Source organism: Micromonospora sp. IBHARD004, assembly GCF_052814115.1.
Genome location: NZ_CP199934.1, coordinates 6,294,634 through 6,406,097, shown reverse-complemented (window position 1 = coordinate 6,406,097; position 111,464 = coordinate 6,294,634). Strand labels below are relative to the sequence as shown.

106 protein-coding genes, 1 tRNA gene, 3 pseudogenes and 2 riboswitches (2 of these 112 only partly in view) are annotated in these 111,464 nt (G+C 73.8%); of the genes and pseudogenes, 61 read left to right on the top strand and 49 right to left on the bottom strand.

What is annotated here, in order from left to right; all coding sequences use genetic code 11:
• The 4 genes in view from hisC to hppD are tightly spaced (at most 10 nt apart) and all read right to left on the bottom strand, a layout consistent with a single transcriptional unit that may run on beyond the window.
• Positions 1–675 carry the 5' portion of a histidinol-phosphate transaminase gene (gene hisC / locus ACTWO6_RS31185; RefSeq protein WP_446217244.1) on the bottom strand. Its footprint begins 429 nt before the window's first position, so 675 of the gene's 1,104 nt are visible here — the first part of the coding sequence; the start codon lies at positions 673–675; its stop codon lies beyond the left edge, outside the window.
• A complete protein-coding gene (locus ACTWO6_RS31180; protein ID WP_446217243.1) occupies positions 672–1,604 on the bottom strand; it encodes an RDD family protein in 933 nt (310 codons plus the stop codon). Before ACTWO6_RS31180 ends, hisC begins: the two co-directional genes overlap by 4 nt.
• A complete protein-coding gene (locus tag ACTWO6_RS31175) occupies positions 1,601–2,344 on the bottom strand; it encodes an RDD family protein (protein ID WP_446217242.1) in 744 nt (247 codons plus the stop codon). The genes ACTWO6_RS31180 and ACTWO6_RS31175 overlap by 4 nt, the downstream gene beginning before the upstream one ends.
• Before the next feature lie 10 nt (positions 2,345–2,354).
• The gene (gene hppD / locus ACTWO6_RS31170) at positions 2,355–3,554 is read right to left on the bottom strand and encodes a 4-hydroxyphenylpyruvate dioxygenase (RefSeq protein WP_446217241.1); all 1,200 of its coding nucleotides are present in this window, start codon (positions 3,552–3,554) and stop codon (positions 2,355–2,357) included.
• A 139-nt stretch (positions 3,555–3,693) separates the two neighbouring features.
• Between hppD and ACTWO6_RS31165 the strand changes: the two genes are divergently transcribed.
• The 7 genes and pseudogenes from ACTWO6_RS31165 (at position 3,694) to ACTWO6_RS31135 (ending at position 13,295) form a co-directional block, all read left to right on the top strand.
• Complete coding sequence (locus ACTWO6_RS31165; RefSeq protein ID WP_446217240.1) at positions 3,694–4,179, top strand: Lrp/AsnC family transcriptional regulator; 486 nt, start codon at positions 3,694–3,696, stop codon at positions 4,177–4,179.
• A 99-nt stretch (positions 4,180–4,278) separates the two neighbouring features.
• Positions 4,279–5,703 carry a hypothetical protein gene (locus ACTWO6_RS31160; protein WP_446217239.1) on the top strand — a complete coding sequence of 475 codons (1,425 nt, stop codon included), beginning with the start codon at positions 4,279–4,281 and terminating at the stop codon, positions 5,701–5,703.
• Positions 5,704–5,788: 85 nt separating this feature from the next.
• Complete coding sequence (locus tag ACTWO6_RS31155; RefSeq protein WP_446217238.1) at positions 5,789–7,456, top strand: fumarate hydratase; 1,668 nt, start codon at positions 5,789–5,791, stop codon at positions 7,454–7,456.
• 259 nt (positions 7,457–7,715) lie between these two features.
• Entirely contained in the window at positions 7,716–10,697 is a 2,982-nt protein-coding gene (locus ACTWO6_RS31150; protein WP_446217237.1) for a BTAD domain-containing putative transcriptional regulator, read from the top strand.
• A 35-nt stretch (positions 10,698–10,732) separates the two neighbouring features.
• Positions 10,733–12,142, top strand: coding sequence for a class II fumarate hydratase (locus ACTWO6_RS31145; RefSeq protein WP_446217236.1), 1,410 nt, complete (start codon positions 10,733–10,735; stop codon positions 12,140–12,142).
• 81 nt (positions 12,143–12,223) lie between these two features.
• Positions 12,224–12,394 (top strand): annotated as a pseudogene (locus ACTWO6_RS31140) (DUF397 domain-containing protein); the annotation flags it as partial.
• A 304-nt stretch (positions 12,395–12,698) separates the two neighbouring features.
• Positions 12,699–13,295 (top strand): GNAT family N-acetyltransferase, encoded by a 597-nt coding sequence (locus tag ACTWO6_RS31135; protein WP_446217235.1) that lies wholly within the window; start codon positions 12,699–12,701, stop codon positions 13,293–13,295.
• Here ACTWO6_RS31135 and ACTWO6_RS31130 read toward each other — a convergent pair.
• Positions 13,262–13,807, bottom strand: coding sequence for a CGNR zinc finger domain-containing protein (locus tag ACTWO6_RS31130; protein ID WP_446217234.1), 546 nt, complete (start codon positions 13,805–13,807; stop codon positions 13,262–13,264). The genes ACTWO6_RS31135 and ACTWO6_RS31130 overlap by 34 nt on opposite strands.
• 86 nt (positions 13,808–13,893) lie before the next feature.
• Between ACTWO6_RS31130 and ACTWO6_RS31125 the strand changes: the two genes are divergently transcribed.
• The 3 genes from ACTWO6_RS31125 (at position 13,894) to ACTWO6_RS31115 (ending at position 17,363) form a co-directional block, all read left to right on the top strand.
• The gene (locus ACTWO6_RS31125) at positions 13,894–14,859 is read left to right on the top strand and encodes an EamA family transporter (RefSeq protein ID WP_446217233.1); all 966 of its coding nucleotides are present in this window, start codon (positions 13,894–13,896) and stop codon (positions 14,857–14,859) included.
• A 20-nt stretch (positions 14,860–14,879) separates the two neighbouring features.
• On the top strand, positions 14,880–15,596 hold the full coding sequence (locus tag ACTWO6_RS31120) for an HAD family hydrolase (protein WP_446220832.1): 717 nt from the start codon (positions 14,880–14,882) through the stop codon (positions 15,594–15,596).
• A gap of 90 nt (positions 15,597–15,686) precedes the next feature.
• Positions 15,687–17,363, top strand: a complete 1,677-nt coding sequence (locus ACTWO6_RS31115; RefSeq protein ID WP_446217232.1) for a S8 family serine peptidase — start codon at positions 15,687–15,689, stop codon at positions 17,361–17,363.
• An 81-nt stretch (positions 17,364–17,444) separates the two neighbouring features.
• Here ACTWO6_RS31115 and ACTWO6_RS31110 read toward each other — a convergent pair whose 3' ends face one another.
• Positions 17,445–18,116 (bottom strand): IclR family transcriptional regulator, encoded by a 672-nt coding sequence (locus tag ACTWO6_RS31110; RefSeq protein ID WP_446220831.1) that lies wholly within the window; start codon positions 18,114–18,116, stop codon positions 17,445–17,447.
• 93 nt (positions 18,117–18,209) lie between these two features.
• Here ACTWO6_RS31110 and cysS point away from each other — a divergent pair, with 93 nt between their 5' ends.
• Together cysS and rlmB are read left to right on the top strand one after the other, a co-directional pair.
• Entirely contained in the window at positions 18,210–19,625 is a 1,416-nt protein-coding gene (cysS, locus tag ACTWO6_RS31105; protein WP_446217231.1) for a cysteine--tRNA ligase, read from the top strand.
• Entirely contained in the window at positions 19,625–20,752 is a 1,128-nt protein-coding gene (gene rlmB, locus ACTWO6_RS31100; protein ID WP_446217230.1) for a 23S rRNA (guanosine(2251)-2'-O)-methyltransferase RlmB, read from the top strand. The genes cysS and rlmB overlap by 1 nt, the downstream gene beginning before the upstream one ends.
• A gap of 63 nt (positions 20,753–20,815) precedes the next feature.
• Here the strand turns inward: rlmB and ACTWO6_RS31095 are convergent, their stop codons facing one another.
• Both ACTWO6_RS31095 and ACTWO6_RS31090 read right to left on the bottom strand, forming a co-directional pair.
• Positions 20,816–20,950 carry a hypothetical protein gene (locus ACTWO6_RS31095; RefSeq protein WP_446217229.1) on the bottom strand — a complete coding sequence of 45 codons (135 nt, stop codon included), beginning with the start codon at positions 20,948–20,950 and terminating at the stop codon, positions 20,816–20,818.
• A gap of 176 nt (positions 20,951–21,126) precedes the next feature.
• Entirely contained in the window at positions 21,127–22,218 is a 1,092-nt protein-coding gene (locus ACTWO6_RS31090) for an ABC transporter ATP-binding protein (protein WP_446217228.1), read from the bottom strand.
• 364 nt (positions 22,219–22,582) lie between these two features.
• On the opposite strand from ACTWO6_RS31090, the gene ACTWO6_RS31085 reads away from it, so the two are divergent.
• A tRNA-Thr gene (locus ACTWO6_RS31085) sits at positions 22,583–22,659 on the top strand.
• A 41-nt stretch (positions 22,660–22,700) separates the two neighbouring features.
• On the opposite strand, the gene ACTWO6_RS31080 is transcribed toward ACTWO6_RS31085, so the two are convergent.
• The gene (locus tag ACTWO6_RS31080; protein ID WP_446217227.1) at positions 22,701–23,150 is read right to left on the bottom strand and encodes a hypothetical protein; all 450 of its coding nucleotides are present in this window, start codon (positions 23,148–23,150) and stop codon (positions 22,701–22,703) included.
• Between the two features lie 317 nt (positions 23,151–23,467).
• Between ACTWO6_RS31080 and ACTWO6_RS31075 the strand changes: the two genes are divergently transcribed.
• On the top strand, positions 23,468–23,869 hold the full coding sequence (locus tag ACTWO6_RS31075) for a helix-turn-helix domain-containing protein (protein ID WP_446217226.1): 402 nt from the start codon (positions 23,468–23,470) through the stop codon (positions 23,867–23,869).
• 6 nt (positions 23,870–23,875) lie between these two features.
• Here ACTWO6_RS31075 and ACTWO6_RS31070 read toward each other — a convergent pair whose 3' ends face one another.
• Positions 23,876–24,091, bottom strand: coding sequence for a hypothetical protein (locus ACTWO6_RS31070; protein WP_446217225.1), 216 nt, complete (start codon positions 24,089–24,091; stop codon positions 23,876–23,878).
• A 103-nt stretch (positions 24,092–24,194) separates the two neighbouring features.
• Between ACTWO6_RS31070 and ACTWO6_RS31065 the strand changes: the two genes are divergently transcribed.
• From ACTWO6_RS31065 to ACTWO6_RS31055, 3 genes are all read left to right on the top strand, one after another.
• The gene (locus tag ACTWO6_RS31065; RefSeq protein WP_446217224.1) at positions 24,195–24,614 is read left to right on the top strand and encodes a VOC family protein; all 420 of its coding nucleotides are present in this window, start codon (positions 24,195–24,197) and stop codon (positions 24,612–24,614) included.
• A gap of 12 nt (positions 24,615–24,626) precedes the next feature.
• The gene (locus ACTWO6_RS31060) at positions 24,627–25,286 is read left to right on the top strand and encodes a DUF998 domain-containing protein (RefSeq protein ID WP_446217223.1); all 660 of its coding nucleotides are present in this window, start codon (positions 24,627–24,629) and stop codon (positions 25,284–25,286) included.
• Positions 25,287–25,348: 62 nt separating this feature from the next.
• A complete protein-coding gene (locus ACTWO6_RS31055) occupies positions 25,349–25,963 on the top strand; it encodes a histidine phosphatase family protein (RefSeq protein ID WP_446217222.1) in 615 nt (204 codons plus the stop codon).
• On the opposite strand, the gene ACTWO6_RS31050 is transcribed toward ACTWO6_RS31055, so the two are convergent.
• Both ACTWO6_RS31050 and ACTWO6_RS31045 read right to left on the bottom strand, forming a co-directional pair.
• Positions 25,960–26,586 carry a hypothetical protein gene (locus ACTWO6_RS31050; RefSeq protein ID WP_446217221.1) on the bottom strand — a complete coding sequence of 209 codons (627 nt, stop codon included), beginning with the start codon at positions 26,584–26,586 and terminating at the stop codon, positions 25,960–25,962. The two genes, ACTWO6_RS31055 and ACTWO6_RS31050, sit on opposite strands and share 4 nt — an antisense overlap.
• Before the next feature lie 232 nt (positions 26,587–26,818).
• Complete coding sequence (locus ACTWO6_RS31045) at positions 26,819–27,478, bottom strand: type 1 glutamine amidotransferase domain-containing protein (protein WP_446217220.1); 660 nt, start codon at positions 27,476–27,478, stop codon at positions 26,819–26,821.
• 135 nt (positions 27,479–27,613) lie between these two features.
• Between ACTWO6_RS31045 and ACTWO6_RS31040 the strand changes: the two genes are divergently transcribed.
• Entirely contained in the window at positions 27,614–27,808 is a 195-nt protein-coding gene (locus ACTWO6_RS31040; protein WP_446217219.1) for a hypothetical protein, read from the top strand.
• Here the strand turns inward: ACTWO6_RS31040 and ACTWO6_RS31035 are convergent.
• Complete coding sequence (locus ACTWO6_RS31035; RefSeq protein WP_446217218.1) at positions 27,727–28,197, bottom strand: protealysin inhibitor emfourin; 471 nt, start codon at positions 28,195–28,197, stop codon at positions 27,727–27,729. The two genes, ACTWO6_RS31040 and ACTWO6_RS31035, sit on opposite strands and share 82 nt — an antisense overlap.
• 171 nt (positions 28,198–28,368) lie before the next feature.
• On the opposite strand from ACTWO6_RS31035, the gene ACTWO6_RS31030 reads away from it, so the two are divergent.
• Together ACTWO6_RS31030 and ACTWO6_RS31025 are read left to right on the top strand one after the other, a co-directional pair.
• A complete protein-coding gene (locus tag ACTWO6_RS31030) occupies positions 28,369–30,771 on the top strand; it encodes a M4 family metallopeptidase (protein ID WP_446217217.1) in 2,403 nt (800 codons plus the stop codon).
• Between the two features lie 121 nt (positions 30,772–30,892).
• The gene (locus ACTWO6_RS31025; RefSeq protein WP_446217216.1) at positions 30,893–31,660 is read left to right on the top strand and encodes an enoyl-CoA hydratase/isomerase family protein; all 768 of its coding nucleotides are present in this window, start codon (positions 30,893–30,895) and stop codon (positions 31,658–31,660) included.
• Positions 31,661–31,752: 92 nt separating this feature from the next.
• On the opposite strand, the gene ACTWO6_RS31020 is transcribed toward ACTWO6_RS31025, so the two are convergent.
• From ACTWO6_RS31020 to ACTWO6_RS31010, 3 genes are all read right to left on the bottom strand, one after another.
• A complete protein-coding gene (locus ACTWO6_RS31020) occupies positions 31,753–32,196 on the bottom strand; it encodes an HNH endonuclease (protein WP_446217215.1) in 444 nt (147 codons plus the stop codon).
• A gap of 302 nt (positions 32,197–32,498) precedes the next feature.
• On the bottom strand, positions 32,499–34,028 hold the full coding sequence (locus ACTWO6_RS31015) for an FAD-dependent oxidoreductase (protein WP_446217214.1): 1,530 nt from the start codon (positions 34,026–34,028) through the stop codon (positions 32,499–32,501).
• A gap of 40 nt (positions 34,029–34,068) precedes the next feature.
• Entirely contained in the window at positions 34,069–34,560 is a 492-nt protein-coding gene (locus tag ACTWO6_RS31010; RefSeq protein WP_446217213.1) for an MSMEG_6728 family protein, read from the bottom strand.
• Positions 34,561–34,646: 86 nt separating this feature from the next.
• Here ACTWO6_RS31010 and ACTWO6_RS31005 point away from each other — a divergent pair, with 86 nt between their 5' ends.
• Positions 34,647–36,434 carry an NAD-binding protein gene (locus ACTWO6_RS31005; RefSeq protein WP_446217212.1) on the top strand — a complete coding sequence of 596 codons (1,788 nt, stop codon included), beginning with the start codon at positions 34,647–34,649 and terminating at the stop codon, positions 36,432–36,434.
• A gap of 7 nt (positions 36,435–36,441) precedes the next feature.
• On the opposite strand, the gene ACTWO6_RS31000 is transcribed toward ACTWO6_RS31005, so the two are convergent.
• Both ACTWO6_RS31000 and ACTWO6_RS30995 read right to left on the bottom strand, forming a co-directional pair.
• The gene (locus ACTWO6_RS31000) at positions 36,442–37,686 is read right to left on the bottom strand and encodes an APC family permease (RefSeq protein ID WP_446217211.1); all 1,245 of its coding nucleotides are present in this window, start codon (positions 37,684–37,686) and stop codon (positions 36,442–36,444) included.
• A gap of 9 nt (positions 37,687–37,695) precedes the next feature.
• On the bottom strand, positions 37,696–38,457 hold the full coding sequence (locus ACTWO6_RS30995; protein WP_446217210.1) for a phosphatase PAP2 family protein: 762 nt from the start codon (positions 38,455–38,457) through the stop codon (positions 37,696–37,698).
• A 110-nt stretch (positions 38,458–38,567) separates the two neighbouring features.
• Between ACTWO6_RS30995 and ACTWO6_RS30990 the strand changes: the two genes are divergently transcribed.
• A complete protein-coding gene (locus ACTWO6_RS30990) occupies positions 38,568–39,779 on the top strand; it encodes a DUF4032 domain-containing protein (RefSeq protein WP_446217209.1) in 1,212 nt (403 codons plus the stop codon).
• 42 nt (positions 39,780–39,821) lie between these two features.
• Here the strand turns inward: ACTWO6_RS30990 and nagA are convergent, their stop codons facing one another.
• The 3 genes from nagA to ACTWO6_RS30975 are packed head-to-tail and all read right to left on the bottom strand — an operon-like array spanning position 39,822 to position 42,809.
• Complete coding sequence (gene nagA, locus ACTWO6_RS30985) at positions 39,822–40,931, bottom strand: N-acetylglucosamine-6-phosphate deacetylase (RefSeq protein WP_446217208.1); 1,110 nt, start codon at positions 40,929–40,931, stop codon at positions 39,822–39,824.
• A 25-nt stretch (positions 40,932–40,956) separates the two neighbouring features.
• The gene (locus ACTWO6_RS30980; RefSeq protein ID WP_446220830.1) at positions 40,957–41,832 is read right to left on the bottom strand and encodes an ROK family protein; all 876 of its coding nucleotides are present in this window, start codon (positions 41,830–41,832) and stop codon (positions 40,957–40,959) included.
• Positions 41,833–41,879: 47 nt separating this feature from the next.
• Positions 41,880–42,809 carry an SIS domain-containing protein gene (locus tag ACTWO6_RS30975; RefSeq protein WP_446217207.1) on the bottom strand — a complete coding sequence of 310 codons (930 nt, stop codon included), beginning with the start codon at positions 42,807–42,809 and terminating at the stop codon, positions 41,880–41,882.
• A 199-nt stretch (positions 42,810–43,008) separates the two neighbouring features.
• Between ACTWO6_RS30975 and ACTWO6_RS30970 the strand changes: the two genes are divergently transcribed.
• The 4 genes from ACTWO6_RS30970 (at position 43,009) to ACTWO6_RS30955 (ending at position 46,456) form a co-directional block, all read left to right on the top strand.
• Entirely contained in the window at positions 43,009–43,794 is a 786-nt protein-coding gene (locus ACTWO6_RS30970; RefSeq protein ID WP_446217206.1) for a DeoR/GlpR family DNA-binding transcription regulator, read from the top strand.
• 186 nt (positions 43,795–43,980) lie between these two features.
• Positions 43,981–44,901: an ATP-binding cassette domain-containing protein gene (locus tag ACTWO6_RS30965; RefSeq protein ID WP_446220829.1), complete on the top strand. Its 921-nt coding sequence runs from the start codon at positions 43,981–43,983 to the stop codon at positions 44,899–44,901.
• Positions 44,898–45,911, top strand: coding sequence for an ABC transporter permease subunit (locus ACTWO6_RS30960; RefSeq protein WP_446217205.1), 1,014 nt, complete (start codon positions 44,898–44,900; stop codon positions 45,909–45,911). The genes ACTWO6_RS30965 and ACTWO6_RS30960 overlap by 4 nt, the downstream gene beginning before the upstream one ends.
• Before the next feature lie 110 nt (positions 45,912–46,021).
• Positions 46,022–46,456 (top strand): DUF3263 domain-containing protein, encoded by a 435-nt coding sequence (locus tag ACTWO6_RS30955; RefSeq protein ID WP_446217204.1) that lies wholly within the window; start codon positions 46,022–46,024, stop codon positions 46,454–46,456.
• A gap of 5 nt (positions 46,457–46,461) precedes the next feature.
• On the opposite strand, the gene ACTWO6_RS30950 is transcribed toward ACTWO6_RS30955, so the two are convergent.
• Positions 46,462–46,674 (bottom strand): hypothetical protein, encoded by a 213-nt coding sequence (locus ACTWO6_RS30950; protein ID WP_446217203.1) that lies wholly within the window; start codon positions 46,672–46,674, stop codon positions 46,462–46,464.
• Between the two features lie 209 nt (positions 46,675–46,883).
• On the opposite strand from ACTWO6_RS30950, the gene ACTWO6_RS30945 reads away from it, so the two are divergent.
• The 12 genes from ACTWO6_RS30945 to ACTWO6_RS30890 all read left to right on the top strand — a co-directional run bounded on the left by ACTWO6_RS30945 (position 46,884) and on the right by ACTWO6_RS30890 (position 54,100).
• Entirely contained in the window at positions 46,884–47,783 is a 900-nt protein-coding gene (locus ACTWO6_RS30945; RefSeq protein ID WP_446217202.1) for a hypothetical protein, read from the top strand.
• A 130-nt stretch (positions 47,784–47,913) separates the two neighbouring features.
• Positions 47,914–48,423: a GNAT family N-acetyltransferase gene (locus ACTWO6_RS30940; protein ID WP_446217201.1), complete on the top strand. Its 510-nt coding sequence runs from the start codon at positions 47,914–47,916 to the stop codon at positions 48,421–48,423.
• 289 nt (positions 48,424–48,712) lie between these two features.
• Positions 48,713–49,168: a hypothetical protein gene (locus ACTWO6_RS30935; RefSeq protein WP_446217200.1), complete on the top strand. Its 456-nt coding sequence runs from the start codon at positions 48,713–48,715 to the stop codon at positions 49,166–49,168.
• Positions 49,169–49,170: 2 nt separating this feature from the next.
• Positions 49,171–50,373, top strand: coding sequence for an SRPBCC family protein (locus ACTWO6_RS30930; RefSeq protein WP_446217199.1), 1,203 nt, complete (start codon positions 49,171–49,173; stop codon positions 50,371–50,373).
• Positions 50,370–50,801 carry a gas vesicle protein GvpJ gene (gvpJ, locus tag ACTWO6_RS30925; RefSeq protein ID WP_446217198.1) on the top strand — a complete coding sequence of 144 codons (432 nt, stop codon included), beginning with the start codon at positions 50,370–50,372 and terminating at the stop codon, positions 50,799–50,801. The genes ACTWO6_RS30930 and gvpJ overlap by 4 nt, the downstream gene beginning before the upstream one ends.
• A gap of 1 nt (position 50,802) precedes the next feature.
• Positions 50,803–51,579 (top strand): GvpL/GvpF family gas vesicle protein, encoded by a 777-nt coding sequence (locus ACTWO6_RS30920; RefSeq protein ID WP_446217197.1) that lies wholly within the window; start codon positions 50,803–50,805, stop codon positions 51,577–51,579.
• Between the two features lie 4 nt (positions 51,580–51,583).
• Complete coding sequence (locus ACTWO6_RS30915) at positions 51,584–51,931, top strand: gas vesicle protein GvpG (protein WP_446217196.1); 348 nt, start codon at positions 51,584–51,586, stop codon at positions 51,929–51,931.
• Position 51,932: 1 nt separating this feature from the next.
• Complete coding sequence (locus ACTWO6_RS30910) at positions 51,933–52,289, top strand: gas vesicle protein GvpO (RefSeq protein WP_446217195.1); 357 nt, start codon at positions 51,933–51,935, stop codon at positions 52,287–52,289.
• A gap of 1 nt (position 52,290) precedes the next feature.
• Positions 52,291–52,659 (top strand): gas vesicle protein, encoded by a 369-nt coding sequence (locus tag ACTWO6_RS30905; protein WP_446217194.1) that lies wholly within the window; start codon positions 52,291–52,293, stop codon positions 52,657–52,659.
• Positions 52,643–53,482: a GvpL/GvpF family gas vesicle protein gene (locus ACTWO6_RS30900; RefSeq protein ID WP_446217193.1), complete on the top strand. Its 840-nt coding sequence runs from the start codon at positions 52,643–52,645 to the stop codon at positions 53,480–53,482. Before ACTWO6_RS30905 ends, ACTWO6_RS30900 begins: the two co-directional genes overlap by 17 nt.
• A gap of 19 nt (positions 53,483–53,501) precedes the next feature.
• Positions 53,502–53,750 carry a gas vesicle protein gene (locus ACTWO6_RS30895; protein WP_446217192.1) on the top strand — a complete coding sequence of 83 codons (249 nt, stop codon included), beginning with the start codon at positions 53,502–53,504 and terminating at the stop codon, positions 53,748–53,750.
• Positions 53,747–54,100 (top strand): gas vesicle protein K, encoded by a 354-nt coding sequence (locus ACTWO6_RS30890; protein ID WP_446217191.1) that lies wholly within the window; start codon positions 53,747–53,749, stop codon positions 54,098–54,100. Before ACTWO6_RS30895 ends, ACTWO6_RS30890 begins: the two co-directional genes overlap by 4 nt.
• Positions 54,101–54,162: 62 nt before the next feature.
• Here the strand turns inward: ACTWO6_RS30890 and ACTWO6_RS30885 are convergent.
• The 7 genes and pseudogenes from ACTWO6_RS30885 to ACTWO6_RS30855 form a co-directional block, all read right to left on the bottom strand.
• Positions 54,163–56,426: pseudogene (locus tag ACTWO6_RS30885) on the bottom strand (AAA family ATPase).
• A 58-nt stretch (positions 56,427–56,484) separates the two neighbouring features.
• On the bottom strand, positions 56,485–56,958 hold the full coding sequence (locus tag ACTWO6_RS30880; RefSeq protein ID WP_446217190.1) for a hypothetical protein: 474 nt from the start codon (positions 56,956–56,958) through the stop codon (positions 56,485–56,487).
• A 44-nt stretch (positions 56,959–57,002) separates the two neighbouring features.
• Positions 57,003–57,764 (bottom strand): GTP-binding protein, encoded by a 762-nt coding sequence (locus ACTWO6_RS30875; RefSeq protein ID WP_446217189.1) that lies wholly within the window; start codon positions 57,762–57,764, stop codon positions 57,003–57,005.
• Positions 57,742–58,227, bottom strand: coding sequence for a DUF742 domain-containing protein (locus tag ACTWO6_RS30870; RefSeq protein WP_446217188.1), 486 nt, complete (start codon positions 58,225–58,227; stop codon positions 57,742–57,744). The genes ACTWO6_RS30875 and ACTWO6_RS30870 overlap by 23 nt, the downstream gene beginning before the upstream one ends.
• Positions 58,224–58,688, bottom strand: a complete 465-nt coding sequence (locus ACTWO6_RS30865) for a roadblock/LC7 domain-containing protein (RefSeq protein WP_446217187.1) — start codon at positions 58,686–58,688, stop codon at positions 58,224–58,226. The genes ACTWO6_RS30870 and ACTWO6_RS30865 overlap by 4 nt, the downstream gene beginning before the upstream one ends.
• The gene (locus tag ACTWO6_RS30860) at positions 58,685–61,270 is read right to left on the bottom strand and encodes a nitrate- and nitrite sensing domain-containing protein (RefSeq protein WP_446217186.1); all 2,586 of its coding nucleotides are present in this window, start codon (positions 61,268–61,270) and stop codon (positions 58,685–58,687) included. Before ACTWO6_RS30860 ends, ACTWO6_RS30865 begins: the two co-directional genes overlap by 4 nt.
• Positions 61,257–62,429 (bottom strand): hypothetical protein, encoded by a 1,173-nt coding sequence (locus ACTWO6_RS30855; protein WP_446217185.1) that lies wholly within the window; start codon positions 62,427–62,429, stop codon positions 61,257–61,259. The genes ACTWO6_RS30860 and ACTWO6_RS30855 overlap by 14 nt, the downstream gene beginning before the upstream one ends.
• A 374-nt stretch (positions 62,430–62,803) precedes the next feature.
• On the opposite strand from ACTWO6_RS30855, the gene ACTWO6_RS30850 reads away from it, so the two are divergent.
• The 3 genes from ACTWO6_RS30850 (at position 62,804) to ACTWO6_RS30840 (ending at position 67,934) form a co-directional block, all read left to right on the top strand.
• On the top strand, positions 62,804–65,674 hold the full coding sequence (locus ACTWO6_RS30850; protein WP_446217184.1) for an alpha/beta fold hydrolase: 2,871 nt from the start codon (positions 62,804–62,806) through the stop codon (positions 65,672–65,674).
• Entirely contained in the window at positions 65,674–66,576 is a 903-nt protein-coding gene (locus tag ACTWO6_RS30845; protein ID WP_446217183.1) for an ABC transporter permease, read from the top strand. Before ACTWO6_RS30850 ends, ACTWO6_RS30845 begins: the two co-directional genes overlap by 1 nt.
• Before the next feature lie 227 nt (positions 66,577–66,803).
• Positions 66,804–67,934 (top strand): acyltransferase family protein, encoded by a 1,131-nt coding sequence (locus tag ACTWO6_RS30840; protein WP_446217182.1) that lies wholly within the window; start codon positions 66,804–66,806, stop codon positions 67,932–67,934.
• A gap of 19 nt (positions 67,935–67,953) precedes the next feature.
• On the opposite strand, the gene ACTWO6_RS30835 is transcribed toward ACTWO6_RS30840, so the two are convergent.
• Positions 67,954–68,259 (bottom strand): ArsR/SmtB family transcription factor, encoded by a 306-nt coding sequence (locus ACTWO6_RS30835; protein WP_446217181.1) that lies wholly within the window; start codon positions 68,257–68,259, stop codon positions 67,954–67,956.
• 90 nt (positions 68,260–68,349) lie between these two features.
• Here ACTWO6_RS30835 and ACTWO6_RS30830 point away from each other — a divergent pair, with 90 nt between their 5' ends.
• The 4 genes from ACTWO6_RS30830 (at position 68,350) to paaN (ending at position 73,998) form a co-directional block, all read left to right on the top strand.
• Positions 68,350–69,324, top strand: coding sequence for a DMT family transporter (locus tag ACTWO6_RS30830; protein ID WP_446217180.1), 975 nt, complete (start codon positions 68,350–68,352; stop codon positions 69,322–69,324).
• A 169-nt stretch (positions 69,325–69,493) separates the two neighbouring features.
• Positions 69,494–69,627, top strand: a riboswitch (SAM riboswitch).
• Positions 69,628–69,639: 12 nt separating this feature from the next.
• Entirely contained in the window at positions 69,640–70,929 is a 1,290-nt protein-coding gene (gene thrC, locus ACTWO6_RS30825; protein WP_446217179.1) for a threonine synthase, read from the top strand.
• Between the two features lie 323 nt (positions 70,930–71,252).
• The gene (locus tag ACTWO6_RS30820; protein ID WP_446217178.1) at positions 71,253–72,272 is read left to right on the top strand and encodes a GNAT family N-acetyltransferase; all 1,020 of its coding nucleotides are present in this window, start codon (positions 71,253–71,255) and stop codon (positions 72,270–72,272) included.
• A 52-nt stretch (positions 72,273–72,324) separates the two neighbouring features.
• On the top strand, positions 72,325–73,998 hold the full coding sequence (gene paaN, locus ACTWO6_RS30815) for a phenylacetic acid degradation protein PaaN (RefSeq protein WP_446217177.1): 1,674 nt from the start codon (positions 72,325–72,327) through the stop codon (positions 73,996–73,998).
• Positions 73,999–74,042: 44 nt separating this feature from the next.
• On the opposite strand, the gene ACTWO6_RS30810 is transcribed toward paaN, so the two are convergent.
• Positions 74,043–74,573: an N-acetyltransferase family protein gene (locus ACTWO6_RS30810; protein ID WP_446217176.1), complete on the bottom strand. Its 531-nt coding sequence runs from the start codon at positions 74,571–74,573 to the stop codon at positions 74,043–74,045.
• Positions 74,574–74,795: 222 nt separating this feature from the next.
• On the opposite strand from ACTWO6_RS30810, the gene ACTWO6_RS30805 reads away from it, so the two are divergent.
• The 3 genes from ACTWO6_RS30805 (at position 74,796) to groL (ending at position 78,191) form a co-directional block, all read left to right on the top strand.
• A complete protein-coding gene (locus ACTWO6_RS30805; protein WP_013288855.1) occupies positions 74,796–74,999 on the top strand; it encodes a cold-shock protein in 204 nt (67 codons plus the stop codon).
• 108 nt (positions 75,000–75,107) lie between these two features.
• Positions 75,108–76,292, top strand: a complete 1,185-nt coding sequence (locus ACTWO6_RS30800) for a hypothetical protein (protein ID WP_446217175.1) — start codon at positions 75,108–75,110, stop codon at positions 76,290–76,292.
• A gap of 276 nt (positions 76,293–76,568) precedes the next feature.
• Complete coding sequence (gene groL, locus ACTWO6_RS30795) at positions 76,569–78,191, top strand: chaperonin GroEL (protein WP_089012259.1); 1,623 nt, start codon at positions 76,569–76,571, stop codon at positions 78,189–78,191.
• 64 nt (positions 78,192–78,255) lie between these two features.
• On the opposite strand, the gene ACTWO6_RS30790 is transcribed toward groL, so the two are convergent.
• From ACTWO6_RS30790 to ACTWO6_RS30780, 3 genes are all read right to left on the bottom strand, one after another.
• On the bottom strand, positions 78,256–78,498 hold the full coding sequence (locus ACTWO6_RS30790) for a hypothetical protein (protein ID WP_446217174.1): 243 nt from the start codon (positions 78,496–78,498) through the stop codon (positions 78,256–78,258).
• A gap of 93 nt (positions 78,499–78,591) precedes the next feature.
• Complete coding sequence (locus ACTWO6_RS30785; RefSeq protein WP_446217173.1) at positions 78,592–79,527, bottom strand: GNAT family N-acetyltransferase; 936 nt, start codon at positions 79,525–79,527, stop codon at positions 78,592–78,594.
• Positions 79,528–79,599: 72 nt separating this feature from the next.
• Positions 79,600–82,026 (bottom strand): S8 family serine peptidase, encoded by a 2,427-nt coding sequence (locus ACTWO6_RS30780; protein ID WP_446217172.1) that lies wholly within the window; start codon positions 82,024–82,026, stop codon positions 79,600–79,602.
• 79 nt (positions 82,027–82,105) lie between these two features.
• On the opposite strand from ACTWO6_RS30780, the gene ACTWO6_RS30775 reads away from it, so the two are divergent.
• Both ACTWO6_RS30775 and ACTWO6_RS30770 read left to right on the top strand, forming a co-directional pair.
• Positions 82,106–83,923, top strand: a complete 1,818-nt coding sequence (locus ACTWO6_RS30775; RefSeq protein WP_446220828.1) for a glycerol-3-phosphate dehydrogenase/oxidase — start codon at positions 82,106–82,108, stop codon at positions 83,921–83,923.
• 86 nt (positions 83,924–84,009) lie between these two features.
• Entirely contained in the window at positions 84,010–84,531 is a 522-nt protein-coding gene (locus tag ACTWO6_RS30770; RefSeq protein WP_446217171.1) for a hypothetical protein, read from the top strand.
• Positions 84,532–84,588: 57 nt separating this feature from the next.
• On the opposite strand, the gene ACTWO6_RS30765 is transcribed toward ACTWO6_RS30770, so the two are convergent.
• A complete protein-coding gene (locus ACTWO6_RS30765; protein WP_446217170.1) occupies positions 84,589–85,989 on the bottom strand; it encodes an FAD-binding oxidoreductase in 1,401 nt (466 codons plus the stop codon).
• A 690-nt stretch (positions 85,990–86,679) separates the two neighbouring features.
• Here ACTWO6_RS30765 and ACTWO6_RS30760 point away from each other — a divergent pair.
• Positions 86,680–87,495 carry a zinc ribbon domain-containing protein gene (locus ACTWO6_RS30760; protein ID WP_446217169.1) on the top strand — a complete coding sequence of 272 codons (816 nt, stop codon included), beginning with the start codon at positions 86,680–86,682 and terminating at the stop codon, positions 87,493–87,495.
• A gap of 69 nt (positions 87,496–87,564) precedes the next feature.
• Entirely contained in the window at positions 87,565–87,900 is a 336-nt protein-coding gene (locus ACTWO6_RS30755) for a DUF4031 domain-containing protein (RefSeq protein WP_446217168.1), read from the top strand.
• Between the two features lie 64 nt (positions 87,901–87,964).
• On the opposite strand, the gene ACTWO6_RS30750 is transcribed toward ACTWO6_RS30755, so the two are convergent.
• Complete coding sequence (locus tag ACTWO6_RS30750) at positions 87,965–88,603, bottom strand: HD domain-containing protein (protein WP_446217167.1); 639 nt, start codon at positions 88,601–88,603, stop codon at positions 87,965–87,967.
• Positions 88,604–88,721: 118 nt separating this feature from the next.
• Here ACTWO6_RS30750 and ACTWO6_RS30745 point away from each other — a divergent pair, with 118 nt between their 5' ends.
• Positions 88,722–89,930 carry an FUSC family protein gene (locus ACTWO6_RS30745; RefSeq protein WP_446220827.1) on the top strand — a complete coding sequence of 403 codons (1,209 nt, stop codon included), beginning with the start codon at positions 88,722–88,724 and terminating at the stop codon, positions 89,928–89,930.
• Positions 89,931–89,936: 6 nt separating this feature from the next.
• Here ACTWO6_RS30745 and ACTWO6_RS30740 read toward each other — a convergent pair whose 3' ends face one another.
• The gene (locus ACTWO6_RS30740) at positions 89,937–91,253 is read right to left on the bottom strand and encodes an aminotransferase class V-fold PLP-dependent enzyme (protein WP_446217166.1); all 1,317 of its coding nucleotides are present in this window, start codon (positions 91,251–91,253) and stop codon (positions 89,937–89,939) included.
• A gap of 50 nt (positions 91,254–91,303) precedes the next feature.
• Positions 91,304–91,424, bottom strand: a riboswitch (SAM riboswitch).
• A 23-nt stretch (positions 91,425–91,447) separates the two neighbouring features.
• Here ACTWO6_RS30740 and ACTWO6_RS30735 point away from each other — a divergent pair.
• Complete coding sequence (locus ACTWO6_RS30735; protein ID WP_446217165.1) at positions 91,448–92,923, top strand: PrsW family intramembrane metalloprotease; 1,476 nt, start codon at positions 91,448–91,450, stop codon at positions 92,921–92,923.
• A 94-nt stretch (positions 92,924–93,017) separates the two neighbouring features.
• Here ACTWO6_RS30735 and ACTWO6_RS30730 read toward each other — a convergent pair whose 3' ends face one another.
• Together ACTWO6_RS30730 and ACTWO6_RS30725 are read right to left on the bottom strand one after the other, a co-directional pair.
• Positions 93,018–93,185: a hypothetical protein gene (locus tag ACTWO6_RS30730; protein ID WP_165439845.1), complete on the bottom strand. Its 168-nt coding sequence runs from the start codon at positions 93,183–93,185 to the stop codon at positions 93,018–93,020.
• 77 nt (positions 93,186–93,262) lie between these two features.
• The gene (locus ACTWO6_RS30725; RefSeq protein ID WP_446217164.1) at positions 93,263–93,610 is read right to left on the bottom strand and encodes a GroES family chaperonin; all 348 of its coding nucleotides are present in this window, start codon (positions 93,608–93,610) and stop codon (positions 93,263–93,265) included.
• A 125-nt stretch (positions 93,611–93,735) separates the two neighbouring features.
• On the opposite strand from ACTWO6_RS30725, the gene ACTWO6_RS30720 reads away from it, so the two are divergent.
• The gene (locus ACTWO6_RS30720) at positions 93,736–95,064 is read left to right on the top strand and encodes an AI-2E family transporter (protein ID WP_446217163.1); all 1,329 of its coding nucleotides are present in this window, start codon (positions 93,736–93,738) and stop codon (positions 95,062–95,064) included.
• 126 nt (positions 95,065–95,190) lie between these two features.
• On the opposite strand, the pseudogene ACTWO6_RS30715 reads toward ACTWO6_RS30720, so the two are convergent.
• A pseudogene (locus tag ACTWO6_RS30715) lies at positions 95,191–97,371 on the bottom strand (ATP-dependent DNA helicase); the annotation flags it as partial.
• A gap of 102 nt (positions 97,372–97,473) precedes the next feature.
• Between ACTWO6_RS30715 and ACTWO6_RS30710 the strand changes: the two are divergent.
• The gene (locus ACTWO6_RS30710) at positions 97,474–97,980 is read left to right on the top strand and encodes a DUF402 domain-containing protein (RefSeq protein WP_446217162.1); all 507 of its coding nucleotides are present in this window, start codon (positions 97,474–97,476) and stop codon (positions 97,978–97,980) included.
• A 7-nt stretch (positions 97,981–97,987) separates the two neighbouring features.
• Here the strand turns inward: ACTWO6_RS30710 and sigJ are convergent, their stop codons facing one another.
• Positions 97,988–98,944: an RNA polymerase sigma factor SigJ gene (gene sigJ / locus ACTWO6_RS30705; RefSeq protein WP_446217161.1), complete on the bottom strand. Its 957-nt coding sequence runs from the start codon at positions 98,942–98,944 to the stop codon at positions 97,988–97,990.
• A gap of 188 nt (positions 98,945–99,132) precedes the next feature.
• On the opposite strand from sigJ, the gene ACTWO6_RS30700 reads away from it, so the two are divergent.
• The 3 genes from ACTWO6_RS30700 to ACTWO6_RS30690 all read left to right on the top strand — a co-directional run bounded on the left by ACTWO6_RS30700 (position 99,133) and on the right by ACTWO6_RS30690 (position 101,890).
• Positions 99,133–100,134, top strand: coding sequence for a PPK2 family polyphosphate kinase (locus ACTWO6_RS30700; protein WP_446217160.1), 1,002 nt, complete (start codon positions 99,133–99,135; stop codon positions 100,132–100,134).
• A gap of 120 nt (positions 100,135–100,254) precedes the next feature.
• Positions 100,255–100,881 carry a DUF47 domain-containing protein gene (locus ACTWO6_RS30695; protein WP_446217159.1) on the top strand — a complete coding sequence of 209 codons (627 nt, stop codon included), beginning with the start codon at positions 100,255–100,257 and terminating at the stop codon, positions 100,879–100,881.
• A 4-nt stretch (positions 100,882–100,885) separates the two neighbouring features.
• Complete coding sequence (locus ACTWO6_RS30690) at positions 100,886–101,890, top strand: anion permease (protein WP_446217158.1); 1,005 nt, start codon at positions 100,886–100,888, stop codon at positions 101,888–101,890.
• 45 nt (positions 101,891–101,935) lie between these two features.
• On the opposite strand, the gene ACTWO6_RS30685 is transcribed toward ACTWO6_RS30690, so the two are convergent.
• Positions 101,936–102,904 (bottom strand): Gfo/Idh/MocA family protein, encoded by a 969-nt coding sequence (locus ACTWO6_RS30685; protein WP_446217157.1) that lies wholly within the window; start codon positions 102,902–102,904, stop codon positions 101,936–101,938.
• A gap of 70 nt (positions 102,905–102,974) precedes the next feature.
• Here ACTWO6_RS30685 and ACTWO6_RS30680 point away from each other — a divergent pair, with 70 nt between their 5' ends.
• Positions 102,975–103,802, top strand: coding sequence for an NUDIX hydrolase (locus tag ACTWO6_RS30680; RefSeq protein WP_446217156.1), 828 nt, complete (start codon positions 102,975–102,977; stop codon positions 103,800–103,802).
• A gap of 72 nt (positions 103,803–103,874) precedes the next feature.
• Here the strand turns inward: ACTWO6_RS30680 and pstB are convergent, their stop codons facing one another.
• The 7 genes from pstB to ACTWO6_RS30645 form a co-directional block, all read right to left on the bottom strand.
• On the bottom strand, positions 103,875–104,651 hold the full coding sequence (gene pstB, locus ACTWO6_RS30675) for a phosphate ABC transporter ATP-binding protein PstB (protein ID WP_446217155.1): 777 nt from the start codon (positions 104,649–104,651) through the stop codon (positions 103,875–103,877).
• Between the two features lie 20 nt (positions 104,652–104,671).
• Positions 104,672–105,760, bottom strand: coding sequence for a phosphate ABC transporter permease PstA (pstA, locus tag ACTWO6_RS30670; protein ID WP_446217154.1), 1,089 nt, complete (start codon positions 105,758–105,760; stop codon positions 104,672–104,674).
• On the bottom strand, positions 105,757–106,845 hold the full coding sequence (gene pstC / locus ACTWO6_RS30665) for a phosphate ABC transporter permease subunit PstC (RefSeq protein WP_446217153.1): 1,089 nt from the start codon (positions 106,843–106,845) through the stop codon (positions 105,757–105,759). Before pstC ends, pstA begins: the two co-directional genes overlap by 4 nt.
• A 45-nt stretch (positions 106,846–106,890) precedes the next feature.
• Positions 106,891–107,994 carry a phosphate ABC transporter substrate-binding protein PstS gene (gene pstS / locus ACTWO6_RS30660; protein WP_446217152.1) on the bottom strand — a complete coding sequence of 368 codons (1,104 nt, stop codon included), beginning with the start codon at positions 107,992–107,994 and terminating at the stop codon, positions 106,891–106,893.
• 311 nt (positions 107,995–108,305) lie between these two features.
• Positions 108,306–109,232: a mycothiol synthase gene (mshD, locus tag ACTWO6_RS30655; protein WP_446217151.1), complete on the bottom strand. Its 927-nt coding sequence runs from the start codon at positions 109,230–109,232 to the stop codon at positions 108,306–108,308.
• A gap of 67 nt (positions 109,233–109,299) precedes the next feature.
• On the bottom strand, positions 109,300–110,142 hold the full coding sequence (locus tag ACTWO6_RS30650) for a polysaccharide deacetylase family protein (protein ID WP_446217150.1): 843 nt from the start codon (positions 110,140–110,142) through the stop codon (positions 109,300–109,302).
• A gap of 176 nt (positions 110,143–110,318) precedes the next feature.
• The gene (locus ACTWO6_RS30645) at positions 110,319–111,032 is read right to left on the bottom strand and encodes a winged helix-turn-helix transcriptional regulator (protein ID WP_200210793.1); all 714 of its coding nucleotides are present in this window, start codon (positions 111,030–111,032) and stop codon (positions 110,319–110,321) included.
• 252 nt (positions 111,033–111,284) lie between these two features.
• Here ACTWO6_RS30645 and ACTWO6_RS30640 point away from each other — a divergent pair, with 252 nt between their 5' ends.
• A protein-coding gene (locus ACTWO6_RS30640) for a hypothetical protein (RefSeq protein WP_446217149.1) crosses the window boundary here: on the top strand, positions 111,285–111,464 show its beginning. The gene runs 876 nt beyond the window's last position; only the first 180 of its 1,056 coding nucleotides appear in the window; the start codon lies at positions 111,285–111,287; its stop codon lies beyond the right edge, outside the window.

Genomic DNA, 111,464 nt, shown 5'->3' with positions numbered 1-111,464 from the left:
GACGTTCGGCCGGTCCAGGTAGGTCAGGCCGTCCGGCACCTCGGGGTCGGTGACGAACTCCCGGTACGCCTCGTCGATCACCACCAGCACGTCGTCCGGCACCGCGTCGAGGAAGCGGTCCAGCTCCGCCTTGCGCACGGCGGTGCCGGTCGGGTTGTTCGGGTTGCAGACCAGGATCATCCGGGTCCGGTCGGTCACCGCCGCGGCCATCGAGGCCAGGTCGTGGCCGTGCCCGGCGTCGTTGGGCACCCGCACGCTGGTCGCGCCGCTGGTCGCCGCGATGATCGGGTACGCCTCGAAGGACCGCCACGAGTAGAGCAGCTCGTCGCCGGGGAGGCAGGTGGCCCGGACCAGGTGCTCGGCCAGCGCCACCGAGCCGCAGCCGGTGGCGATCCGCTCGGCGTCCACGCCGTACCGCTCGGCCAGGGCCTGGCGCAGCGCCACCACGCCCATGTCCGGGTAGCGGTGCGAGCCGGCGGCCGCCTCGGCGACCGCCTCCACCACGCCGGGCAGCGGGCCGTACGGCACCTCGTTGCTGGCCAGCTTGATCGCCTCGGGCAGGCCCAGCTCGCGGGCCAGGTCGGCCGGGCTCCGGCCGGGCACGTAGTTGGGGAGCGCGTCGAGGTCGGCGCGGGTCAGCCGCAGCGGCGGCTGGTGACGTCCGGTGTCGGTCATGGGGTGTCTCCCGGGGGGTTGGCGCGGTCGCGCGGGGCGGTACGGGTGTCGGGCTTGCCGCGGGGGACCTGGACCACGACGGTCTGGGCGCGCTTGTCGTGCAACGCCTGGCGCAGCGGATGGTCGAAGAGCGGGGAGACCGCGTCGATGAACTGGAGCAGCAGTCCGAAGCCGGCGCAGTACCAGAGCAGGGTGGGCAGGCCGAGGGTGCTCCACCGCCGGGTCGCCCGGCCGAAGCCGAGTGGCTGGTCGGCCTCGATCGGTACCGCCCGGACCCGCATCACCCGCTTGCCGAAGGTCTGCCCGCTGGCGGCCATCGCCGGCACCTCGTAGGCGAACCACAGCGCGGCGGCGATCAGCACGATGGCGAGCCACAGCGCGTCGGTCTGCGCGCCGGCGGGTGGTGGCGGCGCCGTGGTGGTGTCACCGGTCTCGGCCCGCCGCCAGAGCTCCTGCCAGAAGGGGGCGACCTCAGCGATGAGGCGCCAGACGAACCAGCCGTTCACGGCGACGTTGAGCAGGAACAGGATGCCGAAGTCGATCAGGCGGGCGACCAGTCGGACGCCGTACGAGGCGAGCGGCAGCCCGTGCGGGCGCGGCTCGGGCGGCCGTCCCGGCCAGGTCGGGTACGGCCAGCCGGGCGGCGGCCCCTGCGGGTGCCCCGGCCCGGGGGCGTACCCCGGTCCCGGCCAGGGCCCCGGGCCGGGCTGCGCCGCGCCCGGGTGACCGGGGTGCGGGCCGGGGCCGGCGGCGACGGGGGCCGGGGACGGCGGGGCCGCCGGGGGTGCCGGGGTCGGTTCGGCCGGCGGCGGGCCCTCGGGTGGGGTGGCGTCGACCGGGATCGGCGCGCCGATCCACCCCTCGCCGTCCCAGTACCGTCTGGTCTCGGGCTCGGCGGGGTCGACGTACCAACCGGGTTGCACTGTCACGGAGCAACCTTAACTACGACGGTGCCCGCGAACTTGTCGTGCAGGCATTGCTGCCAGGGCTTGTCCCAGACCTGCCAGAGCCCGTCGACGTAGTTGAGGAAGGGAACCAGCGAGCCGGCCACGAACTCGATCAGGTACCGCTTGCCCGCCATGCCCCGGGTCAGGGTCCGCGCCGGGTCGACCGGCACGACCCGGATCTTCATCGCCTTCTTGCCGAGCGTCTGCCCGGTCCGGTGGGCGTACTCGACGTGGTAGAGCCAGTAGAAGACGAAGAGCACCAGGATCAGTCCGGCCTCGGCGAGCAGCAGCGGGACGACGAAGTCGCTCATCATCCGCGCCGGGTCGGGCTCGGTCATCGTCCCGTCCGGGTTGACCTTCAGCATCTCGGTGAACATGCGGTACCAGATCCAGCCGAAGAACGGCACGAAGAGCACCATGGCCAGCAGGCTCGCCACGGCGGTGTCGATCAGCCAGGCGAGCAGCCGGTCGGTGAAGCTGGCCAGCGGCTGGCCGTTCGGGGCCAGCGGCGGGGGCGGGTAGCCCGGGTGCTGGTGGCCCGGGTGCGGCGCCCAGCCGGGCCCGGGGCCCGGGTAGGCCGGCAGTCCGGCGTACGTGGGCGGGGTGTGCTGCCCCGGCACGGCGTACCGCAGGGGGGCGGCGCCGGTGGGCGGCGCGAAGCCGCCGCCCGCGGGCGGGGGCCCGGCGGGCGGCGGCGTGCTGTTCGGGGGAGGCTGCGTCACGCCGACAGTGTTACAGGTTGCCGCGCGCTTCCTGCTCCCGCTCGATGGCCTCGAACAGGGCCTTGAAGTTGCCCTTGCCGAAGCCGAGCGAGCCGTGCCGCTCGATCAGCTCGAAGAAGACCGTCGGGCGGTCCTGCACCGGCTTGGTGAAGATCTGGAGCAGGTAGCCGTCCTCGTCCCGGTCGACCAGGATCTTGCGGGCCTTCAGCTCCTCGATCGGCACCCGGACCTGGCCGATCCGGGCGCGCAGCTCCGGGTCGTCGTAGTACGAGTCGGGGGTGTCCAGGAACTCGACGCCCGCGGCGCGCATCGCGTCGACGCTGGCCAGGATGTCGTTGGTGGCCACGGCGATGTGCTGGGCGCCCGGGCCCTGGTAGAACTCCAGGTACTCGTCGATCTGCGACTTCTTGCGGGCCACGGCCGGCTCGTTCAGCGGGAACTTCACCTTGCGGGTGCCGCTGGCGACGACCTTGCTCATCAGCGCCGAGTAGTCGGTGGCGATGTCGTCGCCGATGAACTCCGCCATGTTGCTGAAGCCCATGACGCGCTTGTAGAACTCCACCCACTCGTCCATCTTGCCGAGCTCGACGTTGCCGACCACGTGGTCGATCGCCTGGAAGAAGCGCTTCGGCTGGATGCCGGCGTCGATCATCGGCTGCCGGTCCACGATCGGGCCGCGGGCCACGAAGCCGGGCAGGAACGGACCCGTGTAGCGGGACCGGTCGACCAGGGTGTGCCGGGTGTCGCCGTACGCGGCGATCGCGGCCGTGCGGACCGTGCCGTGCTCGTCGCTCACGTCGTGCGGCTCGACCAGGCCGGTCGCGCCCTGCGCGACGGCGTGCGCGTACGCGGCGTCGACGTCCGGCACCTCCAGCGCGATGTCGGAGACGCCGTCGCTGTGCTTGGCGACGTGCTCGGCGCCCTCGGCGTCGGGGCGGACCGCGCCGGTCAGCACGAACCGGGCCGAGCCGCTGGTCAGCACGTACTGGGCGTGGTCCCGGTAGCCCTGCTCCGGCCCCCGGTACGCCACGCAGGTCATGCCGAACGCGGTGGAGTAGTAGTGCGCGGCCTGCTTGGCGTTGCCGACCAGGAAGTGCACGTGGTCGAGCCCCTTGACCGGGAACGGGTCGCGGCTGATGTCGTGGTCGACGGCGCCGACGAGCGCGTCGACGTCGACCTCGTCCGTCGGTCGGTCGATCGCCTGGGTCATGGTGGCCTCCCTTGCGTACCGGCCGGCCTCGTGGGCCGCCGTTGGTTGCTCGTGTGGCGAGGATCGCTGGGTCCCGCCGGGTTGGGCAACCCTTCGCCGAATTGCTGGTCAGGTTGCGCATTCGGTAGGGTGCTACCCCGTGAACGCTGGTCAGGATGTACAGCTCGACGAACTGGACGTGCGGTTGATCGAACTGCTCGCGGCGGAGCCGCGGATCGGGGTGCTGGAGTGCTCCCGGCGACTCGGGGTGGCCCGGGGCACCGTCCAGGCCCGGCTGGACAAGCTGGTCGACCGGGGCGTGATCGCCGGCTTCGGGCCGGACATCTCGCCGGCCGCGATCGGCTTCGGGGTGACCAGCTTCGTCACCCTGGAGATCAGCCAACGGCACGGGCACGACCCGGTCACCGCGCACCTGGCGGCCATCCCCGAGGTGCTGGAGGCGCACACCATCACCGGCTCCAGCGACCTGCTCTGCCGCATCGTGGCCCGCTCCAACACGGACCTCCAGCGCGTGATCGACCAGATCGTCTCCTCGGAGGGCATCACCCGCGCCTCCACGATCATCGCCCTCGCCGAGCAGATCCCCTACCGCACCCTGCCCCTGGTCCGCTCGGCCGGGCGCTGAGGTCCGTTCGGCGCATAACGCCCAGATCGGCGAAGAAAGCACGGCGACACGGCCACTCGGGGGCTCGGGGAGACGGTGATCGTCGCTACCGTGTCCGATGTGGCGAAGGGGAACGGCCCGTGCGTGAGGTGCTATCTGTTCCTCGCGCTGATCGCGGTCGTCCTGCTCGCCGCGACCGGGGTCTGGAACCCGTTCCCGACCGTGTGGGACTGGGTCGACCGGAGCCAGCCGATCTCCGAGCCGGACGTGGTCTGGCAGCAGCGGGTCGGCGGCACCCCGAAGAGCGTCACCATCGCCGGCGACACCGTCATCGTCGAGCAGCGCACCCGGGTGGAGGCGCGCAGCCTGGCCACCGGCACCCAGCTCTGGGAGCGCAAGGCGGACTGGTCGGCGGTGGCCGGCGGCGACCGGGACCCGGTCGTCGCCGTGGGCAAGCTCCTGATCAAGGGGTACGAGCTGCTCGACCCCACCACCGGGGCGGTACGCCGCCGGGACGGTGACGCGGTGGCGGTCTGGACGTACCGCAACGCGATCCTCGACGTCCGCTGCGCCGAGGCCACCGACTGCACCCTGAGCGCCTGGGAGCCGCGCGGCTCCCGGCCACTGTGGACCGCCTTCCTGCCCGGCGTGCACAGCGGCCTGCTCGCCGACAACCCGGACCTGCTCGGCACCCGCCGGTTCACCGCGCCGCGCATCGACGGCGGGGTGGCCGGCCCGGAGTCCGTGCCGCCGCTGCTCGGCTTCCCGGTCGACGGGCGGGTGCACGTGGTGGACACCGCCACCGGCCGGGTGCTGCAGAACGTCCAGCCCGGCCGGGAGGAACGGCTGGCGGTGATCGGTGGCCGGCTGCTCCGGATCACCGCCACCTCCCGCGACGGCACCTGCTACTTCACCGTCTCCGGCCAGGACCCGGCCACCGGGCAGGAGGTGTGGCGGCGTACCGGGCTGAACCTGCGGACCTCCGACTACGCCGGGTGCGTGCAGCGGGAGGACCCGCAGGGCGCGCGCAACGTGCTCATCGGCGTCGGCCCGGACGGCCGGGAGGCGGTGATCGACGGGTACGACGGCCGGCTGCTCCAGGTCGGCGGCGACGGGGAGAAGCTGCTCGCCGTCGACGACCGGTACGCGCTGGTGCGCAGCGCCGACAAGCGGTCCATCCTCGGCCGGGAGCTGTCGGTGGACCGGACCCGCTGGACCCGGGCCGCCGGTGGGAAGAGCGGCGCGGCGCTCACCCCGTACGCGGCGGTGATCGCCGAGGAGAAGCCGTCGCGGCTGATCGCGGTCGACCCGCGTACCGGCGGTGAGCTGGTGGTGCTGCGGAGCTCGGCGAACATCCTGGCGGTCGGCCGCAGCGGCATGATCATCGGGGAGGGGCGGGAGATCGGGTACGTCCGCTGGGGCGCCGGCAGCTCCGTGCCGGCTCCGCCGGAGGAGGGCGGCATTCCCGGTCCGGACCCCGGCAGCACCTGGCAGCCCCCGTCCGACGAGGGCAGCTGCGGCCCGAAGCGGGAACTCTGCGACTGAGCCGACGGCGCCGGGTGAGAGCGGCGTCCCAGGACCCACCCGGCGGGTGCCAACGATCGACCGGCCTGCCCTAGTCTTTTCGTTCATGAGCAGTGCCGCCGCGTTCTCGTACGCCCCCTTGCTGCCGACCGGTCCCGATCAGACGGAGTACCGCCTGGTCACCGACGAGGGCGTCGATGTCGTCAACGGCCCGGGTGGCCGTCGGTTCCTCACCGTGGAGCCGTCCGCGCTGACCGCGCTGACCGCCGAGGCGATGCACGACATCGCCCACTTCCTCCGTCCGGCGCACCTGGCCCAGCTCCGGTCGATCATCGACGACCCGGCGGCCTCGCCGAACGACCGGTTCGTCGCGCTGGACCTGCTGCGCAACGCCAACATCGCGGCCGGCGGGGTGCTGCCGATGTGCCAGGACACCGGCACCGCGATCGTGATGGGCAAGCGGGGCCGGCACGTACTCACCGACGGCGCCGACGCGGAGGCCATCTCCCGCGGCGTCTACCAGGCGTACACGAAGCTGAACCTGCGCTACTCCCAGCTCGCCCCGCTGACCATGTGGGACGAGCGGAACACCGGCAGCAACCTGCCCGCCCAGGTGGAGCTCTACGCCGAGGACCCGGATGGGCACCCTGACGCGTACAAGTTCCTCTTCATGGCGAAGGGGGGCGGCTCGGCCAACAAGTCGTACCTCTACCAGGAGACCAAGGCGCTGTTGAATCCCACCCGGATGATGCAGTTCCTGGAGGAGAAGCTGCGGCTGATCGGCACCGCGGCCTGCCCGCCGTACCACCTGGCCATCGTCATCGGCGGCACCTCCGCCGAGTACGCGCTGAAGACCGCCAAGTACGCCTCCGCCAAGTACCTGGACGCGCTGCCCACCGCCGGCTCGATGAGCGCGCACGGCTTCCGCGACCTGGAGCTGGAGGCCGAGGTGCTGGAGCTGACCCGCAACTTCGGCATCGGCGCGCAGTTCGGCGGCCGGTACTTCTGCCACGACGTGCGGGTGGTCCGGCTGCCCCGGCACGGCGCCTCCTGCCCGGTGGCGATCGCCGTCTCCTGCTCGGCGGACCGGCAGGCCGTCGCCAAGATCACCCCGTCGGGCGTCTGGCTGGAGCGCCTGGAGACCGACCCGGCGCGTTTCCTGCCCGACGTCACCGACGAGACGCTGGACACCGAGGAGGTCGTCCGGGTCGACCTGAACCGGCCGATGGACGAGATCCGCGCCGAGCTGTCCAAGTACCCGGTGAAGACCCGGCTGTCGCTGACCGGCCCGCTCGTCGTGGCTCGGGACATCGCCCACGCCAAGATCGCCGAGCGGCTGGACGCGGGCGAGCCGATGCCGCAGTACCTGCGCGACCACGCGGTCTACTACGCCGGCCCGGCCAAGACCCCCGAGGGGTACGCCTCCGGCTCCTTCGGCCCGACCACAGCCGGCCGGATGGACGCGTACGTGGAGAAGTTCCAGGCCGCCGGCGGCTCCCAGGTGATGCTGGCCAAGGGCAACCGGTCCGCCCAGGTGACCCGCTCCTGCCAGCAGCACGGCGGCTTCTACCTCGGCTCGATCGGCGGCCCCGCCGCCCGGCTGGCGCAGGACTGCATCAAGCACGTCGAGGTCCTGGAGTACCCGGAGCTGGGCATGGAGGCGGTCTGGAAGATCGAGGTGGAGGACTTCCCCGCCTTCATCGTCGTCGACGACAAGGGCAACGACTTCTTCGCCGAGGTCACCAAGCCGGTGCTGACGGTCGGCCGCCGCTGACCGACGGAGAGCTGGGAGGGGCGCCGGGCCGCAGGCCCGACGCCCCTCCGTCGTCCGGTGCTCATTCGACATCGGTGCGCCCGGCCGGGCGATGCCGGTCGGGCGCACCGCCCCCGTCGGATGCCGTCACCGACAACCCGGCACGAGTGTCGACTCCAGCGCTGTCGATCCGCTATCACATCGCTATCGCCTGCTCGGGGCGATCGGTTACCGGCGGGTTACTCTGCTGGAAGTTCCACAGACGGCGTGCGGGGGGCAGATGCGGTTCGGGATCCTGGGACCCCTGCGGGTCGGTGGCGGCGAAGCCACCGTCACCGCGGGTCGGGACCGGATCGTGCTCGCCATGCTGCTGCTCCGCGCCGGTCGGGTGGTGCCCCTCGAGGAGCTGGTCGACGCGGTCTGGGAGGAGCGACCGCCGGCCACCGCCCGCACCCAGCTCCAGATCTGCGTGTCGCGACTGCGACAGCGCCTCGCCGCACTCGGACTGCCGCCGGAGATCATCGTCACCGACCCGGTCGGGTACGGCGTCCGGCTCGATCCCCGGGAGCTGGACTCGGAGGTCTTCGCCCGCGGCGTCGCGACCGCCCGGTCGGCGGTCGCGGCCGGGCAGCTGGCCGACGCCCAGCGGCACTACCGGGCCGCGCTGGCGCTGTGGCGGGGACCGGCGCTGAGCGGCATCCCGAGCCGGAGCGTACGCCGCCGCGCGGAGGCCCTCGACGAGCAGCGTCTCGCAGCGCTGGAGGAGTGCGTCGACATCGAGCTGCGGCTGCGGCAGGCGGCCGACCTGATCGGTGAGCTGAGCGAGAGCGTCGACCGGCATCCGCTGCGGGAACGGCTCCGGGGCCAACTGATGCTCGCCCTCTCCGCGGTCGGCCGGCAGGCCGACGCGCTCGCCGTCTATCGGGAGGGGCGCCGGATCTACGCCGAGGAGCTGGGCATCGAGCCCGGCGCGGCGTTGCAGGAGCTGCACCAGCGGGTGCTCGTCGGCGACGCCGCCGCGGCCGGCCCGGAGAGCCGCCCCGCCGCCCCGGCGCGGTCCCTGCCCCGGGCGATCAGCGACTTCACCGGCCGGCAGCAGACGGTGACCCGGCTGGTGAAGGAGATCGAGGAGGACGACGCCCGGGTCCAGCTGATCGACGGGATGGCCGGCAGCGGCAAGACGACGCTGGCGGTGCACGTCGCCACCGCGCTGGCCCACCGGTACCCCGACGCTCACCTCTTCATCGACCTGCACGGGCACAGCGAACGCAATCCGCTGACGCCCGCCGCGGCGGTGGCGACCCTGCTGCGGCAGCTCGGCGTGGAGGCGCAACGGGTGCCGCTCGACCTGGACGACCGGTTGGCGCTCTGGCGTACCGAGCTGGCCGACCGGCGGGCCCTGGTGGTGTTCGACAACGCGGCCAGCACCGCGCAGGTGGCGCCGCTGCTGCCGAACGGTCGGGACAGCCTCGTCCTGATCACCAGTCGTCGCCGGCTGGTGGGGTTGGACGAGGGACGGCCGTCGTCACTGTCGGTACTGGACGACGAGGAGGCCGTCGAGCTGCTCGGCCGGGTGGCCGGCGCGGACCGGGTGGCCGCGGAGCCGGAAGCCACAGCCGAGGTGGTACGCCGCTGCGGCCACCTGCCGCTGGCCATCCGGCTGGCCGGGGCCAGGCTGGCGCACCGGCCTCGCTGGCGGATCGCCGACCTGGCCGAGCGGCTGACGTCCGGGCGGGACCCGCTGGCCGAGTTCACCGCGGGGGAGCGCTCGGTGGGGCGGGCCTTCGCCCTGTCGTACGCCCAGGTGACGCCCGCGGCGCAGCGGCTGTTCCGGCTGCTCGGCCTCCACCCCGGCGTACGGTTCGACAACCGGGTGGCCGCCGCCCTCGCGGAGCTGTCCCTGCCTGCGGCGCAGGACCTGCTCGACGAGCTGGTCGACGCGCACCTGGCGGAGGAGGTGGAGCCCGGCCGGTATCGGCTGCACGACCTGATCCGGGAGTACGCCCGGACGCTGGTCGCCGAGCCGGAGTGTGCGGACGAGCGGAGAGCCGCCCTGGAGCGGCTTCTCGACCACCACCTGCACGTGGCCGCTGCGATCGCCCGGACGATCGAGGTGACGGGCAGCCGTAACCTGCTCCGCCTGCCCGAACCGGCCCGACCCGACCTGGTCGCCGCAACCGCCAGCCAGGGCCGCGCCTGGTTCGACGAGAACCGGGCGGCCCTGACCGCCCTGGTCCGGCTGGCCGAGACCGAGGGGTTCGCGCGGCATTGCTGGCAGTTGGCCCGGGCCTGCTGGCGGGCCCACTTCGACGGCGGTCATCTCGACGAGCTGATCGAGACGCACACCGTCGGTCTGCGCGCCGCGGAGGGGCTGGGCGACGACGAGGCCGTCGCGATGATGTTGAACTACCTCGCCTCGGCGTACTACCGGTTGGCCCGCTTCTCGGAGGCCATCGGCTTGATGGAGGTCGCTCTCGGCCTGTACCGCCGGCTCGGTCTGCGCCGCGATGTGCGCAACACGCTGGGCAACCTCGGCGCCTCGTACACCGCCAACGGCGACTACCGGCGCGGCAAGGAACACTTCGACGCCTCGGCGGAGCTGACCGGGAGACTGGACGAGTCGGGGTCGCTGGCGAACCTGCTCAACAATCTGTCCCTCGCTCTGCTCAACTGGGGTCGGTACGAGGAGGCGCTGCGGGCCGCCCGGAACCACCTCCTGCTGGCGCGCCAGCACGCCAACATCCGTCAGTCGGCGCACGCTCTCGGCCACCTCGGGATGATCCGCCACCGGATGGGCCACCTCGGTCCGGCCCGTCGGCTGCTGCGTGCGGCGTTGCTCCTGAAGCGGAAGCTCGGCAATCGCTTCGGTGAGGGTGAGGTGCTCAACGAGATCGGCGTGATGGAACGCGACGCGGGCCGCACCGAGCAGGCAGCCGACCTGCATCGCCGGGCGCTCGTCGCGATGACCGGGGTCGGGGACCGGGTCGGCCAGTGCGCGTCGCGCAACCTGCTGGCCCGGGCGATCCTGGCGCAGGGTGACGTGTCCAGCGCGCTGGACCTGCACCGCCGGGTGCTCGCCGACGCCACTCGGCTGGGCGCCCGCTACGAGCAGGCGCGGGCGCTGGACGGCATCGCCCGGTGCCTGCGGGACACCGACCCGGCGGCGGCCCGGTCCCACTGGACCCGAGCGCTGGCCCTGTTCCGCCAGGTCGAGTCGCCGGACGGCGAGGAGGTGGTCCGGCTCCTTGCCGAGCTGGACTGAGCGATCATCTGCGAGCCGGCGACGGGCGCGGCAGGATGGTACGCGTGACGACTCCAGAGGCAGCGGGCTACCGGATCGAACGCGACTCGATGGGCGAGGTGGAGGTGCCCGCCGAGGCGCTGTGGCGGGCGCAGACCCAGCGCGCGGTGCAGAACTTCCCGATCTCCGGGCGGGGCCTGGAACCGGCCCAGATCAAGGCGCTGGCCCAGATCAAGGGCGCCGCCGCCCAGGTGAACGGCGAGCTGGGCGTGATCGGCGCGGACGTGGCCGAGGCGATCGCCACCGCCGCCGCGCACGTGGCCGACGGCGGCTACGACGACCAGTTCCCGGTGGACGTCTTCCAGACCGGCTCGGGCACCTCGTCCAACATGAACACCAACGAGGTGATCGCCACCCTGGCCAGCCGGGAGCTGGGTCGTCCCGTGCACCCGAACGACGACGTCAACGCCTCGCAGTCCAGCAACGACGTCTTCCCGTCCTCGATCCACCTGGCCGCCACCCAGTTCGTGGTGGAGGATCTGATCCCCTCGCTCCGGCACCTGGCCGGGGCGCTTGAGGAGAAGGCGGCCGAGTTCGAGACCGTGGTCAAGGCCGGGCGTACCCACCTGATGGATGCCACCCCGGTCACCCTGGGCCAGGAGTTCGGCGGGTACGCCGCACAGGTCCGCTACGGGGTGGAGCGGCTGGAGTCCGCGCTGCCCCGGCTGGCCGAGCTGCCGCTCGGCGGCACCGCCGTGGGCACCGGCATCAACACCCCGTTCGGCTTTGCGGCGAAGGTGATCGAGAAGCTGCGCGGCTCGACCGGCCTGCCGTTGACCGAGGCGCGCAACCACTTCGAGGCGCAGGGCGCCCGGGACGCGCTGGTGGAGACCTCCGGGCAGCTGCGCACCATCGCCGTGGGGCTCTACAAGATGGCCAACGACATCCGGTGGATGGGCTCCGGCCCGCGGGCCGGCCTGCGCGAGGTCCGCATCCCGGACCTCCAGCCCGGCTCGTCGATCATGCCCGGCAAGGTGAACCCGGTGGTCGCGGAGGCGATGCGGCAGGTCTGCGCCCAGGTGATCGGCAACGACGCCACGGTGGCCTTCGCCGGCAGCCAGGGCGACTTCGAGCTGAACGTGATGCTCCCGGTGATGGGCCGCAACCTGCTCGAATCGATCCGGCTGCTGGCCGCGTCCAGCCGGCTCTTCGCCGACCGCCTGGTGGTCGGCCTGGTCGCGGACGCCGAGGTCTGTCTCGCGTACGCGGAGGGGTCGCCGTCGATCGTCACCCCGCTCAACCGCCACCTCGGGTACGACGAGGCCGCCTCGATCGCCAAGGAGGCGCTGGCGAAGCAGATCTCCATCCGCGAGGTGGTCATCGCCCGCGGCCACGTCGACTCCGGCAAGCTCTCCGAGACCCAGCTCGACGAGGCCCTCGACCTGCTCCGGATGACCCACCCCTGACCGGGCTCGGGCCCTCAACGATCTGGAGTGGATCAACCGTCCGCAGCAGTCCATCAAGCTGATGAGGGAAGTGGCTAAGACGTGGAGCTGAGCGCCGCTGACTGGCGGAAGAGCAGCCGTAGCGACCAGGTGAACCAGTGCGTCGAGGTGGCGACGAACCTGCCCGGCGTGGTCGGGGTGCGGGACAGCAAGGACCCGACCGGTCCGGTGCTCACCATCGACCCGTACGCCTGGCGGGTCTTCGTCGCGTCGCCGCCGCGCTGGCGTGACCGCCCTGCCCGGCGCGGACGTCCTCGACCGGCTCGACCGAAAGCGGGCGGTCTGGATCTCCACGCTCCGGCCGGACGGGTCCTCGCACCTGACCCCGGCCGCCCTTCCGGTCGGGCATCGTCGCGGCGCTCCGCGACAAATTCGCCGGCTGGGACATCACGAAGGACTGGCCGGGCGGCTCTTTCGTCCTGCTCAGGGTGAGTGTCACGCGGTGGCTGCTGGACGGTCGGACGGGGTGAGCGGATATTCCCTGGCCGGGTCGGCGTCGGCGCGGCATCATCCGGCCATGCTCGGAGACGACGACCGCGTGCTGCTGGAGACCGGGCGGCTGCGGCTGCGCCGGCTGACCGTGGAGGACGTGGACCACCTGGTCGAGCTGGACAGCGACCCGGAGGTCATGCGCTTCCTGACCAACGGCCGTCCGACCCCGGTCGAGACCATCCGGGAGCGGCTGACCCGGACCCTCGCGCAGTACGACCGCCATCCTGACCTTGGCCGCTGGGCGGCCCTCGACCGGGGTACCGGGCAATTTCTGGGCTGGTTCGCGCTCACCCCGTCCGACGACGGCACGGAGGCCGAGCTGGGTTACCGGCTGCGCCGGTCGGCCTGGGGGTCGGGTCTGGCCACCGAGGGTTCGCGGGCGTTGGTCCGGCACGCTCTCGGGACCGTGGGGGTACAGCGGGTCTGGGCGGAGACGATGGCGGTCAACGTGGCGTCGCGGCGGGTGATGGAGAAGGCCGGCCTGCGGTACGTGCGCACCTTCCACCTGACCTGGGACGACCCGATCCCGGGGACGGAGCACGGTGAGGTGGAGTACGAGCTGCGGCGGGAGGACTGGCGTCCCGGCGGTCACGAGCGGCCGGCCGCCTTGCGCGCCCGGTAGGCGGTGACGGCGGCGCGGTTGCCGCAGCCGGCGTCGCAGAACCGGCGGGACCGGTTCTTCGACAGGTCGACCAGGACGTTGTCGCAGTCCGGGTGGTCGCAGATCCGCAGCCGGCTCAGCTCGCCGCTACGGACCAGGTCGGCCAGCGCCATCGCGGCCTCGACCGCCATCCGGGTGGCCAGCGGGGCGTCGCGCGGCACGGCGTGCAGGTGGTACGGCTGGTCGTCGTGCCGGATGAGCTGTGGCAGGGCGCTCGACTCGCGGAGCAGCCCGTTGACGATCGCCACCACCTCGTCGGTCTCCGCGTGCCAGATCCGGCGCAGCCGGGGGCGGAGGTCGCGGACCGAGCGCAGCTCCGCCTCGGTGTGCTCGTGCCGGCCGGTCCAGGAGTGCGCGGTGAAGAACTCGTCCAGGGCGGCCACGTCGGGCAGCCCCTCCAGGTCGGGGCCGACGGTGTTGACCAGCGCCGCCGCGGCGGTCAGGGAGCACTCGGTGTCATGGGCGAAGAGCAACTTGACTCCTGTCAGGGTGCCGGCCTAGCGTCATGAGCGTAACCCCATTTGACTCATGACCGGCCGGCGGGCCAAGGAGCGTACCGATGCGTGAACGGCCCGGAGTCGGCCTCGGCCTGGCCCTGCTCTCCGCTCTCACCTTCGCCACCTCGGGCACCTTCGCCCGCCCACTGATCACCGGGGACTGGTCGGCCGAGGCGGTGGTGGTGGCCCGGGTCGGCATCGCCGCGCTGGTCCTCGCCGTGCCGGCCCTCCTGGCCCTGCGCGGCCGGTGGGACGTGCTGCGCCGCAACGCCGGCACCGTCGTCGTGTTCGGACTGCTCGGCGTGGCCCTCGCCCAGGCGTGCTTCTTCAACGCGGTCCGCTACCTGCCGGTCGGCGTCGCGCTGCTGCTGGAGTACCTGGGCATCGTCCTCGTGGTCGGCTGGATGTGGCTGGTCCACGGCCAGCGACCCCGGGCGCTGACCGTGGCCGGGTCGGTGACCGCCCTGTGCGGGCTGGTGTTCGTGCTGGACCTGACCGGCGCCAGCCGGCTCGATCCGGTCGGCGTGCTCTGGGGACTGGGCGCCGGGGTCGGGCTGGCTGGCTACTTCGTGATCGCCGGCCGGGTCGACGACCGCCTGCCGTCGGTGGTGATGGCGAGCGGCGGCATGGCCGTCGGCGCCCTGGTCCTGCTCCTGCTCGGCGCGCTCGGGGTGCTGCCGCTGCGGGCCGGCCTCGCCGACGTCAGCTTCGCCGGGCACCGGATGAGCTGGCTGGTGCCCATCGCCGGCCTGTCGCTGATCGCCGCGGTCGTCGCATACCTCACCGGGATCGCCGGAGCGCGGCTGCTCGGGGCGCGGCTGTCGTCGTTCGTCGGGTTGACCGAGGTGATGTTCGCGGTGCTCATCGCCTGGCTGGTGCTGAACGAACTGCCGACCGTCGTCCAGCTCGCCGGTGGCGCGCTGATCGTCGCCGGCGTCGCCGTGGTCCGGGTCGACGAGCTGCGCGCGACGCCCGAGCCGGAGCGGTCCGGCCACCCGGCCGAGCCGGCCCTGGCCACCGAGCGGTGAGCACGCCACCACCCCGGCCGGTGGAAGCCGGCGAGCGGCCCGCCGGCCCGCCGACCGCCGTCGTCTTCGACGCCGACGAGACCCTGCTCGACCTGCGCCCGGCGGTCACCGGCGCGCTGGTCGCCGTACTGGCGGAGATGCGGCGCCGGACCCCGGCGGCGGCCGCGGTCCGCCTCGCGGACCTGGAGGCGGACTGGGGTGCGGTCTTCGGCGCGCTCAGCGCCGCGCCCGTGCAGGAGATCCGGCGGGCCGCGCTGGCCCGGTCGCTCGCCCGGGCCGGGCTTGACGAGCACCTGGACGAGCTGGCCGCCCTCTTCTTCGCCCGGCGCTTCGCGCTGACCAGACCGTTCCCCGACGCGCTGCCGGCGCTCGCCGCGTTGCGGCGGCGCCACCTGCTCGGCTTCGCCACCAACGGCAACAGCCGCGCCGAACGCTGCGGGCTCGCCGGCGAGTTCGCCTTCGAGCTGTACGCGCACGAGAACGGCCTGCCGAAGAAGCCGGCGCCCGAGTTCTACGCCGCCGTGGTGGCGGCGGCCGGGGTGCCGCCCGCGCAGATCGTGTACGTGGGGGACTCGCCGGGGCACGACGTGGTCGGGCCGCAACGGGCCGGACTGCGGGCGGTCTGGCTCAACCGGCTCGGACTGCCCCGTCCGGCCGGTCTCTCGCCGGACGCCGAGGTGTCCACCCTGGCCGAACTGTTGAAGGCGCTGGGCAAGCTGGAACCGACGAATGCCTGATTGAGGTCTATTCCGGACAGTTGTCTGGCGTAAATCGGCTCTGGTGTTGTGTGATGGCTGCCACGTCCCTCAACGAGAGGATCTGATGTGGTGAGCAAGCGCTTCACCGCCGGCGGGGTCGCGATCGCGGCCGCGCTGGCACTCACGGTGACCGGTCTGGTCGCGCCGGCCAACGCCGGGCCGACCAGCACCCGGACCTTCACCGTGGTGGCAAAGGACGGCGTCTCCGCCAGCACGGCGATCGCCGCGATCAAGGCCGCAGGCGGAACGGTGGTCTCCAGGACGGACAGCGTCGGCATGTTCCGTGTGGCCAGCAACCGTGCCGACTTCGCCAGCAGGGTCGCCGGCAGCGGGTCTCTCGTCGGCGCGGCGCAGCGGAAAGCCGTCGGCTACGCACCGCGGGCCGACCTCGACAAGGTCGAGCGCGAAAACCTGGCGACCGCGGCGAAGACCAAGGGCAGCATCGAACTGGCGAAGGGCCCCACCAACCTCGACCCGCTCGACGACAAGCTGTGGGGCCTGTCGATGATCCACGCCGACCGGGCCCGTGCCGTCGAGGACGGCAGTTCCGCCGTGACCGTCGGCATCCTCGACACCGGCGTCGACGCCGGCAACCCCGACCTCGCCGCCAACTTCAGCTGGTCGCTGTCGAAGAACTTCGCGCCGGACATGACTGACATCGACGGCGCGTGCGAGGTCGCGGGCTGTCTCGACCCGGTCGGCACCGACGACGGCGGCCACGGCACGCACGTCGCCGGCACCGTCGGCGCGGCCGCCAACGGCTTCGGGGTCTCCGGCGTCGCGCCGGGCGTCACTCTGGTCGAGCTCAAGGGTGGGCAGGACTCCGGATACTTCTTCCTCGACCCGGTCGTCAACGCGCTGGTCCACGCCGGCGACAAGGGCCTCGACGTGGTCAACATGTCGTTCTACGTCGATCCGTGGCTCTACAACTGCACCAACAACCCGACCGACTCGCCGGAGGCCCAGGCCGAGCAGCGGGCCATCATCACGGCGATGAAGCGGGCGCTCAACTACGCACACGACCACGGCGTCACGCTCGTCGGTGCCCTCGGCAACAACCACGAGGACCTCGGCAAGCCCCGCGTCGACACCAGCAGCCCGGACTACGGCCCCGCGCCGTACCACCGGCCGATCGACAACGACACCTGCCTCGACCTGCCGGTGGAGGGGCCGCACGTGATCGGCGTCTCGTCGGTCGGCCCGTCGGGCCGTAAGGCCGACTACTCCAACTACGGCACCGAGCAGATCTCGGTCGCCGCGCCGGGCGGCTGGTTCCGCGACGGCTACGGGACCGACGCCTACCGCACCGACGCCAACATGATCCTCTCCAGCTACCCGAAGAAGGTGCTGCAGGAGGAGGGCTCGGTCGACAAGGACGGCAACATCGTGCCGGGCGCCGAGACGTTCGTGTTCAAGCAGTGCACCGCCACCGGTGTCTGTGGCTACTACACCTACCTGCAGGGCACGTCGATGGCGTCGCCGCACGCCGCCGGCGTCGCATCGCTGATCGTCAGCCGGTTCGGCAGCGCGACCCAGGGCGGGTTCGGGCTCGCGCCGAACGCGGTGGAGAGCCACCTCTACGCCACCGCCGACGAGCACGCCTGCCCGCAGCCGCGGACGCAGACGTACCAGCGCGAGGACCGCAGTGGCCAGTTCAACGCCTACTGCGAGGGCGGCGAGGAGTTCAACGGCTTCTACGGGTACGGGATCGTCGACGCGTACGCCGCGGTGACCACCCCCATGTGACAGCCGGCACCACCGTGCGGGCCCGGGTGACCGTCGGTCGCCCGGGCCCTCGCGTGTGCGCTGCCCGGCCCGGCCGGCCCGTCAGGAGAGGGCGGCGGCGATGGCCGTGGCGGCGGCGGCCACCTGGGCGCCCACCACGTCGACGTCCAGCGGGGCCAACGACACCACCCCGACGCTCGCCTCCAGCCCGGGCACCCCGAGCACCGGCGCGGCCACCCCGTACGCCCCGGACTGCAGCTCCCCGCTGGTGCTCACCGGGCCGGCGGCGCCCGACCGCCCGGCCAGGATGGCCCGCCCCGCCGCCCCGCGCTCCAGCGGATGCCGGGACCCGGCCCGGTACGCCACATGGAACGACGTCCAACTCGGCTCCACCACCGCCAGGGCGACCCCCTCGCCGCCCTCGACCATGGTGAGGTGCGCGGTCGCGCCGGCCTGCTCGGCCAGCCGGCGCAGCGCGGGCAACGCCCCCTCGGCGAGCAGCGGCTGCGCCCGCCGGGCCAGGTGCAGCACCCCGGCGCCGAGGCGTAGCCGGCCGTCGCCGTCCCGGCGCAGCATGCCGTGCCCGGTCAGCGCGCCGACCAGCCGGTAGACCGCGGCCCGGCCGATGCCCAGCCGGTTCGCCGCCTCGGTGACGGTCAGCCCGCCGGGGGCGTCGGCGACCAGGTGCAGCAAACGCAGCCCCCGGTCCAGCGTCTGCGCCGTCTCGCCACCGCGCGCGGCGGGACCGGCCGCCGTCTCCCCGGGCCGGGTCAGCGGCTCACCCGCGCGTGCCGACGTGTCCACAGCACGCAGCGTACGACCCGGCTCCGGCCAACCTCGAAATGCCCGGACGGCTACCCTTGTACGGTGACGCTACGCCTGTATGACACCGCCACCCGATCGGTGCGGGACTTCGTCCCGCGGGAAGCCGGCAAGGTGGGGGTCTACCTGTGTGGTCTCACCCTCCAGGCCCCGCCGCACATCGGTCACCTTCGCTCCGGCGTCAACTACGACGTGCTGCGCCGCTGGCTGCTGGCCGCCGGCTTCGAGGTCAACTTCATCCGCAACGTGACCGACATCGACGACAAGATCCTGGTCAAGGCGGTCGAGCAGGGCCGCCCGTTCTGGTCGATCGCGTACGCGAACGAGTTGATCCTCGCCGAGTCGTACCGGGCGCTCAACGTGCTGCCGCCGACCTACGAGCCGCGCGCCACCGGGCACATCCCCGAGATGCACCAGCTGATCACCCGGCTGATCGACACCGGCCACGCCTACCCGGCCACCGACGGCTCCGGCGACGTCTACTTCGACGTGGCCTCCTGGCCGGCGTACGGGTCGCTGTCCGGGCAGTCGCCGGACGACATGCAGTCCGCCGGGGACGCCCCGGAACGGGGCAAGCGCGACCCGCGCGACTTCGCCCTCTGGAAGGGTGCCAAACCGGACGAGCCGGCCGACGCCTACTGGCCGTCGCCGTGGGGCCGGGGCCGCCCCGGCTGGCACATCGAGTGCTCGGCGATGTGCTGGCGTTACCTGGGCGCGGAGTTCGACATCCACGGCGGCGGGCTGGACCTGACCTTCCCGCACCACGAGAACGAGATCGCCCAGTCGCAGGCGGCCGACCTGCCCTTCGCCCGGTACTGGGTGCACCACGGGCTACTCAGCATCGGCGGCGCCAAGATGGGCAAGTCGCTCGGCAACGCCCTCGACCTGGCGTACGTGGCCGGGCTGGGCGTGCGCCCGGTGGAGCTGCGCTACTACTACGCCGCCGCGCACTACCGGTCGATCATCGACTACTCGGAGGACGCGCTGCGCGAGTACGCAGTCGGGTACCGGCGGATCGAGGGCTTCGTGCTGCGGGCCGCCGAGCGGGTCGGCGGCGGCCAGCCCGGCGAGCTGCCGGCCGCGTTCGTCGCGGCGATGGACGACGACCTCAACACCTCGGCCGCCCTCGCTGTGCTCCAGGGCACACTGCGGGACGGCAACAACGCGCTCACCATCGGCGACGATGTGACCGTCCGCACGACCCTGGCCGCCGCGCGGGCGATGCTGGATATCCTCGGCGTCGACCCCCTGGACCCGGCCTGGACCGGCGGCGGCCGCACGGAGGACCTGCGCGGCGTGGTGGACTCGCTGATCGCGCTCGCCCTCGAGCAGCGCGCTCAGGCCCGCAGCCGCAAGGACTGGGCCGCCGCGGACGCCGTACGTGACCAGCTCAAGCAGGCCGGGGTGGTGGTCGAGGACACCCCCCAGGGCCCGCGTTGGACTATTGGAGAGCAGGACTGATGGCCGGCAACTCGCAGCGCCGTGGCCGGCGACTGAGCCCGAAGGCAGGCGCCCCGAAGGGCACCGGCGGCAAGAACAAGGACTCCCTCGCCGGCCGGGGCAAGACCCTGCCCGCCGACGAGCGACCCTGGCACAAGGCGTACTCGGGCACCGAGAAGCTGCCCCAGCGCACCGCCTGGAAGCAGGACAAGGAGCGCCGCGCGGCGGCCGAGGAGGGGCGGGCCCCCAAGATCGGCCAGCCGGGCAGCAAGGACACCACCTGGGGCAAGGGCGGCGGTCGGGGCGTCCCGGCGGCCCGGGGCGCCGGCGGCCGGGGTGGCAAGCCCACCGGCCGCTCCGGCCCGCGGGTCGCGCCGGGCCGCAAGTCCAACCCCGCCAAGGACAGCCCGGAGCTGCTGGTCGGTCGCAACCCGGTGCTGGAGGCGCTGCGCGCCCAGGTGCCGGCGACCGCCCTCTACACGGCTCAGGGCATCGACATGGACGACCGGATCAACGAGATCGTCCGGACGGCCGCCGACCGGGGCATCGCGATCCTGGAGATCAGCCGCGCCGAGCTGGACCGGATGACCGGGGGCGTGCTGCACCAGGGCGTCGGCCTGCAGGTGCCGCCGTTCGCGTACGAGCCGTTCGAGGACATGATGGCGGCCGCGCTGGAGCAGCCCGCCCCGCTGCTGGTCGCGCTGGACGGGGTCACCGACCCGCGCAACCTCGGTGCGGTGATCCGGTCCGCCGCCGCGTTCGGCGCGCAGGGTGTCTTCGTACCCGAGCGGCGGGCCGCCGGCATCACCGCGACCGCCTGGCGGACCAGCGCCGGCGCGGCCGCGCGGGTGCCGGTCGGCCAGGTCACCAACCTGACCCGGGCGCTCAAGGCCTGCAAGGACGCCGGCTTCATGGTGGTCGGCCTGGACGCCGACGGCGACACCGACCTGTACGACCTGGAGGCCGCGGTCGGTCCGCTGGTGGTGGTGGTCGGCTCCGAGGGGCGCGGGCTGTCCCGGCTGGTCGGGGAGACCTGCGACCTGACGGTCAGCATCCCGATGATCTCCGAGGTCGAGTCGCTCAACGCCAGCGTCGCCGCCGCGGTCACCCTCGCCGAGGTCGCCCGCCGCCGCGCCCAGGAGCTCTGAGCACGGAGGAGAGGCCCCAGCCCCCGCCGCGTTCGCGGTGGTGGCGGGGGCCTCTCCGCGTTCCTAGATCTGGTGGGTCCAGGCGACCGGGGCCAGCGCCGCGCAGTAGGCCAGGCTGCGGCCGGCCAGGCGGATCGTCCGGTATGCCCGGGAACGAGGTGGCGGATGGCGGGTGGCGGGGTCGAGCATGCTGGTCACGGCATCTCCTCGCGTCGGGAAGCTGCCGTGACGCTACGAGCGGAGTGGGCCGCACCGGATCAACCCGAGGAGCCACTTCTCCCGTGGCTCGCAGGTAGCAGGAGCGCCGGCCGCCGGCACCCGGTACGACGAAAGGGGCGGTCCGCCGAAGCGGACCGCCCCTCGCGTCGCGTACGTCAGATCCGGGTGCCGGTGGCGGCGTGGAAGACGTGGCTCTGGCCGGCGCGCGGCTTGACGAACACGGTGTCGCCCATGTTCGGCATGTGGCGCCGGTCGGTGCGGACGACGAAGCGCTCGTTGTGGCCCTCGAGCGCGGCGTGGCCGTAGACGTTGGCGTCAGAGCCCAGGTCCTCGACCAGCTCGACCACGACCGGCATGCCGCCCTCGGTCGGGCTGACCATGTCGCAGTCCTCCGGGCGGAAGCCGACGGTCACCTTGCCGTCACCGCCCTCGGCGCGGGCGGCCTCGACCTGCTCCCGGGTGAGCGGGATGTGCATCTCGGCGAAGGCGGCGCCCTGCTCGGTCAGCGGCACGGTCTTGATGTTCATGGCGGGGGAGCCGATGAAGCCGGCGACGAAGACGTTGGCCGGGGTGTCGTAGAGCGCCCGCGGGGTGTCCACCTGCTGGAGCACGCCGTCGAGCATGACCGCGACCCGGTGACCCATGGTCATGGCCTCGACCTGGTCGTGGGTGACGTAGACCGTGGTGATGCCCAGCTTGGCCTGCAGCGAGGCGATCTGGGTACGGGTCTGGACGCGGAGCTTGGCGTCGAGGTTCGACAGCGGCTCGTCCATGAGGAAGACCTGCGGCTCGCGGACGATCGCGCGGCCCATCGCGACCCGCTGGCGCTGACCACCGGAGAGCGCCTTCGGCTTGCGGTTGAGGTACTCCTCCAGCTGGAGAAGCGCGGCCGCCTCCTTGACCCGCCGGTCGATCTCCGACTTCGAGGTCTTGCGCAGCTTCAGCGCGAACGCCATGTTCTCGTACACCGTCATGTGCGGGTAGAGGGCGTAGTTCTGGAAGACCATCGCGATGTCGCGGGCCTTCGGCGGCAGGTGGGTGACGTCCCGGTCGTCGATGTAGATCGCGCCGTCGTCGACGTCCTCGAGGCCGGCGAGCATCCGCAGGCTGGTGGACTTGCCGCAACCCGACGGGCCGACCAGGACGAGGAACTCCCCGTCGCCGATCTGGAGGTCGAGCTGGTTGACCGCGGGGCGTTCGGTGCCCGGGTAGATCCGGGACGCCTTCGCGTACGTGACCGTAGCCATGGTGAAGTGCTTCCTTTCACCGGCAGGAACGTGCCGGACGATCCGAGTGAAGGAGCGACCGGCGCCGTACGGTGCCGGCCAGCGGGCGTCGCCCGGGCAGCCGAGGCCAGCCGGACTTTCGTCCGTGCACTGCACGGTAAACGGGTTTTCCGACCCTGCCAAGACGAGGGGCACCGGTTGGGACGGACGGCATTGCGCATTTCGGTCACACCGGCACTGGCGGGCATCAACCTCCGCGGTGGGGGGCGGCTTCCAGCGTCGATCCGTCGGTGTCGGGGTCGGGAAGTTGACGTTTCCCATGCTCGGGAGGCCTGCCGAGCGGGAAATTCGGACGCCAGTCGCTATGCTGACGACGGTACCGCTCGCCCCTGTAGCTCAGCTGGCCAGAGCACTCGCCTTGTAAGCGAGATGTCGCCGGTTCGATCCCGGCCGGGGGCTCCAATTCCACCAGGCAATTCCCGGTTAAGGCAGGCGTCCGGGGTTCACACCACCTCCGGTGGGCGGGGCCGCTGTTGCAGGTACCACCGGGCACGTGGCAGCGGGTCGTGCGCGTACTGCTCCGGCATTCGGGATTTGTGAGCGGCGCAGAAGTGTCGAAGTGTTGATGTGATTGGCAGTAGCTCCCAGCCCGGGTCTGGTTCGTACTCCGCAGTGGCGCGCAGCAGCTCGGGCAGGGGCGTCCAGCCATCGTGGTCGAAGGACCAGCGGCCGTTGCTGATGATCACGTGACTGACGTAGGGCTCACCGAGCTGACGTAGGCCCATGATGCCGAAACCGGCTGAGGCGTACCGCTCGACGGCGACCCAGGCGAGCACATGGCATGCGCCGGCGGCGAAGAACGCTTGGTCCGACCGCTTCCATGACAGCAGTTGATCTACGCGTTCAGCTTGCGTGCGGCGGAACCTGGCCGCAGGAGTGTAGGGGGTCGCCATGCCGGAAGTATCTAGTGCGGCGTCCCCTAACGTTCACCGGGTTTGCGGTGGGTGTTTGTGGATCCTCTCGGTAGCAGGCGAGCGACTCCCCACCGGTGGAGTGGGGTCCCGTCTCGTCGTCCGCCACAGATATCGCTCAATTGGCGCCCAGGTGTGATCAAGAGTGCTCGCGCCCGTGCCGGCTGGAGGCGAAGGCTGCCCGCGCCGAAGCCGACCAGTTGCGCGCGACGGCGAGCCAGAGCGAGGCATGACGGTTGATCCGGGTGACCGGGCGGTCCCGGTAATCTGAGCGTGCCCGACGCGAGGGGGGCGAAGCGATGAGTCGCGCGGTGGAGGAGTCCAACCGGGCGATGCTGCGCGCCCGGGACGCCATGGACCGGTCGTACGCCGAGCCGCTCGACGTGCCGGCGCTGGCCCGGATCGCGCACGTCTCCGAGGCGCACTTCATCCGGACCTTCCGCGCCACCTTCGGCGAGACCCCGCACCGCTACCTGCAACGCCGCCGGGTCGAGCGGGCGATGTACCTGCTGGTGCAGACCGACCAGCCGGTCACCGAGATCTGCTACGCGATCGGGTTCGGCAGCCTGGGCACCTTCAGCCGCACGTTCCGCGACATCGTCGGCGAGTCCCCCTCGGACTACCGGCGGCGCAAGGCCGGCGCGGCCGCCGTGCCGAGCTGCTTCACCAAGGCGTGGATGCGGCCGACCGCCGCCCGCTGACCCCGGTCAGCGGCGTCGTCGCACCCGGCTGCGGACCGCGACCCAGAGCCGGTCGCCGAGCCGGGTCCGCCGGATCCAGCGCGGCCGGCCGAAGGTGTCGGTCGACGGCGTGCGGGGCCGCGGCGGCGCGATGATCCGGGCGTACGTCGCGCCGGTGGCGGCCCGGCCAGTTGGAGCCGGTGCTCGAGGTGCGGGCCGCGCTTCTCCCGCAGGATCCAGCATGACGTGCATCTACCGGCGTCGCCGATCGGCGGCGGAGCGGTCGGCCGCGAGCCGAGCAGTTTTGGATAAGCACCGGGTCAGGGCCGGGTCTAGCGTCGTCGGCATGACGATGAACTCGATTTCCCGCTCCCAGATCTACGTCCTCGACCAGGACGAGGCCCTCGACTTCTACGTCGGCAAGCTCGGCCTGGAGGTCAGCACCGACCAGGACCTCGGCTTCATGCGCTGGCTGACGGTCAACGTCCCCGGCGACCCCGGGCACGAGATCCTGCTGGAGCGGCCCGGCCCGCCGGCCCTCGACCCGGCCACCGCCGAGCAGGTCCGGGAGCTGCTTACCAAGGGCGCGATGGGCGGCACGCTCTTCTTCACGACGGACGACGCCCGCAAGACGTACGAGGACCTGGTGGCCAAGGGCGTGGACATCACCGACGAGCCGACCGATCGTCCGTACGGCATCGACTTCGGCATCCGGGACCCGTTCGGCAACCGGATCCGCATCGGCCAGATGCACGCGCAGGCCTGAGGGGCCGGACCGGTGACCCAGGCGATTCCTCTCCGGGCACGTCCGGCCGCCGTCGGCCGGGACCGGGCGCTGCTGGCCGGCGGCGCCCTCGCCGGCCCACTCTTCGTCGGCTCCGTGCTGGTCCAGGGCTTCACCCGGGACGGCTTCGACTTCCGCCGGCACCCGGCGAGTGTGCTGAGCAACGGTGCGCCGGGGTGGGTGCAGATCGCCACCTTCCTCGCCAGCGGGCTGCTCGTGCTCGGCGCCGCCGCCGCGCTCGGGCGCCGGCACACCGGCGCCCGGTGGCTGCCGAGGCTGCTCGCCCTCTACGGGGTCGGGCTGGTGCTCGCCGGGATCTTCCGGGCCGATCCGGCCGACGGCTTCCCGGCCGGTACGCCGAGCGGCCCCGGCCAGGTGAGCTGGCACGGCGGTCTGCACTTCCTCGGGGCGGCGGTCGGCTTCGTCGCGCTGATCGTTGCCGCGGTGGCCGCTGCCCGCCGGGGCGCCCGGCGGGGCGAGCGCGGCTGGGCCGCGTACAGCCTGGCCAGTGGGATCTGCTTCGGGGTCGCCTGGGTGGCCCTGATCGTCCGGCCGGCGCCGCTGACCATGGTCGGCTTCGGCCTCGCCGTGGCGGTCGCCTGGGCCTGGGTCACCGCGACGCTGTGGCGGGTGGACCACGGTCGGAGCGTCTGAGGTCGGCACGATCGGGAGGCGCGGGCTAGGCTCGCGTCTCCCGATCATGCGTGAGGTGGCGGATGGCGAGCCGGTTGCTCTACCTGGCCCGGCACGGTGAGCAGCGCCGGGCGGAGGAGGAGGCGCCGGAGACGGGGCTCTCCGACCGGGGCCGGCGGCAGGCGAGCCTGCTGGGGGAGCGGCTGCGCCGGCTGCGGTTCGACACCGTCCACCATGGACCGCTGCGTCGGGCCGCCGAGACCGCCGAACTGGTCGCCTCCGCCCTGGCGGGCGTACCCGTGCACGCCGCGGAGATGGTCGGCGACCACCTGCCGCACGACACGGACCCAGCCGGCCTGCCCCCGGCGTACGCGAGCTTCCTGGCCGGCTTCGACGAGCGCGAGCGGACGGACGGGCCGCGCCGGACGGCGGAGGCCGTGGCCCGGTTCGCGACGCCCCCGGCCGACGGGGACGTCCGCGACCTGGTGATTACGCACAACTTCCTGATCGCCTGGTTCGTCCGGCACGCCCTGGACGCCCCGGAACGGCGCTGGCTGGGCCTGAACCACCACAACTGCGGCCTGACCGTCATCCGCTACAGCTCGGGCGGGCCGCCGAACCTGATCGCCGTCAACGACGTCGCCCACCTACCGCCCGAGCTGCGCGGCACCGGCCTGCCGCCGGACTACGTCGTCTAGTTGGCGGGGCTCGGCGAGGTGGTCTGTCGCTCCACCTTGGCGCGGTCCCGGACGAAGAGGTCGTCCGGGTCTCCGCCACTGGGGAAGCCCAGGTAGACGATCATGCCGATGCTGTGCTCGTCCGCCCAGGCGCAGACGTCGGCATTGAGGCCGTTGTCGTCGCCCTCGCCGCAGCGGGCCTCGCCGCCCATCGGGCCCGGCCGGGTCGGCTTGACGTCGTGCAGCCGGGGCAACCCGGCGAAGAGCCGGTCCAGCGCCGCCTTCGGGTCCCGAACCTCGCCGGCGACTGCGCTGACCACGGCGGCGTACTTCTCGTCGGCCGACTCGTACGCCGTGCCGACGGCGCTCGTGGCGTCCCCGTCCAGCAGCAGTTTCAGTTGACCGAGGCTCTTGGACGCGGGGTCGCGGAGGCTCCGGTACCTGGTCTCTGGCCAGCTGCTGATCTTCTCCGGCTTCTCCACCCGCGTCAGGAGGACGGGTGACGGCGAGGGACTGGCGGTGCCGTCCGGTCCGGCCGCGTCGGCCAGGCCGGTGCATCCGGTCACCGCGAGCAGACCGGCGCCGAGGGCGACGGCGAGACGTGCCGCCCGAGATGGGGCGGCGGTGGGCCTCGTCCTGATCACGTGTCGCTCCTCGGTCGCTCCGGTCGGCGTCGGGACGATATCCCAGCCGGCCGTAGCTCGGGTGCCGCGGCGCCCAGCCGACCAGGAGCATGCCGATCCCCCGGTGGCCTATCCGCCCCCGCTTTGCTCTGCTGCAGCGGAGGCGACACCCGGCGGACGTGGGGTGTTGCGGTGGCTGCAGCAGAGCAAAGGGCGTGGGACAGGTGGCTCCGGCCGCGCGGGTCGCGCCGGGTCAGGCGTTGACGGCCTTGACGACGGCCTCGGCCATGGCCCGGGCGGACTGCGGGTTCTGGCCCGTCACCAGGCGGCCGTCGACGACCACGTGCTCGGTGAAGTTCGGCGCCGGGACGTGCTGGGCGCCGGCCTCGGTGAGCTTGTCGGCGAGCAGGAACGGCACCTGGTCGGTCAGGCCGACCGCCGCCTCCTCGTCGTTGGTGAAGCCGGCCACCCGTTTGCCGGCCACCAGGTGGGAGCCGTCGGAGAGCTTGAGGTTCACCAGCGCGGACGGGCCGTGGCAGACCGCGGCCACCACGCCGCCGCGCTCGTAGATCGAAGCGGCGATCCGGGCCAGGTCGGGGTTGTCCGGGAAGTCCCACATGGTGCCGTGGCCGCCCCCGAACACCACGATGTCGTACCCGGACGGGTCGACGTCGGCGGCCTTCGAGGTCTTCTCCACCCCGGCGGTGGCGAGGAAGTCGTTCTGGGTCCTGTCGTTCTCGTCCCGGCCGTCCAGCGGCGGCTGCCCGCCGGCCACCGAGACGAGGTCCACCTCGTAGCCGGCGGCCCGGAACACCTCCCACGGCTCCGCGGCCTCGCCCACGTAGAAGCCGGTCTGCCGGCCGGTCTCGCCGAGCTTGCTGTGACTGGTCAGAGCGATGAGTGCACGAGTCATGTCGACCACTCTGGCTCGCGGATCCATAGCTGACCAATAGGCGAAGGACACCGCGGCGATAGGTTTGCTGATGCGAAGGCATCGTCGGACCTGCTCCGGAGCTTCCTCGCCGACCTGCGGGCGGTCCGGGCGGCGGTGCTCGCCGGCGCCGGGGCGAGCGTGCTGCCGACGTACCTCTGCCGGGGTGAGCTGGCCTCCGGCGCGCTGCGCGAGCTGCTCGCGCCGCCGGTGCCGCCGTCCGCCGCGGGTCAGGTGGTGGCGCGGGTGAGCAGCTCTGCCACGGCGGCGGTGGCCGCGGGGCGGGCGGGATCGGTGGGGCAGTCCACGTAGCCGGTCGTCCGCTCGCCCACGGTGAGCTGGTAGGTGAACGCGTCGGCGCAGTTGCTCGGGGCGGTGGTGGCCGCCGTCTCGCCGGCCAGCCGGGAGTCCGCGGTGAGCTGGCGCAGCCGGTCGAGGTCCGCCGAGCTGAGCTGCCCGGAACGGGTGGCTCCGGTCTTGTCGGCCACGGTCCAGCGGCCGTCGGGCTCGACGGTGACCGTGTCCCGCAGCCCGGCGATGCCGCCGGACTTCGTCAGCACCACCCGTGCGGCGAGGGTGGCGGACGCCGTACCGGAGGCGGGGGCGCCGGGGGTGGCCACGGTCGGGTCGGTCGTCGCGCAGCCGGCCAGGGCGACGAGAAGTGCGGCGAGGGTGGCCGCCGCGCGGGGGTTCGATCTCATGCCGATCGGACGCGCGACCGTGCCGCCCGGTTCCCATCACCTGGACCGCCTCATCCGAACGGCCAGTGTCCCCGGCAGGAAAGCGCTCGCCCTCTTCCCCTTTCCTGGATGCATCGCTATATCTACATCCGTGACTACCCCCGTCACAACTTTCCCCCGTCAGGAGGGCCCGTGAAAAGACCCCTCGCCGCAGTCGGCGCAGCTCTGCTCACCAGTGGCGTGCTGACCTGCGTCGCCACCACGGCGCACGCGGCAACCCCCAGCGCCCCCGCTCCGGAATCCTCCGCCGCAGCCCGCGCGGACAACCTGCTCCGCTCCAACCCCGGCGCCGTGCAGGGCGCCGGCGGTGAGGCGTACCAGGCGGTCCGCACGAAGGTGGATGCCAACGGCGCCGCGCACACCCGGTACACCCGGACGTACCACGGCCTACGCGTCTACGGCGGTGACTTCGTCATCCACACCGCCCCCAACGGCAACTACGCCGGCACCTCCGTCGGCCTGGCCGCACCGCTGACCCTGGGCACCACCGCCAAGGTCGGCGCGGCCGCCGCCAAGGCCAGCGCGGGCCAGGCCTTCTCCGGCTCGCTCACCTCCCTCGGCGCGCCGGAACTCTTCGTCGACGCCAGCTCCGGCCGGGGCCGGCTGGCCTGGGAGACCGTCGCCTCCGGCATGAAGGCCGACAAGCAGACCCCGTCGAAGCTGCACGTCATCACCGACGCCACCAGCGGCAAGGTGATCGGGTCGTACGACGAGATCGAGTCGGTCGTCGGCAGCGGTCAGGGCATCTACACCGGCACGGTCAGCATCGACACCACGCTCTCCGGCAGCACCTACCAGATGGTGGACCCGTCGCACGGCAACGGCCGTACCTGCGACATGAACAACGGCACGTCGACCTGCACCACCTTCACCGACGCCGACAACGCCTGGGGCAACGGCACCAACTCGAACCGGCAGTCCGCCGGTGTGGACGCCCACTTCGGCGCCGCCAAGACGTTCGACTACTACAAGAACGTGCACGGCCGCAACGGCATCTTCGGCAACGGCACCGGCGTGCCGAGCCGGGTGCACTACGGCAACAACTACGTCAACGCCTTCTGGGACGGCTCCCAGATGACCTACGGCGACGGGTCGAGCAACTCCCGCCCGCTGGTCTCGCTCGACGTGGCCGGCCACGAGATGAGCCACGGCGTCACCGAGAACGTGGTGCCCGGCGGCCTGACCTACTCCGGTGAGTCCGGCGGCCTCAACGAGGCCACCAGCGACATCTTCGGCACGATGGTCGAGTTCTACGCCAACACCACCGCCGACCCGGGTGACTACCAGATCGGCGAGAAGATCAACATCAACGGCAACGGCACGCCGTTGCGCTACATGTACAACCCGTCGCTGGACGGCTCGTCCGACAGCTGCTGGACCGCCAACACCAAGAACAAGGACGTGCACTACTCGTCCGGCCCGGCCAACCACTTCTACTTCAACCTGGCCGAGGGCACCGGCTCCACCGCGTACGGCACCTCGCCGGTCTGCGGCTCGGCTCCGGCGGTGACCGGCATCGGCCGCGCCAAGGCGGAGAAGATCTGGTTCCGGGCGCTCGACGTCTACTTCACCTCGAACACCGCGTACGTCAACAACACCACCCCGTCGAACACCGCCCGGGCGTACACGCTGAGGGCGGCGACCGACCTGTACGGCAGCTGCTCCACCGAGTACAAGACCGTCCAGGCGGCGTGGACCGCGGTGAACGTGGCCGGCAGCGACGCGCCCTGCTCGACCGGCAACGACTTCTCCGTCTCGCTCTCGCCGACCTCCGGCTCGGTGACCGCGGGCGGTTCCGTCTCCACCACCGTGTCGACCGCGACCACCAGCGGGACCGCGCAGACCGTGACGTTCTCCGCGTCCGGCCTGCCGACCGGCGCCACCGCGTCGTTCAACCCGACCTCGGTGACCTCGGGCGGCTCGTCCACCCTCACCATCAGCACCTCGTCGGGCACCCCGGCGGGGACCTACTCCGTGACGGTCACCGGCACCGGCACCTCGGTGAACCACACGGCGACCTACTCGCTGACCGTCAACGGCACCGGCGGCGGCTGCACCAGCCCCGGCCAGAAGCTCGGCAACCCCGGCTTCGAGTCCGGCAACACGGTGTGGGCCTCCACCTCCGGCGTCATCGGCCAGTACGGCTCCAGCGGCCAGCCGACCCACGGTGGCACCTGGAACGCCTGGCTGGACGGCTACGGAACCAGCCACACCGACACGCTCTCCCAGGCGGTGAGCCTGCCGGCCGGCTGCACGTCGTACAACTTCAGCTTCTGGCTGCACATCGACACGTCCGAGAGCACCACCAGCATCGCGTACGACACGCTCCGGGTGCAGGTGCTCAACTCGTCCGGGACGGTGCTGGCGACCCTGGCCACGTACTCGAACCTGAACAAGGCCGCCGGGTACACCCAGCGGTCGTTCTCGCTGGCCTCGTACGCCGGCCAGACCGTCACCCTGAAGTTCACCGGCGTGGAGGACATCTCGCTGCAGACCTCCTTCGTGGTGGACGACACCGCGGTCAACGTCTCCTGACGTAGCCGTACCGTCGGCGGGCCCGGCGGCCACCCCACGCGGGTGGTCGTCGGGCCCGCGCCGTTATGGTCGGCCGGACGGTCGCCGGGCCCCGGTCGCCGCGTGCCCGGAGGGGGAGGACATGTCGGACGCGGAGCTGACCGTCGAGGGGACCGGCCCGGTGGCGACGGTGGTGATCCGGAACCCGGCTCGCCGCAACGCGATGACGGCCGCGATGTGGCGGCAGCTCCCGGTGCTGCTCGACGGGCTGGAGGCGGACCCGGCGGTGCACGCGCTGGTGCTCACCGGCGCGGACGGCACGTTCTGCGCCGGGGCCGACCTCGGCGACCTGGACGAGCTGCTGGACGCCGGGGACGCCAGCATCGCGGTCACCGCCGAGGAGCGGCTGGCCACCTTCGCCAAGCCGACGGTGGCCGAGATCCGGGGCGCCTGCGTCGGCGGTGGCGCCCAGCTCGCCGTCGCCTGTGACCTGCGGATCGCCGCCGTCGACGCCCGGTTCGGCGTACCCCCGGCGCGGTTGGGGCTGGTCTATCCCGCGCCGACCACCCGACGGCTGGCCCGGCTGGTGGGGCCGTCGGCCGCCAAGCACCTCCTCTTCACCAGCGAGCTGATCGACGCCGAGCGGGCGCTGCGGGTCGGCCTGGTCGACGAGGTGCTGCCGCCCGACGCGCTGTCGGCCCGGGTCGCGGCGATCACCGCCGCCGTCGCGCAGCGCTCCCGGCTGACCGTCGCGGCGGCCAAGGAGATCGTCGACGGCCGGGCCGACGAGGACCGGATCGCCTGGTGGCACGGGCAGGTCCGGGCCAGCGGCGAGGCCCGGGAGGGAGTGGCGGCGGCCAACGAGCGCCGGCCGCCGCGCTTCGGCTGGGTGCCGCCCGCCGGTCACTGACCGCCGTCTGACACGGACGGGCTGAGGGGCCGGCGGGCGCCGCGCCGGAGGCGTACCCCCGACGCGGCCCCCTGTGCCCGCCGGCCGGTCCGTCACCGCCCGGCGAGCGCCGCCCAGCTCGGCGTCGCCGCCTCCCGCCGCAGCGGCATGCCCGCCTCGGCCGGGGTCCGGTCGCCCTTGCGCTGGTTGCACTCGTAGCAGGCGGCGGTGGTGTTCTTCCAGGTGTTCCGGCCGCCGCGCGAGCGGGGCAGGATGTGGTCGATGGTGCTGGCCGGGGCGTCGCAGTAGGCGCAGCGCCGGCCGTCGCGGCGCAGCACCCCGGCCCGGGACCACGCCGGCCCGGCGCTGAACCGCCAGCGGGTGACCACGTACCGGACGAGGCGGACCACCCGGGGCAGCGGGAAGACCCCGATCAGCTGGTCCGGCTCGGCCTCGTGGATCTCAGCGACCCGCCGGCAGAGCATCCGGATCGCGTGCTGGACGGTGACCCGGTGCAGCGGGCCGAGGTCGGCGTTGACGACGAGGACGGCGTCCACCGGGCACTCCCTTCTCACGAACGACGGTGGTAAGCGGTCCGGACAGCGAAAAGCCGCCCGGTCCGGCGATCGGACGGGCGGCGGGACCGCGTGCGGGCACGCGTCAGTCGGGCCACCCGATGATGGGACCTTCGGCTCGGCAACCGTCGCTGAGCAGCCACGACGTCGCGGTGGTGACGTGCGGCTTCGACATCGACGGCTCCCGGAGCGGTGGTTGACCTTGCCCGGTCACGGTAGATCCACGCCGGTGAGGCGGGCAACGGATTTCGATCCGCGCCGCGCCGGCTGGCGGGGAACCGGGCTCATCGCCGGCCGGCGAGCAGGCCGCGGGGGCGGATCGAGCGGACCGGCTCGGCCGCCGCGCCCTCGGCGCGCAGGATGTGGTTCGCGGCGAGGATCCCGGTGGCCGCCGAGCGCTCCATCAACGCGCTCGGGAACTCCGTGGCGATGCCGTCCCCGGCCAGGTAGAGGCCGTCGGCGTCGGTGCGTACCCCCGGCCGCCAGGCGTGGCTGCCCGGGGTGAACGCGGGGGCCTGCGCCTCCACCCGGGCACGCAGCTCCCGGACCCGCAGCCCGGCCGCCTCCGGCCAGAGCCGGACCAGCTCCGCCCGCATCCGCTCGGCCAGCTCGTCGGCCGGCACGTCCGGCTCGCAGGCGTACGCGTGCAGCTCCACCACCGAGCCGCCGGTGCGCTCCGCCCAGCGGCGCGGCTCGTTCTCCAGCCGGTGGTAGAGGGTCACCGAGTCGAGAGTGGACTGCCGGGACACCCCGCTGAAGACCGCCCGGTCGGCGCGGACGTCCCCGTCCATCCAGTACCGCGCCACCGCGTACGGCGGACCGGGCCGGCCGAACGCGGGCATCCGCGCCACCAGCTCCGGCGCCACCGCGGCCAGGCCGGGCGAGGCCGCGGCCAGCGCGGCCAGCGCGGGCGGGTCGACGGCGAGCACGACGTGCCCGGCGGCGTACGGCGAGCCGTCCGTGGCGGTCACCCGCCAGCCCGCCGGCTCCCGGTCCAGCCGCGCGGCGGCGACGCCGGTGACCACCCGCCCGGCGTGCTTCTCGACGTGCCGGGCCAGCGGCTCCCAGATCGCCGTGGCGTAGTCCTCGTCCGGGCAGTCGAAGGTCAGCCCCTCCGGGTTGCCGAGCAGGTAGAAGTGGAACTGGGCGATCATCTCGGCGGCCGACATCTCCGCCTCGTGGTTGAAGAACGAGTGCGAGAAGACCTCGAAGAGCATCGCCCGGGCCCGGTCCGGCAGCCGCAGCGAGCTGAGCAGCTCGTCCGCCGTCATCCGGTCGAACTCGGCGTAGGTGCGCACCGGGTCGTAGTTGAGCAGCGGCAGCGCCGCGTCCCGGTCCATCCCGCGCAGGTCGGCCAGGCGGAGGCTCGGGCTGCGCAGCAAAAGGGCGAGCAGGTTCGCCGGCGGGGCCGGCGGCAGCTTGCCGAACTCCTCGGTGGGCCACTGCTCGCTCAGGATCGGGTAGCCGGGGACCGGCTTGAGGAAGCCCAGGTCCGGGTCGATCCGGCGGAGGATCGACCGCCAGTTGTAGTACTGCCGGAAGAACGCGTGGAAGCCGTGCTCGTTGCGCTGCGCCCCGTCCGTCAGGGCCTCCGGCCAGGCGCCCAGCCGCCCGCCCAGGGTGGGCGCGGCCTCCAGCACCGTCACGTCCACCCCGCGCTCGGCCAGCACCACCGCCGCCGACATGCCGGCGATCCCGCCGCCGACCACCACCGCCGCGGCCGGGCGCGGCACGCGGGGGGCGCCGCCACCGCCGGGGTCCACCACGTGCTGCCGTACGCCGATCAGCCGACCGACCACTCGCGACAACGCCATGGGCACCTCTTCGACGGCGACTGGCCTCCAGTCTGCCCGGTCACGCCTCCGGTGGCAGCAGACAGCGCCGCTCGCGGTCCGAGGCGGGCCAGACGTACTCCAGGTCGGGCGGGGTCTCGCCGAACCGCGGGCCGTAGTGCGCGGGGTCCTTGCGCAGCAGCGACGAGCGGTGGCTCAGGTGCAGGTCGTCGCGGCCCAGCCAGGGCGGCAGCTCACCGGCCCCGGCCAGCTCGGCCTGGGTGCGGACGGTGGTGACGCCGCAGGCGGTGGCGAGGTCGGTGACCATGGTGGCCGCGCAGGTGTCCGCCCGGCCCGGCTCGCACCAGACCGCGCAGACGTCCAGCCCGTACCGGGTGAGCGCCTCCTCGTAGCCGGCCCACATCTGCACCGCCGGGTGGTTGCGCCAGCCGTAGTCCGGGCGGGTCAGCCCGCGCAGCACCTGGATCGTCTCCACCCGTTGCTTGCCCAGCCGCCTCTGGTCCAGGGTCCGGGCGCTCGCCAGGAAGTCCGGATACGGGAGGAACGTCTGCATGCCGCTGCTCTACCCGTCCCGGCGTACGGCATGCCTTCATGATCGCGGGGCTGCGCGCGCTGCGAGCGGCTGACTACGATCCGGGTATGGCCGAGCCCCTGCGCGATCGCGCCCGCCGCGCGACCGGCTGGCGGCTCCGGATGAACGGCGACGGCGGTCCGCACTTCGTGGTCTGCGGCTCCGACCCGCTCGCCTACTGGGTGGTCAGGTCACTGCTCGCCACCGAGTCACCCGCCGGCCGGGTCCGGGTCACCCTGGTCGTGCCCGAGCGCCGCCGCTCCGACGGGCCGGACGGCCGCGACATCGAGGGCGTCCAGGTGATCCGGGCCGACCGGCTGGACGAGACGGCGTTCCGCCGGGCCGGGCTGGCGGGCGCGGACGGGCTGGCCCTGCTGCACCAGGACGACGTCGGCAACATGCACGCCGCGCTCTGCGCCCAGGAGGTCGAGCCGCGGCTGCGCCTGGTGGTGCGGATGTTCAACACCAGCCTCGCCAACGGCGTACGGCAGCTCTTCCCCGACTCGGCGGTGCTCTCCGACGCCTCCATGGCCGCCCCGGCCTTCGTGGCCGCCGCGCTCGGCGAGCTCGCCCCCACCCACTTCCGGCACGCCGGGCGGACCCTCTACGTGGCCCGGCGCGCCGACGTGCGCCCCGAGGACGTGGTCTGCGGCCTGGCCGTCACCACCGACCCCGACCTGGTCCGGGTCCTCCCGGCGGACGAGCCGGCGGCCGACGTGGTGCTGGCCGAGGCGACCGGGCAGCCGCCCGGCACCGAGCTCGCCGCCCGCCGGCTGGTCCGGGCCCGGCGCCGGCGCCAGCCCGTCGCGGTGCTGCTCCGCGCGGTCCGGAGCTTCGCCACCCGCAAGATCGGCATCGCGGTGATGCTGCTGCTGGCGGTGATCGCCGTGCTCGGCTGGCTCAACGGCCGCGCGGTCGACGTGAGCTGGACGGAGGCGCTCTACCTGACGCTGGTCACCACCCTCAGCGGGCAGGACCCGGACGCCACCAAGCCGGCCGCCGCGCAGGTCATGCAGGTGGTGCTCAACCTCGCCGGGCTGGCGCTGATCCCGTTGATCACTGCGGTGGTGGTGGACGGCATCGTCAACGCCCGGCTGGCCCTGCACGCCGGCCGGATCCAGCCGGACCGCTCCGGGCACGTGGTCGTCGTCGGGCTCGGCAACATCGGCACCCGGGTGATGGCCCAGCTGCAGGACTTCGGGGTCGAGGTGGTGGCCATCGACAAGGTCGCGGACGCGCGCGGGGCGGCCCTCGCGCACCGGCTCGGCGTGTCGATGGTCGTGGGCGACGCGGGGCTGGAGGAGACCCTCCGGGCCGCCTCCGTCGACACCTGTCAGGCGCTGGTGGTGGTCTCCACCGACGACGGCACCAACCTGCGCGCAGCGCTGAACGGCCTGGCGCTCAACGCCGAGCTGCGCGTGGTGCTCCGGCTCTTCGACGGCGACTTCGCCGAACGGATCCAGAAGGCGTTCGGCATCGGCATCTCGCACAGCGTGTCCTACCTGGCCGCGTCCTCCTTCGCTGCCGCCCTGCTGGACCGGGCGGTGATCGCCACCATCCCCGTCGGCCGGCACGCGTTGCTGGTCACCGAGGTGCCGGTGGTCGCCGGCTCCCCGCTCGACGGCCGTCCGCTCGCCGCGGTGGCCCGCCCCGGCGAGGTGCGCCTGCTCGCGCACACCCGGGCCGGCCAGAAGACCGACTGGACCGCCGATCCCCGGATGGTGATCTCGGCGGGGGACCGGTTGACCGTGGTGGCCCGACGGGCCGGGCTGAGCGCCCTGCTCCGCGAGACCACCCCGCCCGCGGAGCCGGCCCCGGCCGGCGCGCCGGTGCCCAGGCAGCCCGAGGAGGGCTGAGCCCGGTTCAGCTGCGTCCGGCGCGGATGTGGCGCAGGGCGTACCAGGCGGCGCCGAGGGCGAGGACGCCGAAGCCGGAGAGCACGCTGGCCGGCGGGAGGTTGACCGCGAGCACCAGGCAGCCGACCAGCCCCAGCGCGGCGAGCAGCTGCACCGGGACCTTGCGGCCCGGCTCCCGGCCGAGGGTGAGCGCGGAGGCGTTGGCGATCGCGTAGTAGACCAGCACCGTGCAGCTGGAGAAGCCGATCGCGCCGCGCACGTCGCCGAGGGCCACCACGACGATCACCACGGCGGCGACGGCCAGCTCGGCGCGGTGCGGCACCCGGTAGCGGGGGTGCACGGCGGCCAGGGCGCCGGGCAGGTCGCGACGGCGGGCCATCGCCAGCGTCGTCCGGCCCACCCCGGCGAGCAGGGAGAGCAGCACCCCGGTCACCGCCACGGTCGCGCCGGCCCGGACCAGCCAGGCCAGGCCGGGGAGCCCGGCGGCGGTCACCACCTCGGCCAGCGGGGCGGCGGAGGCGGCCAGCCGCTCCTCGCCGAGCACGCCGAGCGCGACGACGGCCAGCACCAGGTAGATCGCCAGCACGACGCCGAGCGCCAGCGGCACCGCGCGGGGGATGGTCCGCTCCGGTTCGCGTACCTCCTCGCCGAGGGTGGCGATCCGGGCGTACCCGGCGAAGGCGAAGAAGAGCAGGCCGGCGGCGGTCAGCACGCCCCGGATCCCGGTGCCGGCGAGGCCGTCCAGCCGGTCCGCCGCGATGTGCGGCGCGCCGGTCACCGCGACCAGGGCGAGCACCGCCAGCACGAGGCCGACCAGCGCACGGGTCGCCGCCGCGGTCTTGCCGATGCCGCGCACGTTCACCGCGGTCACCGCCACCACCGCGGCGACCGCGACGAGCCGCGCCCGCCCCGGCCACAGGTACGCCCCGATGGTCAGCGCCATCGCCGCGCAGCTCGCCGTCTTGCCGACCACGAACCCCCAGCCGGCCAGGAAACCGGCGAACGGGTGCAGCCGTTCCCGGCCGTAGACGTACGTCCCGCCGGACTCCGGGTAGCGGGCGGCGAGCCGGGCCGAGCTGGTCGCGTTGCACCAGGCGATGAAGCCGGCCAGCGCCAGCGCGATGATCAGCCCCGCACCGCCGGCCGCCGCGGCGGCCGGGGCGAAGACCACGAAGACGCCCGCGCCGAGCATCGACCCCAGACCGATGACGACCGCGTCGGGTACGCCCAGCCGCCGCCTCAGTTGATCCACGAGCGCAGGCTAGGGGACCGAGGTGAACGGGCGGTCCCAGTTCCGTAACCGGCCGGGCAGCGGCAGGTCGTCCCAGGGCAGCCGGTGCAGCAGCCGGTCCAGCAGCAGCCCGAGCAGCAGCCCGGCGACCGAGTCGGTCAGCCAGTGCCAACCCAGGTAGGTGGTGGTGCAGAACACGATCACCGGCGGCAGCACGCGGACCGCGGTGATCAGGTGGTCCGGTACCGGGCGGTGCAGGGTGCGCAGCAGCGCGGGAAGCAGCAGCGCAAGAATTCCGTACCAGACGATCGAGTTGGCCACGTGCCCCGACGGGTAGGACACCCCGTACGGGCCGTCGGTGTGGAAGATCTGGACGGTGTCCGGTTCCGGCAGGTAGGGCGGCTTGACGCTGGCGGTGGGTGCGGCCCGGTCGGACCAGAGCTTCAGCGGCCCGATGGTCAGGACCGTCAGCACGAACGCGACCACCGGCGGTAGCACCGGCCGGATCGACCTGAGGCGGACGGCCACCAGCACGCCGAGCCCCGCCGCGAGCAGGGTCAGCGGCGTCCCCTGGCCGAGATAGTTGAGCACCCGCGCCACCCAGTACGCCGCCGCCGGCCGGTGCGCCTCCGCCCAGTCGGCGACCGCGCGGTCGAGGCCGAGGAAGTGGCCGCTGGCGAGCGCCACGGTCAGCCCGACCAGGGCGGCGAGCAGCAGTGCGTCGTACCACCACCCGGCCGGTCGGACCGGTCGGAGCCGGACGGTGCCGCGTACTCCCGTGGTCTCCCGCACGCGACCACGCTACCGGCCGCCCACCGCGCCGGCCCCGCGCGGGCGTCGGCCGCTGTGGGCCCAGCCACGAAGGGAAGCGCTCCGGCGGGGCAGCCGTCACACTTGTCCCCGTGCGGATCACCTCGGCCCTCGTCGACCCGGCGCTGCTCGACCTTCCCTGGTCGACCCCGCTGGAGGAGTGGCCTGCCCAGCACCTGGTCGCGCTGCCCCAGGGCATCTCGCGGCACATCGTGCGGTTCGTCCGCCTCGGCGAGTACGTCTACGCGGTGAAGGAGACCGGCGAGCGGGTCGCCGAGCGGGAGTACGACCTGCTCCGCGCGTTGGAGCGGATCGACTTCCCGTCGGTGGAGGCGATCGCGATCGTGGCCGACCGGCAGACCGACGACGGCGAGCCGCTGGACCCGGTGCTGATCACCCGGCACCTGCAGTTCTCGCTGCCCTACCGGGCACTCTTCTCCAACATGCTCCGCCCGGAGACGATGAACCGGCTGCTGGACGCGTTGGCCGCGCTGCTGGTGCGGATGCACCTGACCGGCTTCTTCTGGGGCGACTGCTCGCTGTCGAACACCCTGTTCCGCCGGGACGCCGGTGCGTTCGCCGCCTACCTGGTGGACGCCGAGACCGGGGCCCTGCACAGCTCCCTCTCCAACGGCCAGCGGGGTGAGGACCTGGAGATCGCCCGGGTGAACATCTTCGGCGAGGCGCTGGACCTCCAGGCCGCCGGGCTGCTGCACGAGTCGATCGACCCCGAGATGGTCTGCGAGGAGGTCGTGCAGCGCTACGAGCGGCTCTGGCATGAGATCACCTACGAGCAGCAGGTCGAGCGGGAGGCCCGGCACGACATCGAGGGGCGGATCCGCCGCCTCAACGAGCTGGGTTTCGACGTCGCCGAGGTGGCCCTGTCGACGGTCGACAACGGGCGTTACCTGGTCCGCCCCAAGGTGGTCGACGCCGGCTACCACACCCGCCGGCTGCTCCGGCTGACCGGTTTGGACGCCGAGGAGAACCAGGCCCGCAAGCTGCTCAACGACCTGGACGCGTACCGGGTGGAGAGCGATCTGACCGACGAGCAGCAGGCGGCGCACCGCTGGCTCACCGAGGTCTTCGAGCCGGTGGTCCGGGCGGTCCCCGCCCACCTGCGCCGCAAGCTGGAGCCGCAGGAGCTCTTCGCGCAGATCATCGAGCACAAGTGGCTGCTCTCCGAGCGGGCCGGCCGGGACGTCGGCATGGGCCCGGCGGTGCAGTCGTTCCTGGCCGACGTGCTGGTGCACCGCCCCGACGAGCAGGCCGTCCTCGGCGTCGAGGTCCCCGCCGCCGGCTGACACCCGGCCCTGCGCCGGCCCCCGGAGCCTGGCTCCGCCCGGTCAGTCCACCCAGGAGCCGGCGCGCATCACCCGCACCACGTTGAGGTCGTCGTCGAGGAGCACCAGGTCCGCGCGGAGGCCGGGCTGGAGCGCGCCGACCCGGTCGCCGAGGCCGATGGCCCGGGCCGGGGTGGTGGCGACCATCCGGCAGGCGTCCGGCAGGGCGATGCCGGCCGCCACGGCGTGCCGCAGGGCGGCGTCCATGGTCAGGGTGCTGCCGGCGATCGCGCCGCCCCCGGCCAGCCGGGCCACCCCGTCGGCCACGGTGACCTCCTGACCACCCAGCTCGTACTCGCCGTCGGGCATGCCGGCGGCGGCCATCGCGTCGGTGATCAGGGCGGCCCGCTCCGGGCCGGCGACCGAGGTGGCGAAGCCGAGCATGCCGTCGTGCAGGTGGACGCCGTCGGCGACCAGCTCGCAGACCACGTTCGGCGCGTCGAGCAGGGCCACCACCGGGCCCGGCTCCCGGTGGTGCACCGGGCGCATGCCGTTGAACAGGTGGGTGCCCACACTGGCGCCGGCCGCCACGGCGGCCCGGGTCTGCTCCCAGGTGGCGTCCGTGTGGCCCACGGCGGCGACCACGCCGTGCGCGGTGAGCAGCTTGATCGCGTCCAGCGCGCCGTCCCGCTCCGGGGCCAGGGTGACCATCCGGACCGCGCCCGCGCCCACCTCGATCAGCTCGGCCAGCTCCTCGGTGGACGGGTCGCGGAGGAACTCCGGGTTCTGCGCGCCGCAGCGGTCCGCCGACAGGTACGGCCCCTCGAAGTGGATGCCGGCCAGCACGCCGGCGTCGACCAGCGGGCGGTAGGCGGCGGTGGCGTCCCGCATCAGCGTGAAGGGGGAGCTGACCAGACTGGCCAGCAGCGTCGTGGTGCCGTGCCGCAGGTGGAACGCGGCGGCCTCGCGGGCCGAGTCGGCGTCGCCGGTGGTGAAGGTGTGCCCGCCGCCGCCGTGGGTGTGCATGTCGACGAAGCCCGGCACGATCCAGTGCCCGTCGCGCACCGACGGGTACTCCGCGACCGCCCGGATCCGGTCGCCGGCGATCTCCACGCAGCCCTGCCGGATCACGCCGGTCGGGGTCACCACCTTGCCGTTCACCCGCAGGGTCATCAGCTCTCCTCCAGAGTCCGAGGGGTCAGGGCCGGGGCCGGGCGTCCAGGGCCAGCAGCGCGGCGCCGAGGCAGCCGGCCTCGTCGCCCAGGGCCGCCGCGACCAGGCGCGGCTCCCGGTGGAACGTCAACCGCTCGCGCAGCGCCCCGCGCAGCGGGTCCAGCAGCCGGGGACCGGCCTGGGCCAGCCCGCCGCCGATCACGATGGTCGCCACGTCGAAGAGGGCCTGGCCGGTGGCGAGCCCGTCGGCGAGCGCCTCGACGGCCTCGCGCCAGACCCGACCGGCCAGCGGTTCACCGGCCGCCGCCCGCTCCGCCACCTCGGCGGCGGTCGCCGGCGCGCCGGCCAGCGCCGCGTACCGGCGGCCGATCGCGGCGGCCGACGCCACCGCCTCCAAGCAGCCGGGGCGACCGCAGCCGCAGCGCGGGCCGTCGGGGCGTACCAGGATGTGGCCGATCTCCCCGGCGGCGCCGTGCGCGCCGACGGCGGCCGACCCGTCGACCACGTGGGCGGCGGCGATGCCGGTGCCGATCGCGACGAAGAGCACGTGGCCGGCGCCGCGCCCGGCGCCGAGCCGGGCCTCCGCCAGGCCGCCCGCGCGCACGTCGTGGCCGAGCGCCGTGGGCAGGCCGAGCCGCGTCTCCGCCAGCTCCCGCAGCGGTACGTCCCGGAAGCCCACGTTCGCCGACCAGACCGCCACCCCGCGAGCCTCGTCCACCACCCCCGGTACGGCGATGCCGCAGGCCACCGGCGTCAGCCCGTCGGCGCGGGCCTTGCCGGCCAGCCCCTCGGCGACCGCCAGGACCGTGTCGACCACGGCGTCCGGGCCGCGCCCGGCGTCGGTGGGGTGTCGTTCGGCGTGCACCACCACGCCGTCCGGGCGGACCAGGGCGCACTTCATCCCGGTGCCGCCCACGTCCAGCGCGACGACGACCGGGGTGGCTGCGGTCACGCCAGGACCACGGAGCGGGTCAGGTGACGGGGCGCGTCGGGGTCGAGGCCGCGGCTGGTGGCGAGCGCGACGGCGAACCGCTGGGCGAGGATCAGGTCGGCCATCGGGTCGACCGGGGTACGCCCGGCCGCCCAGCTGGTCAGCACGGTCCGGCAGCCGTGGGTGCGGCTGTGCACGAACGTGGCCCCGGTGGCGGCGACGTCCTCGGGCAGCCCGTCAGGGATCCCGCCGAACGCCCAGACCAGCCGGCCCGGCGCGGCCACCGAGATCGGGCCGTGCCGGTAGTCCATCGCCGGGTACGCCTCGGCCCAGAAGGTGGCGGCCTCGCGGCACTTCAGCGCGGCCTCCTGGGCCAGCCCGACCGTCCAGCCGCGACCGAGGAAGGTGACCTGCTCGATCCCGGCCGGGTCGATCGGCAGTGGGGCCCGGACGGCCACCTCGGCGTCGGCGACCAGCCGGCCCAGGTCGTCGCCGAGGTGGGCGCGGAGCAGCGCCAGGGCGCTGGTGGCGAACCGGGTCTGCACCACCGACCGCTCGTCGGCGAAGGGCATGGTCACCGCCGCGTCGGCCAGCGCGACCGCCGGGGAGCCGGGGTCACCGACGAGCACCGTGGTGGGCACCTGGCCGCGCAGCGCGGCCAGCAGCTCCAGCACCTCGGTGGTGGTGCCGGAGCGGGTGATCGCGATGAGCCGGTCGTAGCGGCGGCCGGTGGGGAACTCGGAGGCCTGGAAGGCGTCGGTCTCGCCCTGGCCGGCGTGCTCGCGCAGCCCGGCGTACGCCATCGCCATGAACCACGACGTGCCGCAACCGACGACGGCGACCCGCTCGCCGGGGCGTGGCAGGCGGTCGGCGACGGTCGGGGCGAGCTGCGCCGCCTCCCGCCAGCAGTCGGGCTGGCTCGCGATCTCCGCGTGCACGTACGCCATGACAACTCCTCGCAGGGGAGACCGTTGCGCAATACGGCTCGTTATGGCCGTCTTTCGCGCGTTATTCTGCGCGAGCCCGGGTGGCCGTGGCAACCAACTCCCAGATCGCGCAGCTCAAGGTTTTGCGTACCGGTAGTTTCGCGCACTACTGTGCACGCAATCAATCACCGTCCGTGCAGAGTCTCTGGAGGCCCCCGCGGTGGACCGCTACGCCCGATGGAACGCGCTGCTCGAGATGCTGACCGACAGCGGTCGGGTCAGCGTCGAGGAGGCAGCCGAGCGCCTGGACGTCTCCCAGGCGACCATCCGGCGTGACTTCGACCAGCTCGCCCAGCAGCAGATGATCACCCGGACCCGGGGCGGCGCGGTGGCCAACGGCGTCTCCTACGACCTGCCGCTGCGCTACAAGACCGCCAAGCACTCGGCCGAGAAGCAGCGGATCGGGGCGGCCGCCGCGGCGCTGGTGACCCCCGGGACCGTGGTCGGCCTCAACGGCGGCACCACCAGCACCGAGGTGGCCCGGGCGCTGGCCGTCCGGCCGGATCTGAACACCAGCGCGGAGGGCGCCCAGCTCACCGTGGTCACCAACGCCCTGAACATCGCCAACGAGCTGCTGGTCCGCTCGCGGATGAAGGTGGTGGTGGCCGGCGGCGTGGTCCGGCCCAAGTCGTTCGAGCTGGTCGGCCCGCTGGGCGGGGCGCTGCTGCGCGAGGTGACCCTGGACGTCGCCCTGCTCGGCGTGGACGCGATCGACCCGCAGCTCGGCGCCGCCGCCCACCACGAGGGCGAGGCGGCGATGAACAACCTGATGGTGGCCCGGGCCAAGCGGGTGGTGATCATCGCGGACTCGTCCAAGTTGGGCGGTCACGCGTTCGCCCGGATCTGCTCGGTGGACCGGGTGGAGACGCTGGTCACCGACTCCGGCGCCGCGCCGGCCGTGGTGCAGGCCTTCCGCGACGCGGGCGTGCACGTCGTCTGCGCCTGAGGCGAAATCCGGGAAACCCCGATGCATACCCGGTACTGTCTGTCGCTGCATACCGCGTATGGTGTCCGCTGTCACCATCACTCATCGGGGGAGGTCAGCTTGTCGGCTGTCCTGGAGATAGAAGGTCTCCGCAAGACGTACCGGAGTCGTCGACGCGGGGTACGGCACGCGCTCGACGGCTTCGACATGCGGGTCGAGGCGGGCCAGGTGCACGGCTTCCTCGGCCCCAACGGCTCCGGCAAGACCACCACCCTGCGGACGCTGCTCGGCCTGATCCGGCCGAACGGCGGCCGGATGGCGATCCTCGGCCACGAGGTGCCGCAGGCGCTGCCGGCCGTCGCCGGCCAGATCGGGGCGATCGTGGAGAGCCCGCAGTTCTTCCCGCACTTCTCCGCGCGGGACACCCTCGGCCTGCTCGCCGGTGCCGGGCACCTGCCCCGGCAGCGGGTCGACGAGGTGCTGGAGCTGGTCGGGCTCCGCGACCGGGCCGGCGAGCGGGTGAAGACCTACTCGCTCGGCATGAAGCAGCGGCTGGCGGTCGCCTCCGCGCTGCTCAAGAACCCGAAGCTGCTGATCCTCGACGAGCCCGCCAACGGCCTCGACCCGGGCGGCATCCGCGAGATGCGCACCCTGATGCGGGACCTGGCCGCCGCCGGCATGACCGTGGTGCTCTCCAGCCACATCCTCGGCGAGATCCAGCTCATCTGCGACTCGGTCACCATCATCTCGCTGGGCCGCCGGGTCGCCTTCGGCCCGGTCGAGCAGGTGCTCGCGGAGCACTCGCAGGGCGCGGTCCGGGTCCGCCTGGAGGCGGTCACCGACCTGCCGCGGGCCGCCGACGTGCTCACCCGGGCGGGGGTGCGGGTCGCCGCCGAGCCCGACCACCTGATGCTCGCCGGCGTCGACAAGCCGGCCACGGTCAGTCGCCTCCTCGCCGAGCAGGGCCTGTACGTCAGCGAGCTGGCCCCGGTCGCCGTCGACCTGGAGAGCGTCTTCCTCGAACTGACCGCCACCGCGCCGGTACCCGGCCAGCACCGGCAGGTCGACCAGTCCACGAAGGTCGGTGAGCCGGGGGCCGGCGCCACCGGGGGAGGTTGGGGCGCATGAGCCTGTACGTCACCGAGCTGCGTCGGCTGGCCAAGCGCCGGCTCACCCGGCTGCTGCTGGTCCTGCTCGTCCTCGGGCTGGCCGGCATCGCCACCGCCTTCAGCTTCTCCAGCCACAAGCTCTCCCCGGCCGTGGTCGCGCAGGCGCAGGCGAGGTCCGACGCCGACTACCGGCAGGCGGTGAAGGACTGGGAGCGGTCGGTCGCCGAGTGCGACGCCGCCGCCGCGCGCAGCGAGAAGACCGAGGACCGGTACGGCCCCGACTGCGGCCGGCAGTGGCAGCCGCAGCCGGAGATGTTCGACCCGAAGTGGAACCTGCCGTACCAGTTCGACTTCCGCGGCGAGTTCGCCACCTTCATCGCCGTCTTCGCGGGCGCGGTCGCGCTCTTCGCGTTCCTGGTCGGCGCGTCGTTCGTCGGGGCCGAGTGGAGCACCGGCGGGATGATGAACCTGCTGCTCTGGCGACCGAAGCGACTCGCCGTGCTCGGCACCAAGCTGGCCGCCGTGCTGACCGCGCTGCTCGGGGTGACCCTCGTGCTCGGGGCACTCTGGACGCTGGCCTTCTGGCTGATCGGCACCTACCGGGGCAGCACCGCGAAGGTGACCTCCGGGGTGTGGCAGTCCACGGCGATCAGCGGCGTCCGGGCGCTGGCCCTGGTGCTGGCGGTGGGGGCAGTGGCCTTCGCGCTCGCCTCGCTGGGCCGGCACACCGCGATGGCCCTCGGCGCCGCGGTCGGCGTCGGCGTGATCAGCGAGGTCGGCATCCGGATCGCCGTCACGATGGCGGGGGTGCGCTTCGGGGACCGCTACGTCCTCTCCACCTACGCGCTGGCGTGGTTCCAGAAGCAGTGGAAGCTGATCGACTACCGGTCCTGCGAGTTCGCCCAGGGGCAGTGCAATCCGAAGGAGATGCTGATCACCTGGCAGGACTCCGCGCTGGTGCTCGGCCTGGGCGGCGCGCTGGTGCTGGTAGCCGCCTTCTGGACGATGCGGCGCCGGGACATCTCCTGACGGTGGCCGCTCCGGACACCGCGTCCGATGCGACCGGGGCGGACCCTGGTTAGGCTGGGGTCCCCCCGGTCGGTGCCACCGCACCGGCCCCCGCCCTCCCGAGGAGCGCCATGTCCGCCGACGCCTCCGCGGCCGCCACCGACCGGCCCGAGCCGTCCGGGCGCGTCGACGTCGAGCGTCGGCAGGGCGGCGGGGTGGTGGTCCCCCCACCGCGTTCCGCTCCCGCGGTCGAGGCCGATCCAACAGCGGTGACGGAGCCCGCGGAGCGGGTCGGGGCGGCCGAGGGCGTCCCCCCGGACGGACCGGTCGCGGAGGCCGGGCTGACCGAGCGGGAACGGCGGATCCTCGCCTTCGAGCAGCAGTGGTGGAAGCACGCCGGGGTCAAGGAGCAGGCCATCCGGGACACCTTCGGGCTCTCCGCGACCCGTTACTACCAGCTGCTCAATGCGCTGCTCGACCATCCGGCCGCGCTGGCCGCCGAGCCGGTGCTGATCGGCCGGCTGCGCCGGCTACGCTCCTCGCGGGCACGCAACCGGCGTCGCTGACCGGTTCACTTCTCGTACGTGCGCAATCCGTTGCCGATCGCGAAGAAGGTCGGTGCCCACTCCCCGATGAAGATGCCCCAGCGGTCCGCCCGGGCGACGCCCGCCCGCTCCAGGTGCTTGGAGAGGAACCAGCTGGTGAAGGAGAGCCCGACGCTCGCGAATCCGGCCAGGTAGGCGTGCTCCGCTTTGAGTCCCGACTCGTGCAGCCGTGCCAACATGCGATCCCCCTGTCGCGTCCGACGGCTCCCGGGCACGACCTCACGCCATGCCGGCGCCGGTCGGGTGGCGGCCCCGGGAGGCCAACCGCTCCTGACGCTACCGGCGATGGGTGGGGCGTACCGGCGAGTTGCCGGAGAGGGGTGTCGGTGGTCGCCCGCATGGCCCCGGCTGGGCCGGGTAGGCGGGCGGCGACGGAGGGAGTGAACGGATGGGGGCACCAGACCGCCGGTACCCGATCGGGAGCCGGCCGGCGCGGCCGGTCGGGGTGGCGCCGATGATGCGGGTACGCTCCGCCTCCGCGGCCGCGCCTGGGCGGCTGGAGAACGAGGACGTGGTCTTCCGCCTCGGCCCGCTGGTCGGGGTGCTCGACGGGGCGACCGTGCCGGAGGGGTTCGACACCGGGTGCGTGCACGGGCCCGCCTGGTACGTCCGGCACCTGGCCGCCCGGATCGGCCTGGCGCTCGCGGCCCGCCCGGCGGCCACCCTGATGAGCAGCCTCGCGGCGGCCATCCTGGCGGTCCGGGCCGACCACAGCGGCGACTGCGACCTCGGCCACCCGGGCACGCCGTCGTCCACCGTCTGTCTGCTTCGGGAGGGCGGGGAGCAGGTCGACTACCTGGTGCTCTGCGACAGCCCGCTGGTGCTGGACACCGGCGGCGAGGTGAGCGTGGTCTCCGACGACCGGCTGGACACCGCGATGGCGGACCTGCGCGGCACCGCGGCCGGCCTGCCCGGGGACGTCGATCCGGTGACCCGGTTCCGGCAGGCGGTGATGGTGCAGCGGGAGCGGATGAACCGGACGCACGGGTACTGGGCCGCCGCCGCCGACCCGGACGCCGCGTACCACGCGGTGACCGGGACGCTGCCGCTGCGCGGACCCGGGGCGCTGCGCCGGGCGGCGCTGCTCAGCGACGGCGTGTCCTGCGCGGTCGAGCAGTTCGGGCTCTTCGACTGGGCGGGGCTGCTGGACGTGGCGGCGGCAGAGGGTCCGGAGGGGCTGATCGGCCGGGTCCGGGCCGCCGAGCGCGACCACCCGGACCGGCTGCGCCGGCACAAGCGGACCGACGACGCCTCGGTGGTGTTCTGCGAGTTCGACCCGGCGGACTGACCCGGGCGCGTGACAACTGAGCGTGAGGCAGGACACGGAGGCGGTCCGACCGGCCGGTACCTTCCGCCGGACCGGCAGTCCCCGCCCAAAGGGCTGGACTCGGGCCGGTACGGACGGCAGACTGCGGCACGTGGCGGGTGCGGTACGGCTTGAGCCGGTGGACGAGCGGAACCTGGAGCCGTTGCTCTCCGTAGCGGCCGCCGAGGCGGAGCCCGAGGACGTGATGCCCCCGGTGGACGCCCCGGCCGGCTGGTCGCTCGCCCGCCGGGAGGCGTTCCGCGACTTCCACCGGGCCAGCTTCGAGGGCCTGGACGGCCCCACCCGCACCCGCATGTACGCCATCCTGGCCAGCGGCGAGGTGGTGGGGATGGTCCGGATGACCCGCTGCGATCAGCCCGGCACCGTGGAGACGGGGATGTGGCTGGGGCGTTCGGCCCGGGGGCAGGGGCTCGGCGCGGCGGCGCTGCGCGAGCTGCTGAACGCGGCCGCCGCGGCCGGCATGCGCACCGTCGTCGCCGAGACGACGCCGGACAACGCCGGTGCGATATCGGTGTTGCGGAAATGCGGCGCGCGATTGCGGGAAGATGGCGGCAAGGTGCGCGCGGAAATGTGCCTTGATTCGGCCCTGCCGGCCCTCTGAGTATTTTGCTCGCCTTGTGTCAACAATCGTCTTTTAGCTTCCCAGCCCGGCTCGTCTGACCGGTTTGCGAGACTTCACCGCCGTCGTGGCGGCTCATCCGAATGCCCTGTGACGGACCCCGCTGGAATTGCGGAGAAAGGTTTCGTGGGTAGGCCCCCGGGTACTGCCGGCCGGGTCCGCTAAAACGGGACGCCCGGTCGCAGGCCCATTTCGCGCTATTCCCCGGAGCTGTTTTCCGGCCTGCCCCACTAAGCGGTGTCCGCGTCCCCCGGGGAGCGAAGGAGAACCGATGAAGAGCGGAGCACGGGTTGCGCTGGCGGTGGGGTTCGGGTATCTCCTGGGCCGCCGCAAGAAGCTGCGTACCGCCCTCACGCTGGCCGCCGCGGTGGCCGCGGGCCGGGCCAGCCAGAACCCTGGCGGGCTGCTGAAGTACGGCACGGACCTGCTGAACTCGACCCCCCAGCTGGGCAACCTCTCCAAGCTGGGCGCCCCCCTGGCCACGGCCGGCAAGGCCGCGGCGACCGCCGCCGCCGGCAGCGGCATCGACGCCCTCAGCGGCAAGCTGCGCGGCAGCGCGGACGCGCTGCGCCGGAAGTCCGGCGGGGACCGGCCCGAGGAGGACGCCGCCGTCGAGGAGCGGTCGGCGCCCGACGAGGAGCAGGAGCTCGCCGAGCAGCCCGAGGCCGGGGACGACTACGACCGCGACGAGCGGCCGGCCGTGGCGCGTCGGCAGCGGGGGCGATGACCATGGCGGCCAATCCCAACCTCGCGGACCGGGCGCGCGACCAGCTCGGCGGGGAACTGCGCAACCTCGCCAGCGCGATCGGCGAGCGGGCGGTCCAGGTGGTGACCGAGCGGCTCACCGGTGCCACCGGCCGGCTCAGCGAGTACGCGAAGGCCGGCGGCGGGCCCGGCCTGATCGCCGCCGCCACCGGCGCGCAGAAGCTCGCCGAGGGGCACTCCCCGATGAAGGCCATGTTCCATGCCGGCCTGGCCGGCGGTAAGGAGAAGCTCATGTCGGCGTTCGGCGGTGGCGGCGGCAAGGGTGGCAAGGGCAAGAAGAAGCTCAAGGTCACCAACATCGTCGAGACCATCGAGGTCGGCGTGCCGGTCCGGGTCGCGTACAACCAGTGGACGACGTTCGGCGACTTCCCGAGCTTCATGAAGAAGGTCGAGCAGGCCGACAACGAGTCCGACGAGAAGATGACCTGGAAGGCACAGGTCTTCTGGTCGCACCGGAGCTGGGAGTCGACCATCGTCCGGCAGATCCCGGACCGCCTCATCCACTGGCGCTCGAAGGGCGAGAAGGGCTCGGTCGACGGCACGGTCAGCTTCCACGAGGTCGGCCCGAACCTGACCCGCATCCTGGTCGTGCTGGAGTACCACCCGCAGGGCCTCTTCGAGCACACCGGCAACCTCTGGCGGGCCCAGGGCCGCCGGGCCCGGCTGGAGCTGAAGCACTTCGTCCGGCACGTGATGACCCAGACCGTCCTGGACCCGGACTCGGTCGAGGGCTGGCGTGGCGAGATCGAGGACTCCCAGGTGGTCAAGGACCACGAGGCCGCGCTGCGCGAGGAGCAGGAGCAGCGCGAGCAGGAGGAGGCGGGGGCGGAGGCGCCCGAGGAGGAGCCGGAGGAGGAGCGCGAGGAGCGCCGGCCGGCCGAGCGCGGCCGCCGCCGCCCGCCGCAGCGCCGTCGTCCCCCCGAGGAGGAAGAGGAGTACGAGGCCTACGACGAGGGCGAGGACTTCGACGAGGGGTACGAGGAGGAGCCCGAGGAGGAGCAGCCGCCGCCGCGTCGCCGGCAGCCCGAGCGGGCCCGCCGCCAGCCGCCGCGGGAGGAGCGGGAGCCGCGCGAGGAGCCGCAGCGCCCCCGCCCGGCGGCCCGACGTGCTCCGGAGCCCCCGCGTCGCCCGGTGGTCCGGCGCCGGCGTGAGGAGCGTGGCGAATGACGATCGCGACGACGAGCGGCGGCCAGGGCGGCGCCCTGGAACGCGGCGGAGGCGGTGGCGGCGGGGGCACCCTCGCCGACGTGGTGGAGACCGTGCTGGACAAGGGCGTGGTGATCGACGCGCAGGTGTCGGTCGCCGTGGTCGGCATCCAGCTCCTGGAGATCAACGCCCGGATCGTGATCGCCAGCGTCGAGACGTACCTGCGGTTCGCCGAGGCGGTCGACCGGATGAGCATCACTCCGAAGAACCAGAAGGGGCTGCCTGACCTGGTGGGGGACGCGGCCGGGGCGGCGACCAAGGGCAAGGCGATCTCCGGCCTCGGGAAGGCGGCCCAGGAGATCAGCGGCGCGGTGGCGGACTCACTGAGCGACCGCGACTCCCGCCGGGAGCGGGAGCGGCCCCGCCGACGCCGGGACGAGGAGCGCTGAGATGACTGACGAGCAGACGCAGCCGGCCGGCGAGACCGGGCTGTTCATCTACGGCATCGTGCCGTCCGACGTGGAGCCGACCCCGGACGCGGAAGGGGTCGGCAACCCGCCGGGCGAGGTGGCCGCGATCCGGCACGGCGACCTGGCCGCGCTGGTCAGCGAGGTCGGGTTGACGGAGCCGATGGGCCGCCCGGCCGACCTGACCGCGTACCAGACGCTGCTGGACGGGACGGCGGCCGTCGCGCCGGTGCTGCCCGTCCGGTTCGGCACCGTGGTGACCGGGCCGGACGCGGTCCGGGACCTGCTGGAGGCGCACCACGACCGGTTCGCCGCCGCCCTCGACGAGTTCGAGGACCGGGTCCAGTACACCGTGCACGGCCGCTTCGACGAGGAGGAGATGATCAGCGACTTCCTCGCCGAGAACGGCTCCGCCGCCGCGCTCGCCGACCAGGTGCGCGGCCGGCCGGAGGCGGAGAGCCGGGAACAGCGGATCCGGCTCGGCGAGATGATCAGCCAGGGGGTGGAGCTGCGCCGGGAGGCGGAGAACCGGTCGCTGATCGACGCGCTCACCCCGTTCGCGGTGGCGCACGCGCCGCGCCCGCCGAGCAGCGAACTGGACGCGATGAACGTCGCCTTCCTGGTCGCGACCGACCACGAGGAGGACTTCGTCCGGGCGGTGGAGGAGTTCGCCGAGCAGCGGCGGAACCTGATCCGGATGCGGCTGCTCGGCCCGCTCGCCCCGTACGACTTCGTCAGCGCGCACCAGCTGGTGGGGTGAGCGGATGGACATCCTCTGGGGGCTGCTGACCCTGCCGTACGCCCCGGTGCGGGGGCTGACCGCGGTGGTGAAGGTGATCGCCCGGGAGGCGGAGTCGAGGCAGTACAACCCGGTCAACATCCGGCGCGAGCTGGAGGACCTGGACCGGGCGGAGGCGGCCGGCGACATCACGCCGGAGGAGCGGGACCGGGGCCAGCAGGAGGTCCTGAACCGGCTGACCACCCCGGCCGGCGGCGCGGGGGGTACCCGTCCCGCGGCCGCCGGGCGGCGGCCGCCGCCGGCCGGCCGGGAGACCGCACGGCGACGGACCGCCGGTCGACGGGGTGACCCGCATCGCGGGCGAGGGGAGTGAGATGACGGCAGCACGCATCCGGGGCGATGGCGACCGGGAGCGCTGGCGCGACCGGGGCGCCCGCGACGACGGCGGCCGGTACGCCGACGAGGAGTACGAGGAGGTGTCGGCCGCCGAGGCGGCCCGGGAGGGGCTGCGCCAGATCGTCGGGCTGACCGGCAAGGACCCGCTCGGCATCACCTCGATCCAGCCCACCGACGACGGCTGGCTGGTCGGGGTGGAGGTGGTCGAGGACCACCGGATCCCGGCCTCGACCGATCTGCTCGGCCTCTACGAGGTGGAGCTGGACATGACGGGGAGCCTGCTCGGCTACCGGCGGACGCGCCGCTACCAGCGCGGCAAGGGGGACGGGGGCTGAGATGACCATGCCGCGGCCACCCTCGGTGGTGCAGAACTCCGGCCAGGTCCTGCCGGCCGGGAACGAGCCGGCGAACCTGGGCGACATCCTCGAACGGGTGCTCGACCGGGGCATCGTGATCGCCGGTGACATCCGGGTCAGCCTGCTCGACATCGAGCTGCTGACGCTGAAGCTGCGGCTGGTCATCGCCTCGGTGGACACCGCGCGGCAGATCGGCATCGACTGGTGGGAGCACGACCCGTGGCTCAGCTCGCGGGCCCGCCCGCCCGTCGAGCCGGGGCCGCGCGACCCGGAAGAGGTGGAGGCGTCCCGGCGGCCCCGGGTGGCCGCCCGGGCCGAGCGGGAGGAGCCGAATGCCTACGACCGCTGAGACCACGCCGACGGCTGGCGCGCCGGAGACCGGCACGGGCGTCTGGCTGCACGGCGTGACCGCCGACGTCGACCCGGCCACCCTCGCCGGGATCACCGGGATGGACGGCGCCCCGGTCCGCCCGGTCCGGGCCGCCGGCCTGACCGCCGTGGTCAGCGCCGCCCCGCTCGCCGAGTACGGCGAGGCGGCGCTGCGCCGCAACCTGGAGGACCTGGCCTGGCTGGAGCGCGCCGCACGGACCCACCACACGGTGGTGGACGCCCTGTCGCGGGCCGGCGCGGTGGTGCCGGCCCGGCTCGCCACGGTGCACCGCGACGACGACCGGGTGGCCCGGGTGCTCACCGAGCGGCGCGACGAGCTGACCGCCACGCTGGCCCGGCTCACCGGCCGCGAGGAGTGGGGCGTCAAGGGGTACGTCGTGCCCGGCGCGGTGCCCCGCACGGCGGAGGCCGCCGACGCCGGCGGCGGAGCCGGCGCGGCGTACCTGCGGCGGCGCCGGGCCCAGCTCACCGCCCGGGAGGAGGGGCAGCGGATCGCCGCCGACGCCGCCGCCACCGTGCACACCGCGCTCGCCGGGTACGCGGTCGCCGCCCGCCGGCACGCGCCGCAGGACCGGCGGCTTTCCGGCGCGGCCACCGCAATGGTGCTCAACGGGGCGTACCTGATCGACCGGGACCGCCTGGCGGGCTTCTCGGAGCTGGTCGGGGCGCTGGCCGACCGGCACCCGGAGCTGCGGCTGGAGCTGACCGGCCCCTGGCCGCCGTACTCCTTCGTGGCCGAACCGTCGGCGGAGCCGGCACACGCCGTTCGGGAGCCGACATGACCGCGGCGCGGGGGCCGGCATGGCGGTGACCTCGCTCGCCCCGAGCAGCGCCGACGACCCGCTGGCCTACCGGCCGGTGGCGCTGGTCGACCTGCTCGACCGGGTGCTCGCCACCGGCGTGGTGATCACCGGCGACATCACCCTGGCGATCGCGGACATCGACCTGGTCCGGATCTCGCTGCGCGCCCTGATCGCCTCCGTCGGGGCGTTGGCCCCGCCGGAGCTGCCCGACGCCACCACGGGGGCCGTCGTGGAGGTCGAGCCGTGACCGAGCGGGACGAGGCGGCGGACCTGGCGGCGGCGCTGGGGGAGCCGCGGTGGGAGGCGCCCCGGGTCCGCCCACTGGACCGTCGGCTCGCGGTGGACTCCGACTCGGTCGAGCGCGGCCTGGCCAGCCTGGTGCTCACCGTCATCGAGCTGCTGCGCCAGCTGATGGAGCGGCAGGCGCTGCGCCGGGTCGACCTGGGCGACCTGACCGAGGAGCAGATCGAGCGGGTCGGCGCCACGCTGATGGCCCTGGAGGAGCAGATGACCCAGCTCCGCGAGTACTTCGGGCTGTCGCCCGAGGACCTCAACCTCGACCTCGGCCCGCTGGGCCCCCTGCTCCCCACGGACTGACGGGCTTCCGGCGAACAGGTCTCCTGAGGGCGACGCGCGGGACGCCCGCTCGGAGCGATCCGTCAGCGCCGCTGCTCGGCGTACGCGGCCAACCAGGCGACCTGGGTGGGGTCGAGGGAGGGGCGGACGCGCCGGCGGGCGGCCTCGACGTGGGCGGCGGTGACCGTGGCGGCGGTCAGCGACTCACGCATCGCGGCCAGGGCCGCCTCCCGGACCAGGGCGGCGCAGTCGGCCGCCGAGAAACGGTCCAGCTCCTCGCCCAGCGCGGCCAGGTCCACGTCCGGGGCGAGCGGCACGTTCCGGGACGCGGCCCGGAGGATCTCCCCCCGGGCCGGTCCGTCCGGCGGCGGCACGTAGACCAGCCGTTCCAGCCGGCCGGGGCGGAGCAGCGCCGGGTCGACCAGGTCCGGCCGGTTCGTCGCGCCGACCACCACCACGTTGCGCAGCGCCTCCACCCCGTCCAGCTCGGTGAGCAGGGCGGCGACCACCCGGTCCGTCGTACCGCCGTCGGTGGCCTGACCGCGGACCGGGGCGAGCGCGTCCACCTCGTCCAGGAAGATCAGCGTCGGCGCCGCCTCGCGGGCCCGGCGGAACAGCTCGCGGACGGCGCGCTCGCTCTCGCCGACCCACTTGGAGAGCAGCTCCGCGCCCTTCACCGAGAGCACGTTCGCCCGGCCCGAGCCGGCCAGCGCGGTGACCAGGTACGTCTTGCCGCAGCCCGGCGGCCCGTAGAGCAGCACGCCCCGGGGTGGCTGCACACCCAGCCGGGCGAAGGTGTCCGGGTAGGTCAGGGGCCAGAGCACCGACTCGGTCAGCGTCTCCTTCACCTCGACCAGGTCGCCGACGTCGTCGAGGGTGACCGAGGCCAGCTCCAGGGTGGACGCGGCCATCGTGGTCGGCCGGACCACCTCCAGCGCGGCGGCGAAATCGGCCATCGCCACCGTCGGCGTCTCGGCCGTCTTCTGCCGCAGGGCGGCGCGCACCCCGGCCTCGCGGACCAGCGCCGCCAGGTCGGCCGCGACGAACCCGGGGGTACGCCCCGCCACCTCGTCCAGCCGGACGTCCTCGGCGAGCGGCACCTGCCGGGTCAGCACGGTGAGCTGCTCCCGGCGCAGCGCCTGGTCCGGCAGGGGAACGGTGATCCGCAGGGAGAGCAGGTCCGGGGCGCGCAGCGCCGGGTCCACCGCCTCCGGCCGGCTGGTGGTGCAGACCACGGCCGCGCCGGCCAGGACGGTCTCGGCGAGCACCTGCCGGAACACCGTCGCCACCGGCCCGGGCCCGTCGGCCGGGGCGAGCGCCTCCACGTCGGTGACCAGCAGGACGGCGGAGCCGTCCCGGCGTACCGCGGCGGCGGCCTCGCGCAGCCGGCGAGCCGCCGCGTCGTTGCTCAGCGCGGCCACCTCCGGCGCCCAGACCGGGCAGACCCGGGCGCGGACCCGGGCGGCGACCGCGCGGACCAGCGCCGCCTTGCCGGACCCGGCCGGCCCGCTGACCAGTACACCGAGCGAGACGGTGGTGCCGAGCCGGCCGAGCACCTCGCGGTGGTGGAAGCCCAGGTCGAGCAGCTCGGTCAGCTCCCGGCCTGCGCCCGCAGCCCGGGCAGTTCGTCGACGCTCGGCGCCTCCGCCGCCCCGACCAGCTCCGGCGCCCCGCCCGGGCCCGACGACGGCGCGCCGCCGGCCAGGCCAGCTGGCGGTGGGCCGGTGAGCCGGCCGGTGGGGTCCTGGCCGACCGGGCCGGAGCCGCGGGTGGCCGGACCGTGCTCCCAGCCGACCACGCTGTCCATGCTGACCAGCGCGCCGGTGTCCGGCTCGACGGCGGTGACGGTGAGCAGGGTGCTGGTCCAGGCGTAGCCGACGGTGTTGGCCAGGCTGCGCCGGGCCGCCTCGACCAGGCTGCGGACCGAGGCGTCGGGGAGCACGTCCTGCGGCAGCAGCGAGACGTCGTCCCCGGCGGTCACCACCTTGCCGAGCAGGGCGAGGCGCAGCATCTCCGGGGAGACCGCGGCGACGATTTCCACCGGGCCGGTCAGGGTGACCCGACGGGCCGGGGTCACCGGCAGTGGGCTCACCGTCACCTGCCCGCCGTCCCGGACGCCGAGGTTGCCCAGCAGCAGGTCGTCGGCGTACAGCAGGGCGGTGCTCGCGGTCGGCCCGGCCGGCGCGGCGATCCCGGCGGTGACCCGCCGGCCGGCCAGCCGGACCGGGTCGCCGGGGCGCAGCGCCAGCGCGGTCAGCACCTCGGGGTGCAGGCGGACGACGCCGCGGCGGGCGTCCAGTGCCGCCGGCCGCAGGCTCGCGGTCAGGGTCAGGTCGGGTTCCGCCACCCGCCCGACAGTAGCCGCCGGCGCCACGCCGTGCCGGGCGGTGCGCGCCCGGCGGGCGTCACCGCGGCCCGGTGTCCTCCAGCAGCGACGGATCACGCCGGATCATCTCGGCCAGCCGGGCCGCCGGGTCCGCGCTCAGCCCGTCCTGCCCGGGGGCCGGCACGGTCTTCACCGACATCGGCCAGACCGGCGGCGGGGCGACCGTCGCCTCCGCGCCGACCGTGACGTCCGGGCCGGCCCAGGAGACCCGCAGCGGGTACGCCTGCCCGTCGTGCGCCACGCGCAGGGTGACGACCAGTCCGGGGTGCTCGGCGACCACCTGGCGGACCGCCTCGGCCACCTCCTCCACCGGGTCGCGGTCGACCGGGCGGGTCCCGCCCCGCAACCGGTACGCGCCGTGCCCGTCCCGGGGTGACCCGGCCGCCGCGGGCTCCTCCTCGGCGGCCTCCTCGCCCGGTCCGCCCGCGCGGCGCCGCAGCGCCTCCTCGCGGCGGGCCAGCCGGGCCAGTGTCTCGTCCAGATCACCTCTCATCACGTCCACCCCTTTCCATGAAACGGGTCGAACCGACGGTCGGTTCAGGCACCCCTCTCCCGGGTCGCCCGGTCCAGCGCGCGATCCAGGACGACCAGCAGGGCGTCCCGGACCGAGAGCCGGTCCCGGGCGTCGAACTGCACCAGCGGAACGTGATCGCCGATTGCCAGCGCCCACCGGATCGCGGCCAGGTCGTGCGCGAGCCGCCCGTCGAAGGCGTTCACCCCGACCACGAAGGGCAGCCCGGCGCGCTCGAAGAAGTCGACCGCGGGATAGCAGTCGTCCAGCCGGGCGCTGTCCACCACCACCAGCGCGCCGAGCGCGCCCCGGGCCAGGTCGTCCCACATGAAGCCGAACCGCGCCTGCCCGGGCGTGCCGAAGAGGTAGAGCTTGAGGCTGCGGTCGACGGTCACGCAGCCGAAGTCCATCGCCACCGTGGTGGTGGTCTTGGTGGAGCGTACGCCGGGGTCGTCGACGCCGATACCGGCGCTGGTCATCTCCGCCTCGGTGATCAGCGGGGCGATCTCGGAGATCGCGCCCACCGTGGTGGTCTTGCCCACGCCGAACCCGCCGGCGATCAGGATCTTCACCGGGATCGGCGGCCTGGTGGCCGGGGCACCCGCGGTCACCCGGGCCGGCGCCGCCGGTGGCCGGTACGGCGGCGGCGCGGGCTGCGGGGCCGGCGGTACGGTCCGGCCGGCAGCCGCGCCGGGTCCCACCGGCACGCCGTACCGGGCGGTGGCGCTGTTGGCGGCGAGCCCACCGGTCGCGGCGGCGGGCCATTCAGGAGATCGCACGGAGTCCATCAATCACTCGCAGGATGATGTCGGGGTCAAGGGCTTCGGCGCCGCCCGCGTGCACGTCGAGGTGGCCGGCGGCCCGCAGGTCACCGACCAGCACCCGGGTCACGCCGAAGTGCAGCCGCGTCCGGGCGGAGATCTCCGCGACCGAGATCGGGTCGGCGCAGAGCGCCACGATGGCCTGGAGTTCCGGGGCGAGCCGGGCCGACACCGCCCACGACCCGCTCTCCGGCCGGGCGGTCACCTGGGTCTCCAGCCCGATCGCCGGGTCGGCGCCGGCCACCCGCCCGGCGGTCAGCACGAACGGACGCGGGCCGTTCGGCTGTCCGGCGACCCGTTCGGCCTCGTCGGCGGGGTGGGGCGGGGCCGCGGGCGCCGGCTCGCCGGCCGGGGAGGGCGACCGCAGGTAGGGACGGATCCGGACGCCAGGTTCCGGGTCCGGTTCCTCGCCGGCCACCTCCGGGGTCATTGCTGTACGGCGTTCTTCAGCTCGGCGATGAGTCGCGGGCTCAGGGCGCCGCCGGCCCGGCCGGCGAAGAGGGTCATCTCGTACGCCACCGTGCCGAGGTTGGCCGACCGGTCGGCGACCACGCCGAGCACCGAGCCGCTGCTGATCGCGCTGATCAGCAGGTAGCCCTCGGCCATGTCGACGATCACCCGGTTCAAACCGCCGAGCGCGTACCAGCTGGCCGCGCCCCCGGCCAGGCTGGTCATCCCGGAGACCACGGCGGCGAGCCGCTCGGCGTTGGACCGGTCCTTGATGGCGGACATCGCCATCAGCAGCCCGTCCGAGGAGACCGCGATCGCCTCCATCACGCCGGCCGTGCTGGAGGTGAACGAGTCGAGGAGCCAGTTGAAGGTGCGGGCCTCCGGGCTGAGCTCCCCGGTGTGCTGGTGGTCGACGTTGTCGTGCAGGAAGGGACTGGTCACTGTGATGATCCCTCTTCGTGACGGTGGTCTGGACCGACTTCGCGCAGCGCGCGGGCGACGCCCGCCTCGAACTCGGTGATGAGGTTGCGGACCTCGGCCGGGTCTCCGGGGTGCTGGCTGGTGACCGGCGCCTGGGGCGGGGCGACGGCCAGGTTCGCCCCGGGCACCCGCCGGCTCAGCCGGGGCCGGTCAGGGGAGGGCCCGACCGGGGCGGCGGTCCGCTCGGCGCGGCGTACCCCGGCCTGGAAGTCCTCGACCAGCGCGCGGACGGCGGACGGGTCGGCGCGGGTGGCGTCGACCGGCCCGGCCGCCGGGGCGGTCCGCGGCAGGCTGGCGCCGGGCACCCGCTGGCGGATCACCGGCCGGCCGCCGGTCGCCGCGCCGGCGACCGGGGCACCCACCGGGTGGGCCGGCGGCGGCGCGTCCGGAACCGGCCCGGCGGGCGGCGGCGTGGCGGGCGGCGGCGCGACGGGCGCCGGGCCGGCGGGGGTGGGCGGCGCGGCCGGCGGTCCGGCGGCCACCTCGGTCGCGGCGCCGAAGGCGTTCCACGACTCCGCGGTCTCCAGGCTGCGGGTGGCCCGGCTGAGCGGCACCGAATCGAAGCCCGGCTGGTCCTCGACGGCCGGCGGGACCGGGGCGGCGGTGAGCGCGCGACCCGGGCGGGCGAGCTCGCCGAGCCCCCGCCGGTCCCGGGACGGAACGGTGGCGCGGGCCACCGTGACGCCGGCCCGCCCGGGCCGCCGGACCACCAGCAGCGCGGCGGGGATCTCCAGCCGGGCGGTCACCCCGCCGCCCGCGGTCGGGGCGAGGTCCACCGTCCAGCCGTGCCGGCGGGCCAGCCGGCCGACCACGAAGAGTCCGAGCACCTCGGTCGGGGCCAGGTCGAGCCGTTCCCGGCGGGTGAGCCGGGCGTTCTCCTCGGTGAGCCGCTCCTCGGTCATGCCGATGCCCCGGTCCACCACGGTGAGCCGCGCCCCGCCGTCGGTCAGCTCGCCGCCCACCACCACCCGGGTGTGCGGCGGGGAGAAGACGCTGGCGTTCTCCATCAGCTCGGCCAGCGCGAGCACCAGGTCGCCGACGGTGGCGGGCGCCGCCGCCACCCCCGGCGGCACCTGCACGTCGACCCGGGTGTAGTCCTCGATCTCGCCGAGCGCCAGGCGGACCACGTCGGCGAGCTGCACCGGCGCCACGTGCCCGTCGGTGCCGGCCGCGCCGGAGAGCACGACCAGGCTGCCGGCGTTGCGGCGCAGCCGGCTGGAGATGTGGTCGAGCCGGTAGAGGTGCTCCAGCCGCCCCGGGTCGGTCTCCTGCCGTTCCAGCCGGTCGATCAGCGCGATCTGCCGGCCGACCAGGTTCTGCGTACGCCGGCCGACGTGGCCGAACATCTGCGCCACGTTGCGCCGGCCGGCGACCTGCCGTTCGACCAGGCGGGCGGCGGTGCTCTGCACCCGTTCGAAGGCGCGGGCCAGGTCGCCGATCTCGTCCCGGGCCCGGACGTCGACCGGGTCGAGCCGGACCAATTGGCCGGCATCGGACTCGTCGTCGACCACCCGGACCAGCTCGGCCTCGGCGACCCGGGCGACCCGGTCGGCGGAGCGGGTGAGGCGGGTCAACGGCCGGGCCACCGTCCGCGCGACGGCCATGCTGAGCAGCACCACGATCAGCAGGATCAGGGTGGCCGCCCCGCCGACCAGCCAGGCCGCGGTGAGCGCGTCCCGCTGGTCGGCGGTGGTCTCGGCGATGACGTCCGCGACGATCTTCTTCTCCACGAACTGGCCGAGCGTGATCATCGAGCGGACCGACGGGAAGAGGGTGTCCAGCGGCACCGCGGCGATCGACGCCACCGGGTCCTTGACGCTGTCGACGAGGAAGGTGGGGGTGGTCCGGGCCGCCACCGCCGCGTCGTCCAGCATGGCCAGCTCGTACTGCTCGGCGGTGATCAGACTGCGGAACCGCAGGTTGTCCACCTGCAACGCGGCCATGCAGGCGATGTAGGCGGCGGCCGCCTTCGGGTCGCCGGTCGCCCTCACCAGCACGATCAGGGTCGCGCAGGCGCCCAGCCCCTCGTCGGCGCGGAGCAGCCCGTCCAGCGCCAGCACCTGCCGCCCGGCCGAGGTGCTGGTGTCCACCTGGAACGGCAGCCGCAACGCCTCGATCAGCGCCATGTCGACCGGGCCGAAGGCGTCCATGATCTGGGTCGGCGTCGCCTTCCCGGCCAGCACGGCGGTGCGCAGGTCGGCCAGCTTGCGTACCCCGTCGAGGGCGGCGGTGACCCGGTCGGGGAGGCGATCGGCCCGCAGGTCGGCCACCCGGTCGTCGACGGCGGTCGACTTCCGGATCAGCTCGGTCCGGGTCACCCGGCCGAGCAGCAGGCCGACCGAGAGCAGCCGTTCCTGCTGGAGGTCCTGGACGAGGCTGCCGATCCGGCTGGCGACCCGAACGGTGGCGGCGATGTCGCCGGCCCGCTGGGCGGCGGCCACCCGGTCGAGCACCACCGGCACGGCCAGCCCGACCATGCTGAGCAGCGGAATGATCACGAGCAGGGCGAGCTTGCCCCGGATCCGGAGCCTACCGAGCAGCATCGAAGGGCCCCCACCGCTCGGGTTCGCCGGGCCGGCCCGACCCGACCGGTTGGAGTTGACGGGGCTCGGCCGGCGGCTGCCACGCGGGCAGCGCGCCCGAGTCCTCGCGCGCCCGCTCCTCGTCGGCCGCGCGCCGGCGGGCCCGCAGGTACGCGCCGATCAGCACCCCGATCAGGACGACGACCAGCAGGACGGCGAGCGCGGCGGCGGCGACGGCCAGCAGGCGGTCCCGGTCGAGCCGGTCGATCCGCTCCTTCAGCAGGGCGTCGAGCTGGTCCAGGATGACCGGCTGGAGCTGCTTGGCGGCGGCCTGCGCGGTGAGCCGGGCGGCGGCCACCTGGGCGGGGTCGGTCGGTCCGCCGCCCGCCTCGCCGGCCGGCGCGGAGAGCGCGGCGAGCGCCTCGACGGAGCGCTGGTAGGTGTCGAGCGGGGTGAGCACGTTCGCGCCGAGGTCGGTGCTTTCCGAGTTGTCCACCGCGGCCCGCAGGTCGGCGACCAGGTCGGTGGCCGGTGCGAGGGCGGCCACCCGGAGGGCGGCCAGCTCGGCGAGGGTCTGCGGCCGTTCGGCGGCCGGGCGCTGCGCGGCCAGGGCGGTCAGGTCGGCGAGCCGGCCCGCCGCGACCATCGCCTCGGGCAGGTCGCGGCCGATGCCGTTCTGGAGGAAGAAGGAGTCGGACTGCGGGTCGCGGATCAGCCCGGAGCTGTCCCGGATCTTGCGGTGCAGGTCGAGCAGCAGGTCGGTGACCTCCCCGTACGCGGCGAAGGCGGCGGTGGGGTCGGTGAGCCCCCGGTCGGGCAGCGCCTCCAGCTTGGCGCGCAGCCCGGACCAGCGTTCGTGGCTGCGCAGCTCGTCCCCGACCGCGCTGTCGACGGTGGTCGCCTGCTCGACCGCGGCGGTCAGCGCGTCCCGGGAGACCGGCCGGCCGGTGACCGCGGCGGTCTGGGCGTCCACCAGCGCGTCGGTGACCGGGCCGAGGGCGCGCAGGTACTGCACGCCGAGCCGTTCCCGGGTCGCCAGGTCACGGTCCTCCCCGGTCAGCCGGTGCGTCTGGGCGAAGAGCAGCCCCACCGGGGCCAGCAGGGCCGCCACGAGCAGCAGGGGCAGGACGCGGCCCGGTACGGAGGGCCGTCGACGGACCCGCGGCGCGGGGACTGTCATGGTCTGTCTCCTACGGCGACGGCGGGGGACTCCTCCGGTGGCGGGGGTCGCCGATGCAGTCCCGTACACCGGACCGGAAACTAGTCGACCGGCGTGGGGGGTGACTGCCGTCGCTGAGTCAGCTTCGCGTCACTTCGAGCGATGTCACGGCTCGTTGACCTTGTCGCCACAGAGCGTTCCGCGGGCCGTGCATCATGGACGCATCGGAGGCGGTTTATTCGACTACATGTGAATTGACGCGATCCGAATTCAACTCGCTGGGATTCTCTGGACCTTGCGCGGTCGATCGGACTCGCAAGGCCGATCGGACCAGCCGGACGGACGTACGGCGGATCTCAGGCAACGCTCAGGATCCGGCCCGTACCGTGTGCCGCATGAGATCACCGCTGACGGCCGCGCGGGTCCGGCGTGCCCTGGCCACCCGCCGCCGTCGGGTCGTGGCCGCGTCGGTGGTGGTCGTCCTGGCGGCGGCCGCGGTGGTCTGGGCGGCCCGGCCGGAGCGGCCCGCCTTCCGGACCGAGTCGGCGATGGTGACCGTCCGCTCCGGACCGGCCGGCGATCAGCCGGTCGACCTGGACACCACGCTGTACCTGCCCGACGACGCCTCCGCCGACCGGAAGGTCCCGGCGGTGCTGCTCGCGCACGGCTTCGGCGGCACCAAGGACTCCGTCCGCTCCGACGCGGAGGACCTGGTCGAGCGCGGGTACGCGGTGCTCACCTGGACCGCGCGGGGCTTCGGCCGCAGCGGCGGCGAGATCCACCTGGACAGCCCCGACCACGAGGTGCGGGACGCGCAGCGCCTGCTCGACCGGCTCGCCGCCCGCCCCGACATCCGGACCGACGCCGCCGGTGACCCCCGGGTCGGCGTGGTCGGCGGCTCGTACGGCGGTGGCCTGGCGCTGCTGCTCGCCGCCCAGGACCGCCGGGTCGACGCGATCGTCCCGATGATCACCTGGAACGACCTCTCCCGCGCCTTCCTGCCGGAGAGCACCGGGAGGGCGCCCACCGAGGGCGTGTTCAAGAAGGGCTGGGCCGGCATCTTCTTCGGTGGCGGCGGCTCCGCCGGCTCGGGGCCGGCCGGCATCTCCGGCACCACCGCCGCCCAGCCGCAGGGGGCGCCGGCGTCGGCCGGCGCGCCCAGCCCGCAGCCCGGCGCGGGCCCCGGCACCGGTTCCGGGCGCGCCCCGGCCGGCGCCGCCGACCCGTCCTGCGGCCGGTTCGCCGCCGACGTCTGCGCCGCGTACCTGCGGATCGCCACCACCGGCCGGGCCGACGCCGGCGCGGTGGACCTGCTGCGCCGCTCCTCCCCGGCCGGCGTGCTCGACCGGGTCAAGGCGCCCACCCTGCTGGTGCAGGGGGAGGCGGACACCCTCTTCCCGCTGGCCGAGGCGGACGCCAACGCGCGGGGTATCGCCGCCGCGGGCACCCCGGTGCGGGTCGCCTGGTTCACCGGCGGCCACGACGGCGGCGCGGGGCCGACCAGCGACTCCGACCGGGTGAAGTTCCTGACCGCGCAGTGGCTCGACCACTACGTCAAGGGGGCGGGCGCGGCGCCCGGCGAGGGCTTCACCTTCTCCCGGATCGCCGGCTTCGACGCGCTGGACCGGGGTCTGGTCGCCACCGGCTACCGCACCGCCGACTACCCGGGCGTGACCGGGGACGCCCGCTGGGAGGTCGAGGTCGGCGGCCCGACCCAGCAGGTCGCCAACCCGCCCAACGGCAATCCGGCGGCGATCTCCGCGGTGCCGTTCGCCGGGGCGCTGGGCTCGCTGCTGAACGGGGTGGCCGGCGACATCCCCGGCCAGCACGCCCGGTTCGAGTCCGCGCCGCTCGCCGAGGCGGTGGACGTGGTCGGCTCGCCGACGGTCCGGATCCGGGCCGCGTCGCCGACCGGCGAGGCGGTGCTCTTCGTGAAGCTCTACGACGTCGACCCGAACGGCGCCACCACGCTCCCCGACGGCCTGGTCGCCCCGGTCCGCCTCACCGGCCTGCCCAGGACCGTCGACGCGGCCCAGCCGGTCACGGTCACGCTGCCGGCGATCGTCCGCCGGATCGAGGCCGGGCACCGGCTGCGGGTCGTCGTGGCCACCTCCGACCAGGCGTACGCCACGCCGCCCGAGCCGACCGTCTACACGGTCGCCCCCGGCGGCGGCGCGCTGAGCCTGCCGACCGTCGACGGCGAGCCGATCCCCACCACCGCCACCGTCTGGCGCTGGGTCCTGGTCGGGCTGCTCGCCGCGATCGCGGTCGGGCTCGTCGTGGTCGTCCTGGTCGCCCGCCGCCGGCACCGCCGCCAGGACAGCTCCGTCCACCCGGAGTACGCGGGCATCCCGCTCGCCGTCCAATCGCTCCGCAAGGAGTACGCGGACGGCTTCGTCGCCGTCGCAGAAGTGGACTTCGAGGTGCACCCCGGCCAGGTGGTCGGCCTGCTCGGCCCGAACGGCGCCGGCAAGACCACCACCCTGCGGGTGCTGATGGGGCTGACCCAGCCGACGGCCGGGGAGATCTACGTCTTCGGGCACCGGCTGGTGCCCGGCTCGCCGGTGCTCTCCCGGATCGGCGCGCTGGTCGAGGGCCCGGGCTTCCTGCCGCACCTGTCCGGCCTGGACAACCTGAAGGCGTACTGGCGGGCGACCGGGCGGCCCTGGGACGACGCGCACTTCGACGAGGCGCTGGAGATCGCCGGCCTCGGCTCCTCGGTGCACCGGCGGACGAAGAACTACAGCCACGGCATGCGGCAGCGGCTGGCCATCGCGCAGGCCATGCTCGGCCTGCCGGAGCTGCTGGTGCTCGACGAGCCGACGGACGGGCTCGACCCGCCGCAGATCGCCGAGATGCGCCGGGTGCTCCAGCGGTACGCCACCGAAGGCCGGGCGGTGCTGGTCTCCAGCCACCTGCTGGCCGAGGTGGAGCAGACCTGCACCCACGCGGTGGTGGTGAACAAGGGCCGGATCGTGGCGTCCGGCCCGGTCGAGGAGATCGTCGGCGACTCGCCGAGCGTGCTCTTCGAGGTGACCGACCCGGACGCCGCCCGGACGGTGCTGGACCGGCTGCACGGGGTACGGGTGCTGCCCGACGGCGACGGCGGGCTGGTGGTGGACACCAACGGCACCGCGCGCAGCGAGGTGGTGGCCGAGCTGGTCCGGGCCGGCATCGGGGTGGACCGGGTGGTGCCCCGGCGCCGTCTGGAGGACGCGTTCCTCGCCCTGGTCGGCGAGAACTCTCGGGGAAGCGGTGACCGGTGATGGCAGGCTCTTCGGTCGGGTCGCGGGACGCGGCCGGCGCGGTCGGTCCGGGCGGGGCGGCGGTCGGCTACCGGCCGTCGGCGACCCTGCCGTTCGCCGCGGAGTTCCGCCGGCAGGCGTCGCGGCGGCGTACCCAGCTGGCGCTCGGGTTCATGGTGCTGCTGCCGCTGATCATCCTGGTCGCGTTCCAGTTCGACTCCGGTGGCGACGAGGACAACGGGCGCAACGAGTTCGCCAGCCTGGTCGACCTGGCCACCTCGGGCGGGCTCAACTTCACCCTCTTCTCGATCTTCGTGTCGGCGTCGTTTCTGCTGGTCGTGGTGGTGGCGCTGTTCTGCGGGGACACGGTGGCCAGCGAGGCGAGCTGGGGGAGCCTGCGCTACCTGCTGGCCATCCCGGTGCCCCGGGCCCGGCTGCTCGCGGTGAAGCTGCTGGTCGCGCTCGCGTACTCCGGTCTGGCCCTGCTGCTGCTCGCGGGCACGGCGCTGCTCGCCGGCACCCTCCGGTACGGCTGGTCGCCGCTGCGCAGCCAGGTCTCCGCCGAGCTGGCGCCCGGCGAGGGGCTGCTGCGGCTGCTGGCGGTGCTGGGTTACCTGGCGGTCGTTTTGCTGGTGGTCGCCGGGCTGGCGTTCCTGCTCTCGGTGACCACGGACGCCGCGCTCGGCGCGGTCGGCGGCGCGGTGCTGCTCTGGATCCTCTCCAGCATCCTGGACCAGATCACCGCGCTCGGCGGCCTGCGCGCCTTCCTGCCGACCCACTACAGCAGCGCCTGGCTGGGGCTGCTCTCCACGCCGGTGCAGACCGACGACGTGGTCCGGGGCACGATCTCAGCGGTCGGCTACGCCACGCTCTTCTGGGGGCTGGCCTTCTGGCGCTTCACCCGCAAGGACGTGACGAGCTGACGCAGGTACGACTACATCCGATGGCGCAACCAACGTGCCCAACCCAAAACCGGACTCGCCACCGGATCCAAGATCCGCCACCCGGCTCACCCGTTCGGGGTATGGCGAGGCACTAGCATGACTCGGGCGCCGGCGCCGGCGCCGCGCCCCGGGGCAGTTGCCACCGTCGGCCGCCAGCCGGTGCCGCGTCGTGCCGCCCCGCCGACCCACTCGCGAAAGCTCCCGCCATGCGCGTCTCAGCTCTGCATCACCAAGCTATCCGAGCCGATGGCGGCACCATTTCCCCGCCCTCCCGGGACGCCTACTTCGACAACGCCAAACTCCTGGCTACCGCCCTGGTCGTCCTCGGCCACACCTGGGGCCCGCTCGTCGGCTCCCCGAACGAGATGCGCGGCGTGCGGGCTCTCTACCTGCTGGTCTACGCCTTCCATATGCCACTGTTCGTCATGATCAGCGGCTACTTCTCACGCTCCTTCGCCCAGGACGCCTCTCACCCCGGCCGGCTGCGCAGACTCCTCACCAGCACCCTGGTCCCCTACCTGATCTTCGCCACCGCATACCAGCTGTACAACAACTACCGCCTGGACGAGTCGAACCCGATTGACCTGGTCACGCCCTTCTACCTCACCTGGTTCCTGGTCGCCCTGTTCGTCTGGCGGATTTCCGCCCCGCTCTGGCTCAACCTGCGCGCACCGGTCGCGGTGGCGACCGGCGTCATGCTCGCCTCGGGCGCCGCCTCGCTCTCCGGGGAACTGGACCTGGCCCGGATCCTCCAGTTCCTCCCATTCTTCGTGCTCGGCCTCACCGCCCGGCGCGAACACCTCGAATGGATCCGTGACACCCGATGGCTGCGCCCCGCCGCCGTCCTGGTGTTTGCCGCAGCCCTGATCACCGTGTACCACTACGCCCCGCGGCTGCCCGCTGGCTGGTTCTACCGGCACAACGGGCACGCACAACTGGACGTCAGCTGGGGTACGTGGGCGGTCGGCGCACTCAGCTTGACGGCGGTCGCGCTCGTGCTCTGTGTCGCCTTTCTCGCCCTGGTGCCTTCGAACCGCAATTTGCTCACCCCGCTCGCGACCGGCACCCAGTACACCTACCTGCTGCACGGGTTCATCGTTCAGCTCGCGCTCGCCTACAAGTTCCAGAACACTCCGTTCGTCAACTCCTTCGCCGGCCTATTGACCATCAGTGCTCTCGCCGTCCTCGCGACGGGAATCCTGGCCTCCCCGCCCGTCCGCCGGCTTTTCGGCTGGGCGGTGGAACCGCAGATGAGTTGGGCCTTTGCCGATGTGCGGGCGGAGAAGTTCGCCGATGCCCGACGCCCGGTGACCGCTCCTACCCACAGCTCGACCTAGGACGTCGAGGGAGAGCGCCTCAGGAGCGGGTGGGCGCGGTGAGGACCGCGTCGAGCAGGCCGGGGTAGAGGCGGTCCAGTTCGTCGCGGCGCAGCCGGACGTACCGGCTGGTGCCGGCGACCCGGGTCCGGGTCAGGCCCGCCTCGCGCAGCACCTTCAGGTGGTGGCTGCGGGTCGCCTTGGACACGCCGAACTCGAAGGTGCCGCAGGCGTACTCGCCGCCCTCGGCGAGGGCGCGCACGATCTGCAGCCGTACGTCGTCGGCCAGCGCCGCGAGCACGGCGGTGACCGGTACGTCGCGCAGTTCGGGTTCGTGCAGCTCCATGTGACCAGTGTAACCCTTGTTCGACGTTCGTCGAACAAGCTCCTACAGTCGGTGGCGTTAGTTCGACGATACTCGAACATAGGAGCTCTCGTGCGCTCTCGTCACGCCGCCTTCCCGCTCTTCGCGGTGCTCAGCTGGGGTGTCATGTTCCCCGTCCTGGCCAGCGCCCTCACCCGGGTCGACGCGCTGAACCTCACCACCGCCCGGTACGTCCTCGCGACCGCCGTCCTGCTCGCCCTGCTGCTGGCCCGGGAGGGCCTGGCCGCGCTGCGCGCCGGCGGCCGGGCCGTCGAGGTGGTGGCGCTCGGCGTGCTCGGCTTCGCCGGGTTCAACGTGCTGACCAACCTGGCGCTCGGGCACGCCGCCCCGCAGCAGATCGCCCTCTTCGCCGCCACCACCCCGCTGGTCACCCAGCTGGTCCGCTGGGTTCGGGACGGCGTGCGCCCCCGTCCGGTGCTGCTCGGGTTCTCGCTGCTCGCCCTCGTCGGCGTCGGTCTGGTGATCACCCGGGGCCGGCTCGACGGGCTGGGCCAGTTCGGCGTCGGCGGGCTGCTGATGATCGGCGCGGTCCTCGGCTGGGCCGTCTACACCCACGGCGCGAGCCGGTTCACCGGCTGGTCCCCGCTGCGTTACACCACGCTCACCGCGGTCGCCGGCACCGCCGCGATGCTCGCCGGCAGCCTCACCGCCGACCTCGCCGGCTGGCAGCACCTGCCGGCCGCCGCCGACCTCGTCGCGGTCGCCCCGCAGCTGGCGTACGCCGTGATCGTCGCCGCCGTCCTCGCGGTACTCGCCTGGAACACCGGGGTGCAGCGGCTCGGCGCGGCCGACGCCGCCCTCTTCATGAACCTGGTCCCGGTGACCACCTTCGTGGTGCAGACCGTCCGGGGCTACCGGCCCGGCGCGGTGGAGCTGGTCGGCGCGGCCCTGACCATCGCCGCCCTGGCCGCCGCCAACCTGGTCACCCGCTCCCGCGCCGCCACCACCCGCGCCGCGGCGCCCGTCCCGGTGGCGGTCACCGACCGGCCGGCGATGGTCGACCCGATCGCCGTGGTGGCCCGGTGAGGTGAGCGGAGCGGCAACGCCCGGGAGGTGGGGGCATCCGGCGGCGGAGGGGCCCCACCTCCCGGACGGTGCGCGGATCTCGGCGCTGGTGAGCGGGGGTGGCTCACACCGTGGGAACCCCGCTCGGCAGGTGCGCCGTGAGTGCATAGACTCGGCGGCACAACTGCATACCTCATCCAGAGGGGCTGAGGGATACGGCCCGACGACGCCCCGGCAACCACCCGCGCGCTCGACGACGAGCGAGGAGCGGGCAGGTGCCAATTCCGTCCCCGCCGCAGGGTGCGATGCGGGGAAAGATGAGAGGAATTCCTCGACATGACGTCGACGCTTCCCGCCGCCCCCGGTATCGACACCACCCTCAGCCCGGCCCGCGCCCTGGTCTGCCGCGCCTGTTCCGCGCGCTACCCGCTGGCCGCCCAGCACGCCTGCTTCGAGTGTTTCGGCCCGCTGGAGGTCGACTACGACGCCGCCGCGCTCGCCACCGTCACCCGGGAGCAGATCGAGGCCGGCCCGAAGAACCTCTGGCGGTACGCGGCCCTGCTCCCCGCCGGCCAGGACCCGGCCAGCCGGGTGACCGTGGACCCGGGGCTCACCCCGCTGGTCGCCGCGCCGCACCTCGCCGCCGAGCTGGGCATCACCGCGCCGCTCTGGGTGAAGGACGACAGCGCGAACCCCACCCACTCGTTCAAGGACCGGGTGGTCTCGGTGGCGCTGACCGCCGCCCGGGCGCTCGGCTTCACCCGGTACGCCTGCGCCTCCACCGGCAACCTGGCCAACTCGGTCGCCGCCCACGCGGCGCGGACCGGGGCGCCGTCGGTGGTCTTCATCCCCAGCGACCTGGAGCAGGGCAAGGTCGTCACGACCGCCGTCTACGGCGGCGACCTGGTCGCCATCGACGGCTCGTACGACGACGTGAACCGGCTCTGCGGGGAGCTGGTGGAGACCGACGAGTTCGAGGACACCGCGTTCGTCAACGTCAACGTCCGGCCGTACTACGCGGAGGGATCGAAGACCCTCGGGTACGAGGTGGCCGAGCAGCTCGGCTGGCGGATCCCGGCGCAGGTGGTGATCCCGATGGCGAGCGGCGAGCTGCTCACCAAGATCGACAAGGCGTTCTCGGAGCTGGTCGAGATCGGCCTGGTCGAGGCGCCGGCCGGCGGCTGGAAGGTCTTCGGCGCCCAGTCGGCCGGCTGCAACCCGATCGCCGCCGCGCTGCACGCCGACAGCGACACCATCACCCCGGTCAAGCCGACCGGCATCGCCAAGTCGCTGAACATCGGCGACCCGGCCGCCGGCCTCTACGCCCTCGAAGCCGTCCGCCGCACCGACGGCTGGATGGAGTACGCCGACGACGACGAGATCCGCGCCGGCATCCGGCTGCTCGCCCGGACCGCCGGCGTCTTCGCCGAGACCGCCGGCGGTGTCACCGTCGCCGTGCTCCGCAAGCTGGTGGAGTCCGGCCGGCTCGACCCCACGGCGGAGACGGTCGTCTTCAACACCGGCGAGGGCCTGAAGACCATCGACGCGGTCGCCCCCGAGGTCGGCCCCACCCATCGCATCAAGCCGTCGCTCCGCGCCGCCCGCGACGCCGGCCTCCTCTCCTGACCCACCCGACGCCCGCCCGGGTCCGGTGGACCTGGGGTTGGCCGGGTGGGGGACGGGCGGATCGCCCGGACGGGGGATCGGGCGGATCCACCGGGTAACTGGCTTTTCGCTGTGAGTGTGGAAAACCCGCCGCTAAGGACTTGACGGGCAGGATTCGGACGGCGCAAGATGCTCCGTGCGGGAGGGCGTTTCGCCGGAGACTTTCAGTTCTTTCGACCCAGCGCCGATGGCGTTGTGCGATCGTCCCTCCCGACCAACGTCGCGATCGGGGCCAGCGTTAATTCGCTGGCCCCGATCGCTGTTCCTGGCGCACCCTCGCGGGTATGGACATCACGATCGCGCCGTTCGACGCCGCCGACGCGGCCGCGATCGACGAGGCGTACCGGATCGGCGCGGCGGCCAACGAGGCCGACCTGCCGGACTTCCCGCCGTTCTGCCGGCAGCGCTTCGACGCCGCCGTCCGGCATCCGATGCCGGGCAATGCGCCACGCTGGGCGCTGGCCCGGCTCGACGGCGTACCGGCCGGCTACCTGGGGCTGGACCTGCCGCAGCTCGACAACACCGACAACTCGACCGTCGACCTGGTCGTGCATCCGGCGTACCGGCGCCGGGGCGTCGGCCGGGCGCTGCACGAGCACTGCCTGCGGCTGCTGCGCGAGTACGGCCGCAAGCGGGTGATGGGCATGGCGGTCTCGGCGCTGCCCGGGGGAATCGCCCGACCCGAGGCGGGCGGCACCTTCGCCGCCGCGATGGGCGCCCGCCCGGTGCTCGCCGAGGTGCGCCGCCGGCTGGCGACCGACCGGCTCGACCACGCCGCGCTCGACGCCCTGGCCGCTGAGGCCCGGGCGCACGCCACCGGCTACCGCACCGTCCGCTGGCAGGGCGACACGCCGGAGGAGTACGCCGCCGACGTGGCCTACCTCGACGGCCGGCTGATGACCGACGCGCCCCTCGGCGACCTGGAGTGGGAGCCGGAGCAGGTCGACGTCGCGCGGCTGCGGGGCACCGAACGGGCGCTGGAGGCCCGGGGCCGCCGCGGCTACCACCACGCGGCGGTGCACGAGGCGACTGGTCGGCTGGTCGCCTGGACCCTGATCGACCTGGGTCCGAGCGCCGACTGGCACGCCTTCCAGCAGATCACCATCGTCGACCCGGCGCACCGGGGGCACCGGCTGGGCCTGCTCACCAAGGTGGAGAACCTGCGCTGGGTGCTCGACCACGAACCGGCACTGCGCGTGATCGACACCTGGAACGCCGCCGAGAACCGGCACATGATCACCATCAACGAGCAGCTCGGCTTCCGCCCGGTCGACTCCTGGACGGACTGGCAGCTGACGATCTGACTTGTGACACGGCCCTACTGATCGCGGGGCTTTCTGTTGCATGATGGCGGGCATGACGGAGACCCCGCACCCCCTGTACGACAGGCACGCCGACACCCTCACCCGCGCGCTGACCGCGATCACGGAGCGGGGATACTGGTCCGCCTACCCCGAGTCGCCCAGCCCCCGGGTGTACGGCGAGACCGCCGCCGCCGACGGCAAGGCCGCCTTCGAGGCGTACCTGAACGGCGACTTCCCCCTCGACCAGCCCGGTGACGGCCAGACCGTCGCCACCGAGGCGAGCCCGTTCGGCCTGGAGCTGAACGTGCGCTACCCGCACGCGGCGGCCGACCAGCTGGTGGGCGCGGCCACGGTCGCGCTGCCGGCCTGGCGCGACGCCGGCCCGCAGGCCCGGGCGGGAGTCTGCCTGGAGATCCTGGACCGGCTGCACAAGCACATCTTCGAGCTGGCCAACGCGGTGCAGTTCACCAGCGGCCAGGCCTTCGTGATGGCCTTCCAGGCCGGCGGCGCGCACGCGCTGGACCGGGCGCTGGAGGCGGTCGCCTACGCGTACGCCGAGATGACCCGCCACCCGGGGACGGCCGGCTGGGAGAAGGCCGCCGGCAAGGGCGACCCGCTGCGGATGACCAAGACCTTCCACGTGGTGCCGCGGGGCGTGGCGCTGGTGATCGGCTGCAACACCTTCCCGACCTGGAACTCGTACCCGGGGCTCTTCGCCTCGCTGGTCACGGGCAACCCGGTGATCGTGAAGCCGCACCCGCGCGCCGTTCTGCCGCTCGCCGTCACGGTGAAGTACGCCCGCGAGGTGCTCGCCGAGGCCGGCTTCGACCCGAACCTGGTGCTGCTCGCCCCCGAGGCGCCGGGCGAGAAGCTCGCCTCCACGCTCGCCCTGCACCCGGGCGTGAAGATCGTCGACTTCACCGGCTCCACCGAGTACGGCGACTGGCTGGAGGCGAACGCCCGGCAGGCCGCCGTCTACACCGAGAAGGCCGGCCTGAACACGGTGGTGATCGACTCCACCGACGACTTCGCCGGGCTGTGCCGCAACCTGGGCTTCACGCTGACCCTGTACAGCGGCCAGATGTGCACCACCTCGCAGAACCTGCTGATCCCCCGGAACGGCATCGAGACCGACCAGGGGCACAAGAGCTTCGACGAGGTTGCGGCGGGCATCGCCGCGACGGTCGGCAAGCTCACCGCCGACCCGGCCCGCGGCGTCGAGTTGACCGGCGCGATCGTCAACGACGGCGTGCTGGAGCGCCTCGACGAGGTCACCAAGGTCGGCCAGCCGGTGCTGGAGTCGCGTGCCGTCGAGCACCCGTCCTTCCCCGGCGCGGTGGTCCGGACGCCGACCATCGTCAAGCTGGCCGCCGACGACACCGCGACCTACTCGCGGGAGTGGTTCGGGCCGATCTCGTTCGCCATCGCCACCGACTCCACCGCGCACAGCCTGGAGATCCTCCGCGGCACGGTGGGGGAGAAGGGCGCGCTGACCGCGGCGGTCTACTCGACCGACGAGGCGGTGCTGGACGCGGCCGAGGCGGCGGCGATCGACGCCGGCGTGCACCTGTCCTGCAACCTGACCGGCGGCGTCTTCGTCAACCAGTCGGCGGCGTTCTCGGACTTCCACGGCAGCGGCGCCAACCCGGCCGCCAACGCCGCGCTGACCGACGGCGCGTACGTGGCGAACCGGTTCCGCATCGTGCAGAGCCGCCGGCACGCCTGACCCGGTGGTACGGCCCGCCCCCGACCGGGGGCGGGCCCGCCCGCTCAGGCGGGGCGGCGCATCTGGAGTTCGCGCAGCGTCGGGATCTTCGGGTGCGGCACCCGCACGCCCGTGTCCACGAAGCCCAGCCGCTGGTACGCGCGGTAGGCGCGGTCGTTGCCGACCACCACCTCCAGCATCAGCTCGGGCCGGCCGCACGCGCGGGACCAGTCCGCCACCGCGTCGACCAGTTCGGCGAGCAGCCCGCTGCCCCGCCGGGCCGGGGTGAGGTAGACGGCGTAGATCACGGTGAGGCCGGGCTCGTCCGGGGTGACGGTGCCGCCGGCGTGGCCGACGAACCGGCCACCGGGGTCGGCGACGAACTGGGCCGTCGCGGTGCCGTGCGACACGGCGGCGACCCGGGCCGCGTAGTCGGCGTGCGGGCGGGCGGCGGCCTCCGCCACGGTCTCCAGGAAGGCCAGCGGCGCGTCGGCGAGCATCTCCAGCCGCAGCGCCCGCATCCGGGCGGCGTCCTCCGGGCGGACCCGGCGGACGGTGGCCGTCCGGGTGGCTGTCATGGTCGGCGCGCTCGTCATGTCGCATGCATACCGGAGGGACGGTCGTCCATGTCACGTCGGGTCCGATCCTGCCCGGAATATGCCTGATTTGTGGTCGTGCGCGGTCGTCACGCCTCGTGTAGCGTGCGATTTCGGTCACCGATTCAGCGGCCGTCGCCGATCGCCGAAACGGTGGTCGGGGCGCGGGCTCGGCCGGCGTCCCGGGGTTGTGGAACGCCGCGCAGAGTGAGGAAGTGCACCGTGGCACAGGGCACCGTGAAGTGGTTCAACGCCGAAAAGGGCTACGGCTTCATCGCCGTCGACGGCGGGCAGGACGTCTTCGTCCACTTCTCCGCGATCGAGATGGACGGCTACAAGGCGCTCGACGACGGCCAGCGCGTCGAGTTCGAGATCGCCCAGGGCCAGAAGGGCCCGCAGGCCGAGCGCGTCCGCGTCATCGCCTGACCCGTCGCCGCCCGTCGGGCGGCTTTCCACTCCGATCAGGGGCAGCGGTGCGCGCCCGCGCGGTGGAAGATCATGAGCCGTTCCAGCCATCGCCGCTGAGGAGGGTTCATGTCCGACCAGCCCCCGTCGGGTCCCGTCGAGCCGGTCACCCCGGCGTCGCCCGGTGACCCGGGTTCCGCCGCCCCGGGCGGTCCCGGGCAGCCCGGAGTGCCGGGCCCGGCAGACCGGGCCGGGCAGCCGCAGGAGTGGGTCCGGCCGACCCCGGGCGACCCCGGGCCCCCCGGCCCGTACGCCCCCGGTCCCTACGCGGCCGGCCCGTACGCGGCCGGCCCCTACGCCCCTGGTCCCTACGCGGGCCCGTACGCGGCCGGGCCGTACGCCCCTGGTCCGTACGCCGCCGAGCCGTACCCGGGCGGCCAGCCGTACGGCTGGTATCCGGCGGACCCGGGCTGGGATCTGAACGACCCGCTGGTCACCCCGCCGCACGCCGGCATCGGCGGCTGGTTCTCCCGCTGTGCGGGGGCGGTGCGCCGCGGCTGGCGCCTGCTGCTGCCGATCATGCTGCTCACCCAGGCGCTGCCGGCCGCGGCGACCTCGGTGCTCTCCCTCGCCCTCGCGCCCTCGGGCGAGGTCGGCACCGCCGCCGACGGCGCCCCGGTCCTGCCCGACGGCTACCTCCGGGACGTCCTGACCTTCTACGCCGCGTTGCTGGTCGCCGCCCTGGTCCTCGGCCCGTTGCAGAGCCTCGGCTGGGCCGCGGGGGCCTGGGTGGTCACCCGGCAGGCGGCCGGTGAGCCGGTCGGCCTCGGCGCGGCGTTCCGGTTCGGGCTGCGCCGGATGCTCGGCCTCTGGGGCTGGACGCTGCTCTCCTCGCTGCTGATCGGGGTCGGCATGTGCTTCTGCCTGCTGCCGGGGCTCTACCTGGCCTTCGCGTTCGCCCTGATCGGCCCGGTCTACCTCTTCGAGCGGCAGAACCCGATCGGCCGCTCCTTCCGGATCTTCCACCAGCGGTTCGGCATGGTGCTGGGCCGGGTCGCGCTGGTCGCCGCGGTGCTGCTCGTCGGCGCCCTGGTCGGCCTGATGCTGCAGGCGGTCGGCCAGCTGCCGTTCGGCACGCACCCGATGGACGCCCCGGGCACGGCGGCGGGCGCGGTCGGGGTCGCCCTGGTGGTGGCCGTGCTGCTCGTCCCGGTTCAGGTGGCCCAGCTCGTCGGGCTCCTCGCCACGTACGCCGAGCAGCGCGCCCATGAGGGCCCGGTGAACGCCGCCCGACTCGCGGCGGAACTCGGCTGAGCGGCGCCATCGTGCTTGCACTCGGCAAGGGAGAGTGCTAAACAGGTCATTGGCACTCGCATACCGTGAGTGCCAATGGTCGGGGCGGTAGGGCCACGGCCGCACCGGCGTCTCGATGGCGCCGGGGTGGCACATGGCCGGTCGTCGCGGGCTGTCCGGCCCGACCGAGGAGACGTCGTCGTCGCCAGGTGGCGACGTCCCAAGGTGCGTACACCAGGCGGCCCATCCGGGGCACACACTCGGGTGGCCCGTGAGTGTCCAGGAGGACAACGCCGTATGGCCAAGATGATCGCGTTCGACGAAGAGGCGCGCCGCGGCCTCGAGCGGGGCATGAACCAGCTCGCCGACGCCGTGAAGGTGACGCTCGGCCCCAAGGGCCGCAACGTCGTGCTCGAGAAGAAGTGGGGTGCCCCCACCATCACCAACGATGGTGTGAGCATTGCCAAGGAGATCGAGCTCGAGGACCCGTACGAGAAGATCGGCGCCGAGCTGGTCAAGGAGGTCGCCAAGAAGACCGACGACGTGGCCGGTGACGGCACGACGACGGCGACCGTCCTGGCCCAGGCCCTGGTTCGCGAGGGCCTGCGCAACGTGGCTGCCGGTGCCAACCCGATGGCCCTGAAGCGGGGCATCGAGGCCGCCGTGGCCAGCGTCTCGGAGGAGCTGTCCAAGCTCGCCAAGGACATCGAGACCAAGGAGCAGATCGCCTCCACCGCCTCCATCTCCGCCGGTGACAGCACCGTCGGCGAGATCATCGCCGAGGCGATGGACAAGGTCGGCAAGGAAGGCGTCATCACCGTCGAGGAGAGCAACACCTTCGGCCTGGAGCTCGAGCTCACCGAGGGTATGCGCTTCGACAAGGGCTACATCTCCGCGTACTTCATGACCGACCCGGAGCGTATGGAGGCCGTCTTCGACGACCCGTACCTCCTGATCGTCAACAGCAAGATCTCGTCGGTGAAGGACCTGCTCCCGATCCTGGAGAAGGTCATGCAGTCGGGCAAGCCGCTGCTGATCATCTCCGAGGACATCGAGGGCGAGGCCCTGGCCACCCTGGTGGTCAACAAGGTCCGCGGCACCTTCAAGTCGGTCGCCGTCAAGGCGCCGGGCTTCGGTGACCGCCGCAAGGCCATGCTGGCCGACATCGCCATCCTCACCGGTGGCCAGGTCATCAGCGAGGAGGTCGGCCTCAAGCTGGACGCCGTCGGCCTCGACATGCTGGGCCGCGCCCGCAAGGTCGTGGTGACCAAGGACGAGACCACCATCGTCGACGGCGCCGGTGACGCCGAGCAGATCCAGGGTCGGGTCAACCAGATCCGCGCCGAGATCGAGAAGAGCGACTCCGACTACGACCGGGAGAAGCTGCAGGAGCGCCTGGCCAAGCTGGCCGGCGGTGTTGCGGTGATCAAGGTCGGCGCGGCCACCGAGGTCGAGCTCAAGGAGCGCAAGCACCGCATCGAGGACGCCGTCCGCAACGCGAAGGCCGCCGTCGAGGAGGGCATCGTCCCGGGTGGTGGCGTCGCGCTGGTCCAGGCCGGCAAGACCGCCTTCGACAAGCTGGACCTGACCGGCGACGAGGCGACCGGCGCGCAGATCGTCAAGATCGCGCTGGACGCCCCGCTGCGGCAGATCGCCGTCAACGCCGGCCTCGAGGGTGGCGTGGTCGTCGAGCACGTCCGCAACATCGAGCCGGGTCACGGCCTGAACGCCGCCAACGGCGAGTACGTCGACCTGCTGGCCGCGGGCATCATCGACCCGGCCAAGGTGACCCGCTCGGCGCTGCAGAACGCCGCGTCGATCGCGGCGCTCTTCCTCACCACCGAGGCCGTCGTGGCGGACAAGCCGGAGAAGACCCCGGCCGCCCCGGCTGGTCCGGGCGGCGGGGAGATGGACTTCTGAGTCCAGTTCCACCGAACGCCGAAAGGGGGCGGGCCGCGTCAGCGGTCCGCCCCCTTTCCGTCCGTCACGTCGGCAGCGGCCGCTGGTTGCGTCGTTTGTGCGTCCGGTCGTACGGCGGCCGGATCCGGACCGGCTCGTCGACCGGTTGCCGGGTCTCCTCGGCGGCCGGTGCGTCGGCGCCGGCCAGGTCCGCCAGCTGCTCGGCGTCGCCGTAGTCGAGCCGGTCGAACGGCAGTTGCCCGGGGAGTTCACCGACCGGTGGCCAGCTCGCGGGCTGGTCGTCGGTCCGTTCGTCATCCGTGGTCATGGCTGCCTCCTCTACGGGCAACCGTAGGGCGCGGTCGATGACCGGGGCGGGCGAATGGCATTATTGGCGTCTATATCCTTTTCGCCCCTTTAATTATCCGACCGGGTGCCCGCCGATCACCTTCCGGTACAGAAAGAAGACCCGCTCGATCCGCGCGCCCGCGCTGCCCGAATAGAACGGCACCGGTCCCACCCAGCCGATCTGCGCCGCGCCGATCCCCGCCGCCGCCTGGTCCCGCAGACAGCGGCGCAGCAGCACCCCGCCGATGCCGGAGCCCTCCGCCGCCGGGGCCGTCCCCATCGGGCCGAACCAGCTCGGCCGCGAGGAGCCGTACGCGGCGAAGCCCAGGATCTCGCCGTCCCGCTCCGCCAGGTGCGCCCCGGCGTCCGGCCGCCCCACCGAGCCGGCCAGCTCGCCGTCCCACGTCCCGCCGAAGGTGGCGCGGGCGAAGGCGGCCAGCGCCGCCAGGTCCGCCGGCTCGGCCCGGCGTACCGTGACGCCCTGACCGGCCAGCCGGCGTTCCGCGGCCTCCGTCGAGCGCAGCGCCGGTGAGCCGTCCGACAGGTCCGCGGTCATGTTCCACGCCGTCCGGTCCTGCCGGTAGCCCAGCCGCAGCGCCGCGCAGACCGCCGGGGTGTAGCGCACGTCGATGCCCGGCCAGGCGTAGTACGGCGGGTTCCCGGCCAGCAGCAGCTCGGCCGCGCCGAGCCCGGCGAGCCGCCGCTCCGCCTCGGCCAGCAGGGCCCGCCCGACCCCCCGGCGGCGCTCCCCGGGCGCCACCGCCACCAGGTCGACGTGCCCGAGCTGCGGATCCCGCTGGGAGACCGACCCGACCAGCACCCCGACCAGCTCCGGCCCGCGGACCGCGCCGATCAGCAGCACCCGGCGGTCGGCCGCCGCCCGGGTGGTCAGGGCGTCCAGGATGGCCGGCGCCTCGGCGGCATCCTCGGGCAGGTAGAGCGCCCGCCGGCAGAGGTCGACGACGGCGGGCAGATGGTTCGGGTCCAGCTCGATGATCTCCGCGTCCATGGTCGCCGACCCTAGGTCATCCGGCGGCCCGGCGGCACCGCCGAATCGGTTCGGGCCCGCCCGGCGACCCGCTCACCCGGCGCGGGCGGCCCGGACTGCGGCGTACGCGTCGACCAGGCCGGCACCGACCAGATCCGCGTCGCCGCCGCAGCGGTCGGCGGCCGGAGGGACGGTGGCCGGGGTGGCGGTGTCCCGGAGGATCCGCCGGGTCCGCGCCAGGTCGCCCACCAGCGCCGGGCTCGCCGACCACATCAACGCCACCACCCCGGCCACCTGCGGCGTCGCCATCGAGGTGCCGGCCAGGGTGGCGTAACCCCCACCGGGGTACGCGGAGAGCACGTCCGCGCCGGGAGCGACCAGGTCCGGTTTGGCGGCCCCGCCGGCCGCCGGCCCCCGGCTGGAGAAGCGGGTGAGCTGCCGCGCCCGGTCCACCGCGCCCACGGTCAGCACGTCCGGGTACGGCGCCGGCGGGTCGGCCACCGAGCCGCAGTACGGGCCGGTGTTGCCGGCCGCCGCGACCACCAGGATGCCGGCCGCGGCCAGCGCGGCGGTGGCCGGCCGGAGCGCCGCGGTGTCGCAGCCCTCGATCGGCGGGCAGCCCCACGAGTTGGTCAGCAGGTCCGGCGCCCGGCCCGGCCGCCCGTCGGTGAACGGGTCCCCGCCGTACGGGAACGGTGCCAGCATGAACTGGAGGCAGTCCAGATAACGCGCCGGGCTGCCCAGGTTGCGGTCCAGGTTGACGCAACCCACCCAGCGGGCGCCGGGGGCGACGCCGATCCCGTCCCGCCCCACCGCGCTGCCCGCCGTGTGGGTGCCGTGTCCGGCCTGGTCGTTCGGGGTGCGGGTGTGCGCCCACGGGTCGTACCAGGAGTCGTCGCCGCCGCGGAAGCCGGCCGCCAGCGCGGGATGCCGACCGTCGACGCCGGAGTCGGAGGCGCCGACCACGACGCCCGAGCCGGTCACGCCCAGCTCGGACCAGACCCGGTCGGCGCCGATCAGCGAGATGTTCCAGGCCGGTCCGGCCGGCGCGGGCAGCGGGCCCCGGACGGGCCGGGCCGCCGCCGGCAGCGGCCGCAGTCGCTGGCTGACCAGCACCCGGGCCACCTCGGGCCGCCCGGAGAGCCAGGCCCGCACCTCCGGCCCGCCGTCCGTCTCGATGGCGTTGACCAGGTAGTACGGCGTCGGGTGCAGGCGCAGCCGGGTCAGCTCCCGGCGCAGCTCCGCCTGCGTCCGGTCGGCCGTGGCCACCAACCGCCGGTAGACCTCGGCGGCCCGGGCGTCCCGGCCGGCCCGACCGGGCGCCCCGGTGGGGATACCGCTCAGGTCGGCCTGCTCGCGGAGCACCACCAGCAGCCGGTCGCCGTACAGGCCGGACTGCCCGGGGACCACGTGGACCACCGCGACCGCGGCGAGCAGGGCCGCGGCGGCCACCCCGGCCACCCGGCCGCGGGGCGTGCCGGCGCGCGGCCGGGCCAGCAGGACGCCGTACCCGACGGCGAGCAGCACCGCGACGGCGAACGCGGCGCCGGTCGCGACCGCGGCCCAGAACGGCACGTCGCGGGTGGTCGCGAGGAGCACCGTGAGCTCCTCCGGGTCGGCGAGGGCCAGCGGGCCCAGCACGCCGAGCCCGACCAGCCAGCGCACCGGGGCGCGGCCGAGCGGCCGGCCCGCGCGGGCCGCCGCCGCGTGCAGCGCGGCCAGCACGAAGCCGAGCGGAGGCAGCAGGAACAGGGCGGGCAACTGCGCGCCGGACTGCCCGGCCCCGGCCGCGACCAGCGCCAGGACGACCCCGGCGACCAGCCCGCCGACCAGCACCAGCCGGGCCGGACGGGGCGGCGCGCCCACCGTGAACCGCGCCCAGAACGCCGCATCGAGCAGCACCCCGGCGAGGACGCCGAGCGCGGCGGCGGCGAGCCCGGCGAGCAGCGTCTCCAACAGGCCGCCGAGCGCGCCCAGCCACGCCCAGGGCAGCAGCAGCGCCGCCCCGGCCGCCACCGCCAGCGGGGTGACGACGCCCGGGGACGGGGCCGCGCCGCCGGCCGCCGCCGCGGCCCGGCGATGCTCGGGCAGCCGACCGAGAACGGCCGCCAGCAGGGCGGCGGTGGCGGCAAGGGCGGCCAGGTACGCCTCCTGGTGCACCGGCGGCAGGGTCCGCAGCAGGGTCAGCGCGCCCAGCGCCAGCGCCCCGGCCAGCCAGACCCGGCCGGTGGCCCGGACCACCGGGTCGCGGGGGAGCAGGGCCAGCGCCAGCGTGGGCGCGCCGGCCAGCAGCACCGTGCCGAGGGCGACCAGGGGCCAGGTCGGCACCGCCCGGTCCAGGCCGGCGACCAGCACCGCCTGGTCGACGGCCCAGCCGACCACCTGCCCGAGCACCGTCACCAGCGCGATCCAGCCGCCGACCAGCACCGCCGCCACCACCGGCCACGGGCCCGTCCGCTCTTCAGCGGGGGCCGGCGGCGGGACGGGCGGACCGGGGGGCGGCCAGGGACCGATCTCCATGCCGATCACCGTACGGTGCGGACCGCGCATGCCGCGGGACCGCCGGGACGGTTACCGTGGACGGGTGCGCGACCCCAACGTGTCCCGATCCGCGGCCGGCCAGCTCTCCATCGCCCGCCGCGCCGACGACCTGCGCCGGCTCCGCGCCGAGCGGTTCGACGTGCTGGTCATCGGCGGCGGGGTGACCGGTGCGGGCGCCGCGCTCGACGCCGCCTCCCGCGGCCTCAAGGTGGCCCTGGTGGAGGCCCGCGACTACGCCGCCGGCACCTCCAGCCGGTCCAGCAAGCTCATCCACGGCGGGCTGCGCTACCTGGAGCAGCTCGAGTTCCACCTGGTCCACGAGGCGCTGACCGAGCGGGGGCTGCTCGCCACCCGGCTCGCGCCGCACCTGGTGCGCCCGGTGCCGTTCCTGGTCCCGCTCCCCGCCGGGCGGGGGCTGCGCGACCTGCCCGGACGCCTCTTCCGGCGGTCCTACTACGGGGCCGGGGTGGCCGCGTACGACGCGTTCGCCGGCGCCTTCGGCGGCGGGCGCGGCATGCCGCTGCACCGGCACCTGACCCGCGAGGGCGCCCGCCGGATCTTCCCCAGCCTCCGCGCCGACGCTTTGGCCGGGGCCATCCGCTACTACGACGGGCAGGTCGACGACGCCCGGCTGGTGGTGACCCTGGCGCGGACCGCGGCCAGCCTCGGCGCGACCGTGGTGACCAGCGCGCGGGCGGTCGGCCTGATCCGCCAGGCCCGCGAGGTCACCGGGGTCCGGGTCCGCGACCTGGAGGCGCCCGCCGGCTCACCGGACGCCGAGTTCGAGGTACGCGCCCGCACGGTCATCGCCGCCACCGGCGTGTGGAGCGACGACATGTCCCGGATGCTCAACGACGTCGGGCTGCGCCCCGGGGTGCGGGTCCGGGCCTCCAAGGGCGTGCACCTGGTGGTGCCCCGCTCGGCGATCACCGGCGAGACCGGGCTGATCCTGCGCACCGCCACCAGCGTGCTCTTCGTCATCCCGTGGGGTGGCCACTGGATCATCGGCACCACGGACACCGACTGGCGGCTGGACCGGTCCCACCCGGCGGCCACCGCCAAGGACATCGACTACCTGCTGGAACAGGTCAACACGGTGCTCGACCGGCCGTTGACCACCGCCGACATCGAGGGCGTGTACGCCGGGCTGCGCCCGCTGCTGGCCGGCGAGGCGGACTCCACCTCCAAGCTCTCCCGCGAGCACGCGGTGGTGGAGCCGATGCTCGGGCTGCTGCTGGTCGCCGGTGGCAAGTACACGACGTACCGGGTGATGGCCTCGGACGTGGTCGACCGGGCGGTCCACCGGCTGGGCTGGACCCGACCGTCGCGCACCGCCGACCTGCCGCTGCTCGGCGCCGACGGATACGCGGCGACGTGGCGGGACCGGGCCGACCTGGCCCGCCGGCACGGGGTCCCGGTGGGAGTGGTCGAACACCTGCTGGAGCGGTACGGCACCCTCACCCGCGACCTGCTCGCCCTGATCGACGCGGACCCGTTGCAGGGCTCCCCGCTCGCCGGCGCGCCGGAGTACCTGGCCGCCGAGGTCACGTACGCGGCCCGGGCCGAGGGGGCGCTGCACCTGGAGGACGTGCTGACCCGGCGTACCCGGATCTCCTTCGAGACCAGCCACCGCGGCCTGGACTCCGCCGAGCACGCCGCGGAACTGATGGGCGCGGTGCTCGGCTGGGACGAGGCGACCCGGGCCCGCGAGGTGGCGCACTACCGGGCGCGGGTGGAGGCGGAGCGTCAGTCGCAGCTGATGGCGGACGACGTGGCGGCGGACGCGGCCCGGCTCGGCGCTCCCGACGTCCGGGGGTTCGCGGCGGACCGGGGTGTCGACGGCGACGTCGTCGAACTTCCCTCGTCCCCCCGGTAGCCGATCCGCCCGGGCACCGGCGGGCGATCACCGCCCGGCCGGTCGGCGGGTACCGGCGCAACCTACGGTGGGGTAGGTTGCCGTGCGTGCTTCGCCCTTCATGGTCGCGCGTCATCGTATTTTCGGCCGGCTTTCTGCTGGCGGTCGCCCTGACCGGTTGCTCGGTCTTCGACCGGGCCGAGGGGTCCACGACGCCGCCCGGGGGCACACCCGCGGGGGAGGGGGCGTCGGCCCCCACCGGGCCACGCCGGGTCTCCCTGGTGCAGAAGCTCGGCGCGGACAGCCCGGTCCGGTCCCTGGACGTCGAGCCGAACGGCAGGTGGGCCTGTCGGGACTGCGCCGGCGACGGGGTGAACTCGACCGGCGAGCTCGCGCCGGACCAGGTGCAGCGGTTGCAGCAGATGCTCGCCGACCCGGGCCTGGCGAAGGAGACCGACGAGGCCCGCCAGTACAAGCTGGCCTGCATCGACGCGCTGACCTCCACCCTGCTCATCCCGCCGGGCCTGACCATCACCTCGCAGGACTGCCCGGGTGAGGAGCGGCCACCGGTCGGCGGCGAGATCCTGCTGCTGCTCACCCAGGCGACGCCGGCCGAGGTCCGCGGCTGACCGCGCCCCCGGCCGGTCGAACCCGCGCCGCCCACCCGGTCGCGCGGGTGGGCCGGGTCAGAGCACCTTGCCGGGGTTGAAGAGGCCCGCCGGGTCCAGCGCGGCCTTGATCGCCTGGTGCACCCGGATCCCGACCGGGCCGATCTCCCGGGCCAGCCAGTCCCGCTTGAGCAGCCCCACGCCGTGCTCCCCGGTGCAGGTGCCGCCGAGCTCCAGGCCCACCCGCATGATCTCGTCGAAGGCCCGCCGGCCGCGCTCGACGCTGGCCGGGTCGGCCCGGTCGACCACGATGTTCGGGTGCATGTTGCCGTCGCCGGCGTGCCCGACCACGCCGATCGGCACGGCGCACTCGGTGGCGATCCGGGCCACCCCGTCCAGCAGCGCCGCGAGCGCGCCGCGCGGCACCGCCACGTCGTCGATCACCAGCCCGCCGTTGCCGCCGGGGAAGGCGTCCGCGGCGAACTTCTCCATCGCCGGGTGGGCCAGCCGGCGGGCCTGGAGCAGGGCCGCCGCCTCCACCGCGTCGGTCGCCGTCCACACCTCGTCGGCGCCGGCCGCCTCGCACACCTCGGCGATCCGGGCCAGGTCCTCGGCGGCCCGGGACCCGGTGTCCACGGCGGCCAGCAGCAGCGCCTGCGCGTCGGTGCGCAACCCCATCGGCCGGTACGCCTCGATGGCCGCCAGGTGGGTCCGGTCCAGCAGCTCCAGCAGGCTCGGGCTCAGCCCCCGCTCGGCGATCCCGGCCACCGCCGCCCCGGCGGCCGAGGTCGAGCCGAAGACCGCGACCAGGGTCAGCGACTCCGCCGGGGCGGGCCGCAGCGAGACGGTGATCTCGGTGATCACCCCGAGGGTGCCCTCGGAGCCGACGAAGAGCCGGGTCAGGTCGTACCCGGCGACCCCCTTGGCGGTACGCCGGCCGGTGCGCAGGACCTCGCCGGAGGCGAGCACCACGGTCAGGCCGAGCACGTACTCGGTGGTCACCCCGTACTTGACGCAGCACATGCCGCCCGCGTTGGTGGCGACGTTGCCGCCGATGGTGGAGGACTCCCAGGAGCCGGGGTCCGGCGGGTACCAGAGGCCGCGCTCGCGTACCGCCCCGGCCAGCGCCGCGTTGACCACGCCGGGCTGCACCACGGCGATCCGGCTCACCGGGTCGATCTCCAGGATCCGGTCCATCGCGACGGTGCTCAGCACCACCGCGCCGTCGACGGCGTTCGCCGCGCCGGCCAGCCCGGTCCGGGCCCCCTGCGGCACCACCGGTACGCCGTGCCGGGCGGCCGCCCGGACCACCGCCACCACCTGCTCGGTGTCCCGTGGCCGGGTGACCACCAGCGGCGTGCCGGCGGCGCAGAGGTCGGCCTCGTCCCGCTCGTGCATCCGGAGCAGGTCCGGGTCGGTCAGGACGGCGGCGTCGCCGAGCGCGGCCCGCAGGTCGTCGAGGAGGGGGGTACCGGCCATGCGGGGAAGGCTAGTGCCGTGTCCACAAACGTTGGCCGGGTTGGTCGGGGTTGGGAGAATGTCGTAGGGGTGGTGTTTGCTTCGGTTCGTGCCTCGTCGTCGGGAGCCCGCCGCGCCGCGGGTCGTGCACCGCACCGCGCGCGTCGCGTTGCGGGTGACGCCAGGCCAGCGGCGGCGGTGTTTCGGGCTGCTGCGCTCGGCCGGTGATGTGTGGGCGTGTGTGTTGGAGGTCAATGCGTGGCGGCGCCGCCGCCGGGATGTACCCCTGTCCGGCTATCAGGAGTTGTGCCGGGAGTTGGCGACGTCCGGGCCGGGCACGTTCGCCGAACTGGATTCCGTCGGTGCCCGGCCGGTGTTGCGCCGGTTTTCCGATGCGTGGTTCGCGGCGGCGAAACGCCGCAGCGCCGGTGACCTGTCGGCGCGGTTCCCGCGTCGGCGGCGGGGGTTGGTGCCGGTGCGCTGGTATCACGGCACGTTCACCCTCGACGGGAGCCGGGTGCGGATCCGGACCGCAAGAGGCACGTCGCCGTTGTGGGTGCGTCTGGCGCGGGAGGTGCCGTATCCGGTCGAGCAGGTCCGGTCGATCAACCTGCTGTGCGAGGGAGGCCGCCTGTTCCTCGATGTGACCGCCGAGGTGCCGGTGGTGGTCTACCCGCCGGGTGAGGGACCGGACCCGGCAGGGTGGCCGGGGTGGATCTCGGGATCATCCACCCCTACGCCGTGGCCGGCCCCGGCGGGGAGGGGTTGCTGGTGTCCGGGCGGGCGATCCGCGCCGAACACCGCACGCACCTCGCCGACACCAAATCCCGCCGCCGCGCCGTCTCACGCCGGGCACCGAAGCCGGGCCAGAAGGGATCCCGGCGGTGGCGGCAGTACCGGCGTCGGGTCCGCCTGGTGGAGGGCCGGCACTGGCGGCGGGTGCGGCAGGCCCAGCATGAGGCCGCCCACACGGTCGTCTCGTGGGCGGTGCGGCAGCGGGTCGGTGTGTTGCACGTCGGTGACCCCCGTGGGGTGTTGGACCTTCCTGCTGGGCGGCGGCACAACCTGCGGTTGCGGCAGTGGCAGATCGGCCGGCTCCTGCAGGTCCTCACCGACAAGGCCACCCTCGCCGGTATCAGTGTTCGACTGGTCGACGAACGCGGCACCTCCTCCACCTGTCCCGCTTGCGGAAGGCGGGTGCCGAAACCCCGTGGGCGGACCTTGTCCTGCCCGCACTGCGCATTTTCCGGGCACCGCGACCTCGTTGCGGCGGCCAGCATCGCCACCCGTGTTCCGGGCGGCGGATCCACCACCCCGGCAGCGGTTGTGCTGCCGGAGGTGGTCACGCACCGTCGAGCCGGCCGGCACCTGCCCGGTGCTGGCCGGTCCCGGCGTGACCCCCGCCGCCCACCGAGAGTGGCGCGAGGGTCAGTTGGCCCGCGGAGGCCCGCCCCACCACCCGGTGGGGAGTCGCTCGCCCAACAGGCGAGGATCCACAACACCCACCGCAAACCCGGTGAACGTTAGTGGACACCGCACTAGGTCGGCGGAAGCTGATCATCAACCGGCCCGGCACGGCGGGCTAGATTTGCCGCCATGCTCTACCTGGACCGGCCGACCGTGCCGTGGCGCGGCCGGCTCTGGTCGCACCTGATCAGCGACGTCTCCTACGCCGAGCTGCACGCCTTCGCCGAGGCGCTCGGCGCGCCCCGCCGCGGCTTCGACCGGGACCACTACGACATCCCCGCCGAGCGCTTCCCCATGGCCGTCTGGCTCGGCGCCCACGTCGTCCCCAGCCGCGACCTGGTCCGCCTGCTCCGCGACGCCGGCCTCCGCCGCCCCAAGCACCTCACCCGTCCCCGCCCACCCCGACCACCCCACCCACCCCACCCCGTGCGCGATCTTGCACTTCGGGCCCCGGATCTGAGCTGATCCGTCCCTTTCGCCCGGGCGCCAACTGCAAGATCGCCGAGGCGGGGGCGGGGAGGGGCGGGGGTCAGGGGTGGAGGGTGGTCAGTTCTCGGGTGAGGTTGGTGCGGGCGGGGGTCTCCCAGTGGGCGTGGGGGGTGGGGAGGCGGTAGAGGGCGGGGAGGGCGAGGAGGGACTCCAGGACCCTCGCGCGGGCGGCGCGGAAGTCCGGGTCGGGGACGTGGGCGTACTCGCGGCGGACGGCGGCGGCGTAGCGGTCGTACACCGGTGGTGGGCTGGCCAGGACCGCCAGGTCGGCGTCGCAGAGCAGGGCGCCGTCGGGGTCGTCGGCGGCCACCGCGTGCCCGGCGGTGAGCAGCACCAGCCGGCGGACCTCGGCCATCGCGCCGGCCGGCAGCCCGGCGTCGGCGAGCAGCACGCCCGCGAGGGCCGCGCTGGCCCGTTCGTTGGCGTCGCCGCCGGCGCGCGGGTCGTAGACCGCGTCGTGGCACCAGGCGGCCAGCCGGACCAGGTCGGGACGGCGGGCGGCGGCCGCGTGGCCGTCGACCACGTCGAGCACGGCGGTCAGGTGGTCCAGGGTGTGGTAATGCCGGTGCGGCTCCCGCCAGCCGGCCAGCAGCCGCTCCCCGGCCCGCTCCACCCCGACCGGGTCGGTCGCCCCGGCGCTCCGGGCGGTGTCCCGCCACCGCTCGATCAGCTCTCCCACCTGGTGCAGTCTGCCCTACGCTGAGGATTCACCGGGTGTGACGCGGGTAGTCCCCGCCATGGCCGTGGCCCGGGACCGACGACCGTCGTTCGTGCGTCGCACCTCCTTGAAGAACGGGATGGTGGACGTCGACGCGGCGCGGATCGCCGCGGCGCTGGACCAGCTGCGGTACCGGGGAAAGGCCACCCTGCACGACCGGCTGCACCGGGTCCGGATGGCGATGGGCCTGGCCGTCCAGGCCGGGCTGGCCGCCGCGCTGGCCTGGATCATCTCCCACAAGGTCCTGGGCAATCCGCAGCCGGTCTTCGCGCCGATCTCGGCGGTGGGCACGCTGGCCGCGTCGGTCGGCCAGCGGCTGCGCCGGACCGTGGAGCTGATCATCGGGGTGGCGGTGGGCGTGGCCCTCGGCGACTTCCTGATCTATCTGCTCGGCGCCGGTGGTTGGCAGTTGGGGCTGGTGGTGACCGCCGCGATCCTGCTGACCATCTTCTTCGGCGCGAGCGTGGCCGTCGTGATCCAGGCTGCCGCCACCGCGGTGCTGATCGTGACGCTCAGCCCGTCCACCCAGAACCTGGAGATACCGCGCTTCGTCGACGCGTTCGTCGGTGGCGGCATCGCGTTGGTGGTGACCGCGATCCTGCTGCCGCTCAACCCGCTCCGGGTGATCAACCGGGCCGCCCGGCCGGCGCTGGACCTGCTCGCCGGGCAGCTGGACGTCACCGCCGAGGCGTTGCGCAACCGGGATCGGCAGAGCGTCCAGCGCGCCCTGGAACGGCTCCGGGAGAACAAGGAGGAGCTGGCCACGTTCGGCGAGGCGATCGAGGGGGCCAAGGAGACCGCCACGCTCTCCCCGGTCCGCTGGCACCGGCGCGACGAGCTGACCCACTACGCCGAGGCGGCGGACCCGATCGACCGGGCGATGCGCAACAGCGGCACCCTGATCCGCCGCGCCGTCACCATGATCGAGGACGAGGAGCCGATCCCGGAGCCGATGCCGGACGCCGTCGACCACCTGGCCGAGTCGGTCCGCATGCTCCGGCACGAGTTCGCCGTCGGCGAGGAGCCGGAGAAGGCCCGCGAGTGCTCGCTGCGCGCGGTGAGCGAGGCCGGCCGGGCGTACGCGCAGGGGGTGGGCTTCTCCGGCAGCGTGGTGATCGCCCAGGTGCGTACCGCCGCCAGCGATCTGATGGTCGCCTCCGGCATCGAGCAGGACGAGGCGAACCGGCTCGTCCGGCAGGCGTTCGGCGGCGAGAAGGAACAGCCGCCGGGCGGCCAGCCCGAGGAGCAGGCCGCGCCGAAAGCGCCGACGGCGCCCCCGCTCGGGTGATCCCGGTCAGGCCAGCGCGGCCAGGGCGGCGACCAGCCGGTCCACCTCCGCGGCCGTGCTGCCGAGGCCGATGCTGGCCCGCAGCGCGGTGGGCGGCAGGTCCCGCCGGCCGCTGCGCGCCGCCGCCTCGGCGAGCAGCCGTCGGGCCAGCGGGTGGGCGCAGAAGAGCCCGTCCCGGACCCCGATCTGGTGCACGGTGGCCAGGTGGGCGGCGACCTCGGCGGAGTCCCGCCCGGCCACCACGAAGGAGACGATGCCCACCCGCGGCGCGTCGGGGGCGAAGGTCCGCAGCTCCACGACGTGCGGCAGGGCGGCGAGCCCGGTCCGCAGCCGGGCCAGCAGCCGCTGCTCCCGGGCGTGCAGCGCCTCCCGGTCGGCCCCGGCGAGCGCGGCGCAGACCGCGGCGAGGGCGACCGCGCCGAGCAGGTTGGGGGTGCCGGCCTCGTGCCGGGCCGGGCCGGGGGTCCACCGCACGTCGTGGGTGGCGGCGCCGACGTGACCGGTGGCACCGCCACCGGCCAGGTAGGGCGGGGCGGCGTCCAGCCAGTCCGACCGCCCGACGAGCACGCCGGCGCCGAACGGCGCGTACAGCTTGTGGCCGGAGAGCGCCAGGTAGTCCACGTCCAGCGCGGCCAGGTCGACCGGCGCGTGCGGGGCGAGCTGGGCGGCGTCCACCAGGATCCGGGCGGAGTGCCGGTGGGCGACCCGGGCCAGCTCGGCCACCGGCCACCGCTCACCGGTCACGTTGCTCGCTGCGGTCACCGCGACCAGCACCGGCGGGCCGGGCCGGGCCGCGCCGGCCGCCGTCCCTCCCGACCGCGGAGCCGGCTCGCTCCCCGCGCCCACCCGGCGCAGCTCGCCGAGGGCGGCGTCCAGCGCCCGGACCGCCCCGGCGGGGCTCTCCGGCACCGGCAGCCGGACCGAGCCGCGCGGCCAGGGCAGCAGGTTGGCGTGGTGCTCCCCGGTGAAGGTGACCACGGTGGTGCCGGCGGGCAGCGCCCGGGCCAGCAGGTTGAGCGCGTCGGTGGTGTTCCGGGTGAAGATCACGTGGTCGTCGGCGCGGGCGCCGAGGAAATCGCCGACCGTCTGCCGGGCCCGCTCGTAGGCCAGCGTGCAGCGTCGCGACAGCGCGCCGGCGCCGCGGTGCACGCTCGCGTACCAGGGGAGCAGCTCGGCCACCGCGTCGGCCGCGGCTCGCGCGCAGGGCGCGCTGGCCGCGTAATCGAGGTTGATCTGCCCCGGTACGCCGAGCACGCCGAGCGGGTCGGCGACGGCCGGCCGGTCCGGCAGCGCGGGCAGCGAGGGGACGAGGGTGACGGTCATGCCGGAACCTCCGGGGTCCAGGGGACCCCGGGGTGTGGGCACCGGGACGGGGTCCGCGCTTGCCCAGCACGCCGTTCGGGCTGGGCCCGGTCATCACCCGGGGCACCCCACCGCGAACTCGACGAGGGTTGCCGGCCAGCAAGCCGGGGCTTCACGCTGGCGCTCGTGACCTGCCCGGCAGCATAGCGGCCGGAATGCGGCCGGACCAGAGGGGCGCGGGTGACTACGCTGACCGCATGGCCGACACCCCGCCCGGCGGACCCCCGCCGCCGATCGCGCCCGCCCCGCCCTCGGCGACCCCCCGGATGCCGCTGCGCCGGCTCGGCTGGGGGCGGCTCCTGGTCCTCGCCGGGGTCGTCCTGCTGATCGCCGCCGGCGCGGTCTTCATGGTCTTCACCCTCGGCGAGAGCCTGGGCGCCCAGGCGCTGCTGGTCGGCGTGATCGCGGCGGTCCTGCCGGTGCCGGTGCTGGTCTCCTGCTTCCTCTGGCTGGACCGCTACGAACCGGAGCCGCTGAAGTACCTGATCTTCTGCTTCGCCTGGGGCGCGTTCGTCTCCACCGCCATCTCCCTGCTGGTCAACGAGACGTTCGCCGGGCTGTTCAAGCACTGGGGGCTGCCCACGGCGCTCACCGCCGTGCTGGTCGCCCCGTTCATCGAGGAGCTGACCAAGGCGCTCGGGCCGATCCTGTTGCTGGTCTTCCGGCGCCGGGAGTGGTCCGGGGTCACCGACGGCCTGGTCTACTGCGGGCTCTCCGCGATCGGCTTCGCCATGGTGGAGAACATCCTCTACCTGGGCGGCTACGGCTACCGCACCGGCGTCGAGGAGTACGGTCCGGCGACCGGCGCGCGCCAGGTGATCGCCATCTTCATCGTCCGGATCCTGATCTTCGGCTTCGCCCACCCGCTCTTCACCTCGATGACCGGGGTGGGGCTGGGCATCGCCGCGCGGACCGCCGACCGGCGGGTCCGCGTGCTCGCCCCGATCGCCGGCCTGCTGCTGGCGATGATGCTGCACGGCACGTGGAACCTGCTGCCCTCGCTGGCCGCGGCGACCGGCCAGCCGCTGATCGCCCTGTACGGCTACATCGGCGTGATGGTGCCGATCTTCTTCGGCATGGTGGGGCTGGCGATCTGGCTGCGGGCCTGGGAGGGGCGGCTCACCGAGCGGACCCTGCCGGACTACGTGCGGGCCGGCTGGCTCACCCCGCCCGAGGTGGCGGCGCTGGGCAGCCTGGGGCGGCGGCACGCGGCCCGCACCTGGGCCCGCCGGATCGCCGGCGACGGCGGGGTGAAGGCGATGCGCGGCTACCAGTTCGCGGCGACCCGGCTGGCGCTGCTGCGCGACGGGATGCGCCGGGGGCTGGACCGCAAGCCGGCCGACCGGGACCGGACGGCGCGGGAGGAACGGGAGCTGCTGGAGGCGATCGCGGCGTACCGGTCGTTCTTCGTCGGGCGGGACCCGCAGGCGCCGGTGGGGGTCTGGGACGGACAGCGCTACCACCTGCGCTTCCCGGACGGGTCGCAGCGGGCGGTGCCGGCGCCGGACGAGCCGGTGGTGCCGATTCCGGTGGTGCTGGCCCCGCCGCCGCCCCCGGCCTATCCGGCCGCCTACGGCCCGCCCGGCTGGTACGGCCCCCGACCTGCGGCGCCCTGGCCCCCCGGCGCCTGACCGGCCGTCCGGGTGGTCCGGCGCCGAGCTGACCGGCCGCGCCCTGGCCCCCCGGCGCCTGACCGCTGCCGCCCGCCGGTGGTGGCGGCGCGGGTCAGGTCATCAGGCCGGTCATGAAGTCGCCGAGGCCCTGGAAGATGGCCATCAGCGCCGCCCCGATCCCCTTGAACATCTGCGCCGCGCCGTCCGGCCGGAACGCCATGAAGTAGATCAGGAAGGCAACGAAGCCCCAGAACAGCAGCTTCTTCAGGAATACCGGCATCGTCCCTCCCCAGGGCGCTGGAGGTGCCTGGCTTCCCGTCGGGAAGCAAGGCAAACGACGCCCGGGGTGGGGGAGGGCTACAGGTAGAGGCCGGTCGAGCCGGTGGGCTCGTGCTCCACCCGTTCGGCGGCGACGGCGTGCACGTCGCGCTCGCGGAGCAGGACGTATCCGCGGCCGTGCAGCTCGACCTCGGACCGTTCGTCGGGGTCGAAGAGCACCCGGTCGCCGGCGACGATCGAGCGCACGTGCGGACCCACCCCAACCGCGGTGGCCCAGGCCAGGCGCTTGCCCACCGCCGCGGTGGCCGGGATGACGATGCCGGCGGTGGAGCGGCGCTCGCCCTCGGCGCCCTCCATGCGCACCAGCACGCGGTCGTGCAGCAGGCGGATCGGCAGGCCGGAGTCGAGGTTCTGGTCGACGGTCACGCGAAGACGCTACCGCGCGCGCAGTGACCGGCAGCGCGGTGGTTGAGCGGAGTCGACCGGGGGCAATGTGTGGCGGAACCGCCCTAGGGTGGGTCGGACGGACGTATCCTGTCCCCCCCTGTGTCGTGGGCGGACCAGCTTTGCGGGAGGTGCGCTTGAGCCGCTTCGAGCGGGTACGTGGACGGCTCCGTCACGCGTTCGAATCGGGACGCGAGTCGGTGCGCTCGGGCCGTACCCAGCCGGCGGACGAGCCCGACGACCCGGGCGCGGCCTCGCCGGCCTCGCCGGGTCCGGTGGCGCCGGCCTCGGCGACGGTGGTGGGCGCGGAACCGCCGGCCGCGCTGCACAACTCCACCTCCAGCCGGGACGACGCCGACGTGCCGCACGCGCTGCGGATCGGGGCCGCCTGGTCGTGGCGCCTGATCGTGATCGGGGTCGTCGCCTGGGCGCTGCTCCGGATCGTCGGCACCATCCGGATCGTGATCATCCCGCTGGCGGTGGCGCTGCTGCTGTCGGCCCTGCTCGCCCCGGCGGTCGGCTGGCTGCTGAAGGCCCGCTTCCCCCGGTCGCTGGCGACCGGGGTGGTGCTCGTCGGCGGGCTGGCCGCGGTGGTCGGCACGCTGACGCTGGTGGTGAACGAGTTCATCCAGGGCGTGCCCGAGCTGAGCGAGAAGTCGTCGGAGGGCGTGCGGCAGATCCAGAACTGGCTCAAGACCGGCCCGTTGCACCTGTCGGACAGCCAGCTCAACCGCTACATCGACGAGGCGCAGGGCTGGATCCAGGGCAACACGGAGAAGTTCACCAGCGGGGCGCTGTCCACCGCGGCCACCCTGGCCGAGGTGCTCACCGGCATCATCCTGGTGCTCTTCGCCACCTTCTTCTTCCTGCGGGACGGCAGCCGGATCTGGCGGTTCCTGGTCCGGCTGCTGCCGGTCGCCGCCCGCTGGAAGGTCGACGACGCCGGCCGGGCGTCGTGGTCGACGCTGGGCGCGTACGTCCGGGCCACCGTCCTGGTCGCCTTCATCGACGCGGTCGGCATCGGCATCTTCCTGGTCGTCTTCGACATCCCGTTCGCCTTCCCGCTGGCCGCGCTGGTCTTCCTGGGGGCGTTCATCCCGATTGTCGGCGCCGCGCTCTCCGGCGTCGTGGCGGTGCTGGTGGCGCTGGTCGACAGCGGGCCGATCAAGGCGCTGATCATCCTCGGGGTGGTGATCGGCGTGCAGCAGGTCGAGGGGCACGTGCTCCAGCCGTTGATCATGGGGCGGGCGGTGGCCATCCACCCGCTCGCCGTGATCATCGGGATCGCCGCCGGCGTCGTCCTCGCCGGGATCACCGGGGCGCTGGTCGCGGTGCCGCTGATCGCGGTGCTCAACACGGCCGTCCGCCGGCTCGCCGCGCGGACCGTGCCGGACACCCCGCCGGACGCGGTGGTGGTCGCCTCGCAGGCCCCCTGAGTTGTCCCGGAATTGATTGATCGACGCCCGCGCGGCCGGCGGTCAATCGCCCTGCTCCCTACAAGCGGTCACCGACCCGCACCGGGTGGACGGGCGGACGGCCGACGGGGCCGTCCGCCCGTTCCGTCAGCTCTTCCCGAGCCGTTCCAGCGCGCCCCGGGCCACGTCCGGCCGGGTGGTGTACCAGAACGGCGGCAGCGAACGCCGCAGGAACGGGCCGTAGCCGCGGGCGGTCTCCAGCCGGGAGTCGAGCACCGCGACGACGCCCCGGTCCCCGGTGGCCCGGATCAGCCGTCCCACGCCCTGGGCCAGCCGGACCGCCGCGATCGGCACGCTGACCGCGGCGAAGCCGGACCCGCCGCTGGCGTCCACCGCCGCGGCCCGGGCCGCCGCGAGCGGCTCGTCCGGGCGCGGGAAGGGCAGCCGGTCGATCACCACGAGCTGGCAGGCGTCGCCCGGCACGTCCACCCCCTGCCAGAGCGACATCACCCCGAACAGGCAGCTCGACCGCTCCTGCCGGAACCGGCGGACCAGCAGCGGCAGCGCCTCCTCGCCCTGGAGCAGCACCGGCAGGTCGGTCCGCGCGCGGAGCAGCTCCGCGGCCTGCTGCGCGGCCCGTCGTGAGGAGAAGAGCCCGAGGGTACGCCCACCGAGCGCCCCGACCAGCGCCAGCAGCTCCTCGCCGGCCGCCTCGGGCAGCCCGGAGACGCTGGGCCGGGGCAGGTGCGCGGCGACGTAGAGGATGCCCTGCCGCGCGTAGTCGAACGGTGAGCCGACGTCGAGTGAGCGCCAGCCCGGGCCCTCGGTGGCCGGCACGGTGCCGGTGGCGGCCCGGCTGCCGGGTGCCGAGGCGACCGGCGCGGGCACGGCGGCGTCCCCGCGCGCCGTGCTGGCGGCGAGGGCGGCGGCGGCCGGGGTCGGCGGGGCGGGCGGCGGCGCGTCGAGCCCGAGCGCCCGGGCCACCGTGTCGAACCGGCCGCCCAGCGCGAGGGTCGCCGAGGTGGCGACCACCGTGCGCTCGTCGTACAGGTGGGTGGCGAGGGTGCCGGCGACCGAGAGCGGGGCGACCACCAGGGCCCGGCGGCTGCCGTTGTCGGGCTTCTCCACCCAGGCCACGTCGTGGTCCGCCTCCTCCAGCAGCCGCTGGGCGGTGGTGGAGAGCTCGTCGAGCACCGCCTTCGCCTGCTGCTTGCGGACCGGGTCCGGGTCGTCGGCCTTGACCTCGCCGATCGCCTCCAGCGCCGCCCGGGTCGCGGCGTCGAGCAGCGTGCACGCCTCGCGCAGCGGCCCCGGCAGCCCGGCGGTCAGCCGCCCGGCGGGCACCTCGGCCAGCCCGACGGCGAGGGCGTCCCCGGCCTCGGTGAGCCGTTCGGCGACGTCGGGCCGGAGCAGCGGTCGGGCCCGCCGGGCCGACCGGTCGATCAGCTCCGGCACCAGCTCGGCCTGGGCGGCCGAGGAGACCCGGTCGGCCAGCTCGTGCGCCTCGTCGACGATGAGCAGCTTGTGCGGCGGCACGATGTGCCGGCCGGCGAGCATGTCGACGGCGAGCAGGCTGTGGTTGGTGACCACGATGTCCGCCTCCCGGGCCCGGGCCCGGGACGCCTCGGCGAAGCACTCCTGGCCGAACGGGCAGCGGCTCGCGCCGACGCACTCCCGGGCCGGCATCGACACCAGCCGCCAGGCCTGGTCGTCGACGCCCGGGTCCAGCTCGTCCCGGTCGCCGGTGGCGGTCTCCTCGGCCCAGTCGCGCAGTCGCTGGATCTGCTTGCCGAGCCGGCCCGCCTCACCCAGCCACTTCGTCCCGCCGCCGGGGCGGGGCGCCGGGGCGTCGAAGAGGGTGTCCTCCGGCTCGTCCTCGGTGGAGTTGTCCAGCCGGGCCAGGCAGAGATAGTGGTGCCGTCCCTTGAGCACGGCGAAGGTGGGCCGCCGGCGCAGCAGCGGCTCCACCGCGTCGGCGAGCCGGGGCAGGTCGTGGTCGACCAGCTGGGACTGCAACGCCAGGGTGGCGGTGGAGACCACCACCGGGCCGTCCACGGTCAGCGCCGGGGCGAGGTAGGCCAGCGACTTGCCGGTGCCGGTGCCGGCCTGGACGAGCAGGTGCTCGCGGGAGGTGATGCTCCGCTCGATCGCCTCGGCCATCTGCTGCTGGCCCGGGCGGGTGGCCCCGCCGGGCACCGCGCCGACCGCCGCGGCGAGCAGGTCGCCCCCGCTCGGCCGGGTGCCCCGACCCTTCCGGGGCGCGGCGGGACCGGTGGCGGTGCGGGGCGGAGTCACCGTGCGACGGTACCCGCCGCCGCCGACACCGGGCGCGCCCATCCGCGTGGTGTCGTCGCCGTACGCGTTCGCGCGGGTCGCGTCCGGTTACCTGCCGATCGCGTCGCGTGGCCGGAATCGGTTAGGGTGCCACTCATGCCGAGCGACGTGGTCCGCGTGATCTACCGCAAGTACGACGGCAGCGCCCACCGCGACTACCCGGCCCGCCGGCTCGCCGAGGACGACCTCGGTGTCTGGCTCGGCGTGCCGGCCGGCACCGAGTCGGTCTACCACGGTCGGCCCTCGGTGGAGCAGATCCCCTTCGTCCTGCTGGTGCCGCACCACGGTTGGTGGACCGGCATGTTCAACCCGCCGCCACGGACCAGCGAGGTCTACTGCGACATCGCCACCCCGGCCCGCTGGGAGGGCGACGACACGGTCCACCTGATCGACCTCGACCTGGACGTGGTGCGTCGCCGGGCGACCGGCCTGGTGGAGCTGCGCGACGAGGACGAGTTCGCCGAGCACCGGGAGCGCTTCGGCTACCCCGACGACGTGGTCGCCGAGGCCGAGTCGGCGGCCCGCTGGCTCTTCGGCGCGCTCGCGGACGGCACCGAGCCGTTCGCCACGTCGTACCGGAAGTGGCTGGCCCTGGTGCTCTGAGCCGGGCTCACCAGCGCGGCGGCCAGGCGTCGTCCGGGCCGAACGGCGGCAGCTCGTGGAGCTTCTCCGGGTTGAGCTGGTTGAAGACGCCGGTGACCCGCCCCTCGTGCACCGCGTACGCCATGACCAGGCGCAGCGTGCGGCCGTCCCGGTAGACGGTCTCCATCTGCCAGCCGAGGGCGCCGTCGACCAGCACCGGCCGGGCCAGCAGCGGGCCGACGAACCGGGCGGCCTGGCCGAAGAGGCCGAGGATGAAGCGGGCCACCGCCTCGGCGCCCACCACCGGCCGGCGGGCCGCCGGGAAGTGCCCGCCGCTGTCGCCGACCATGACCACGTCCGGGGCGAGCACCTCGACCAGCCGGTCCAGCTCGCCGGACTCCACCGCCGTGGCGAACGCGGCGAGCACCCGCTGCTGCTCGGCCAGGTCGGCGGTGTGCCGGGGGACGTCCGGGCCGGTGACCGCGCGGCGGGCCCGGGAGGCGAGCTGCCGGGCGGCGGCGGGAGTGGTGCCGAGCACCTCGGCGATGGTGGCGAACGGCACCGCGAAGACGTCGTGCAGGACGAAGGCCACCCGCTGCTCCGGCGCGAGCCGCTCCAGCACCACCAGCAGCGCGGTGCCGAGCTGGTCGGTGCGGACCGCCCGCTCGGCCGGGTCCGGGGCGAAGCCGTCCGTGGCCGGTACGGCGGTCACCACGGGTTCGGGCAGCCACTGGCCGGGATAGGTCTCCCTGCGGACCCGGGCCGAGCGGAGCACGTCCAGGCAGATCCGCGAGCAGGTGGTGGTCAGCCAGGCGCGCAGCTCCCGGATCTGGGCGCGGGCCGCCGGCTCGGCGAGTGCGCCCGCGTAGCGCAGCCAGGTCTCCTGCACGGCGTCCTCGGCCTCGCTCCGGCTGCCCAGCATCCGGTGGGCCACCGCCGTCAGGTGCCCCCGCTCCGCCTCGAACTCCGCCGCAAGATCTCCCACCACGACATCCCTCCCCACTGACACATTCTCCCCCTCCCCGGCACGTCCCATCGCCCGCAAACATGACGGCCGGCGGTCAGGGAATTGTGGCCTCTCCTAAAAGACGTAGAAAGGGTGAAATGGGCATGGTCGGGGGGCGGGAGGGGCGTCGGGAGGCGGGGGTGGGTGGGGTGGGTGAGGATCGGGGGATGAGCGGAGTCGATGGGGTCGGGGCCGTGCCGCCGCAGGGCGGGGCGATGCGGGAGTTGCTGCGGGTGAACCCGGGCGGCGGGGCGGTGGACCTGCGGGCGGTCGACCCGCGGTCGACGCCGGGGCTGCCGGGGGCGGCGGGGAGCGGGAAGCGGCGCAAGGAGTGGGCCCGCGAGCAGGTCGAGCTGCTCGGCGCCGACCTGGGCCGGCAGCAGGAGATGCTGTACGCCGCAGCGCAGGCCGCGGCCGGCCCGGAGGCGCCGACCAGCGCTCCGACGGCGGCCGACGCCCAGCTGGACGGCGACCGGCCGCGTCGGGTGCTGCTGGTGCTCCAGGCGATGGACTGCGGCGGCAAGGACGGCACGATCAAGCGGGTGGCCGGCGCGATGAACCCGCTCGGCCTGCACATCCGCTCGTTCGGGCCGCCCACCGAGGAGGAGCTCCGGCACGACTTCCTGTGGCGGATCCGCCGGGCCCTGCCGCCGCCCGGCTACGTCGGGATCTTCAACCGCTCGCACTACGAGGACGTGCTGATCGCCCGGGTCGGCGAGCTGGTCGACGAGCCCACCTGGCGCGCCCGGTACGACCAGATCAACGCCTTCGAGCGGGAGCTGGTCGACGGCGCGGTGACCCTGGTGAAGGTGATGCTGCACATCTCGTACGCGGAGCAGGGCGAGCGGCTGATGGAACGGCTGACCGATCCGCACAAGTACTGGAAGTACAACCCGAGCGATCTCGACTCGCGGGCCCGCTGGGACGACTACCAGGCCGCGTACGCCGAGGCCCTGGCCCGCTGCGACGCGGACGCCGCGCCGTGGTTCGTGGTGCCGGCGGACCGCAAGTGGTACCGGGACTGGGCGGTGGCCCACCTGCTCCGGGAGACGTTCGACGGACTTGATCTGGGGTATCCGGCTGCCGGTTTCGACGTGGAGCGGGAACGCCAGCGGTTGCGGAGCGGGGCCGGGAGGGCTGAAGGTAAACGGCGGGTGAACGAACGGTGAATCGGGCTTGACCGGGGGTGGGCCGGCTAATGCCCGGTTCCCCCGGGTACCTAGCATGCCCAGAGCAGCCGCCCCCCGGGGCGGCGGCCACCCTTCCACCGACACGACGAGGTCCGTGCTGTGAAGTTTTCCTTCCGTCCCACCGAGGGCGCCTTCTACGAGCTCTTCACCAGGGCCGCGCAGAACCTGGTGCGGGGTACCGAACTGCTGAACGAGCTGGGCCTGCCCGACGTCGACATCCAGTCGGTCAGTGAGCGGCTGACCGAGGTCGAGCACGACAGCGACCAGATCACCCACCAGCTCTACAAGAAGATCAACTCTACCTTCATCACCCCGTTCGACCGGGAGGACATCTACCGTCTGGGCTCGCTGCTCGACGACGTGATGGACCACCTGGAGGCGGTCGGCAACCTGCTCTACCTGTACGGCCTGACCAAGCTCCCCGCGCTGCCGCGCGAGCTGCACGAGCTGGTCAACGTCCTCGACCAGCAGGCCAAGCTGACCGCCGAGGCGATGCCCCGGCTGAAGTCGATGAAGGACCTCGAGGACTACTGGATCGAGTGCAACCGCCTCGAGAACGACGGCGACCAGGCGTACCGGATGCTGCTGGTCCGGCTCTTCTCCGGCGAGTACGACGCCCTCACCGTGCTGAAGATGAAGGAGGTCGCCGACGAGCTGGAGGCCGCCTGCGACGCCTTCGAGCACGTGGCGAACACCGTCGAGACCATCACGGTCAAGGAGTCCTGATCCTGTGAGTCCCGAACTCATCGCCGTGCTGGCGGTGATCGCGGTGGCCCTGGCGTTCGACTACACCAACGGCTTCCACGATGCCGCCAACGCGATCGCGACCAGCGTCTCCACCCGGGCGCTGACCCCCCGGATCGCCCTGCTGCTGGCTGCGGTCGGCAACTTCATCGGCGCGCACTTCGGCGCCGGCGTGGCCAAGACCGTCGGCGACGGCCTGGTCACCCTGCCCACCGGGGTGGCCAGCCTGGGGGTGGTCTTCGCCGGGGTGCTCGGCGCGATCGCCTGGAACCTGATCACCTGGTACTTCGGCCTGCCGTCGTCCTCCTCGCACGCCCTCTTCGGCGGCCTGGTCGGGGCGACCCTGCTGGCCACCGGTGGGGTGGTGCAGTGGGCCAACATCGGCGAGAAGGTCCTCCTGCCGATGGTGCTCTCGCCGCTTGTCGGCCTGACCCTGGGCTACCTGCTGATGCTGGCCATCCTCTGGCTGTTCCGGAAGGGGCAGCCGGGCAAGCTGAACCGGGGCTTCCGCTGGGCGCAGACCGCCTCGGCGGCGGCCATGTCGATCGGCCACGGCATGCAGGACGCCGCCAAGACCATGGGCATCGTGGTCCTGGCCCTCTACACCGGTGGCTTCCAGGAGGACAAGACGCACATCCCCGGCTGGGTCTTCTGGACCTCGGCGACCATGCTGGCGCTGGGCACGTACGCCGGTGGTTGGCGGATCATCCGGACCTTGGGCCGGAAGATCATCGACCTGGGTCCCCCGGAGGGCTTTGCCGCCGAGACGGTGGCCAGCGCGGTGCTCTACTTCAACGCCCTGGTGCTGAAGGCCCCGATCTCCACCACCCACACGATCACCTCGGCGATCATGGGTGTGGGCGCGACCAAGCGCATCTCCGCGGTCCGGTGGAACGTCGCCGGCAACATCGTGATCGCCTGGATCATCACGTTCCCGGCCGCCGCCGCGATCGCCTGCCTCGCCTACCTGCTGGTCCGGCCGCTGTTCTGAGCCCGTCCCGCCCGTTGAGGGGCCTCCTGCCACGGCAGGGGCCCCTCACGCGTAGTGGACGCCGATGCGCTCCCGGACCCCGTCCAGCAGCGCCATCACCTCCAGCGTCGCCGCGTGCGGGACCAGCGGGCTCTCGATCAGCCCGGCGGCCAGGCAGCGCTGCACCTCGGCGGCCTCGTGCTGGTAACCGCCACCGGTCAGGTCGGCGGGGACGGTCTCCGGTTCGGCCCCGAGCCGGTGCAGCACCGCCGAGCCGGGCCGGTAGAACGGCTCGGGCAGGTCGATCCGGCCGGTGGTGCCGGTGATCGAGGCGGTGATCGCGGTCGCGCCGACCATGCCGCAGCTCAGCGTGGCGACCGCGCCCGAGTCCCAGCCGAGGACGATGCCGGTGTTCTCGTCCACGCCCTCCGGGCTGAGCTTCGCCCAGGCCTGCACGTGCTGCGGCACGCCGAGCAGCAGGTGGGCCAGGCTCAGCGGGTAGACGCCGAGGTCGAGCAGCGCCCCACCGCCCAGCGTCCGGGCCCGCATCCGGTGCTCGGGCGGGAACGGCCCGGCCGCCCCGAAGTCCGCCCGCACGCTGGTCACCTCGCCGATCGCCCCGTCCGCGATCAGCTCCAGCACGCCGAGGATGAGGGGGTTGGTCCGCATCCACATGGCCTCCATCAGGAAGACCCCGCGGGCCCGGGCGGTCTCCACCAGCTCGGTGGTGGTGGCCAGGTCGAGGGTGCAGGGCTTCTCCACCAGCACCGCCCGGCCGGCGGCGAGGCAGGTCATGGCCGCCTCGTGGTGGGCGGCGTGCGGGGTGGCCACGTAGATCACGTCCAGGTCCGGGTCCGCGGCCAGCTCAGCCCAGGAGCCGTACGCCCGCGGGGCGCCGTGCCGGGCGGCGAAGAGCTCGGCGCTCTCCGGCGTACGCGAGCCGACCGCGACCAGCTCGGCCCCCGGCACCAGCCGCAGGTCCTCGGCGAAGCGGCCGGCGATGTGTCCGGTGGCCAGGATTCCCCAACGCGTCATGGCGGCACGCTATCCCGGACCGCACGGCCGTCGGGAGGATGATCCACCGGTCGGGAACTAGGCTCGCGGAATGACGATCGACGGCTTCGCCGCACCCCCCGCCCTGGTGGAGCACGCCCGCCGGTTCCACGCCGAGGGTGGCACCCCGGCGGCGCCCCGGGTCGCGGCCACCGTGCTGCTGCTCCGCCCCGCCGGCGCCGAGTTCGAGGTGTACGTCATCCGCCGGGTCGCCGCGATGACCTTCGGCGGGATGTACGCCTTCCCCGGCGGCGGCGTGGACCGCTCCGACTCGCAGGCCCACCTGGACTGGGCCGGCCCGGAGCCGGCCGAGTGGGCCGCCCGCCTCGGGCAGGCGCCGGACGCCGCCCAGGCGGTGGTCTGCGCCGCCGCCCGGGAGGTCTTCGAGGAGGCCGGGGTGCTGCTGGCCGGCCCGGACGCCGCGACGGTGGTGGGCGACGTCAGCGGGGACGACTGGGAGGCCGCCCGGCAGGACCTGGAGGGGCGCCGGGTGGGCTTCGCCGACCTGCTCGCCGGGCGGCGGCTGACGCTCCGGTCCGACCTGCTCCTGCCGTGGAGCCGGTGGATCACGCCGGAGTTCGAGCCGCGCCGCTTCGACACGTACTTCTTCGTGGCCCTGCTGCCCGAGGGGCAGCGGACCCGGGACGTCTCCGGCGAGGCCGACCACACCATGTGGATCCGCCCCGCGGACGCCCTGGCCCGCGCGGAGGCGGGCGAGCTGACCATGCTGCCCCCCACGCTGGTCACCCTGGCCCAGGTGGCCGCGGCCGGCGACCTGGCCGGGGTGGCCCGCGCGGCGGCCACCCGCGACGCCGCCACCCCGGTCACCCCCCGCCTCGACCTCCCCGAGCACGGTGAACCCCGCTTCCTCCTCTCCTGATCCCGGCCCCGGACACGCCGAGGGGCGTCGGTCAGTGCGACCGACGCCCCTCGCGGACCGGGAACCAGCGGCTCAGCCGAAGCGGCCGGTGATGTAGTCCTCGGTCTTCTTCACGCTCGGGTTGCTGAAGATCTTCTGGGTGTTGTCGTACTCGATCAGCCGGCCCGGGTCGCCGGTCTTCTCGATGGAGAAGAAGGCGGTGCGGTCCGACACCCGGGCGGCCTGCTGCATGTTGTGGGTGACGATGACGATGGTGAACTTGTCCTTGAGCTGGAACATCAGGTCCTCGATGGCCAGCGTCGAGATCGGGTCCAGCGCCGAGCAGGGCTCGTCCATCAGCACCACCTGCGGCTCGACCGCGATGGTGCGGGCGATGCAGAGCCGCTGCTGCTGACCGCCGGAGAGGCCGGCGCCCGGCTTGCCGAGCCGGTCCTTGACCTCGTCCCAGAGGTTCGCCGACCGGAGCGCCCTCTCGGCCGCCTCCTCCAGGATCGACTTCTTGCGGACGCCGTTGAGCCGCAGGCCGGCCACCACGTTCTCGAAGATGCTCATGGTGGGGAACGGGTTCGGTCGCTGGAAGACCATGCCGATCATCCGGCGGACCGCGGTGACGTCCACGTCCCGGTCGTAGATGTCCTGGTTGTCGATGGTCAGGCTGCCCTCGACCCGGGCACCGGGGAGCACCTCGTGCATCCGGTTGATGGACCGCAGGAAGGTGGACTTGCCGCAGCCGGAGGGGCCGATCAGGGCCGTCACCGTCTTCGGCTCGACGGTCAGGTTGATGTTCTCGATCGCCTTGAAGGCGCCGTAGTACGCGCTGACGTTGGTGGCTTCGATGCGCTTGGCCATGGTGGCGGTACCTCCGGGGTTCATCGGCCGAGCCGGTTGCGACGGGCCAGCAACTTCGCCGCGATGGTCAGGACGAGTACGAGGGCGACCAGGGTCAGCGCCGCGGTCCACGCCCGTGCCGGCGAGTACTTCGATGCCTCGCCGGCCTGCTGGTAGACGAAGAGAGCCAGCGACGACTGGTTGTTCTCGAAGGGGTTGAAGTTGATTGCCGCGCCGCCGCCGGCGACGAGCAGCACCGGGGCGGTCTCACCGGCGGCCCGCGCGATGGCGAGCATGATGCCGGTGACAATGCCCGGCAGCGCGGTCGGCAAAACAACCCGCAGGATGGTCTTCCACTTCGGCACGCCGAGGGCGTACGCGCCCTCCCGTAGCGGCGCCGGGACGAGGCGGAGCATCTCCTCGGTGGAGCGCACCACGGTCGGGAGCATCAGCACGCTCAGGGCCAACGCCGCGGCGAAGCCGGAGAAGCCCGGCCGCCCGTCGTTGAACCACGGCGAGACGATGAGCACCCAGAACGCCAGCACGAAGAGGCCGGTGACGATCGACGGAATGCCGGTCATCACATCGACGAAGAACCGGATGGCGAAGGCGAACCTGCCCCGGCCGTACTCGACGATGTAGATCGCGCAGAGCACCCCGAGCGGAACGGTGATCAGAGTCGCGATCCCGACCTGCTCCAGCGTGCCGATGATGGCGTGGTAGGCGCCGCCGTTCGCGTCCCGGGCCCCGATGTTGTTCATCGAGGTGTTGAAGAAGTTCCCGTCGAGCCGTTCGACGCCCTTGCTGACCAGGATCCAGACCACCGAGGCCAGTGGCAGCACCGCCAGCACGAAGGCCGAGTGGATCAGCGCGCTCCAGGTGCGGTTGCGGGCCGCCCGGCGCCCCTCGACCGCGTTCGCGGCGGTGAAGAGCCCGGCCAGGTAGAAGAGCGCGCCGAGGACCACCACCAGGACGGGGCCGCCGATGCCGAGGCCGTAGACGACCCCGGCGGCGACCAGCAGGGCGGCGACGGCGATGGCGGGCGCGGCGTACCGCGGCAGCCGCTTGGCCCGCAGGGTCGTCGGCTGGGCCGGCGGTCGGGTGCGGTGACTGGTGACGAGGCTGCTCATGCGGCCGACTCCGTGAACTCGCGGCGGCGGTAGATGATCGCCCGGGCGGTGATGTTGACGATCAGCGTGATCGCGAAGAGCACCAGGCCGGAGGCGATCAGCGCGCCCCGACCGGTGTCGTTCGCCTCGGCGAACCGGTTCGCGATGTTCGCGGCGATGGTGTTGCCGCCGCTCTGCAGGACGTTGAACGAGATGGCGTAGGTGGAGCCGAGGGTCAGCGCCAGCGCGATGGTCTCGCCGAGCGCGCGGCCCAGGCCGAGCATCACCGCGGCGATGATGCCCGGACGCCCGTACGGCAGCACGGCGGTGCGCAGCATCTCCCAGCGGGTGGCGCCCAGCGCGAGGGCGGCCTCCTCGTTGGCGGTCGGGGTCTGCAGGAACACCTCGCGGGAGAGCGAGGTGATGATCGGCAGCACCATGATCGCCAGCACCACGGAGCCGAGCAGGATCGAGCTCCCGTACGGGCCGTCGCCGAAGATCGGGATCCAGCCGAAGTACTTGTTCAGCCAGGTCGACAGGTCGGTGACCGGCCCGACGAGGTAGTCCCGGCCCCAGAGGCCGAAGACCACGCTGGGCACGGCGGCCAGCAGGTCGATCACGAAGCCGAGACCGGTGCCGACCCGGCGGGGGGCGTAGTGCGTTAGGTAGAGGGCGATGCCCAGCGCCACCGGCACCGCGATGAGCAGCGCCAGCACCGAGGAGAGCACGGTGCCGAAAGCGAGCGCGCCGATGCCGAACTTGGCCGGGTTGTCGTTCGGGAACCAGCCCTCGAAGGTCCAGAAGTCCTCGCTGTTCGCCTGCAACGCCGGAACGGCCTTGGCGATCAGGAAGACCGCGATCGCCGCGATGATGACCAGCACGGCGGCGCCGGCGGCCAGGGTGAGGCCGCGGAAGGCCCGTTCCGCGCCGAACGCCCGGGCCTTGGGCAGGCCGCCGCCGCCGCCCAGCCCGTTCCCGATCGGGTTACGAGGGTTGCCTGAGGTCTCGGCCACACGCGCCGAGGCACCGGCGGGCCACTCGTGACCGGAAGTCACGCGGGTCCCGCCGGTGCCGGCGTGCGCCGAGCGGTGAGGGGTTTCACCCATCTGCTCGCTCGCTTCGAATTGAGGAGGTGGTGTTGCTCGGGACGGTCAGGAGAGGTTCTTGACCGCGGCCTCGACCTTGGTGCGGACCGAGTCCGGCAGCGGGGCGTAGCCCAGCTCGACCAGGTCGGCCTGGCCCTCGGCGCTGGCGGCGTGGGTCAGCAGGCCCTTGACCAGCGGCAGCTTGTCGGCGGCGAGGCCCTTGCTGCAGACGATCTCGTAGGTCGCCAGGACGATCGGGTAGGCCCCGGCCTGCGTGGTCTTGTAGTCGATCGACATCTTCAGGTCGTCGCCCTGGCCCTCGATCTTGGCCCCGGCGATGGTCTTGCCGGCCGACTCGGCGGTGAGCTCGGCCCACTCGCCGGCACCGTTCTGGACCTTGGCCTTCTTCAGGCCGCCGTTCTCGGCGTACGACCACTCGACGTAGCTGATGGTGCCGTCGGTGCCCTTGACCTTGCTGGCCACGCCGTCGGACTTGGCGGCGCCCACGCCACCCGGGGCCTTCCACGCCTTGGCGTTGCTGAAGGTCCAGTCCGCCTCCGCGGTCTTGGAGAGGTACTTGGTGAAGTTGTCGGTGGTGCCCGACTCGTCGGAGCGGTGCACCGCCTGGATCGCGGTGGCCGGCAGCTTGGCGTCCGGGTTGTCGGCCTTGATGGCCGGGTCGTCCCACTTGGTCACCTTGCCGGCGAAGATCTTCGCCAGGGTGGCCGGCTTGAACTGGAGGTTGTCCACGCCGCTGACGTTGTAGACCACGGCCACCGGGCCGATCACCATCGGCAGGTTGAGCGCCTGGCCGCCCGAGCACTTGGCGTCGGCCTGCGGCTGCTCCTCCGGCTTGAGGGCCGAGTCGGAGCCGGCGAAGTCGGCGGTGCCGGCGATGAAGGCCTGGATGCCCGCGCCGGAACCGGTCGGCTCGTAGTTGATCGTGGTGCCGGCGCACTTCTGCTGGTACGCCTTGATCCACTCGGCCATCGCGTTCTTCTGCGCGGAGGAGCCCTGCGCGTTCAGCGTGCCCTTGCCGCAGTCGACCGCGGCGGCGGAGCCGGAGGCGGAGGTGCCGGTCGGCTCGTTGTTGTCCGAGCCGCAAGCGCTCAGACCGAGCACCGCAGTGAGAGCGAGGCAGGCAATGGCGCCGTGCCGCTGGAGCTTCACCTGAGGGGTTTCCCTTCACGTCTTTTGGTCAGTCGCCCGGACGGAGCCGGGGGCCGGCGCTGACCGGCTGACCTGAAAGTTAGAAGTGCCAGGTAGACGGTTCGCCGGTCGGAAGTGAACGGAAGATGAACAGGTGCGGCCGGCAGGGTGGCCCTGAGCTGAGGAGGGGTTGTCCGTTTCGTGAACTCGCGGCCCACTATCACTATTAAGGCGATTTTTCAGGACAGCCGTTATCTCGTCGAGTCCACCCCGTGACACCGCCGTGACCGCCCTTCGGCGCGCGCGGGTCCCCGGCCGGCCCGGGCGGGAGGTCAGCCGAGCTGGTAGTTGACGTGGCCGGACCAGCGGGCGAAGCCGAGCCGCTCGTAGAGCGCCATCGCCCCCGCGTTCGACTCGTCCACGTAGAGCATCACCCGGTCCAGACCCCGCCGGTCCCGCAGGTACGCCAGCCCGGCGGTGGTCAGCGCCTTGCCGAGGCCGCCGCCGTGCGCGGCCGGGTCGACCCCGATCACGTAGACCTCGCCGATCCGGGCGGACCCCGGACGCTCGTGCACCTTGGTCCAGTGGAAGCCGAGCAGCCGGCCGGTGGCGGACTGCACGGCGAGCAGGAAGCCGGCCGGGTCGAACCACGGCTCGGCGAGGCGTACCCGCAGGTCGACCAGGGTCCAGCGACCCTGCTCCGGGTGCGCGGCGAAGGCCAGGTTGTTGAGCGCCAGCCAGGCCTCGTCGTCTCTGCCCGGCTGGAAGGCGCGCAGCTCGACCCCGTCCGGCAGGCGCACCTCGGGCAGTGCGGCGGTGAGCGGCCGGCGCAGCTGCCAGAGCACCCGGGCGCGGGTGAAGCCCAGGTCGACCGCGAGCGCGGCGGCGGACGGGTGGTCGCCGTGCGCCCAGGCGCGCAGCGGCCCGGCCGCCGCGGCCAGCACGCCCCGGGCCAGCGCCCGGCCGGTGCCGCGCCGCCGGTACGTCGGGTGCACCACCAGCTCCACCCCGATGCCGGCGGTGGCGTCGGTGATGTCCAGGTGGGCGTAGCCGGTGAGCGTCGCGTCGGCGGCCCGGGCGGTCAGGTGCACCGCGGGCGCCTCCGGGTCGCGCAGCCGCAGCAGCACGTGCTCGTCGAGCGGGTCCGCGCCGTCGGCGTCCCCGGCCGTGCGGGCCAGCGCCAGCACCTCGGCCACCTCGACCGGCGCCAGCCGGTCGGCGCGGGCGACACGGTCGGCGGTCGGCTCGGTGCTGCTCATCCCGTCACCGTAGCGGCCCGCGCGCGGCGGCTCGCGCCGGACGCGGGGACCGGCGCCGCGACTCCCGTCACGTCGTGCCGGTGGGCAGCGCCTCCAGCTGGAACCGGTTCATCAGCTCCGGCAGGAGGTACTGCAGAGCCGTGACGGTGCCGGCGCGGTTCCCGCCGGCGTCGTGCATCAGCACGATGGAGCCGGGCCCGGTATGGGCCATCACCGCAGCGGTGATCTTCCCGGCGCCGGGTGCCTGCCAGTCCGACGGGTCCACCGCCCAGTGCAGCGGCGCCATGCCCAGCTCCTCGCAGACCGACACCACCGGGTACGTCCAGGCCCCGCCGGGCTGCCGGAAGTACTCGATCCGGGCGTTCGGCACGGCGGCCCGGATCGCCGTGTTGGTGCGGAGGAGGTCGGCCCGGATCGCGTCCGGCGACCGCTTGCCGAGGGCGATGTCGTGGTTCCAGGAGTGGTTGCAGAGGGTGTGGCCCTGGGCCGCGATCTGCTGGATCAGGTCCGGGTGGGTCGCCGCGTTCTCGCCCACCACGCAGAAGGTGGCCTTGACGCCGTACTCCCGCAGGAGCGCGAGCACCTGGGGGGTGTACTGCGGGTCCGGTCCGTCGTCGAAGGTGAGCGCCACCCGGGCGGAGCCGGTGGAGATCAGGCTGCCGAATGGCCCCTCGCCGACGTCCGCCCGGTGCGGCCCGTCCTTCGGCGTGGGGCTCGTCCCGGTCGGCTCCGGGGAGTCGGTCGGGACCGGCGGCTGGTCGGAGTAGTGCGGGCTGTTGACGCTCGCCGCCACGCCGGTGCCGTGTCGCGGTCGGTCGGGGACGAGGCTGCGGCCCAGCGCGTACGCCGAGCCGAGCAGCGCGGCCGCCACCAGGGTCACGATGCCGGTGGCGCGTAGCGTCCCCGGCATCAGAAGCCCCGACCGTTCTGATCGCGGCACTGACCGGTCGTCGCCCCCGTGGTCACCACGCGCACCATCGCCCCCCTTGTCCGTTTGACCCGGCAGTCAGAGTAGGACCGGCCAAGCGGGCAAAAGGGGCGGAAGCGAAATAGACCCCTGAACGGGTGTAACGGTCGAGCGGCCGGTCAGACCGGCAGCGGAGCGGGCTCCGACTCGGGCAGCGAGCGGGACGGCGGCACGACGAACTTGTAGCCGACCTGGCGCACGGTGCCGATCATCGACTCGTACTCCGAGCCGAGCTTGGCCCGCAGCCGCCGGACGTGCACGTCGACCGTGCGGGTGCCGCCGAAGTAGTCGTAGCCCCAGACCTCGCGGAGCAGCTGGTCCCGGGTGAACACCCGGCCCGGGTGCTGGGCCAGGAACTTCAGCAGCTCGAACTCCTTGTACGTGAGGTCGAGCGGGCGGCCCTTGAGCTTCGCCGCGTAGGTGTCGGGGTCGATGGTCAGCTCGCCGGCCCGGATCGAGCCGCCGGCCCCGGCCGTCGCGTTGCTGAGCCGGCCGACCGCGAGCCGCAGCCGGGCCTCCACCTCGGCCGGGCCGGCCCCGGCCAGGATGACGTCGTCCACGCCCCAGTCGGCGTTGAGCGCGATCAGGCCCGCCTCGGTGACCACCGCGACCAGCGGCACGCCGAGCCCGGTGGCGTGCAGCATCCGGCAGGTGGCCCGGGCCTCGCTCAGCTCGGAGCGGGCGTCCACCAGAACCGCGTCCGGGCTGGGGCCGCTGACCAGCGTGCGGACGTCGCGGGGCGCGGTGCGGACCGAGTGCGGCAGCAGGTCGAGTGCCGGCAGCACCGCCGATGGCTCACCTGCGCGCGCGGTCACCAGCAGCAGGAGCTCCACACGATCACCTCCGTCCCGGCGGTCCTTCGACCGCGCGCGACCAGCGGCACGCCCGACCGGGGTGGCGCTGAGAACTTGCGTGGGTCCCGGCTTCGCTGACGGGCGGGTAACGGCTTGAGCGTAACCGATCGCCCGGCCTTCACCTCCGTGCCCTTTCCCCTTTGTCTGATCTGCCCCTGATCGCGGCTCGGGTTTTAACGTTGCTGAAACCGTGACCTCCGCCGGAGCGGCCTGGTCTGGCACGATCGGGGCGTGTTTCCCTCCACCTCGCCAGAGACCGGCCGCGACCCCTGGGCCGGCAACGCCCGTCCGGGGCCGGTCGACCCCTCCCGTGGCTACCCGCCGGGACCGCGTACCGGCCCGGCCAACGACGACGGCGGGAATCGGCGCGAGCGGGGCGGGCCCCGGCGGCTCCGCAAGAGCGGCCCGGCC

Excerpts from the sequence above, each read along its gene's own strand:
- ACTWO6_RS30895 (WP_446217192.1), top strand. The coding sequence starts at position 53,502 with ATGGCGGTGACCTCGCTCGCCCCGAGCAGCGCCGACGACCCGCTGGCC.
- ACTWO6_RS30740 (WP_446217166.1), bottom strand. The coding sequence starts at position 91,253 with ATGACCGTCACCCTCGTCCCCTCGCTGCCCGCGCTGCCGGACCGGCCG.
- ACTWO6_RS30975 (WP_446217207.1), bottom strand. The coding sequence starts at position 42,809 with ATGGCGTACGTGCACGCGGAGATCGCGAGCCAGCCCGACTGCTGGCGG.
- ACTWO6_RS30870 (WP_446217188.1), bottom strand. The coding sequence starts at position 58,227 with ATGACCCCGGAGGTGGCCGGCGAGGAACCGGACCCGGAACCTGGCGTC.
- gvpJ (WP_446217198.1), top strand. The coding sequence starts at position 50,370 with ATGACGATCGCGACGACGAGCGGCGGCCAGGGCGGCGCCCTGGAACGC.
- ACTWO6_RS31045 (WP_446217220.1), bottom strand. The coding sequence starts at position 27,478 with ATGACTCGTGCACTCATCGCTCTGACCAGTCACAGCAAGCTCGGCGAG.
- ACTWO6_RS30955 (WP_446217204.1), top strand. The coding sequence starts at position 46,022 with ATGTCCGCCGACGCCTCCGCGGCCGCCACCGACCGGCCCGAGCCGTCC.
- groL (WP_089012259.1), top strand. The coding sequence starts at position 76,569 with ATGGCCAAGATGATCGCGTTCGACGAAGAGGCGCGCCGCGGCCTCGAG.
- ACTWO6_RS30685 (WP_446217157.1), bottom strand. The coding sequence starts at position 102,904 with ATGACGCGTTGGGGAATCCTGGCCACCGGACACATCGCCGGCCGCTTC.
- ACTWO6_RS30745 (WP_446220827.1), top strand. The coding sequence starts at position 88,722 with ATGGTGGACGTCGACGCGGCGCGGATCGCCGCGGCGCTGGACCAGCTG.
- hppD (WP_446217241.1), bottom strand. The coding sequence starts at position 3,554 with ATGACCCAGGCGATCGACCGACCGACGGACGAGGTCGACGTCGACGCG.
- ACTWO6_RS30980 (WP_446220830.1), bottom strand. The coding sequence starts at position 41,832 with ATGAAGTGCGCCCTGGTCCGCCCGGACGGCGTGGTGGTGCACGCCGAA.
- ACTWO6_RS30790 (WP_446217174.1), bottom strand. The coding sequence starts at position 78,498 with ATGACCACGGATGACGAACGGACCGACGACCAGCCCGCGAGCTGGCCA.
- ACTWO6_RS30965 (WP_446220829.1), top strand. The coding sequence starts at position 43,981 with ATGCGGGTCGAGGCGGGCCAGGTGCACGGCTTCCTCGGCCCCAACGGC.
- paaN (WP_446217177.1), top strand. The coding sequence starts at position 72,325 with ATGACGGAGACCCCGCACCCCCTGTACGACAGGCACGCCGACACCCTC.
- ACTWO6_RS30780 (WP_446217172.1), bottom strand. The coding sequence starts at position 82,026 with ATGGAGATCGGTCCCTGGCCGCCCCCCGGTCCGCCCGTCCCGCCGCCG.
- ACTWO6_RS30935 (WP_446217200.1), top strand. The coding sequence starts at position 48,713 with ATGAAGAGCGGAGCACGGGTTGCGCTGGCGGTGGGGTTCGGGTATCTC.
- ACTWO6_RS30800 (WP_446217175.1), top strand. The coding sequence starts at position 75,108 with ATGTCCGACCAGCCCCCGTCGGGTCCCGTCGAGCCGGTCACCCCGGCG.
- ACTWO6_RS31135 (WP_446217235.1), top strand. The coding sequence starts at position 12,699 with ATGCTCGGAGACGACGACCGCGTGCTGCTGGAGACCGGGCGGCTGCGG.
- ACTWO6_RS30960 (WP_446217205.1), top strand. The coding sequence starts at position 44,898 with ATGAGCCTGTACGTCACCGAGCTGCGTCGGCTGGCCAAGCGCCGGCTC.
- ACTWO6_RS30950 (WP_446217203.1), bottom strand. The coding sequence starts at position 46,674 with ATGTTGGCACGGCTGCACGAGTCGGGACTCAAAGCGGAGCACGCCTAC.
- ACTWO6_RS31025 (WP_446217216.1), top strand. The coding sequence starts at position 30,893 with ATGTCGGACGCGGAGCTGACCGTCGAGGGGACCGGCCCGGTGGCGACG.
- thrC (WP_446217179.1), top strand. The coding sequence starts at position 69,640 with ATGACGTCGACGCTTCCCGCCGCCCCCGGTATCGACACCACCCTCAGC.
- ACTWO6_RS30765 (WP_446217170.1), bottom strand. The coding sequence starts at position 85,989 with ATGGCCGGTACCCCCCTCCTCGACGACCTGCGGGCCGCGCTCGGCGAC.
- rlmB (WP_446217230.1), top strand. The coding sequence starts at position 19,625 with ATGGCCGGCAACTCGCAGCGCCGTGGCCGGCGACTGAGCCCGAAGGCA.
- ACTWO6_RS31145 (WP_446217236.1), top strand. The coding sequence starts at position 10,733 with ATGGTACGCGTGACGACTCCAGAGGCAGCGGGCTACCGGATCGAACGC.
- ACTWO6_RS31015 (WP_446217214.1), bottom strand. The coding sequence starts at position 34,028 with ATGGCGTTGTCGCGAGTGGTCGGTCGGCTGATCGGCGTACGGCAGCAC.
- ACTWO6_RS30945 (WP_446217202.1), top strand. The coding sequence starts at position 46,884 with ATGGGGGCACCAGACCGCCGGTACCCGATCGGGAGCCGGCCGGCGCGG.
- ACTWO6_RS30730 (WP_165439845.1), bottom strand. The coding sequence starts at position 93,185 with ATGCCGGTATTCCTGAAGAAGCTGCTGTTCTGGGGCTTCGTTGCCTTC.
- ACTWO6_RS30650 (WP_446217150.1), bottom strand. The coding sequence starts at position 110,142 with ATGCCGGGGACGCTACGCGCCACCGGCATCGTGACCCTGGTGGCGGCC.
- ACTWO6_RS30710 (WP_446217162.1), top strand. The coding sequence starts at position 97,474 with ATGCCGAGCGACGTGGTCCGCGTGATCTACCGCAAGTACGACGGCAGC.
- nagA (WP_446217208.1), bottom strand. The coding sequence starts at position 40,931 with ATGACCCTGCGGGTGAACGGCAAGGTGGTGACCCCGACCGGCGTGATC.
- ACTWO6_RS30855 (WP_446217185.1), bottom strand. The coding sequence starts at position 62,429 with ATGACAGTCCCCGCGCCGCGGGTCCGTCGACGGCCCTCCGTACCGGGC.
- pstC (WP_446217153.1), bottom strand. The coding sequence starts at position 106,845 with ATGGGTGAAACCCCTCACCGCTCGGCGCACGCCGGCACCGGCGGGACC.
- ACTWO6_RS31065 (WP_446217224.1), top strand. The coding sequence starts at position 24,195 with ATGACGATGAACTCGATTTCCCGCTCCCAGATCTACGTCCTCGACCAG.
- ACTWO6_RS30785 (WP_446217173.1), bottom strand. The coding sequence starts at position 79,527 with ATGGACGCGGAGATCATCGAGCTGGACCCGAACCATCTGCCCGCCGTC.
- ACTWO6_RS30835 (WP_446217181.1), bottom strand. The coding sequence starts at position 68,259 with ATGGAGCTGCACGAACCCGAACTGCGCGACGTACCGGTCACCGCCGTG.
- ACTWO6_RS31080 (WP_446217227.1), bottom strand. The coding sequence starts at position 23,150 with ATGGCGACCCCCTACACTCCTGCGGCCAGGTTCCGCCGCACGCAAGCT.
- ACTWO6_RS30905 (WP_446217194.1), top strand. The coding sequence starts at position 52,291 with ATGACCATGCCGCGGCCACCCTCGGTGGTGCAGAACTCCGGCCAGGTC.
- ACTWO6_RS31075 (WP_446217226.1), top strand. The coding sequence starts at position 23,468 with ATGAGTCGCGCGGTGGAGGAGTCCAACCGGGCGATGCTGCGCGCCCGG.
- ACTWO6_RS30920 (WP_446217197.1), top strand. The coding sequence starts at position 50,803 with ATGACTGACGAGCAGACGCAGCCGGCCGGCGAGACCGGGCTGTTCATC.
- ACTWO6_RS31090 (WP_446217228.1), bottom strand. The coding sequence starts at position 22,218 with ATGGCTACGGTCACGTACGCGAAGGCGTCCCGGATCTACCCGGGCACC.
- ACTWO6_RS31155 (WP_446217238.1), top strand. The coding sequence starts at position 5,789 with ATGAGCAGTGCCGCCGCGTTCTCGTACGCCCCCTTGCTGCCGACCGGT.
- mshD (WP_446217151.1), bottom strand. The coding sequence starts at position 109,232 with ATGAGCAGCACCGAGCCGACCGCCGACCGTGTCGCCCGCGCCGACCGG.
- ACTWO6_RS31035 (WP_446217218.1), bottom strand. The coding sequence starts at position 28,197 with ATGAGATCGAACCCCCGCGCGGCGGCCACCCTCGCCGCACTTCTCGTC.
- ACTWO6_RS30755 (WP_446217168.1), top strand. The coding sequence starts at position 87,565 with ATGCTCTACCTGGACCGGCCGACCGTGCCGTGGCGCGGCCGGCTCTGG.
- ACTWO6_RS31005 (WP_446217212.1), top strand. The coding sequence starts at position 34,647 with ATGGCCGAGCCCCTGCGCGATCGCGCCCGCCGCGCGACCGGCTGGCGG.
- ACTWO6_RS30700 (WP_446217160.1), top strand. The coding sequence starts at position 99,133 with ATGAGCGGAGTCGATGGGGTCGGGGCCGTGCCGCCGCAGGGCGGGGCG.
- ACTWO6_RS30930 (WP_446217199.1), top strand. The coding sequence starts at position 49,171 with ATGGCGGCCAATCCCAACCTCGCGGACCGGGCGCGCGACCAGCTCGGC.
- ACTWO6_RS31150 (WP_446217237.1), top strand. The coding sequence starts at position 7,716 with ATGCGGTTCGGGATCCTGGGACCCCTGCGGGTCGGTGGCGGCGAAGCC.
- ACTWO6_RS30880 (WP_446217190.1), bottom strand. The coding sequence starts at position 56,958 with ATGAGAGGTGATCTGGACGAGACACTGGCCCGGCTGGCCCGCCGCGAG.
- ACTWO6_RS31055 (WP_446217222.1), top strand. The coding sequence starts at position 25,349 with ATGGCGAGCCGGTTGCTCTACCTGGCCCGGCACGGTGAGCAGCGCCGG.
- ACTWO6_RS30860 (WP_446217186.1), bottom strand. The coding sequence starts at position 61,270 with ATGCTGCTCGGTAGGCTCCGGATCCGGGGCAAGCTCGCCCTGCTCGTG.
- ACTWO6_RS31010 (WP_446217213.1), bottom strand. The coding sequence starts at position 34,560 with ATGCAGACGTTCCTCCCGTATCCGGACTTCCTGGCGAGCGCCCGGACC.
- ACTWO6_RS31125 (WP_446217233.1), top strand. The coding sequence starts at position 13,894 with ATGCGTGAACGGCCCGGAGTCGGCCTCGGCCTGGCCCTGCTCTCCGCT.
- ACTWO6_RS30875 (WP_446217189.1), bottom strand. The coding sequence starts at position 57,764 with ATGGACTCCGTGCGATCTCCTGAATGGCCCGCCGCCGCGACCGGTGGG.
- ACTWO6_RS30840 (WP_446217182.1), top strand. The coding sequence starts at position 66,804 with ATGCGCGTCTCAGCTCTGCATCACCAAGCTATCCGAGCCGATGGCGGC.
- ACTWO6_RS30810 (WP_446217176.1), bottom strand. The coding sequence starts at position 74,573 with ATGACGAGCGCGCCGACCATGACAGCCACCCGGACGGCCACCGTCCGC.
- ACTWO6_RS30910 (WP_446217195.1), top strand. The coding sequence starts at position 51,933 with ATGACGGCAGCACGCATCCGGGGCGATGGCGACCGGGAGCGCTGGCGC.
- pstA (WP_446217154.1), bottom strand. The coding sequence starts at position 105,760 with ATGAGCAGCCTCGTCACCAGTCACCGCACCCGACCGCCGGCCCAGCCG.
- ACTWO6_RS30735 (WP_446217165.1), top strand. The coding sequence starts at position 91,448 with ATGCGGCCGGACCAGAGGGGCGCGGGTGACTACGCTGACCGCATGGCC.
- ACTWO6_RS30680 (WP_446217156.1), top strand. The coding sequence starts at position 102,975 with ATGACGATCGACGGCTTCGCCGCACCCCCCGCCCTGGTGGAGCACGCC.
- ACTWO6_RS30845 (WP_446217183.1), top strand. The coding sequence starts at position 65,674 with ATGGCAGGCTCTTCGGTCGGGTCGCGGGACGCGGCCGGCGCGGTCGGT.
- pstB (WP_446217155.1), bottom strand. The coding sequence starts at position 104,651 with ATGGCCAAGCGCATCGAAGCCACCAACGTCAGCGCGTACTACGGCGCC.
- ACTWO6_RS30850 (WP_446217184.1), top strand. The coding sequence starts at position 62,804 with ATGAGATCACCGCTGACGGCCGCGCGGGTCCGGCGTGCCCTGGCCACC.
- ACTWO6_RS31070 (WP_446217225.1), bottom strand. The coding sequence starts at position 24,091 with ATGCTGGATCCTGCGGGAGAAGCGCGGCCCGCACCTCGAGCACCGGCT.
- ACTWO6_RS30915 (WP_446217196.1), top strand. The coding sequence starts at position 51,584 with ATGGACATCCTCTGGGGGCTGCTGACCCTGCCGTACGCCCCGGTGCGG.
- ACTWO6_RS30900 (WP_446217193.1), top strand. The coding sequence starts at position 52,643 with ATGCCTACGACCGCTGAGACCACGCCGACGGCTGGCGCGCCGGAGACC.
- ACTWO6_RS30820 (WP_446217178.1), top strand. The coding sequence starts at position 71,253 with ATGGACATCACGATCGCGCCGTTCGACGCCGCCGACGCGGCCGCGATC.